This is a genomic window from Metapseudomonas resinovorans (assembly GCF_002003485.1).
Taxonomy (GTDB): domain Bacteria; phylum Pseudomonadota; class Gammaproteobacteria; order Pseudomonadales; family Pseudomonadaceae; genus Metapseudomonas; species Metapseudomonas resinovorans_D.
The window spans coordinates 57,015-167,934 of record NZ_BDMA01000094.1; the positions used below are offsets into that span (position 1 = coordinate 57,015).

General features: G+C 64.3%; 107 protein-coding genes and 2 pseudogenes (1 of these 109 running past the window's edge). 61 read left to right on the forward strand and 48 right to left on the reverse strand.

The window, feature by feature from the left end; translation table 11 throughout:
- From dnaA to MnOB_RS26460, 6 genes and pseudogenes are all read left to right on the forward strand, one after another.
- On the forward strand, positions 1-1,375 hold the 3' portion of the coding sequence (dnaA, locus tag MnOB_RS26435) for a chromosomal replication initiator protein DnaA (protein ID WP_077527504.1). It extends 92 nt beyond the left edge of the window; the window shows 1,375 of its 1,467 coding nt (coding positions 93-1,467); the start codon falls outside the window, past its left edge; the stop codon is at positions 1,373-1,375.
- Between the two features lie 29 nt (positions 1,376-1,404).
- On the forward strand, positions 1,405-2,508 hold the full coding sequence (gene dnaN / locus MnOB_RS26440; protein WP_077527505.1) for a DNA polymerase III subunit beta: 1,104 nt from the start codon (positions 1,405-1,407) through the stop codon (positions 2,506-2,508).
- 7 nt (positions 2,509-2,515) lie between these two features.
- Entirely contained in the window at positions 2,516-3,622 is a 1,107-nt protein-coding gene (gene recF, locus MnOB_RS26445; RefSeq protein ID WP_077527506.1) for a DNA replication/repair protein RecF, read from the forward strand.
- Entirely contained in the window at positions 3,619-6,039 is a 2,421-nt protein-coding gene (gene gyrB / locus MnOB_RS26450) for a DNA topoisomerase (ATP-hydrolyzing) subunit B (protein WP_077527507.1), read from the forward strand. Before recF ends, gyrB begins: the two co-directional genes overlap by 4 nt.
- An 18-nt stretch (positions 6,040-6,057) precedes the next feature.
- Positions 6,058-6,579 (forward strand): annotated as a pseudogene (locus tag MnOB_RS26455) (Nmad3 family putative nucleotide modification protein); the annotation flags it as partial.
- A gap of 752 nt (positions 6,580-7,331) precedes the next feature.
- Positions 7,332-7,526 (forward strand): hypothetical protein, encoded by a 195-nt coding sequence (locus MnOB_RS26460; protein WP_077527509.1) that lies wholly within the window; start codon positions 7,332-7,334, stop codon positions 7,524-7,526.
- A gap of 131 nt (positions 7,527-7,657) precedes the next feature.
- Here MnOB_RS26460 and MnOB_RS26465 read toward each other — a convergent pair whose 3' ends face one another.
- Genes MnOB_RS26465 through glyQ form a run of 4 tightly spaced genes read right to left on the reverse strand, consistent with a single transcriptional unit; the run spans position 7,658 to position 12,023 of the window.
- Positions 7,658-8,422: a lysophospholipid acyltransferase family protein gene (locus tag MnOB_RS26465; protein WP_077527510.1), complete on the reverse strand. Its 765-nt coding sequence runs from the start codon at positions 8,420-8,422 to the stop codon at positions 7,658-7,660.
- Between the two features lie 14 nt (positions 8,423-8,436).
- A complete protein-coding gene (gene gmhB, locus MnOB_RS26470; RefSeq protein ID WP_199824606.1) occupies positions 8,437-8,973 on the reverse strand; it encodes a D-glycero-beta-D-manno-heptose 1,7-bisphosphate 7-phosphatase in 537 nt (178 codons plus the stop codon).
- A 60-nt stretch (positions 8,974-9,033) separates the two neighbouring features.
- Positions 9,034-11,079, reverse strand: coding sequence for a glycine--tRNA ligase subunit beta (glyS, locus tag MnOB_RS26475; RefSeq protein WP_077527512.1), 2,046 nt, complete (start codon positions 11,077-11,079; stop codon positions 9,034-9,036).
- On the reverse strand, positions 11,076-12,023 hold the full coding sequence (gene glyQ / locus MnOB_RS26480) for a glycine--tRNA ligase subunit alpha (protein ID WP_077527513.1): 948 nt from the start codon (positions 12,021-12,023) through the stop codon (positions 11,076-11,078). The genes glyS and glyQ overlap by 4 nt, the downstream gene beginning before the upstream one ends.
- Before the next feature lie 82 nt (positions 12,024-12,105).
- Here glyQ and MnOB_RS26485 point away from each other — a divergent pair, with 82 nt between their 5' ends.
- The 3 genes from MnOB_RS26485 to MnOB_RS26495 all read left to right on the forward strand — a co-directional run bounded on the left by MnOB_RS26485 (position 12,106) and on the right by MnOB_RS26495 (position 13,963).
- Complete coding sequence (locus MnOB_RS26485) at positions 12,106-12,657, forward strand: DNA-3-methyladenine glycosylase I (protein ID WP_077527514.1); 552 nt, start codon at positions 12,106-12,108, stop codon at positions 12,655-12,657.
- 48 nt (positions 12,658-12,705) lie between these two features.
- The gene (locus MnOB_RS26490) at positions 12,706-13,593 is read left to right on the forward strand and encodes a lysophospholipid acyltransferase (protein ID WP_077527515.1); all 888 of its coding nucleotides are present in this window, start codon (positions 12,706-12,708) and stop codon (positions 13,591-13,593) included.
- Between the two features lie 106 nt (positions 13,594-13,699).
- Positions 13,700-13,963 (forward strand): PilZ domain-containing protein, encoded by a 264-nt coding sequence (locus MnOB_RS26495; RefSeq protein ID WP_077527516.1) that lies wholly within the window; start codon positions 13,700-13,702, stop codon positions 13,961-13,963.
- Here MnOB_RS26495 and MnOB_RS26500 read toward each other — a convergent pair whose 3' ends face one another.
- On the reverse strand, positions 13,964-14,839 hold the full coding sequence (locus MnOB_RS26500; RefSeq protein ID WP_077527517.1) for a helix-turn-helix transcriptional regulator: 876 nt from the start codon (positions 14,837-14,839) through the stop codon (positions 13,964-13,966).
- 148 nt (positions 14,840-14,987) lie between these two features.
- Here MnOB_RS26500 and MnOB_RS26505 point away from each other — a divergent pair.
- Positions 14,988-15,701: pseudogene (locus tag MnOB_RS26505) on the forward strand (cysteine hydrolase family protein); the annotation flags it as partial.
- A 51-nt stretch (positions 15,702-15,752) separates the two neighbouring features.
- Here MnOB_RS26505 and MnOB_RS26510 read toward each other — a convergent pair.
- The 6 genes from MnOB_RS26510 to def form a co-directional block, all read right to left on the reverse strand.
- The gene (locus MnOB_RS26510; protein WP_077527518.1) at positions 15,753-16,499 is read right to left on the reverse strand and encodes an SDR family NAD(P)-dependent oxidoreductase; all 747 of its coding nucleotides are present in this window, start codon (positions 16,497-16,499) and stop codon (positions 15,753-15,755) included.
- 185 nt (positions 16,500-16,684) lie between these two features.
- The gene (locus tag MnOB_RS26515; protein WP_077527519.1) at positions 16,685-17,008 is read right to left on the reverse strand and encodes a tetratricopeptide repeat protein; all 324 of its coding nucleotides are present in this window, start codon (positions 17,006-17,008) and stop codon (positions 16,685-16,687) included.
- Between the two features lie 12 nt (positions 17,009-17,020).
- Positions 17,021-18,394, reverse strand: coding sequence for a Trk system potassium transporter TrkA (gene trkA, locus MnOB_RS26520; RefSeq protein ID WP_077527520.1), 1,374 nt, complete (start codon positions 18,392-18,394; stop codon positions 17,021-17,023).
- 11 nt (positions 18,395-18,405) lie between these two features.
- Positions 18,406-19,716, reverse strand: coding sequence for a 16S rRNA (cytosine(967)-C(5))-methyltransferase RsmB (rsmB, locus tag MnOB_RS26525; protein WP_077527521.1), 1,311 nt, complete (start codon positions 19,714-19,716; stop codon positions 18,406-18,408).
- On the reverse strand, positions 19,713-20,657 hold the full coding sequence (gene fmt / locus MnOB_RS26530) for a methionyl-tRNA formyltransferase (RefSeq protein ID WP_077527522.1): 945 nt from the start codon (positions 20,655-20,657) through the stop codon (positions 19,713-19,715). Before fmt ends, rsmB begins: the two co-directional genes overlap by 4 nt.
- Before the next feature lie 54 nt (positions 20,658-20,711).
- The gene (gene def / locus MnOB_RS26535; protein WP_077527523.1) at positions 20,712-21,218 is read right to left on the reverse strand and encodes a peptide deformylase; all 507 of its coding nucleotides are present in this window, start codon (positions 21,216-21,218) and stop codon (positions 20,712-20,714) included.
- Between the two features lie 141 nt (positions 21,219-21,359).
- Here def and MnOB_RS26540 point away from each other — a divergent pair, with 141 nt between their 5' ends.
- From MnOB_RS26540 to tsaC, 3 genes are all read left to right on the forward strand, one after another.
- On the forward strand, positions 21,360-22,385 hold the full coding sequence (locus MnOB_RS26540) for a LysM peptidoglycan-binding domain-containing protein (RefSeq protein ID WP_077527524.1): 1,026 nt from the start codon (positions 21,360-21,362) through the stop codon (positions 22,383-22,385).
- Positions 22,386-22,469: 84 nt separating this feature from the next.
- Positions 22,470-23,564 carry a DNA-processing protein DprA gene (gene dprA / locus MnOB_RS26545; protein ID WP_107504137.1) on the forward strand — a complete coding sequence of 365 codons (1,095 nt, stop codon included), beginning with the start codon at positions 22,470-22,472 and terminating at the stop codon, positions 23,562-23,564.
- Between the two features lie 42 nt (positions 23,565-23,606).
- Positions 23,607-24,161, forward strand: a complete 555-nt coding sequence (gene tsaC / locus MnOB_RS26550) for an L-threonylcarbamoyladenylate synthase type 1 TsaC (protein ID WP_077527526.1) — start codon at positions 23,607-23,609, stop codon at positions 24,159-24,161.
- Here the strand turns inward: tsaC and MnOB_RS26555 are convergent.
- Entirely contained in the window at positions 24,151-25,128 is a 978-nt protein-coding gene (locus tag MnOB_RS26555; protein WP_077527527.1) for an NADPH:quinone reductase, read from the reverse strand. The two genes, tsaC and MnOB_RS26555, sit on opposite strands and share 11 nt — an antisense overlap.
- 135 nt (positions 25,129-25,263) lie before the next feature.
- Here MnOB_RS26555 and hemF point away from each other — a divergent pair, with 135 nt between their 5' ends.
- Together hemF and aroE are read left to right on the forward strand one after the other, a co-directional pair.
- Complete coding sequence (gene hemF / locus MnOB_RS26560) at positions 25,264-26,184, forward strand: oxygen-dependent coproporphyrinogen oxidase (RefSeq protein WP_077527528.1); 921 nt, start codon at positions 25,264-25,266, stop codon at positions 26,182-26,184.
- Positions 26,181-27,008 (forward strand): shikimate dehydrogenase, encoded by an 828-nt coding sequence (gene aroE, locus MnOB_RS26565; RefSeq protein WP_077527529.1) that lies wholly within the window; start codon positions 26,181-26,183, stop codon positions 27,006-27,008. Before hemF ends, aroE begins: the two co-directional genes overlap by 4 nt.
- Positions 27,009-27,090: 82 nt before the next feature.
- Here the strand turns inward: aroE and MnOB_RS26570 are convergent, their stop codons facing one another.
- The 3 genes from MnOB_RS26570 to betC form a co-directional block, all read right to left on the reverse strand.
- On the reverse strand, positions 27,091-28,659 hold the full coding sequence (locus MnOB_RS26570; protein ID WP_077527530.1) for a SulP family inorganic anion transporter: 1,569 nt from the start codon (positions 28,657-28,659) through the stop codon (positions 27,091-27,093).
- A 138-nt stretch (positions 28,660-28,797) separates the two neighbouring features.
- On the reverse strand, positions 28,798-29,724 hold the full coding sequence (gene choX / locus MnOB_RS26575; protein WP_077527531.1) for a choline ABC transporter substrate-binding protein: 927 nt from the start codon (positions 29,722-29,724) through the stop codon (positions 28,798-28,800).
- Positions 29,725-29,745: 21 nt separating this feature from the next.
- A complete protein-coding gene (gene betC / locus MnOB_RS26580) occupies positions 29,746-31,251 on the reverse strand; it encodes a choline-sulfatase (protein WP_077527532.1) in 1,506 nt (501 codons plus the stop codon).
- A gap of 111 nt (positions 31,252-31,362) precedes the next feature.
- Here betC and MnOB_RS26585 point away from each other — a divergent pair, with 111 nt between their 5' ends.
- From MnOB_RS26585 to MnOB_RS26605, 5 genes are all read left to right on the forward strand, one after another.
- Positions 31,363-32,316 carry a choline sulfate utilization transcriptional regulator gene (locus MnOB_RS26585; protein WP_077527533.1) on the forward strand — a complete coding sequence of 318 codons (954 nt, stop codon included), beginning with the start codon at positions 31,363-31,365 and terminating at the stop codon, positions 32,314-32,316.
- Between the two features lie 147 nt (positions 32,317-32,463).
- Positions 32,464-33,450: a phospholipase C/P1 nuclease family protein gene (locus tag MnOB_RS26590; protein WP_077527534.1), complete on the forward strand. Its 987-nt coding sequence runs from the start codon at positions 32,464-32,466 to the stop codon at positions 33,448-33,450.
- Between the two features lies 1 nt (position 33,451).
- Complete coding sequence (locus tag MnOB_RS26595; RefSeq protein ID WP_199824607.1) at positions 33,452-34,699, forward strand: peptidyl-prolyl cis-trans isomerase; 1,248 nt, start codon at positions 33,452-33,454, stop codon at positions 34,697-34,699.
- The gene (locus MnOB_RS26600) at positions 34,696-35,304 is read left to right on the forward strand and encodes a hypothetical protein (protein WP_077527536.1); all 609 of its coding nucleotides are present in this window, start codon (positions 34,696-34,698) and stop codon (positions 35,302-35,304) included. The genes MnOB_RS26595 and MnOB_RS26600 overlap by 4 nt, the downstream gene beginning before the upstream one ends.
- Before the next feature lie 74 nt (positions 35,305-35,378).
- Positions 35,379-35,747, forward strand: a complete 369-nt coding sequence (locus tag MnOB_RS26605; protein WP_077527613.1) for a DOPA 4,5-dioxygenase family protein — start codon at positions 35,379-35,381, stop codon at positions 35,745-35,747.
- A gap of 331 nt (positions 35,748-36,078) precedes the next feature.
- Here MnOB_RS26605 and trpA read toward each other — a convergent pair whose 3' ends face one another.
- Both trpA and trpB read right to left on the reverse strand, forming a co-directional pair.
- Positions 36,079-36,888, reverse strand: a complete 810-nt coding sequence (trpA, locus tag MnOB_RS26610) for a tryptophan synthase subunit alpha (protein WP_077527537.1) — start codon at positions 36,886-36,888, stop codon at positions 36,079-36,081.
- Positions 36,885-38,093 (reverse strand): tryptophan synthase subunit beta, encoded by a 1,209-nt coding sequence (gene trpB, locus MnOB_RS26615; RefSeq protein WP_077527538.1) that lies wholly within the window; start codon positions 38,091-38,093, stop codon positions 36,885-36,887. The genes trpA and trpB overlap by 4 nt, the downstream gene beginning before the upstream one ends.
- Positions 38,094-38,200: 107 nt before the next feature.
- On the opposite strand from trpB, the gene MnOB_RS26620 reads away from it, so the two are divergent.
- From MnOB_RS26620 to MnOB_RS26635, 4 genes are all read left to right on the forward strand, one after another.
- Positions 38,201-39,091, forward strand: coding sequence for a LysR family transcriptional regulator (locus MnOB_RS26620; protein WP_077527539.1), 891 nt, complete (start codon positions 38,201-38,203; stop codon positions 39,089-39,091).
- Positions 39,092-39,150: 59 nt separating this feature from the next.
- The gene (locus MnOB_RS26625; protein ID WP_077527540.1) at positions 39,151-39,366 is read left to right on the forward strand and encodes a dodecin; all 216 of its coding nucleotides are present in this window, start codon (positions 39,151-39,153) and stop codon (positions 39,364-39,366) included.
- Positions 39,367-39,520: 154 nt separating this feature from the next.
- Positions 39,521-39,745, forward strand: coding sequence for a DUF1161 domain-containing protein (locus MnOB_RS26630; RefSeq protein WP_077527541.1), 225 nt, complete (start codon positions 39,521-39,523; stop codon positions 39,743-39,745).
- 169 nt (positions 39,746-39,914) lie between these two features.
- On the forward strand, positions 39,915-40,913 hold the full coding sequence (locus MnOB_RS26635) for an LLM class flavin-dependent oxidoreductase (protein WP_077527542.1): 999 nt from the start codon (positions 39,915-39,917) through the stop codon (positions 40,911-40,913).
- Between the two features lie 57 nt (positions 40,914-40,970).
- On the opposite strand, the gene MnOB_RS26640 is transcribed toward MnOB_RS26635, so the two are convergent.
- A complete protein-coding gene (locus tag MnOB_RS26640; RefSeq protein WP_077527543.1) occupies positions 40,971-41,396 on the reverse strand; it encodes a PA0061/PA0062 family lipoprotein in 426 nt (141 codons plus the stop codon).
- A gap of 52 nt (positions 41,397-41,448) precedes the next feature.
- Positions 41,449-41,865 (reverse strand): PA0061/PA0062 family lipoprotein, encoded by a 417-nt coding sequence (locus MnOB_RS26645; protein WP_077527544.1) that lies wholly within the window; start codon positions 41,863-41,865, stop codon positions 41,449-41,451.
- Positions 41,866-41,921: 56 nt separating this feature from the next.
- On the opposite strand from MnOB_RS26645, the gene MnOB_RS26650 reads away from it, so the two are divergent.
- Both MnOB_RS26650 and MnOB_RS26655 read left to right on the forward strand, forming a co-directional pair.
- Positions 41,922-42,998 carry an aminopeptidase gene (locus tag MnOB_RS26650; protein WP_077527545.1) on the forward strand — a complete coding sequence of 359 codons (1,077 nt, stop codon included), beginning with the start codon at positions 41,922-41,924 and terminating at the stop codon, positions 42,996-42,998.
- A gap of 58 nt (positions 42,999-43,056) precedes the next feature.
- A complete protein-coding gene (locus MnOB_RS26655) occupies positions 43,057-43,290 on the forward strand; it encodes a DUF1161 domain-containing protein (RefSeq protein WP_077527546.1) in 234 nt (77 codons plus the stop codon).
- Between the two features lie 141 nt (positions 43,291-43,431).
- Here the strand turns inward: MnOB_RS26655 and MnOB_RS26660 are convergent, their stop codons facing one another.
- Positions 43,432-44,076, reverse strand: coding sequence for an HAD family hydrolase (locus MnOB_RS26660; RefSeq protein WP_077527547.1), 645 nt, complete (start codon positions 44,074-44,076; stop codon positions 43,432-43,434).
- Between the two features lie 4 nt (positions 44,077-44,080).
- A complete protein-coding gene (locus tag MnOB_RS26665) occupies positions 44,081-44,626 on the reverse strand; it encodes a gamma carbonic anhydrase family protein (protein ID WP_077527548.1) in 546 nt (181 codons plus the stop codon).
- A gap of 112 nt (positions 44,627-44,738) precedes the next feature.
- On the opposite strand from MnOB_RS26665, the gene prlC reads away from it, so the two are divergent.
- The 5 genes from prlC (at position 44,739) to MnOB_RS26690 (ending at position 50,021) form a co-directional block, all read left to right on the forward strand.
- Positions 44,739-46,787, forward strand: a complete 2,049-nt coding sequence (gene prlC, locus MnOB_RS26670; RefSeq protein ID WP_077527549.1) for an oligopeptidase A — start codon at positions 44,739-44,741, stop codon at positions 46,785-46,787.
- The gene (locus tag MnOB_RS26675; RefSeq protein ID WP_077527550.1) at positions 46,784-47,050 is read left to right on the forward strand and encodes a YheV family putative zinc ribbon protein; all 267 of its coding nucleotides are present in this window, start codon (positions 46,784-46,786) and stop codon (positions 47,048-47,050) included. Before prlC ends, MnOB_RS26675 begins: the two co-directional genes overlap by 4 nt.
- Positions 47,051-47,071: 21 nt before the next feature.
- Positions 47,072-47,848: a DUF3658 domain-containing protein gene (locus MnOB_RS26680; RefSeq protein WP_077527551.1), complete on the forward strand. Its 777-nt coding sequence runs from the start codon at positions 47,072-47,074 to the stop codon at positions 47,846-47,848.
- Between the two features lie 296 nt (positions 47,849-48,144).
- The gene (locus tag MnOB_RS26685; protein WP_077527552.1) at positions 48,145-49,203 is read left to right on the forward strand and encodes a PA0069 family radical SAM protein; all 1,059 of its coding nucleotides are present in this window, start codon (positions 48,145-48,147) and stop codon (positions 49,201-49,203) included.
- 110 nt (positions 49,204-49,313) lie between these two features.
- Complete coding sequence (locus tag MnOB_RS26690) at positions 49,314-50,021, forward strand: carbonic anhydrase (protein ID WP_077527614.1); 708 nt, start codon at positions 49,314-49,316, stop codon at positions 50,019-50,021.
- 276 nt (positions 50,022-50,297) lie between these two features.
- Here MnOB_RS26690 and MnOB_RS26695 read toward each other — a convergent pair whose 3' ends face one another.
- Positions 50,298-50,957 (reverse strand): hypothetical protein, encoded by a 660-nt coding sequence (locus MnOB_RS26695; RefSeq protein WP_077527553.1) that lies wholly within the window; start codon positions 50,955-50,957, stop codon positions 50,298-50,300.
- A 375-nt stretch (positions 50,958-51,332) separates the two neighbouring features.
- Between MnOB_RS26695 and coxB the strand changes: the two genes are divergently transcribed.
- Genes coxB through MnOB_RS26715 form a run of 4 tightly spaced genes read left to right on the forward strand, consistent with a single transcriptional unit; the run spans position 51,333 to position 55,545 of the window.
- The gene (gene coxB / locus MnOB_RS26700) at positions 51,333-52,460 is read left to right on the forward strand and encodes a cytochrome c oxidase subunit II (RefSeq protein ID WP_199824608.1); all 1,128 of its coding nucleotides are present in this window, start codon (positions 51,333-51,335) and stop codon (positions 52,458-52,460) included.
- Between the two features lie 29 nt (positions 52,461-52,489).
- Entirely contained in the window at positions 52,490-54,079 is a 1,590-nt protein-coding gene (gene ctaD, locus MnOB_RS26705; RefSeq protein ID WP_077527615.1) for a cytochrome c oxidase subunit I, read from the forward strand.
- 1 nt (position 54,080) lies between these two features.
- Complete coding sequence (locus tag MnOB_RS26710; protein WP_077527555.1) at positions 54,081-54,632, forward strand: cytochrome c oxidase assembly protein; 552 nt, start codon at positions 54,081-54,083, stop codon at positions 54,630-54,632.
- Positions 54,633-54,657: 25 nt separating this feature from the next.
- Entirely contained in the window at positions 54,658-55,545 is an 888-nt protein-coding gene (locus MnOB_RS26715; RefSeq protein WP_077527556.1) for a cytochrome c oxidase subunit 3, read from the forward strand.
- Between the two features lie 36 nt (positions 55,546-55,581).
- Here the strand turns inward: MnOB_RS26715 and MnOB_RS26720 are convergent, their stop codons facing one another.
- Positions 55,582-55,785: a twin transmembrane helix small protein gene (locus MnOB_RS26720; protein ID WP_077527557.1), complete on the reverse strand. Its 204-nt coding sequence runs from the start codon at positions 55,783-55,785 to the stop codon at positions 55,582-55,584.
- Positions 55,786-55,854: 69 nt separating this feature from the next.
- Here MnOB_RS26720 and MnOB_RS26725 point away from each other — a divergent pair, with 69 nt between their 5' ends.
- From MnOB_RS26725 to MnOB_RS26745, 5 genes are read left to right on the forward strand one after another with little or no spacing between them, the layout of a single operon-like run.
- Positions 55,855-56,583, forward strand: a complete 729-nt coding sequence (locus MnOB_RS26725; RefSeq protein WP_077527558.1) for an SURF1 family protein — start codon at positions 55,855-55,857, stop codon at positions 56,581-56,583.
- Positions 56,558-57,139, forward strand: coding sequence for a hypothetical protein (locus MnOB_RS26730; protein WP_077527559.1), 582 nt, complete (start codon positions 56,558-56,560; stop codon positions 57,137-57,139). Before MnOB_RS26725 ends, MnOB_RS26730 begins: the two co-directional genes overlap by 26 nt.
- 37 nt (positions 57,140-57,176) lie before the next feature.
- Entirely contained in the window at positions 57,177-58,262 is a 1,086-nt protein-coding gene (locus MnOB_RS26735) for a COX15/CtaA family protein (RefSeq protein WP_077527560.1), read from the forward strand.
- 12 nt (positions 58,263-58,274) lie between these two features.
- Entirely contained in the window at positions 58,275-59,180 is a 906-nt protein-coding gene (gene cyoE / locus MnOB_RS26740) for a heme o synthase (RefSeq protein WP_077527561.1), read from the forward strand.
- Positions 59,177-59,812, forward strand: a complete 636-nt coding sequence (locus MnOB_RS26745; protein ID WP_077527562.1) for an SCO family protein — start codon at positions 59,177-59,179, stop codon at positions 59,810-59,812. Before cyoE ends, MnOB_RS26745 begins: the two co-directional genes overlap by 4 nt.
- 161 nt (positions 59,813-59,973) lie before the next feature.
- Here the strand turns inward: MnOB_RS26745 and MnOB_RS26750 are convergent, their stop codons facing one another.
- From MnOB_RS26750 to MnOB_RS26765, 4 genes are all read right to left on the reverse strand, one after another.
- Positions 59,974-60,750 (reverse strand): MetQ/NlpA family ABC transporter substrate-binding protein, encoded by a 777-nt coding sequence (locus tag MnOB_RS26750; protein WP_077527563.1) that lies wholly within the window; start codon positions 60,748-60,750, stop codon positions 59,974-59,976.
- A gap of 50 nt (positions 60,751-60,800) precedes the next feature.
- Positions 60,801-61,466: a methionine ABC transporter permease gene (locus tag MnOB_RS26755; RefSeq protein WP_077527564.1), complete on the reverse strand. Its 666-nt coding sequence runs from the start codon at positions 61,464-61,466 to the stop codon at positions 60,801-60,803.
- The gene (locus MnOB_RS26760) at positions 61,466-62,473 is read right to left on the reverse strand and encodes a methionine ABC transporter ATP-binding protein (protein ID WP_077527565.1); all 1,008 of its coding nucleotides are present in this window, start codon (positions 62,471-62,473) and stop codon (positions 61,466-61,468) included. Before MnOB_RS26760 ends, MnOB_RS26755 begins: the two co-directional genes overlap by 1 nt.
- Positions 62,474-62,637: 164 nt before the next feature.
- Positions 62,638-63,483, reverse strand: coding sequence for a PA5502 family lipoprotein (locus MnOB_RS26765; RefSeq protein WP_077527566.1), 846 nt, complete (start codon positions 63,481-63,483; stop codon positions 62,638-62,640).
- Positions 63,484-63,684: 201 nt separating this feature from the next.
- On the opposite strand from MnOB_RS26765, the gene MnOB_RS26770 reads away from it, so the two are divergent.
- Positions 63,685-65,313 (forward strand): GMC family oxidoreductase, encoded by a 1,629-nt coding sequence (locus tag MnOB_RS26770; RefSeq protein WP_077527567.1) that lies wholly within the window; start codon positions 63,685-63,687, stop codon positions 65,311-65,313.
- Here the strand turns inward: MnOB_RS26770 and znuB are convergent.
- Genes znuB through MnOB_RS26785 form a run of 3 tightly spaced genes read right to left on the reverse strand, consistent with a single transcriptional unit; the run spans position 65,285 to position 67,360 of the window.
- Complete coding sequence (znuB, locus tag MnOB_RS26775) at positions 65,285-66,070, reverse strand: zinc ABC transporter permease subunit ZnuB (RefSeq protein ID WP_077527568.1); 786 nt, start codon at positions 66,068-66,070, stop codon at positions 65,285-65,287. The genes MnOB_RS26770 and znuB overlap by 29 nt on opposite strands.
- Entirely contained in the window at positions 66,063-66,863 is an 801-nt protein-coding gene (gene znuC, locus MnOB_RS26780) for a zinc ABC transporter ATP-binding protein ZnuC (protein WP_077527569.1), read from the reverse strand. The genes znuB and znuC overlap by 8 nt, the downstream gene beginning before the upstream one ends.
- Positions 66,860-67,360: a Fur family transcriptional regulator gene (locus MnOB_RS26785; RefSeq protein WP_077527570.1), complete on the reverse strand. Its 501-nt coding sequence runs from the start codon at positions 67,358-67,360 to the stop codon at positions 66,860-66,862. The genes znuC and MnOB_RS26785 overlap by 4 nt, the downstream gene beginning before the upstream one ends.
- A 64-nt stretch (positions 67,361-67,424) precedes the next feature.
- On the opposite strand from MnOB_RS26785, the gene MnOB_RS26790 reads away from it, so the two are divergent.
- From MnOB_RS26790 to MnOB_RS26800, 3 genes are all read left to right on the forward strand, one after another.
- A complete protein-coding gene (locus MnOB_RS26790; RefSeq protein ID WP_077527571.1) occupies positions 67,425-68,339 on the forward strand; it encodes a zinc ABC transporter substrate-binding protein in 915 nt (304 codons plus the stop codon).
- A 196-nt stretch (positions 68,340-68,535) separates the two neighbouring features.
- Positions 68,536-70,683: an adenosylcobalamin-dependent ribonucleoside-diphosphate reductase gene (locus MnOB_RS26795; protein WP_077527572.1), complete on the forward strand. Its 2,148-nt coding sequence runs from the start codon at positions 68,536-68,538 to the stop codon at positions 70,681-70,683.
- Positions 70,684-70,699: 16 nt separating this feature from the next.
- Positions 70,700-71,386 (forward strand): TSCPD domain-containing protein, encoded by a 687-nt coding sequence (locus MnOB_RS26800; RefSeq protein ID WP_077527573.1) that lies wholly within the window; start codon positions 70,700-70,702, stop codon positions 71,384-71,386.
- Between the two features lie 122 nt (positions 71,387-71,508).
- Here the strand turns inward: MnOB_RS26800 and MnOB_RS26805 are convergent, their stop codons facing one another.
- Positions 71,509-72,459 carry a homoserine kinase gene (locus MnOB_RS26805; protein WP_077527574.1) on the reverse strand — a complete coding sequence of 317 codons (951 nt, stop codon included), beginning with the start codon at positions 72,457-72,459 and terminating at the stop codon, positions 71,509-71,511.
- A 29-nt stretch (positions 72,460-72,488) separates the two neighbouring features.
- Positions 72,489-72,770 carry a DUF2782 domain-containing protein gene (locus MnOB_RS26810; protein WP_069081419.1) on the reverse strand — a complete coding sequence of 94 codons (282 nt, stop codon included), beginning with the start codon at positions 72,768-72,770 and terminating at the stop codon, positions 72,489-72,491.
- A 74-nt stretch (positions 72,771-72,844) separates the two neighbouring features.
- On the opposite strand from MnOB_RS26810, the gene polA reads away from it, so the two are divergent.
- Entirely contained in the window at positions 72,845-75,592 is a 2,748-nt protein-coding gene (polA, locus tag MnOB_RS26815; protein WP_077527575.1) for a DNA polymerase I, read from the forward strand.
- Positions 75,593-75,869: 277 nt separating this feature from the next.
- Here polA and yihA read toward each other — a convergent pair whose 3' ends face one another.
- On the reverse strand, positions 75,870-76,517 hold the full coding sequence (yihA, locus tag MnOB_RS26820; protein WP_077527576.1) for a ribosome biogenesis GTP-binding protein YihA/YsxC: 648 nt from the start codon (positions 76,515-76,517) through the stop codon (positions 75,870-75,872).
- Positions 76,518-76,691: 174 nt separating this feature from the next.
- Between yihA and MnOB_RS26825 the strand changes: the two genes are divergently transcribed.
- The 5 genes from MnOB_RS26825 to MnOB_RS26845 all read left to right on the forward strand — a co-directional run bounded on the left by MnOB_RS26825 (position 76,692) and on the right by MnOB_RS26845 (position 81,237).
- Positions 76,692-76,982: a c-type cytochrome gene (locus MnOB_RS26825; RefSeq protein ID WP_077527577.1), complete on the forward strand. Its 291-nt coding sequence runs from the start codon at positions 76,692-76,694 to the stop codon at positions 76,980-76,982.
- 51 nt (positions 76,983-77,033) lie between these two features.
- A complete protein-coding gene (locus MnOB_RS26830) occupies positions 77,034-77,639 on the forward strand; it encodes a c-type cytochrome (protein ID WP_069081423.1) in 606 nt (201 codons plus the stop codon).
- A 142-nt stretch (positions 77,640-77,781) separates the two neighbouring features.
- Positions 77,782-78,414: a thiol:disulfide interchange protein DsbA/DsbL gene (locus MnOB_RS26835; RefSeq protein ID WP_077527578.1), complete on the forward strand. Its 633-nt coding sequence runs from the start codon at positions 77,782-77,784 to the stop codon at positions 78,412-78,414.
- A 16-nt stretch (positions 78,415-78,430) separates the two neighbouring features.
- Positions 78,431-79,291 (forward strand): endonuclease/exonuclease/phosphatase family protein, encoded by an 861-nt coding sequence (locus tag MnOB_RS26840; RefSeq protein ID WP_077527579.1) that lies wholly within the window; start codon positions 78,431-78,433, stop codon positions 79,289-79,291.
- A 14-nt stretch (positions 79,292-79,305) separates the two neighbouring features.
- The gene (locus MnOB_RS26845; RefSeq protein ID WP_077527580.1) at positions 79,306-81,237 is read left to right on the forward strand and encodes a diguanylate cyclase; all 1,932 of its coding nucleotides are present in this window, start codon (positions 79,306-79,308) and stop codon (positions 81,235-81,237) included.
- A gap of 5 nt (positions 81,238-81,242) precedes the next feature.
- Here MnOB_RS26845 and MnOB_RS26850 read toward each other — a convergent pair whose 3' ends face one another.
- Positions 81,243-82,661, reverse strand: a complete 1,419-nt coding sequence (locus tag MnOB_RS26850; RefSeq protein ID WP_077527581.1) for a DASH family cryptochrome — start codon at positions 82,659-82,661, stop codon at positions 81,243-81,245.
- 259 nt (positions 82,662-82,920) lie between these two features.
- On the opposite strand from MnOB_RS26850, the gene MnOB_RS26855 reads away from it, so the two are divergent.
- Complete coding sequence (locus MnOB_RS26855; RefSeq protein WP_077527582.1) at positions 82,921-83,514, forward strand: MarC family protein; 594 nt, start codon at positions 82,921-82,923, stop codon at positions 83,512-83,514.
- On the forward strand, positions 83,511-84,290 hold the full coding sequence (locus MnOB_RS26860) for an N-acetylmuramoyl-L-alanine amidase (RefSeq protein WP_077527583.1): 780 nt from the start codon (positions 83,511-83,513) through the stop codon (positions 84,288-84,290). Before MnOB_RS26855 ends, MnOB_RS26860 begins: the two co-directional genes overlap by 4 nt.
- A gap of 75 nt (positions 84,291-84,365) precedes the next feature.
- Here MnOB_RS26860 and MnOB_RS26865 read toward each other — a convergent pair whose 3' ends face one another.
- Complete coding sequence (locus MnOB_RS26865) at positions 84,366-86,141, reverse strand: KinB sensor domain-containing domain (protein ID WP_077527584.1); 1,776 nt, start codon at positions 86,139-86,141, stop codon at positions 84,366-84,368.
- 13 nt (positions 86,142-86,154) lie between these two features.
- Positions 86,155-87,501: a sigma-54-dependent response regulator transcription factor AlgB gene (gene algB, locus MnOB_RS26870; protein ID WP_077527585.1), complete on the reverse strand. Its 1,347-nt coding sequence runs from the start codon at positions 87,499-87,501 to the stop codon at positions 86,155-86,157.
- Between the two features lie 447 nt (positions 87,502-87,948).
- On the opposite strand from algB, the gene MnOB_RS26875 reads away from it, so the two are divergent.
- The 3 genes from MnOB_RS26875 to MnOB_RS26885 all read left to right on the forward strand — a co-directional run bounded on the left by MnOB_RS26875 (position 87,949) and on the right by MnOB_RS26885 (position 89,003).
- Positions 87,949-88,188: a hypothetical protein gene (locus MnOB_RS26875; protein ID WP_077527586.1), complete on the forward strand. Its 240-nt coding sequence runs from the start codon at positions 87,949-87,951 to the stop codon at positions 88,186-88,188.
- A gap of 179 nt (positions 88,189-88,367) precedes the next feature.
- Positions 88,368-88,529 (forward strand): DUF1328 domain-containing protein, encoded by a 162-nt coding sequence (locus tag MnOB_RS26880; protein ID WP_077527587.1) that lies wholly within the window; start codon positions 88,368-88,370, stop codon positions 88,527-88,529.
- Positions 88,530-88,538: 9 nt separating this feature from the next.
- Entirely contained in the window at positions 88,539-89,003 is a 465-nt protein-coding gene (locus MnOB_RS26885; protein ID WP_077527588.1) for an inhibitor of vertebrate lysozyme family protein, read from the forward strand.
- 249 nt (positions 89,004-89,252) lie between these two features.
- Here MnOB_RS26885 and wrbA read toward each other — a convergent pair whose 3' ends face one another.
- A complete protein-coding gene (wrbA, locus tag MnOB_RS26890) occupies positions 89,253-89,849 on the reverse strand; it encodes an NAD(P)H:quinone oxidoreductase (protein WP_077527589.1) in 597 nt (198 codons plus the stop codon).
- Between the two features lie 307 nt (positions 89,850-90,156).
- On the opposite strand from wrbA, the gene gltP reads away from it, so the two are divergent.
- Both gltP and MnOB_RS26900 read left to right on the forward strand, forming a co-directional pair.
- Entirely contained in the window at positions 90,157-91,479 is a 1,323-nt protein-coding gene (gene gltP, locus MnOB_RS26895) for a glutamate/aspartate:proton symporter GltP (RefSeq protein ID WP_077527590.1), read from the forward strand.
- 296 nt (positions 91,480-91,775) lie between these two features.
- On the forward strand, positions 91,776-93,002 hold the full coding sequence (locus MnOB_RS26900; protein ID WP_077527591.1) for a nucleoside recognition domain-containing protein: 1,227 nt from the start codon (positions 91,776-91,778) through the stop codon (positions 93,000-93,002).
- Positions 93,003-93,136: 134 nt separating this feature from the next.
- Here the strand turns inward: MnOB_RS26900 and MnOB_RS26905 are convergent, their stop codons facing one another.
- From MnOB_RS26905 to MnOB_RS26925, 5 genes are all read right to left on the reverse strand, one after another.
- Complete coding sequence (locus MnOB_RS26905) at positions 93,137-94,180, reverse strand: DUF5924 family protein (RefSeq protein ID WP_077527592.1); 1,044 nt, start codon at positions 94,178-94,180, stop codon at positions 93,137-93,139.
- Positions 94,181-94,271: 91 nt separating this feature from the next.
- Positions 94,272-94,775 (reverse strand): GNAT family N-acetyltransferase, encoded by a 504-nt coding sequence (locus MnOB_RS26910; protein ID WP_158713865.1) that lies wholly within the window; start codon positions 94,773-94,775, stop codon positions 94,272-94,274.
- Between the two features lie 61 nt (positions 94,776-94,836).
- The gene (locus tag MnOB_RS26915; protein ID WP_077527594.1) at positions 94,837-96,429 is read right to left on the reverse strand and encodes a methyl-accepting chemotaxis protein; all 1,593 of its coding nucleotides are present in this window, start codon (positions 96,427-96,429) and stop codon (positions 94,837-94,839) included.
- Positions 96,426-98,675 carry a putative bifunctional diguanylate cyclase/phosphodiesterase gene (locus MnOB_RS26920; RefSeq protein ID WP_077527595.1) on the reverse strand — a complete coding sequence of 750 codons (2,250 nt, stop codon included), beginning with the start codon at positions 98,673-98,675 and terminating at the stop codon, positions 96,426-96,428. Before MnOB_RS26920 ends, MnOB_RS26915 begins: the two co-directional genes overlap by 4 nt.
- A gap of 161 nt (positions 98,676-98,836) precedes the next feature.
- Positions 98,837-99,148, reverse strand: a complete 312-nt coding sequence (locus MnOB_RS26925) for a hypothetical protein (protein ID WP_077527596.1) — start codon at positions 99,146-99,148, stop codon at positions 98,837-98,839.
- Positions 99,149-99,342: 194 nt separating this feature from the next.
- Between MnOB_RS26925 and MnOB_RS26930 the strand changes: the two genes are divergently transcribed.
- On the forward strand, positions 99,343-100,257 hold the full coding sequence (locus tag MnOB_RS26930; RefSeq protein ID WP_077527597.1) for a bile acid:sodium symporter family protein: 915 nt from the start codon (positions 99,343-99,345) through the stop codon (positions 100,255-100,257).
- Positions 100,245-101,210, forward strand: a complete 966-nt coding sequence (locus MnOB_RS26935; RefSeq protein ID WP_077527598.1) for an SDR family oxidoreductase — start codon at positions 100,245-100,247, stop codon at positions 101,208-101,210. Before MnOB_RS26930 ends, MnOB_RS26935 begins: the two co-directional genes overlap by 13 nt.
- 118 nt (positions 101,211-101,328) lie before the next feature.
- On the opposite strand, the gene MnOB_RS26940 is transcribed toward MnOB_RS26935, so the two are convergent.
- The 3 genes from MnOB_RS26940 to MnOB_RS26950 form a co-directional block, all read right to left on the reverse strand.
- A complete protein-coding gene (locus tag MnOB_RS26940; RefSeq protein WP_077527599.1) occupies positions 101,329-102,348 on the reverse strand; it encodes an AraC family transcriptional regulator in 1,020 nt (339 codons plus the stop codon).
- A gap of 45 nt (positions 102,349-102,393) precedes the next feature.
- The gene (locus MnOB_RS26945; protein ID WP_077527600.1) at positions 102,394-104,082 is read right to left on the reverse strand and encodes a Na/Pi cotransporter family protein; all 1,689 of its coding nucleotides are present in this window, start codon (positions 104,080-104,082) and stop codon (positions 102,394-102,396) included.
- A gap of 413 nt (positions 104,083-104,495) precedes the next feature.
- Positions 104,496-104,711, reverse strand: coding sequence for a hypothetical protein (locus tag MnOB_RS26950; protein WP_234358341.1), 216 nt, complete (start codon positions 104,709-104,711; stop codon positions 104,496-104,498).
- A gap of 273 nt (positions 104,712-104,984) precedes the next feature.
- Between MnOB_RS26950 and MnOB_RS26955 the strand changes: the two genes are divergently transcribed.
- The gene (locus MnOB_RS26955; RefSeq protein WP_077527601.1) at positions 104,985-106,826 is read left to right on the forward strand and encodes a C1 family peptidase; all 1,842 of its coding nucleotides are present in this window, start codon (positions 104,985-104,987) and stop codon (positions 106,824-106,826) included.
- A 180-nt stretch (positions 106,827-107,006) separates the two neighbouring features.
- Here MnOB_RS26955 and MnOB_RS26960 read toward each other — a convergent pair whose 3' ends face one another.
- The 3 genes from MnOB_RS26960 to MnOB_RS26970 all read right to left on the reverse strand — a co-directional run bounded on the left by MnOB_RS26960 (position 107,007) and on the right by MnOB_RS26970 (position 110,335).
- A complete protein-coding gene (locus MnOB_RS26960; protein ID WP_077527602.1) occupies positions 107,007-107,765 on the reverse strand; it encodes a TerC family protein in 759 nt (252 codons plus the stop codon).
- A gap of 102 nt (positions 107,766-107,867) precedes the next feature.
- Positions 107,868-109,175 carry a CitMHS family transporter gene (locus MnOB_RS26965; RefSeq protein WP_077527603.1) on the reverse strand — a complete coding sequence of 436 codons (1,308 nt, stop codon included), beginning with the start codon at positions 109,173-109,175 and terminating at the stop codon, positions 107,868-107,870.
- Positions 109,176-109,435: 260 nt separating this feature from the next.
- On the reverse strand, positions 109,436-110,335 hold the full coding sequence (locus tag MnOB_RS26970) for an AEC family transporter (RefSeq protein ID WP_077527604.1): 900 nt from the start codon (positions 110,333-110,335) through the stop codon (positions 109,436-109,438).
- 104 nt (positions 110,336-110,439) lie between these two features.
- Between MnOB_RS26970 and MnOB_RS26975 the strand changes: the two genes are divergently transcribed.
- The gene (locus MnOB_RS26975; RefSeq protein ID WP_077527605.1) at positions 110,440-110,841 is read left to right on the forward strand and encodes a GFA family protein; all 402 of its coding nucleotides are present in this window, start codon (positions 110,440-110,442) and stop codon (positions 110,839-110,841) included.
- Positions 110,842-110,920: the final 79 nt, after the last annotated feature.

Genomic DNA, 110,920 nt, shown 5'->3' on the forward strand with positions numbered 1-110,920 from the left:
TGAAGCCGATGGAGACGAACTGCGCGTGTATGCGCCGAACCGGTTCGTGCTCGATTGGGTCAATGAAAAGTACATGGGCCGGCTTCTCGAGTTGCTTGGCGAACGAGGCAACGGCCTGGCGCCTGCCCTTTCCTTATTAATAGGTAGCAAGCGCAGCCCGGCTCCGCGGAAGGCACCACCGCCTCCGCCGCCTGTCATGGCTCCGCCGCCAGCCCCTGCGCCTATCGCACCTCCGAAGATGCGCATCGAGACCGTGGAAGAGTCCCGCGACAATCTCGATCCGTTGGCATCGGTCACGCCCGCCCCGGCGATTCGTACCGAGCGCTCCGTGCAGGTCGAAGGCGCGTTGAAGCACACCAGCTATCTGAACCGCACCTTCACTTTCGAGAACTTCGTCGAGGGCAAGTCGAACCAGTTGGCGCGCGCCGCTGCTTGGCAAGTCGCCGACAATCCGAAGCACGGCTACAACCCGCTGTTCCTCTATGGCGGCGTTGGTCTCGGTAAAACTCACTTGATGCACGCTGTGGGTAACCACCTGCTGAAGAAGAATCCGAATGCCAAGGTGGTTTACCTGCATTCCGAGCGCTTCGTGGCGGATATGGTGAAGGCGTTGCAGCTGAATGCGATCAACGAGTTCAAGCGTTTCTACCGTTCGGTGGACGCATTGCTGATCGACGATATCCAGTTCTTCGCCCGCAAGGAGCGTTCGCAGGAGGAGTTTTTCCACACCTTCAACGCCTTGCTGGAGGGCGGGCAGCAGGTGATCCTCACCAGCGACCGGTATCCCAAGGAAATCGAAGGCCTGGAAGAACGCCTCAAGTCCCGCTTTGGTTGGGGCCTGACGGTGGCTGTCGAGCCGCCGGAGCTGGAAACTCGCGTGGCGATCCTGATGAAAAAGGCCGAGCAGGCCAAGGTCGATCTGCCGCACGATGCCGCGTTCTTCATTGCCCAGCGCATCCGTTCCAACGTGCGTGAGCTGGAAGGTGCGTTGAAGCGTGTGATCGCGCATGCCCACTTCATGGGACGTGACATCACCATCGAGCTGATCCGCGAGTCGCTCAAGGACCTCCTGGCGCTTCAGGACAAACTGGTCAGCATCGACAACATCCAGCGCACCGTAGTCGAGTACTACAAGATCAAGATGTCCGACATGCTCTCCAAGCGCCGTTCGCGTTCGGTGGCTCGTCCGCGTCAGGTCGCCATGGCGCTGTCCAAGGAATTGACCAATCACAGCCTGCCGGAAATCGGCGACGCATTCGGCGGAAGAGACCACACCACGGTGCTTCACGCCTGTCGTAAGATTGCGCAATTAAGGGAATCCGACGCGGATATCCGCGAGGATTACAAGAATCTGCTGCGTACATTGACCACCTGACCGCAGCCCAAGAGGCAAGGGACTAGACCATGCATTTCACAATTCAACGCGAAGCCCTGTTGAAACCCCTGCAACTGGTCGCCGGCGTCGTAGAGCGCCGCCAGACCTTGCCGGTCCTCTCCAACGTACTTCTGGTGGTCGAAGGCCAACAGCTGTCGTTGACCGGCACCGACCTCGAAGTCGAGCTGGTTGGGCGGGTTGCCCTGGAGGAGCCGGCGGAGCCAGGTGAAATCACCGTACCAGCGCGCAAGCTGATGGATATCTGCAAGAGTCTGCCGAGCGATGCGCTGATCGACATTCGCGTCGATGAGCAGAAGCTCCTGATCAAGGCGGGCCGCAGCCGATTCACGCTTTCCACCCTGCCTGCGAATGACTTCCCGACTGTGGAAGAAGGTCCCGGCTCGCTGAACTTCAGCCTGGTACAGAGCAAGTTGCGTCGTCTGATTGAGCGCACCAGCTTTGCGATGGCGCAGCAGGATGTACGTTACTACCTGAACGGCATGTTGCTGGAAGTAAATGCCGGTGTTCTGCGTGCTGTCGCGACTGACGGCCACCGTCTGGCGATGTGCGCCATGAATGCAGGGATCGAAGCTGCGGAACGCCATCAAGTAATCGTGCCGCGCAAAGGTATCCTGGAGCTGGCACGTCTGCTGACCGAACAGGACGGCGAGGTTCGGATCGTTCTCGGTCAACACCACATCCGCGCCACTACCGGCGAGTTCACCTTCACCTCGAAGCTGGTGGACGGCAAGTTCCCCGACTATGAGCGAGTGCTTCCCCGCGGTGGCGACAAGCTGGTCGTTGGTGATCGGCAAGCACTGCGCGAAGCGTTCAGCCGTACTGCGATCCTTTCCAACGAGAAGTATCGTGGCATCCGTCTCACCCTGGCTGCTGGTCTGCTGAAGATCCAGGCAAATAACCCGGAGCAGGAAGAGGCGGAGGAAGAAGTTGCCGTGGAATACGGCGGCAGCAACCTGGAGATCGGTTTCAACGTCAGCTACCTGCTGGACGTACTGGGCGTCATGTCTACCGAACAGGTTCGCCTGATCCTGTCCGATGCCAACAGCAGTGCACTGGTGCAGGAAGCCGACAACGACGATTCCTCTTACGTCGTAATGCCGATGCGTCTGTAACGACTCAATGTCCTTAAGCCGTATCTCGGTCACCGGTGTGCGCAATCTGCACCCGGTGACCCTCTCCCCCTCCCCCCGCATCAATATTCTTTACGGCGCCAACGGCAGCGGAAAAACCAGCCTGCTAGAAGCCATTTACCTCCTTGGCCTCGCGCGTTCATTTCGCAGTACCCGCCTCCAGCCCGTCATCCAGTATGAACAGCCAGCTTGCACCGTGTTTGGTCAGGTAAGTCTGGGCGAAGGTGCACAAGCCAATCTTGGTGTTTCTCGTGACCGTCAGGGCGAGTTCCAGATTCGTATCGACGGACAGAACGCGAAGAGCGCTGCCCAGCTTGCTGAAGCGTTGCCATTGCAACTGATCAACCCAGACAGTTTCCGCCTGCTTGAGGGGGCCCCCAAGATCCGCCGACAGTTTCTCGACTGGGGAGTGTTCCACGTGGAACCTCGGTTCATGGGAGCCTGGCAAAGGCTGCAGAAGGCCCTGCGGCAGCGGAACTCATGGCTCCGGCATGGTACACTTGACGCTGCTTCGCAGGCGGCTTGGGACCGTGAGTTGTGCCTGGCCAGTGATGAAATAGACCAGTATCGACGAGCCTACATTCAGGCGTTGAAGCCGGTCTTTGAACGGGTTCTTTCTGAGCTTGTGGAACTCGATAGTCTCACGCTCAGTTACTACCGCGGCTGGGACAAGGACCGAGAACTGTCCGAAGTGCTGAGCACTTCCCTCTTCCGTGACCAACAGATGGGGCACACCCAGGCAGGGCCTCAACGTGCCGACTTGCGATTGCGTTCAGGTGCACATAGTGCGGCGGACATTCTGTCGCGTGGTCAGCAGAAGCTGGTTGTTTGCGCACTGCGAATCGCGCAGGGCCATTTGGTCAACCAGGCGAAGCGTGGCCAGTGCATCTATCTAGTTGACGACTTACCGTCGGAGTTAGACGAACAGCATCGGCAATCACTGTGCCGATTGTTGGAAGATTTGGATTGCCAGGTGTTCATCACCTGCGTTGACCATGAATTTCTGAGGGACGGCTGGCGCACGGATACGCCGGTCGCCATGTTCCACGTGGAACATGGCTGTATCAGCCCTACGATCATCGGGAGTGAAGCATGAGCGAGAACAACACGTACGACTCTTCCAGCATCAAAGTGCTGAAGGGGCTGGATGCCGTACGCAAACGCCCCGGTATGTACATCGGCGACACCGATGATGGGACAGGTCTGCACCACATGGTGTTCGAAGTCGTCGACAACTCGATCGACGAAGCACTTGCCGGCTTCTGCTCGGAAATCAGCATTACCATCCACACCGATGAGTCCATCACCGTTCGCGACAACGGGCGTGGAATTCCCGTGGATATCCATAAGGAAGAAGGGGTTTCTGCCGCCGAGGTCATCATGACCGTGCTCCACGCCGGCGGTAAGTTCGACGACAACACCTACAAGGTCTCCGGCGGTCTGCACGGCGTGGGGGTATCCGTAGTAAACGCCCTCTCCGAAGAACTGCGGCTGACCATCCGCCGCGCTGGCCAGGTCTGGGAACAGATCTATCATCACGGTGTTCCGCAGTTTGCGCTGCGTCCCGTCGGTGAAACCGAGGGCACAGGCACCGAAGTGCACTTCAAGGCTTCCGCCGAGACCTTCACCAATATCCATTTCAGCTGGGACATCCTGGCCAAGCGAATCCGCGAACTGTCCTTCCTGAACTCCGGCGTCGCCATCGTGCTGCGCGACGAGCGCAGCGGCAAGGAAGAAATGTTCAAGTACGAAGGCGGCCTGAAAGCCTTCGTCGAATACCTGAACACCAACAAGACCGCCGTCAACGAAGTGTTCCACTTCAATGTCCAGCGCGAAGAAGATGGCGTTGGTGTAGAAGTTGCCCTTCAGTGGAACGACAGCTTCAACGAAAACATCCTCTGCTTCACCAACAACATTCCCCAGCGTGACGGTGGTACCCACCTGGCAGGCTTCCGCTCTGCCCTCACTCGCCATCTGAACAACTACATCGAGCAGGAAGGCCTGGCGAAGAAGTACAAGATCGCCACCACCGGTGACGATGCTCGTGAAGGCCTGACCGCCATTATCTCGGTCAAGGTGCCGGATCCCAAGTTCAGCTCCCAGACCAAGGACAAACTGGTCTCTTCCGAGGTGAAGACTGCGGTAGAGCAGGAAATGGGCAAATACTTTGCCGACTTCCTGCTGGAGAACCCGAACGAAGCCAAGGCCGTGGTCGGCAAGATGATCGACGCCGCGCGTGCCCGTGAAGCAGCCCGCAAGGCCCGTGAGATGACCCGCCGCAAGGGCGCCCTGGACATCGCGGGTCTGCCAGGAAAACTGGCGGACTGCCAGGAGAAGGACCCTGCCCTTTCCGAACTCTACATCGTGGAGGGTGACTCCGCGGGCGGCTCGGCAAAGCAGGGGCGTAACCGCAAGACCCAAGCGATCCTGCCGCTCAAGGGCAAGATCCTCAACGTCGAAAAAGCTCGTTTCGACAAGATGCTGTCCTCGCAGGAAGTTGGCACCCTGATCACCGCATTGGGATGCGGGATCGGTCGCGAGGAATACAACATCGACAAGCTGCGTTACCACAACATCATCATCATGACCGACGCCGACGTCGACGGTTCGCACATCCGTACCCTGCTGCTGACCTTCTTCTTCCGGCAAATGCCTGAACTGGTCGAGCGCGGCTACATCTACATTGCCCAACCGCCGCTGTACAAGGTCAAGAAAGGCAAGCAGGAGCAGTACATCAAGGATGACGAGGCCATGGACGAGTACATGACCCAGTCGGCTCTGGAAGATGCCAGCCTGCACGTCAACGAGAATGCACCGGGCCTTTCTGGTGAGGCACTTGAGCGACTGGTGAACGAGTACCGCGGCGTGATGCGTATCCTGAAGCGTTTGTCGCGCCTGTACCCGCAGGAACTGACCGAGCACATGATCTATCTGCCTCGCGTCAGCGTTGAGCAGCTCTCTGACCAGGCAGTGATGCAGGCTTGGCTGGAGGCATTCCAGGCGCGTCTGAAGGCTGCCGAGAAGTCCGGCCTGACCTATACCGCCAGCCTGCGCGAAGATCGTGAACGCCACCTGTGGCTGCCGGAGGTGGAACAGACTGCCCATGGTCTCTCCCACTACATCACCTTCAACCGTGACTTCTTCGCGAGCAACGACTACCGCCAGGTGACCGATCTGGGCAACCAGCTCAATAACCTGCTGGAAGACGGCGCCTACGTTCAGCGCGGCGAGCGCAAGAAACCGGTTGCCGGCTTCAAGGACGCCCTTTCCTGGCTGATGACCGAAAGCACCAAGCGTCACACAATCCAGCGCTATAAGGGACTGGGTGAGATGAATCCGGAGCAGCTGTGGGAAACCACAATGGACCCGAACGTCCGTCGTATGCTCAAGGTCACCATCGAAGACGCGATTGCCGCGGACCAGATCTTCAACACCTTGATGGGCGATGCAGTGGAACCGCGTCGCGACTTCATCGAGAGCAACGCCCTGGCGGTGTCCAACCTCGACGTCTGACGAGCTGTCGGTGATCTCTTCTTGTTCTTCGGTTCCTTTCGACCTGTCGAGAAAGTGCAGGGAGTCTGGCGATTCATTCCTGACCAGATGGCTCGGCAGATCATCTGGGGCTGGCTGTGCGTGGGCGAGATTCTAAAGATCGACGAGTTGCCACCAGACGCATTGCCCTGGGCGCGATATCACCCGCACTTTGCTTATGGGCCCGACCCGGGCAACACGCTCTACTTTGCAGCAGAGCAGCTATGTCTGGACGGAACAGCGCATGCCGGGGCTGGAATATTTCCCGGCGTCGACAATCGCCTGGTCCTGACTGCTCCGGAGGCGAAGGTACAGACGCACTGGCATTTGCCAGATTTCTTCGCGCCGAGCGAGGAAAGCCCAGGGCTGAGTTATCACCGGCGACTGGATCGATGGGAGCGTGTGGGCGAGATTTGCCGGTTGAACAGCGCGTACCGTGGGCAGGAGTTCGTATTCGATGTCGGGGAAAAGAAGGCACCGATGGAGTGGCTACGATCGGTGCTGGCGGTAAGTGCGAAATGAACCTTCACCGCGTTTTTCCTTTATCAGCAACGAGTTACCTAGCAGACACAGGGGGTAACACTATGCAGGGGAACTTGCGCGCGGAGTGTTACCCCTCCCTCAGCCGAGGCGTATCCGTACGGGTCGTAAGGGAACAGATTGGGGCAAGGAATGAGCACTAGAAAAGTAGATATTTTTATAAAGTGCTGATTTATAAGGGTTTTATAAAAGTTGGCACGCAGCATGCTTTCTATATGGAACAACAACAATAAAAAGCTTCAAAAAGAACGTTTTCGACTCTGACAGAACAAAAACAACAGCACAGAGAAGAAGCAAACCGATTTTTTTGGACAGGGTGTGTCGTTCCATACCCGGTGACTAGAGCAAAAGAACAATAAAACTACCTTGAGGTAGCGGCGCTCTGGTTGGTTCAGCAATGACGATGACATGATCAGCGTCCAAAAAAATCCGTTTGCCCTCGGTCCAGTTGGGACCAGCCATTTCTGGTTGCGCTAGTAGCCAGGAGCGAAGAACAACAACGAATACTTGATAAAAACAACAACAATAATGAAATAAACATTTGAGGGGAGCTTCGGCTCCCCTCAGTGCTTTCCGGCTTCTGCAAAATCCCTCCTTTCCTGTTTGCTCGAGTACCGCCTGGTTCAAGCGATCCTGCGCTTTCCCGTTGGTGGGGGCGGTCTTCGCACCTGCAGAGGGAGAGCGTAGCCTGGAAGCGCTTGCAGGGGCCCTGGAGGCCTTACAGGAGCAATAGGATGGATGAGAAGACAGGTGATGCGGCAAGCATCACTGATGACGAAATCAGCGCCTACATGATGCGCCAGCTGCGCTCAGGTAGGGTCAAGCCTGCGGTTCTGGTGGTTCTGACTGAGAAGAACTTCCCGGGCGTTACGCGTGAACGGATCATCCAGTGCTTCAACAGTCTGGATTCGCGCTACCTGAAGGGATGATGAGGAGGCGCGAGAAAGCGTTATGCACTTTCTCGCTAAGACTTAGCGTGAAACGCAAGGCCTTGTAAATCAGGGCTTTGGGCTATGAAATTGGCAATTCGCCAATTTTTTGTTCACAGCTTATCCACAGATCAGGCCGGATGCTCGACCTTGGCAGGAGTCTGCGGACCTTCGATCTCGCGCTGAGCGGCTTCCACCCAGGCAAACGCCCTATCGTTCAACTCGGCAATGGCCCTGGGCCCCTCGCCTTCTGCATGCATGGCCGGACCGAAGACGACCTGGACGGTCCCTGGACGTTTGGCCCAGCCCGCCTTGGGCCAGTAGAGGCCGGCGTTGTGCGCCACAGGCAGAACCGGTAGGCCGGCGTTGACCGCCAGTGCTGTGCCACCGCGGGAAAACTTGCCCATCTCCCCCACTGGAACGCGAGTACCCTCCGGGAAGATCAGCACCCAGGCGCCCTGCTTGAGTCGCTCGTCGCCCTGCGCAGCCAACTGCTTGAGCGCCGCCTTGGGGTTGCTGCGATCGATGGCGATGGGCTTCATCAACGCCATGGCCCAGCCAAAGAAGGGAACGCGCAGCAGCTCGCGCTTGACCACCTGACTGAGAGGCTCAAAAGCGCCGGAGAGGAAGAAGGTCTCCCAGGTGCTCTGGTGCTTGGCGAGAATCACGCAGGGCTGGGCCGGGATATTCTCCTGGCCTTTCACTTCATAGCGGATACCCACCATCACCTTGGCCAGCCAGACAGCGAACCGGCACCAGCGCCAGACGATGAAGCGGTAGCGCGCGCGAAATGGCATGAAAGGCGCGAAGAAGAGGCTCAACGTGCCCCAGATGAAGGCGCTCAGCGACAGCAGCAGGTAGAAAAGGAAGGTTCTGATGGCCTGCACTGTCGTCATGGGAGCTGTTGACCTTACTGAAGTAGATGTGTGGCGACTGCCGCCAGATCGTCGAATACCAGGGTGCCCGCTGGCAACTGCTTGGCCAGGGTACGTTCGCCCTTGCCGGTCTTCACCAGAACGGGCTGACAATCGACGGCCAACGCGGCTTCCAGGTCACCACTGCTGTCGCCGACGAACCAAATGCCAGCAAGGTCCACGCCATAGTGCTCAGCGATGCGCCTGAGCATGCCGGGCTGCGGTTTGCGGCAATCACAGCCGTCGTTCGGGCCATGCGGGCAGTATTCGATCACGCCCAGTTCGCCACCCTGCTCCGCAACCATCTCGCGCAACCGCGCATGCATCGACGCCAGCGTGGCGAGGTCGTAATAGCCGCGGGCGATGCCGGATTGGTTGGTGGCCACGGCCACGGTCCAGCCGGCCTTGCTCAGGCGCGCAATGGCGGCGATGGCACTGGGAATGGGGATCCATTCCTCGAGCGATTTGATGTACGCGTCGGAGTCTTCGTTGATGACTCCATCGCGGTCGAGAATCAGTAGTTTCATGAACAACGCCTGAAACGCCGCGCCTGACTCGAAGCACTCTGCCTCGGGCCAGGCGCGCGCTATCACTTAGCCCAGTACCGAAATGTCAGCCACGCCCAGGAACAGACCGCGCAGCTTGGCCAGCAGTGCATAGCGGTTGCTGCGTACGGCGGCGTCTTCGGCGTTGACCAGTACCGCTTCGAAGAAGCTGTCCACCGGCTCGCGCAGGCTGGCCAGGCGCTCCAGGGTTTCGCGGTAGCTGCCGGCGTTCGCCAGGGCCTGTTCGGCGTCGGCAACGGCCTTGGCCAGTGCTTGTTCGGCGGCTTCCTGCAGCAGCGCGCTGTCGACGCTGGCCGGAACGTTGCCTTCAGCCTTGCTCAGCAGGTTGGACACGCGCTTGTTGGCTGCGGCCAGGGCAGCGGCTTCCGGCAGCTTGCGGAAGGCCTGGACGGCCTGCACGCGCTGGTCGAAATCCAGGGCCGAGGATGGTTGCAGGGCGCGTACCGAGAGGTACACGGCCACGTCCACGCCTTCGTCCTCGTAGCGGGCGCGCAGGCGGTCGAAGACGAACTCCAGTACCTGCTCGGCAAGTCCCTCGGTTTTCACCTTGGAGCCGTAGAGGTCGATGGCGAAGGCGACGGCGGCCGCGAGGTCGAGATTCAGCTGCTTCTCGATCAGGATGCGCAGGACGCCCAGGGCCTGGCGACGCAGTGCGAAGGGGTCCTTGCTGCCGGTGGGGAGCATGCCGATGCCGAAGATACCCACCAGGGTGTCCAGCTTGTCGGCCACTGCCACGGCGGCGCCCGTGAGGGTCTGCGGCAGTTCGGCGCCGGCGCCACGAGGCATGTACTGCTCGTTCAGCGCCTTGGCGACGTCTTCCGGCTCACCGTCGTTGGTCGCGTAGTAATAGCCAGCGATGCCCTGCATCTCCGGGAACTCGCCGACCATCTCGGTGGCCAGGTCGCACTTGGCGAGGATACCGGCGCGCGCAGCGCGGGTCGGATCGGCGCCGATCTGCTCGGCCACGAAACCAGCGAGGCGGGATACGCGTTCTGCTTTCTCGTAGACGGTACCGAGCTGGGCCTGGAACACCACGTTCTTCAGGCGCTCGTTAAAGCCTTCGAGCTTCTGCTTCTTGTCCTGCTTGAAGAAGAACTCGGCGTCGGTGAGGCGCGGGCGAACCACTTTCTCGTTACCGGAGACGATCTGCGCCGGGTCCTTGCTGACCACGTTGGCCACGGTGATGAAGCGCGGCAGCAGCTTGCCGTTGGCATCCAGCAGGCAGAAGTACTTCTGGTTGTCCTGCATGGTGGAAATCAGGGCTTCCTGGGGCACGGCGAGGAAGCGCTCCTCGAAGGAGCACACCAGCGGCACCGGCCACTCGACCAGCGCGGTCACTTCGTCCAGCAGGTCGGCGGGCACCACGGCAGTGCCGTTCTGTTCGGCAGCCAGTTCGGCCACGCGCTTGGCAATGATCTCGCGGCGCTCGGCGAAGTCGGCCAGCACGTGGGCGCTGCGCAGGTCTTCCAGGTAGGTGGAAGGCTTGCTGATGCGGATGTTGTCCGGGTTATGGAAGCGGTGGCCACGGGACTCGCGTCCGGCTTTCTGGGTGAGGATTGTGCAATCCACCACGTCGTCGCCGAACAGCATGACCAGCCACTGGGTCGGACGGACGAACTCTTCGCGGCGAGCGGCCCAGCGCATGCGCTTCGGAATCGGCAGGGCAGCCAGGGAGGCTTCGACGATACCCGGCAGCAAGCCCGCGGCGGGCTGGCCGGGGATGGACTGGTTGAACTTCAGTTTCGGACCGCTCTTGTCGATCTGCTCCAGGTCGACACCGCATTTGCGGGCGAAGCCCAGTGCGGCCTGGGTTGGCTTGCCTTCTGCGTCGAAGGCGGCCTGGATCGGCGGACCGTCGAGGTTGACGCTGCGATCGGGTTGCTGGGTCGCCAGTTGCTCCACCAGTACGGCCAGACGGCGCGGGGCGGCGAATACCTGGGCCTTGGCATAGCCCAGGCCGGCGGCCTTGAGGCCTTGCTCGATGCCGCCGAGGAAGGCGTCACCCAGGGATTTCAGGGCCTTGGGAGGCAGCTCTTCAGTGCCCAGCTCTACCAGGAAATCTTGTGCACTCATTCTTGAGCCTCCAGCTTGGCCAGTACTTCGTCACGCAGTTCGGGAGTGGCCATGGGGAAGCCGAGACGCGCGCGCGCCTGCAGGTAGCTTTGCGCCACGGCGCGGGCCAGGGTGCGCACGCGCAGGATGTAGCGCTGGCGCTCGGTCACCGAAATGGCGCGGCGGGCGTCCAGCAGGTTGAAGGTGTGGGAGGCCTTGAGGACCATCTCGTAGGTCGGCAGCGGCAGATGCAGCTCGATCAGACGGTTCGCTTCGCTCTCGTAGAAGTCGAACATCTCGAACAGCTTCTCGACGTTGGCGTGCTCGAAGTTGTAGGTCGATTGTTCCACTTCGTTCTGGTGGAACACATCGCCATAGGTGACCTTGCCGAAGGGGCCGTCGGCCCAGACCAGGTCGTACACCGAATCAACGCCCTGGATGTACATGGCCAGACGCTCGAGACCGTAGGTGATCTCGCCGGTCACCGGGTAGCACTCGATGCCACCGACCTGCTGGAAGTAAGTGAACTGGGTGACTTCCATGCCGTTCAGCCAGATTTCCCAGCCCAGGCCCCAGGCGCCAAGGGTCGGCGATTCCCAGTTGTCTTCGACGAAGCGGATGTCATGCACCAGCGGGTCGACGCCGATGGCCTTCAGCGAGCCGAGGTACAGCTCCTGGAAGTTCTCCGGGTTGGGTTTGAGGACCACCTGGAACTGATAGTAATGCTGCAGGCGGTTGGGGTTCTCGCCGTAGCGGCCGTCGGTCGGACGGCGGGACGGCTGCACGTAGGCGGCGTTCCAGGTCTCCGGGCCGATGGCGCGGAGGAAGGTGGCGGTGTGGAAAGTACCGGCGCCCACTTCCATGTCGTAGGGCTGGAGCACCACGCAGCCCTGCTCGGCCCAGTACTGCTGCAGGGCGAGGATCAGGTCTTGGAAGGTGCGCACGGCGGGCGTAGTCTGGCTCACGAATTTCACCTGTGCTGGGTCTTCGACGGAAAATGCCGGAGTATACCCGATCCGACCCCGCCGCAACCGCATGGAAAGCCTTATGCCACGCTGCTTCTGGTGCAATGACGACCCCCTCTACATCGCCTACCACGACACCGAATGGGGCGTACCGCTGAAGGACTCTGCGGCGCTTTTCGAACTCCTCCTGCTGGAAGGCTTCCAGGCCGGCCTGTCCTGGATCACCGTACTGAAGAAGCGCGAGCGCTACCGCGAGGTTCTGTTCGGTTTCGATCCGCAGCGCCTGGCGGTGATGAGTGACGAGGAGATCGAGAAGCTGATGCAGGACCCGGGCATCATCCGTAACTTCCTCAAGCTCAAGGCAGCCCGGCAGAACGCCCAGGCCTGGCTGCGCCAGGAAGACCCGGTGAAGCTGCTTTGGTCCTTCGTCGGCGGCAAACCGAAGGTCAACCACTTCAGCGAGCGCGGCCAGGTGCCGGCGGTCACGCCTGAGGCCGAAGCCATGAGCCGCGCCTTGAAGAAGTCCGGCTTCACTTTCGTCGGCCCGACCATCTGCTACGCCTTCATGCAGGCCGCCGGCATGGTCATGGATCACACAACGGACTGCGACCGTTATCGCGAGCTGACCCTGTGATCCGGTGCGAGGGTAGAATGCGCGCTTTCGAACGTCCTGGAGTTGCCTGTGGATAAGTTGAAAGGTGCGCTGATTGTCGGCTTCCTGCGCCTCTTCGCGATGTTGCCCTGGCGCGCCGTGCAAGCGGTTGGCGCGACCATTGGCTGGCTGATGTGGAAGCTGCCGAACCGTTCCCGCGATGTGGTGCGGATCAACCTGTCCAAGTGCTTCCCCGAGTGGTCGCCGGCGGAGCTGGATCAGCGCGTTGGTCAGAGCCTGAAGGATATCGGCCGAACCTTCACCGAAAGCGCCTGCGCCTGGATCTGGCCGGCGGAGAAGTCCATCGGACTGGTACGCGAAGTGGAAGGCCTCGACGTGCTGCACGAGGCCCTGGCCAGTGGCAAGGGTGTGGTGGGCATCACCAGCCACCTGGGCAACTGGGAAGTGCTCAACCACTTCTACTGCGCCCAGTGCAAACCCATCATCTTCTACCGTCCGCCGAAGCTGAAGGCGGTGGACGATCTGCTGCAGAAGCAACGCGTGCAGTTGGGCAACCGCGTGGCACCTTCCACCAAGGAAGGCATCCTCAGTGTCATCAAGGAAGTGCGCAAGGGCGGCGCCGTGGGCATCCCCGCCGACCCTGAGCCGAGCCTCTCGGCGGGCGTCTTCGTGCCCTTCCTCGGCACCCAGGCGCTGACCAGCAAGTTCGTTCCCGGCATGCTGGCCGGCGGCAAGGCGCGCGGCGTATTCCTGCATGCCCTGCGCTTGCCCGATGGTTCGGGCTTCAAGGTGATCCTCGAAGCCGCGCCCGAAGGCATGTACAGCGAGAACGTCGAAGAAGGCGTTGCCGCCATGAGCCAGGTGGTGGAAAGGTACGTGCGGGCCTACCCGACCCAGTACATGTGGAGCATGAAGCGCTTCAAGAAACGCCCCGAAGGCGAGAAGAAGTGGTATTGAGCAGAAAGGCGCCGGAAGGCGCCTTTTTTCTGGCCGGGTGAGGGTTGTTCCAGATCTGATACACCGTTAACGTCGGCAGCTCACCGGCTCAGGATGATGCGATCCCATGGCGAACCAGCGGCAATTTCCCCGAACTCCGATGAAGTGCAGGATCAAGATCAGCCACCCGAGCTTTGGTGAACTGGTTGCCCAGACCCGCGATCTCTCCGATGGCGGCGTCTATGTCCGTCATCCCGATCTGGCTGCTCTGACAGTCGGCAGTATCGTACGCGGCCAGGTCCAGGACCTGCCGATCGAAGCACCCATCCTGGAAATGGAAGTGATGCGAGTGGATGCCGAGGGCGCGGGACTGCGTTTCATGGAGTCCTGATCAGGGCTCAGGCGGAACGGGTGGACAAACCCGCGCGGTCACCTCTACCTCGCCCTTCGCCACCGTCCTGATCCATTCCGCCGGTGGGCAACCCACCAGGCTCGCAAAGGTCCGGGAGAACGATGCCTGCGAGCTGTAGCCCACGGAGTTGGCCACCACCTTGATCTGAACCCCTTCACGCAGCAGGTCCTGCGCCGTCTTCATGCGCCAGGCGGTGAGATAGGCCATGGGCGATGTCCCCAGGATGTTATTGAAGCAGGCGGAGAATTTCGAACGGGACATCAACGCCAGGTTCGCCATGCGCTCCACGCTCCATTCCCCTTCCGGTTCTCGGTGAATCTGGCTGAGTACGGCCCCCAGCCGGCCATCCTGCAGGGCGTAGAGCAGGCCCCCGGAAATCCGACCGTCCTCGACTGCCCGCCGTACCAGCAGCACGAACAGGTACTCGAACAGCAGATTGAGCGCCTTGGCCCTGCCGGGCGCCGCGCCCTGGAACTCGCCCACCAAGCTGCGGATCACCGGCAATGCATGGCCCAGCGCGTCCAGGGGAAACACCAGGGTTTCTTCCAGTCCGAGGGGAAACGGCTGCGCCAGGCCACGGCTGAACTGGAAGGACGCACAGATCAGCTCGGCCCCCTCGATGGAGTTGGAGCGCAACTGATAACGGCAGCTGCTGGGGCAGAACAGCACGCTGGGTTCGCTGATCGATACCTTCGGCAGTCCTGGCTGGACCATGTCGATACCGCCCCGCTCCACCAGGTGGATGAACGCCATTCCAGGCGGCTTGTCGAGCACCAGCGCACCGTCCACGCGGCCGGCGAAGAACAGCCGCCCCTGGAGGCTGGTGCGCTCGAAGAATTCGGAAAGGACATCCATCGGAGACAACCTGGCAAAGATCCTGTACGTCCTGGCAAAAGCCGCGGAGGGTGCGGCCATAGGATGAGATCACGCCGATGGTAGTCAGCCCCGGGCCGGGCTGCCACGGCAATCCGTGATTTCTTCCCGCCCGCAGGAGTCCATCGAAATGAGCCATGAACCTTCCCGTCCCTCCACGGCCTACAACGACCCAGCCGACCCTGCACTGCCCAACCCGGGCATGCGCCTGGACCTGTCCCGCGCCGCGCTGGTAGTGATTGACCCGCAAATAGATTTCCTCAGCCCCGAAGGCGTGAGCTGGAGCGTATTCGGCAAGAGCATCACCGAGCACGATACGGTTCGGCATATCGGCCAACTGTTCGCCGCTGCCAAGGAGGCTGGCATCACCGTCGCCGTGTCACCGCACTATTACTACCCCTGCGACCACGAGTGGCACTTCGGCGGACCGCTGGAGAAGGTCATGCACAGCATCTGCATGTTCGACCGCAAGGGGCCGTTGAGCCTGGAAGGTTTCGAGAACTCGGGCGCGGACTTCCTCCCCGAGTACAAGCCCTACATTCTCGATGGCAAGACCATAATCGCGTCCCCCCACAAGGTCTACGGCCCGGAGACCAACGACCTGGCGCTGCAGCTGCGCAAGCACGGCGTGTCGCAGATCATCCTCGCCGGCATGGCCGCCAACCTTTGCGTGGAATCCCACTTGCGCGAGCTGCTGGAGCTTGGCTTCGAAGTGGCGGTGGTGCGCGATGCCACCGCAGGCCCGACGACGCCCGAGGGTGACGGCTACCTGGCCGCATTGATCAACTACCGCTACATCGCCAATGCGCTGTGGAGCACCGAGCAGACCCTGATCTATCTGCGGGGAGAGAGAACCGCTGGCCCCGTCGACTTTGTGCGACGGGGCCATCTGCGTTCAGCGCAAGGTATAACCGCTGTCGACTACCAGGTCCTGGCCGTGGACGCCGCGTGCAGCCTGCGAGAGCAGGAAGAGGATGGCATCGGCCACGGCACCGGGTTCGAGGAAGCGACCCCCGAGCAAGCGCTGGCTGACGCTATCGGCTACTGCTGAGAGCTCGTCGTCTGCCAGTCCCAGGCTGGACCAGATGGGCGTGGCGGTCGGGCCGGGAGACACCATGTTCAGGCGTACGCCACGGGGTGCCAGTTCCACCGCGAGGGTGCGCATGTGCGCTTTCAGTGCGGCTTTCGAGGCAATGTAGGCGGCGAGACCGGGAAAGCTCACCCCTGAAAGGAAGGTGCCGATGAACACCACCGAGGCAGACGGCACCAACTCACCGTTCAAGGCCGCCAGCGTGTTGATGGCACCAGCGCCGTTGACCGCCCATTGCTGGTCGAAGGCAGTGGCATCCAGCCCGTCGGCGAGGCGGGCGATCCCGGCATTGGGCACCAGGTAGTGGATGGGACCGAGGTCGCGCGCCGTCTGCGCCAGCGCGGTCAGGTCACTGGCTTGGGTAACGTCGCCGGCTTGCCAATGCAGCCGCTCGCCGAAGCGCGCTTGTAGCCCGTGGAGTTCTCCCGGTCGCCGGCTCATCGCCAGGACCCGGGCGCCTTGCTCCAGCAGGCGCTCTGCAACGGCAAGGCCGATCCCGGAGCTGGCCCCGGTGACGACCGCAAGGCGATTCTCGAATTCGTGTTGTGACATGGCAGGTTCCTGTTCCTGTAAGAGGCCGACGTGGCAGGACCACGACGTGATTCACAGGAACAAGAAACGGGCCATGAATTCAGGCGTTATAAATCAAAGACTTATTGGATAAAGCTGTCCAAATGACTTTCACGGGTAGAGTCACTTGGACCTGCCATCGAGTCATTTTGACCTTGATGAAATGATCAGGCCGGCGAACCGCCGCGCTTGTCCAGGCGCTTGAGGAACACCGTCATCTCCTTCTCTGCCTGCTTGTCGCCATGGGCCTGGGCGGCCGCGAGGCCTTCGGTCCAGGCGGCGCGGGCGGCGGCGAGGTCGCCATCAGCTTCCAGGGCCTTGCCCAGCAGCTTCCAGGCGGCGGAGTACTTGGGGGCCTGCTCGACGCAACGGCGCAGGTGTTCGGCGGCCCGCGCCGCATCGCCCTGGTCGAGGTAGCCCTTGCCCAGGCCAAAGCGCAGCAGGGCGTTGTCCACGCCCTTGGCCAGCATCTTTTCCAGTCCTTCGAGCATGGGGTGCTCCCTTTAGAAGAAGGTCAGGCCGACCTGGAACAACCGCTCAGCGTCGCGGATGTACTTCTTGTCCACGAGGAACAGGATCACATGGTCGCCCGACTCGATGATGGTGTCGTCGTGGGCGATCAGCACTTCCTCGTCACGGATGATGGCGCCGATCGTGGTGCCGGGCGGCAAGGCGATGTCCTCGATCATCTTGCCCACCACCTTGCTCGACTTGGCGTCACCGTGGGCGATGGCTTCGATGGCCTCCGCCGCGCCACGGCGCAGGGAGTGCACGCTGACGATGTCGCCACGACGCACGTGGGTCAGCAGGGTGCCGATGGTGGCCAGCTGGGGGCTGATGGCGATGTCGATGTCGCCGCCCTGCACCAGGTCCACGTAGGCCGGGTTGTTGATGATGGTCATCACCTTGCGCGCGCCCAGGCGCTTGGCCAGCAGCGAGGACATGATGTTGGCCTCGTCGTCGTTGGTCAGCGCGAGGAAGATGTCGGCGTCGTTGATGTTCTCTTCCACCAGCAGGTCGCGGTCGGAGGCGCTGCCCTGGAGCACGATGGTGCTGTCGAGGACTTCCGAGAGGTGGCGGCAGCGCGCCGGGTTCATCTCGATGATCTTCACCTGGTAGCGGCTTTCGATGGCCTCGGCGAGGCGCTCACCGATGTGTCCGCCGCCCGCGATTACCACGCGCTTGTAACTGTCTTCCAGACGCCGCAGCTCGCTCATCACCGCGCGGATGTGAGCCTTGGCGGCGATGAAGAAGACTTCGTCGTCGGCCTCGATCACGGTATCGCCCTTGGGCAGGATCGGCCGATTGCGACGGAAGATGGCGGCCACGCGGGTGTCCACGTTGGGCATGTGCTCGCGGATCTGGCGCAGCTCCTGGCCCACCAGCGGACCGCCGTAATAGGCCTTGACCCCCACCAACTGGGCCTTGCCCTCGGCGAAGTCGATCACCTGCAGCGCACCGGGGTACTCGATCAGGCGCTTGATGTAGTTGGTCACCACTTGTTCCGGGCTGATCAGCACGTCCACCGGGATGGCTTCGTTATCGAAGAGGCCAGCACGGGTGAGATAGGCCGCTTCGCGTACCCGGGCGATCTTGGTTGGAGTGTGGAACAGCGTGTAGGCCACCTGGCAGGCGACCATGTTCACCTCGTCACTGTTGGTCACTGCCACCAGCATGTCGGCATCGTCGGCGCCGGCCTGGCGCAGCACGGTGGGGAAGGACCCACGGCCTTGCACGGTACGGATGTCGAGCCGGTCGCCGAGGTCGCGCAGGCGGTCGCCATCGGTGTCGACCACGGTGATGTCGTTGGCTTCGCCCGAAAGGTGCTCTGCCAAGGTGCCACCAACCTGCCCCGCGCCGAGAATGATGATCTTCACTGCTAGTTCCCTTATCGCGCCGAAGCGGCGATCTTGATCAGCTTGGCATAGTAGAAACCGTCATGGCTGTCTTCCTGCGCCAGCAACTGACGGCCATGGGGTTGTTTCAATCCGAACGGTCCGGGGATGTCCAGCTCGCGGGCGCCAGGGGTGCGGGCGAGGAAGGCGGCGATGTTGTCGCTGTTTTCCCGTGGGAGCGTGGAGCAGGTGGCATAGAGCAGCACGCCACCGACTTCCAGAGTCGGCCAGAGGGCATCCAGCAGCTCACCCTGGAGTTCGGCAAGCGCAGTGATGTCTTCTTCCTTGCGGGTCAGCTTGATGTCCGGGTGGCGTCGGATCACCCCGGTGGCCGAGCAGGGAGCATCGAGGAGGATGCGCTGGAACGGCTTGCCGTCCCACCAGCCGGCGGTGTCGCGACCGTCGGCGGCGATCAGCCTGGCCTCCAGGCCGAGTCGCGCGAGGTTTTCGCGCACACGCACCAGGCGGCTTTCTTCCAGGTCTACAGCCACCACTTCGGCAAGGCCAGGCTCGGCCTCGAGGACGTGACAGGTCTTGCCGCCGGGCGCGCAGCAAGCGTCGAGCACGCGCTGCCCGGGCGCCAGCTCCAGGAGGTCGGCGGCCAATTGGGCGGCTTCGTCCTGCACGCTGACGCGACCTTCGGCGAAGCCCGGCAGGGTCTTCACGTCGCAGGCTTCGATGAGGCGGATACCGTCACGGCTGAAGGCGCAGGGCTCGGCAGCGATGCCGGCTTGCTGCAACTCGGCCAGATAGTCGTCGCGGCTGCCATGGCGGCGATTGACCCGCAGGATCAATGGCGGATGGGCGTTGTTCGCCGCGCATACGGCTTCCCAGTGTTCCGGCCAGGCCGCCTTGAGGGCCTTCTGTAGCCAGCGTGGGTGGGCGGTACGCGCCGCCGGGTCGCGTTCCAGCTCGGCGAATATCGATTCGCCCTGGCGCTGGGCATTGCGCAGCACGGCGTTGAGCAGGCCCTTGGCCCAGGGTTTCTTCAGCTTGTCCGAGCAGCCGACGGTTTCGCCGATGGCAGCATGGGCGGGAATGCGGGTGTAGAAGAGCTGGTAGAGGCCGACCAGGAGCAGGGCTTCCACATCCTTGTCGGCGGATTTGAACGGCTTCTGCAGCAGGCGTTCGGCCAGGGCCGCGAGGCGCGGTTGCCAGCGCGCGGCACCGAAGGCCAGATCCTGGGCCAGGGCGCGATCACGCGGGTCCACCTTGTCCAGCTGCGGCGGCAGGCTGCCGCCCAAGGAGGCCTTGCCGGAAAGGACCGCGGCCAGTGCGCGGGCGGCGGCGAGACGCGGATTCATGCGCCGAGCACCTTGCCCACGGCGAACTGCTCGCGGCGGCTGTTGAACAGGTCAGCGAAGTTCAGCGGTTTGCCGCCGGGCAGTTGCAGGCGGGTCAAGCGCAGGGCGCCGTCGCCACAGGCTACGGTGAGGCCGTCCTTGCTGGCGGCGAGGATCTGCCCGGGCGTGCCCTTGCCATCGCCCAGCGCGGCGGCGAGCACTTTCAGCGGCTCGCCGTCGAGGGTGCTGTGGCAGATGGGCCAGGGATTGAACGCGCGAACCAGACGTTCCAGCTCCACCGCAGGGCGGCTCCAGTCGAGGCGCGCCTCATCCTTGTTCAGCTTGTGCGCGTAGTTGGCCAGGGCGTCGTCCTGAACTTCACCTTTCAGGGTTCCGGCGGCCAGGCCTTCGAGGGCTTCGAGGACCGCTTGCGGGCCAAGCTGTGCGAGGCGGTCGTGCAGGCTGCCGCCAGTGTCTTCCGCGCTGATCGGCGTGGTGACCTTGAGCAGCATCGGGCCGGTGTCGAGGCCGGCTTCCATCTGCATGACGGTGACGCCGCTCTCCGCGTCGCCCGCCTGGACCGCGCGCTGGATCGGCGCGGCGCCACGCCAGCGAGGCAGCAGCGAGGCGTGGCTGTTGATGCAGCCCAGGCGCGGCGTGTCGAGCACCACCTGCGGCAGGATCAGGCCGTAGGCGACTACCACCATCAGGTCGGCGCCGAGGGCCTTGAGCTCGGCCTGGGCCGCCGGATCACGCAGGGTCGGCGGCTGCAGCACCGGAATCCCGTGTTCGACCGCCAGTTGCTTGACCGGGCTCGGCATCAGCTTCTGGCCGCGACCGGCCGGGCGGTCCGGCTGGGTGTAGACGGCGATGACCTGGTGGCGGGATTCGAGCAGGGCTTTGAGGTGCTCCGCGGCGAACTCCGGGGTGCCGGCGAAGACGAGGCGCAGGGGCTCAGTCATGGGTACTCGCTAAAGAAAAAGGCTTGCCGGAGCAAGCCTTTGGGATCGGGGGAATCAAGCCTGCTGGCGATGTTGCTTTTCCAGCTTCTTCTTGATGCGGTCGCGCTTGAGGGACGACAGGTAGTCGACGAAGAGCTTGCCGTTGAGGTGGTCGCACTCGTGCTGGATGCACACGGCGAGCAGGCCTTCGGCGATCAGCTCATAAGGCTGGCCATCGCGGTCCAGGGCCTTGACCTTGACCTTCTGCGGACGATCGACATTCTCGTAGAAGCCGGGTACCGAGAGGCAGCCTTCCTGATACTGGTCCATCTGCTCGGTCAGGGATTCGAACTCGGGATTGATGAAGACCCGAGGCTCGGAATTGTCTTCCGACAGGTCCATCACCACCACGCGCTTGTGGACGTTCACCTGGGTTGCGGCCAGGCCGATACCCGGAGCGGCGTACATGGTTTCGAACATGTTATCGATCAACTGGCGGATGGAGTCGTCGACCACAGCCACCGGTTTGGCGATGGTGCGCAGCCGCGGATCGGGGAATTCGAGAATGTTCAGAATCGCCATATGCGTTTGTGATGCACTTGTGGAATATGTTGAAAATCCGCTGCTAAGATGGTGAGCAGCATAAAAAAACGGCTGAAGAGCCCGGTTGGGGCGGCTCTCAGGGCGTTTCATGTGAACGGACATAATAAAGGGATTCACCGCATGAGGAAATCACTACTCGCCCTGCTGCTCCTGGCCGCCAGTGGCCTGACCCAGGCTGCGGTGGAACTCAGGGACGGGCATCCGGAGCGCTATACCGTCGTCAAGGGCGACACGCTCTGGGATATTTCCGGCAAGTTCCTGCGCCAGCCGTGGAAGTGGCCGGAAATCTGGCATGCCAACCCGCAGATCGAGAACCCGCACCTGATCTATCCCGGCGACGTGCTCAGCCTCGTCTACGTCGATGGCCAGCCGCGTCTCATGCTGAATCGCGGTGCGTCCCGCGGCACCATCAAGCTGTCGCCCCAGGTGCGCAGCACGCCGATGGCCGAAGCCATTCCGGCCATTCCGCTGGAGGCGATCAACGCCTTCCTGCTGACCAACCGCATCATCGACGATCCCGAGCAGTTCCAGGCCGCACCCTACATCGTCGCTGGCAATGCCGAGCGCGTGGTCAGTGGTGCCGGGGACCGCGTCTACGCCCGCGGCAACTTCTCCCACGAGCAACCGGTCTACGGCATCTTCCGCCAGGGCAAGACCTATCTGGACCCTGAGACCAAGGAGTTCCTCGGTATCAACGCCGACGACATCGGTGGCGGCGAGATGGTGGCCGACGAAGGCGATATCGGCACCCTGGAGCTGACCCGCTCTACCCAGGAGGTCCGCCTGGGCGACCGCCTCTTCCCCACCGAGGAACGCGCGATCAACTCCACGTTCATGCCCAGCGCACCGGAGCGTGACATCAGTGGTGTGATCCTCGACGTACCGCGTGGCGTGACCCAGATCGGTCAGTTCGATGTGGTGACCATCAACAAGGGCAAGCGTGACGGCCTGGTGGAAGGCAACGTGCTGGCGGTCTACAAGACCGGCGAGACCGTGCGCGACCGCGTCACCGACGAGTTCATCAAGATCCCCGATGAGCGCGCCGGCCTGCTGATGGTGTTCCGCACCTACGACAAGCTCAGCTACGGCCTGGTACTGGCCGCCACCCGCCAGCTGGCGGTGCTGGACAAGGTACACAACCCGTAACACCTCCAAGCCCCCGCCCTGCGGGGGCTTGTTGTATTGATGGCCGTTCTGCCGCGGTCGCGGCGCGATCAAGGACCGATCGACGTGTCATCAATTTCACCCGCCGAGCTGGAAGCTCGCCTGCGTCTGCATCACCTCCCCGAACTTGGCCCTGCCCGTTTCCGTCGCCTGCTCGAAGCCTTCGGTTCTGCCTCCGCAGCCCTCAGTGCGCCGGCCGCTGCGTGGCGATCGCTGGGCCTGCCGGAGGTTTGCGCCGACCCTCGGCGCAGTCCGGAAATCCGCGATGCCGCGGCCCGCGCACTGGCCTGGCAGGAGCAGCCCGACCGACACCTGCTTTGCTGGGACGACCCTGGCTATCCGGCCCTTCTCACCGAGATCGGCAACGCGCCACCACTGCTTTATATCGCCGGTGATGCCACGCTGCTGGAGCGTCCACAACTGGCCATGGTCGGTAGTCGCCGGGCCTCTGCGGCGGGTCTGGATACGGCCCGGGCATTCGCCCGCAGCCTGGCGGGAGGAGGCTTCGTCATCACCAGTGGGCTGGCCCTTGGCATCGACGGCGCCGCCCACCTGGGCGCGCTGGAAGCCGCTGGCAAGACGGTCGCGGTGCTCGGCACCGGGCTGCAGCGCATCTACCCCAACCGTCACCGCGGCCTGGCTGCACGCATAGTCGAAGAAGGTGGTGCGCTGGTGTCCGAACTACCGCTGGACTGCCCGCCCCAGCCGTCCAACTTTCCCCGGCGCAATCGCATCATCAGCGGCTTGTCTCTCGGCGTGCTGGTGGTGGAGGCCAGCCCTTCCAGCGGCTCGCTGATCACCGCGCGGCTGGCGGCCGAGCAGGGGCGCGAGGTCTATGCCATACCCGGCTCCATCCACCATCCCGGTGCGCGCGGCTGTCACCAGTTGATTCGCGAAGGCGCGGCGCTGGTGGAGAAGGTGGAAGACATCCTCGAAGCATTGCGAGGCTGGCAGGCTGTGGCGCCCGATGCCCGGACAGAAGTGATGGCGGTAGAACCCCATCCCTTGCTCGACCTGCTGCGCGCAGCGCCCTATAGCAGCGAAGGGCTGGCCGCGGCCAGTGGCTGGGAGCTGCCGCGCCTGCTCGCCGAACTCACTGACCTGGAACTGCGGGGACGCGTCGCCCGCGAGGCCGGCTGCTGGGTGCATCGCCAAGGTTGAGCCCTGTACACTTTGCCGATCCAGTTTTGCGGGGAATGGGGAATGGTCAGTCGTTGGCGAGTGCAGCAAGTGGCGCGGGTCGTGCGCGAAGGTGGCGTGATCGCCTATCCCACCGAGGCGGTGTGGGGCCTGGGCTGCGATCCCTGGAACGAGGACGCGGTCTATCGCCTGCTGGCGCTCAAGGAACGCCCTGTGGAAAAGGGACTGATCCTGGTGGCGGACAACATCCGCCAGTTCGATTTCCTCCTCGAAGGTTTTCCCGACGCCTGGATCGACAAGCTCGCCAGCACCTGGCCCGGTCCCAACACCTGGCTGGTGCCGCACCAGAACCTGCTCCCCGAGTGGGTCACCGGACAGCACGACAGTGTTGCCCTGCGTGTCAGCGATCACCCGTTGGTACGTGACCTTTGCGCCCTCACCGGGCCATTGATATCCACGTCCGCCAACCCCACCGGTCGTCCCTCCGCCTACTCGCGCCTGCGGGTCCAGCAATACTTCGGCGACACCCTGGACGCGGTGCTGGGTGGCGCCCTGGGTGGACGCCGCAACCCCAGCGTGATCCGCGACCTGGCCAGCGGGCGCGTGCTCAGGGGATAAGCACGGTAGAGCCGGTGGTCTGGCGGCTGGCCAGGGCGGTGTGTGCCTTCGCCGCCTCGGCCAGGGCGAAGCGCTGGCTTACTTCCACCTTGATGCGGCCGTCGGCGATCAGCTCGAACAGCTCATCCGCCATCGCTTGCAAGCGTTCAGGCGTGCTGGCGTAGCCGAACAGTGTCGGTCGGGTGACGTAGAGCGAGCCCTTCTGCGCCAGGATGCCCAGGTTTACTCCGGTCACCGGACCCGAGGCATTGCCGAAGCTCACCATCAGGCCGCGCGGTGCCACGCAGTCCAGCGAGATTTCCCAGGTGTCCTTGCCCACCGAGTCGTAGACCACCGGGCACTTGGCGCCATCAGTGAGCTCCAGCACCCTTTGCACCACGTCCTCGTGGCTGTAGTCGATGGTTTCCCAGGCGCCGTTGGCCTTGGCCAGCGACGCTTTCTCGGCCGAGCTGACCGTGCCGATCAGCTTGACGCCGAGGGCGCGCGCCCATTGGCAGGCGATCTGCCCAACACCGCCGGCGGCGGCGTGGAAGAGGATGGTCTCGCCGCCCTGAAGCGGAAAGGTCTGGCGCAGCAGGTATTGCACGGTCAGCCCCTTGAGCATCACCGCCGCCGCCTGCTCGAAGCCGATGCCATCAGGCAGGCGCACCAGCTTGTCCGCCGGCAGCACATGCAGCTCGCTGTAGGCGCCCAGCGGGCCGGTGGCGTAGGCGACGCGGTCACCCACCTTGAAATGGGTAACCGCGCTGCCCACGGCCTCCACCTCGCCTGCGCCTTCAGTGCCCAGGCTGGTGGGAAAGCTCGGCGCCAAGTAGAGGCCGCTGCGGTAGTAGGTGTCGATGAAGTTCAAGCCGATGGCGCGGTTGCGCACGCGCACTTCCTGCGGTCCCGGTTGCGCCGGCTGGTAGTCCGCGTATTCGAGGACCTCCGGCCCACCGTAGGCGGAGAACTGGATGCGTTTGGCCATGCTGGCAACCTCCTGGCTGGAAAAGCTCCCATCCAACGCCTCGCCTTGATTCCCGTCAAGCCACGATAGCCCCCACGCGGTGGTATGCTTGCCTGCTCATTTTTCCGCCACTTAACCGCTGCCAGGGTTGACCACGTGACTGACCGTATCGAGGCCGTGAAGGCCTATCTGCTCGATCTGCAAGACCGCATCTGCGCCGCGCTCGCGGCCGAGGATGGCAAGACCGGTTTTTACGAGGACGCCTGGACCCGTCCCGCTGGTGGTGGCGGTCGTACCCGGGTGATCGAGAACGGTGCGCTGATCGAGAAGGGTGGCGTGAACTTCTCCCACGTGTTCGGCGCCAACCTGCCACCGTCGGCCAGCGCCCACCGTCCAGAATTGGCCGGGCGTGGCTTCCAGGCGCTCGGCGTTTCCCTGGTCATTCACCCGGAAAACCCCCACATCCCCACCTCCCACGCCAACGTGCGCTTCTTCTGTGCAGAGAAAGAAGGTGAAGAGCCGGTATGGTGGTTTGGCGGCGGCTTCGACCTGACCCCCTATTACGCCGTCGAAGAAGACTGCGTGCTCTGGCACCAGGTGGCCCGCGACGCCTGCGCGCCCTTCGGTGCCGATGTGTATCCGCGCTACAAGGAATGGTGCGATCGCTACTTCCACCTCAAGCATCGCAACGAGCCGCGCGGTATCGGCGGCCTGTTCTTCGACGACCTGAACCAGTGGGACTTCGACACCAGCTTCGCCTTCATGCGCGCCATCGGCGATGCCTACCTGGAGGCCTACCTGCCGATCCTGAAAAAGCGCAAGGACACCCCCTTCACCGAGCAGCAGCGCGAATTCCAGGCCTTCCGTCGTGGTCGCTACGTGGAGTTCAACCTGGTGTTCGATCGCGGCACCCTGTTCGGCCTGCAGTCGGGCGGTCGTACCGAGTCCATCCTCATGTCGCTGCCGCCGCACGTGCGCTGGGGCTACGACTGGAAGCCGGAGCCGGGCAGCGAGGAAGCGCGCCTGACCGAGTACTTCCTGAAGGACCGCGACTGGCTCGGGGAGGCAGGGCTGTGACCGACCGCTACTGCGTCTTCGGCAACCCTATCGGCCACAGCAAGTCGCCGCTCATTCACCGTCTGTTCGCCGAGCAGACCGGCCAGCTGCTCACCTATGAAGCCGTGCTGGCGCCACTGGACGACTTCACCGGTTGCGCCCGGCAGTTCTTCGAAACCGGCAAAGGCGGCAATGTCACCGTGCCCTTCAAGGAGCAGGCCTACCAACTGGCCGGCAGCCTCAGTGCCCGCGCCCAGCGCGCTGGTGCAGTGAACACCCTGAAGCGGCTGGATGATGGCAGCCTGCTCGGCGACAACACCGACGGCGCAGGCCTGGTACGCGACCTCACCCGTAATGCGCGCCTCGACCTGACCGGCAAGCGCATCCTCCTGTTGGGTGCGGGCGGCGCCGCCCGGGGCGTGATCGAGCCGTTGCTGGCCGAGAAGCCGGCAGCCCTGGTGATCGCCAACCGTACCGTGGAGAAGGCCGAGGCGCTGGCCCAGCTGTTCGCCGACCTCGGACCGGTCTCCGCCAGCGGCTTCGACTGGCTGGAAGAGCCCGTCGACCTGATCATCAACGGCACCTCGGCAAGCCTCGCCGGCGACCTGCCGCCGATTTCGCCGAGTCTGATCAGGCCGGGCCACACCGTCTGCTACGACATGATGTACGGCAAGGAAATGACCGCCTTCAACCGCTGGGCCGCCGAGCATGGCGCTGCGCGTACGCTCGACGGCCTGGGCATGCTGGCAGAACAGGCAGCCGAAGCTTTCCTGCTGTGGCGCGGCGTGTTGCCGGACAGCGCACCGGTGCTGGCCGAACTGCGTCGCCAGCTGGCGCAGGGCTGAGCCTTCCCTCCCCTTGTGGGAGCGAATTTATTCGCGAATGAATTCGCTCCCACGGCATGGCCTTCGCGAGCAGAGCTCGCTCCTACGAAATGCTCCCCTCGATCACCAGCCGGCTATCGGCACCTTCCAGCTTGCGCAGCTCCCGCTCCACTTGCGGCCGGGCGCGGCGCAGTACCAGGCTCCGCCCTTCCCCGCCCAGCCGCCGTGCTTCGTCATGGAGCATGCTCACCCCGGCGTAGTCGATGAAGTTCACATGGTGCGCATCCAGCACCAGACGCCCGGCGCGGCTGCGCTGGATCAGCTTCTGCAGATAGGGGCAGGCGCCGAAGAAGATCGAGCCCTCGATGCGCAGCACCTCCGCATCGCCTTCACGTGCTTGCAGCACCCGCGGTTGCGACGTGCGCTTGAGGTAGAAGAACAGCGACGCCAGCACCCCGGCGTAGATGGCGGTTTGCAGTTCCAGCAGCAGGGTGGCCGCACAGGTCATCGCCATCACCGCGAACTCCGCCCGGCTGACGCGCCATAGCTGGCGGACGCTGCGCCCGTCCAGCAAACCCCAGCAGATCAGCAGGATGCTCGCCGCCATGGCAGGCAGCGGGATATGGGCGATCAGTCGTGCACCCAGCAAGGCGAACAGCGCCACCCAGAGTGCGGAGAACACCCCGGCCAGGGGTGACTGTGCGCCGGCCTGGAGATTCAGAGCGGAGCGGGTGAAGGAGCCCGCCGAGAGATAGCCGGAGAACCAGGCACCGATCACGTTGGACAGGCCCTGGCCACGGGTTTCCTGGTTGGCGTCCAGCACCTGCCGCGACTGGCTGGCCAGGGCACGGGAGATGGACAGGCTGGTGACCAGACCGAGCAGGCCGCAGGCCACGGCGGACGGCAGCAGGCGCAGCACGTCCTCGGCGTCGACGCGAATCGAGGCCAGTGGCGGCAGGCCGCCATCGAAGGGGTGCACCAGCTCGACGCCGGCGAAGGTGGCCGGCATGGCCAGCACCAGCAGGCTGCCGCCGATGATGCCGATCAATAGTGCCGGCAGCCGTGGCCACAGCCTGCGCACGAGGATCGCGAGCCCAAGGGTGAAAGTCGCCACCCAAAGCGATGGCCAGTGCAGTTCGCGTACATGCCCGAGCAGTTCCAGCGCGCTCTGCCAAGCGGTGGCGCGTCCTTCCAGGTTGGCCAGCCCGAGCAGGTTGGGCACCTGGCCAAGGGCGATCACCAGCGCCGCGCCCAGGGTGAAGCCGAGTACTACTGACTGCGAGACGAAGTTGGCCAGGGAGCCGAAGCGCAGGAACCCGACCAGCCACTGGAATGCGCCAGCGAGCAGGGTCAGCAAGAGGACCAGGCTGATGTATTGCTGGCTGCCCGGCAGGGCCAAGGGGCTGACGCTGGCGAAGAGCACCACCGAGATCGCCGCCGTCGGCCCGCAGATCAGGTGCCGCGACGAACCCCAGAGGCAGGCGACGATCACCGGGACTACCGCGGCGTACAGGCCGTATTCCGCTGGCAGCCCGGCGATCAGCGCGTAGGCGATGGACTGTGGCAGGGCGAGGATGGCGCCGGTCAAACCCACCAGCGTGTCGCGGCCGAGGCTGCGGGGACGGACGGCTGGGAGCCAGGCGAGGAAGGGGAACACATCAGGCAGTTTCATCTCGGTGGCGAGGCTCTTGTAGGGGCGAATTCATTCGCCAAGGGCAGCGCAGCTGCCCCGATCAGTCGCGAATGGCAGACCTTCGGCCTGCTTGGCGAATGAATTCGCCCCTACAGGCCGGATCAGCCCCCACGCAGCTCAGAGCTTCGCCTTCACCGCCGCCAACCCATCGCCGCCGTCGCGGGTGGTCACGCCTTGCAGCCAGCCATCGATTGCCTGCGGGTTGGACTTGAGCCAGGCCTTGATGGCCGCGTCGTTGTTGCTGCTGCCGTTGAGCACCTGATCCATGATCGAGTTCTCCATCTCCTGGGTGAATTGCAGGTTGGTCAGCAACTTGCCCACGTTCGGGCACTGTGCGGCGTAACCCTTGCGCGCCAGGGTGTTCACGCTGCCGCTTTCGCCGAAGTACTTCTCGCCGCCCTTGAGGTAGGCCATGTCGTACTGCACGTTCATCGGGTGCGGTGTCCAGCCGAGGAAGACCACGAACTGCTCGCGCTTCACTGCCCGACCCACCTGCACCAGCATCGCCTGCTCGCTGGACTCCACCAGCTTCCAGTCGCCGAGACCGAATTCATCCTTGGCGATCATCTGCCGGATCGACTCGTTGGCCGGCGAGCCGGAGGCAATGCCATAGAGCTTCTTGTCGAACTTGTCGGCGAACCTGTCCAGGTCGGCGAAGGTCTTCACGCCGGCGTCGTAGGCGTAGCGCGGCACTGCCAGGGTGTACTCGGTGCCCGAGAGGTTCTGCGCCACCTTGTCGACGCTGCCGGCACTGACGAACTTGTCGTAATTGCTTTGCTGCGCCGGCATCCAGTTGCCGAGGAAGGCGTCGATCTGGCCCTTGTGCAGGCCGGCGAAGATGATCGGCACCGCAAGGGTCGGGGTTTCGGTGCGGTAGCCCAGTCCATCGAGGAGAAAACGCGCCACACCGTTGGTCACGGCGATATCGCTCCAGCCCGGATCGCCCAGCTTCACTGTCGCGCAACTGGCGTCCTCAGCCTGGACGTTGAACGCAAGGCCGGTCAGCAGGGCGCTGCCGGCAAGTACCGCATTGATCGTCTTCATGCCGTGGTTCCTCGCAAGGGGTCAGGGTTGGGGGAAGCGCGCGCGGCGTTCCAGGTCGTCCAGGTCGATGTGATTGCGCATGTACTGCTGGCTGGAGTCGACGAAGGGCTGGTGGTCCCAGCTGGCGAGCTTGCCGTGGGTCAGGGCGTCGGCCACGAAGCGGCGGCGGCGCTGGCTGGCCAGTGCGGCTTCCGCGATTACCGGGATATCCCAGCGGGCGCGGGCCTCGTCGAGGAACGCCGCAAGCAGGGCCTGGTGGTCCGGCGAGGTCGCCAGGTTTTCCAGTTCCTGCGGGTCGTTGGCCAGGTCGAACAGCAGGATGGGGTCTTCTTCTGAGTAGATGAATTTGTACGGGCCACGGCGAATCATCATCAACGGGCTGGTGGTGCCCTCGGCCATGTACTCGCCCAGCACCTCGTCGTGGCCCCTCTGCCCTTGCAGGTGCGGCAGCAGGGAGCGACCGTCGAGCGGCAGATTGCGCTCGACCACGCCACCGGCCAGCTCCACCAGGGTCGGAAGCAGGTCGACGGTGGAGACGGACTGGCTTACCCGGCGCGCCTGGAATCGCGTCGGCGCGTGGACCAGCAGCGGAACACGCGCGGCCATCTCGAACCAGTGCATCTTGTACCAGAGGCCGCGCTCGCCAAGCATGTCGCCGTGGTCGCCGGAGAACACGACGATGGTGTCCTCTTGCAGCTGGCACTCGGCCAGGGTCTTCAACAGGGTGCCGATCTGGTCGTCGACATAGCTGCAAGCACCGAAGTAGGCGCGCCGCGCATCGCGGATCTTCTGCTCGGGCAGGGGCTTGCCCCAGAGGTCGATGACCTTCAGCAAGCGCTGGCTGTGCGGGTCCTGCTCGGCGTCGGTGAAATGCACGCGGGGCAGCGGGATGTCCGCCTCGTCATAGCGGTCCCAATATTCGGCCGGGATGGTGTAGGGATCGTGCGGATGGGTCAGCGAGACCGTCAGGCAGAAGGGTTGCCCGGTGCCTTCGCGCACGTGGTCGTAGAGATACTGGCGCGCCTTGAACACCACCTCATCATCGAAGTCCAGCTGGTTGGTCCGCACGCAGGGCCCGGCCTGCAGCACCGAGGACATGTTGTGGTACCAGCTCGGACGCACGTCGGGCTCATCCCAGTTCACCGCCCAACCGTAATCTGCCGGGTAGATATCGCTGGTCAGGCGCTCCTCGTAGCCGTGCAACTGGTCCGGGCCGCAGAAGTGCATCTTGCCGGAGAGCGCCGTGCGGTAACCCAGGCGACGCAGATAGTGGGCGTAGGTCGGCACGTCGGCGGGGAAGTCGGCGGCGTTGTCGTAGGCGCCGATCTTCGACGGCAGTTGCCCGCTCACCAGGGTGAAGCGCGAGGGCGCGCAGAGCGGGCTGTTGCAGTAGGCCGAATCGAACACCACACCTTCGGCGGCGAGCCGCGACAGGTGCGGCACCTTGATGGGGGAGGCCGCGTAGAAAGGCAGCATCGGCGCGGCCATCTGGTCGGCCATGATGAAGAGGATATTGGGGCGTTTCATCGTTCGCTTATCCATACCGTCGAATTATGCGAAAGTGCGTGGAACGATGATTGCGTTCGCGGTCATCCCGGTAAAGCGCACGGCGAAACATAACTCGGATAAGCAAACGTTATGGCAGAACTACAGGCTGAGCTGTCCCTGGACCTGCTGCGGGTGTTCGAATCCGCCGCCCGCCACCTCAGCTTCACCGCCGCCGCCGTCGAGCTGGGAACGACCCAGCCCGCGGTGAGCCAGCAGATCCAGCGCCTCGAGAAGCAACTGGCGACCCGCCTGTTCGATCGCGTTTATCGCGGTATCGAACTCACCGACGCCGGTCGCCTGCTGTTCCTCCACGTGCAGGAAGGATTGCAGGCCATCAGTGCCGGGCTGGAAGCCATCGGCTCACGGCCCCAGCACGAGGTGTTGCAGGTGGCCACCGACTTCGCCTTCGCCGCTTACTGGTTGATGCCGCGCCTGCACCGCTTCCATGAGGCGAACCCGGAAATCGACGTCAGCATCGTCACCAGTGACCGCACCATGAACATGCTGCGTTCGGAAGTGGACATCGCCATCGCCTTTGGAGACGGTCGCTTCAAGCATGGGGAAGCGATGCTGTTGTTCCGTGAGGAGGTCTTTCCCATCGCCAGTCCGCGCCTGCTGGCCGGGCGCGAGCAGCCGTTGCCGGTCGCGGCCCTCGCGGAATTGCCGTTGCTGCACCTCAAGCCTGAAGTGCGCACCCGCTGGTTCGACTGGAACGCTTTGTTCCGCGAGCTTGGCATCGCCCAGCCGCCGGGTTCCGGCATGTTGCGCTTCGACAACTACACCCTGCTGATCCAGGCCGCCATCGCCGGCCAGGGCGTGGCCATCGGCTGGCGCTACCTGGTGGACGACCTGCTCGCCCAGGGCCTGTTGGTGCCCGTGCTGGAGACCCGCGTCAGCTCGGACCTGGGTTACTACCTGGTGCAGCCGGAGCGCAAGCGGCGGGCGCGGCTGATGAAATGCTTCGTCGACTGGCTGCAGCAGGAACTGGGCGACGAGGCCCGCCAGGCCCAGCTCATCAGACACCGGGAAGGCATCGCCATCTGAGACCCGGTCAGGGGGCGCGCAGGCCAAACTATCGGTTGGTTCTGCGCAGATCTGAGACGTTCGTACCGAAATCTCGCCTCATTGTCATGCAGCGGGAAAGAACCTCGGCTATCAGTTCTGGCTTCATTCATTTCATGAGCGTTGCCGATGAAAGTCTTCACCTGCCTGGCTGCCGGACTCAGCCTCTGCGCCCTTGCCGGCCAGGCCAACGCCTGGTCGCAACCGACCCACAAGAACATCGTCAAGGATGCCCTGGCCTATATGAATTCCCCCTATGCGACGGCGGAAATGCGTGAGGCCTATGAGTTCTACGTGAGCGCCGCCGGCAGTGAGGCCAAGGCTGGGGAAATCCTCGGCCAGGCCGCCTACGACGTGGATGACTTCAAGGACACCCGCCTGGGTGGCTGGTGGGTCGGCTACGAATACGCGCCGGTGTGGAACGCCGCCGCAAGTCTGGTGAACTACACCTCCTACTGGCACTTCCTCAACCTCACCCGCGACGGTGACGCCCATGGCAATGCCCATGGCGGCTACGACTATCGCTACCACAAAGTGGACGGCGGCATTGCCGACGTGGACTGGTACGCCATGGTCTATCTCTACAACCGCGAGCTGAAGCGCGGAGACTTCGACACCACCGAAGCCCACTATCGCCGGGGCACCCGTTCCAACTGGCAGGAGCATTACGGAGACTTCCAGACCGCCGCCTTCCAGCCCATCGATAACCTCGCCGGCTACTGGTTCGACCAGTTCCGCGCCGCGCCCTCGCTGCAGACCATCGGCTACGCCCTGCACGCCACCGGCGATGTGGCGCAGCCGCACCACGTGTGGGTGACCTCGGCCAACGGCCACTCCAGCTGGGAGGGCTGGGTCGACGACCATTACGCCAGCGAGAAACTCAATGACCAGGCCGCAGTGGCCAACCTCATCGGCCGCTATGACCCTAGCCGCAGCATCCGTGAGTTGCTGACCCAGACCGGGCAGGTCGCCTATGCCCATCCCGAGCCGCTGTATGACACCAGCTACGCCACGCGCCTGCGGGTGGCGAGGGAGCTGATCCCCGAGTCCATCGCGTTGACCGTCACCGTGTTGACCAAGGGGGCCGACAGCTTCAATGCGCCCGAAGGCATCTGACGTGCGCAGGGCGATCACCGGTCTGTTGCTGGGGTTGTACCTGGGGGGCGCACAGGCCATGCCGGCCGCGCCTGATTTGCGGGTCGACGGCGAGCTGCTGCCGGGCAAGAGCATCGCCCTGCTCGAACAGGTGCTCAGCCGGGTGAAGTTCAACACCGACCCGCAACAACTGCGTCGTGGGCTGCTGGAGAACCACCTGCTGGCCCGCGAGGTGGCGAGCGAGTTGAACGCCCAGAGCCGCAGCGACCTGGACGCCAGCGTCGAGATGGAAGCCGGCAACCTGCTCGAGCAGTACTACGGACGTGCCGGTCAGCAGGACCTGCGGCCCTTCCTGCGCCAGCCGCAACCGCTCAGTGCCCAGCGCCTGCGCGAGGTGCTGGTTCTCGCTTCCCGCGGGTTGGTGGAGAACAGCCTGCAGCTCAGCCCCGAGCAACAGCGCGAAGCCGCGCAGGTGGAGCTGATTAGCTGGCAGTTCCCCGGTCAGCCCGAGCAGCGCCTGGATCTGTTGTCCCTCTACCAGGGCGACAACATCCAGGGTCAGGTGGAGCTGCAACAGGGCAACCTGGAATACCTGGCGCGCCAGGTGCAGACCCGCGTGCAGCGTGACTACCTGTGGTTTCGCCTGGCTCAGGACGGCTTCACCCCGGCGGAACGCCAGGGTCTGAAAACCCTGGTGCGGGACCGCCTGGTGCGCCAGCGCTATCTGCACCAGATCGGCCTGTACAGCGACTTCCACCATGAGTCCGAAGCCCTGCGCGAACTGGCAGCCAAGGTCACCGACGCCGAGGCGCAGGCGTATTACCAGCGCAACCAGGCGCGCTACCGCAATGTCGCGGGCGTACAGGCGGCGCATATCCGCTTGCCCGACCAGGCCAGCGCCGATCGCGTGTATGCCGAACTGCAAAAGGGGCTGGCGTTCGACGAGGCGGTGCGGCGCTATTCCCTGGCGCAGGACAAGGATCGGACACCGCCGGGCGATCTCGGTCTGATCCGTCCTGAGGATGGCGAGCTGGACCTGCTGCGCAAGACGGCGCTGATCCAGAAGGCCGACACCCTGTCGCAGCCCATGCGCATCGGCGGCGTCTTCGAAATCGTCCGTGTACGCAGCCGTGAAGACCGGCAACTGCCCCTCAGCGACCGCAGCGTGCGTTATGAGGTGAACCAGGCGGTGGCGCGGGAGAAGCTGGCTGCCGAGCTCGAAGAGCGCCTGAGCCGCCTGCTTGCCAGTGCGCGGGTGGAGGGGCTGTGAAAGCCTGGCTCGGCGTGGCTGTGGCCTGCAGCACGGGCGTTGCGGCGCTGGCCTGTGCGACCGTGTTGCTGACACCGGCCCCGGAGCCGGTATCTGCGTCCAGACCCATGCCGCCGCCGACCATCGCTTCCGCGCGTCCGTTGCCTGTGGCGGCTCCTGCGCCTGCTCTGCCTGCGGAAGGTCGAGGCAGGCCTCTGGCCGTCGCCGTGCCGGAACGGGAGGCGCCGCGGTTGGACCAGGCCGAAGCTATCCAGCTCATTCAGTTGATGGCCGAGAAGGGCGACCCGCGCAGCCCGACCCTTGGTGGCCTGAAACCGCGCCAGGGTGCCACCCTCACCGAGCTGGCCGACCCGCGTCAATACGCGGCCCTGGAGGAACGCCAGACCCGCGAGCTGCTCCAGGCCTACGCCGGCGGCGTGCAGCAGATACCGGAGATTCGTGCGCGCATCGAGGCGGCGGAACAGAGTGGCGAACGCAGCGCCAGCGAACTGGACGAAGCCCGCGCCGCCCTGGAGCAGCTGGAATCTATGAAGGGCCGACTCGAAAGCGAGGCGCCGCAACTGCTCCCCGATGCAGGCAGCCAGGCCCCGGCGAAAGACGGATAGCGGCGGAAATCCTCGCGGCCCGGACATCACTTGCAGGTACCATGGGGGCCTTCGGCATTCCGGGAGGCGTGAACATGCAGGACTTCTCCACACCCCGCATCAAGGGCTTTCACGCCCACGTTTATTTCGACGCCACGACCCTTGAGCAGGCCCGTACGCTCTGCGAGGAAGCCGCACGGCGCTTTCCGCTGAAGATGGGGCGCGTACACGAGAAGCTTGTCGGCCCGCATCCCGACTGGAGCTGCCAACTGGCGTTCAAGCCCGATCTGTTCGGTGACGTGATCCCCTGGCTGGCGCTGCACCGCAATGGCCTGACGGTGCTCATCCACCCCATCACCGGCAGCGACCTGCGTGACCACCGCGACTACCCCATGTGGATGGGCGCGATGCGGCCGCTGGATCTTTCCTGCCTCGAAGATGGCGAGATCGAGTACGACCTGTGAAGCATCGACTGATCGACTATGGGTTCGAATTCATTTGAACTTGGGAAAACACGTTCTGAGTCATCGGCTCTGCCTGTGACGATTCGAATGCTCGGGCTAGCAGGATGAGGCCGATCGGGTAGGGTGCGCCGTGCGCACCGGCGGTTTGGCCTGGTGCCGAAGCTGGTCCTGAAGTCGGTGCGCACAGCGCACCCTACGGTCCAGACCGGATTAAAGAGGTCGGCATTGTGCTCGGTGGTGGATTCGCCCCAACAGGGGGGCTATGGGACGGTACGAAAAAAGCCGCTGCTCCTTCTGGGAGCAGCGGCTTTTTCATGCGCGTGGGCGTGAATCAGGCGCGGGCGCCGCGGACGCCTTCGGCGAGGGTCTTGCAGAGGCTGAGGACGCCGTTCACGGCCTGTTCCGGAGACTCGGCATTGGCGATCTGGTCCACCAGGGCGGAGCCCACCACCACGCCATCGGCCAGCTTGGCGATGCTCGCGGCGTGTTCGGCGGTACGGATACCGAAGCCGATGGCTACCGGCAGGTCGGTGTGGCGGCGCAGGCGGGTGACCGCTTCCTGTACGTGCTCCAGGGTGGCGGAGCCGGCACCGGTCACGCCGGCTACCGATACGTAGTAGACGAAGCCGGAACTGCCTTCGAGCACGACGGGCAGGCGCTTGTCGTCGGTGGTCGGGGTGGTCAGGCGGATGAAGTCGATGCCGGCGGCCTGGGCCGGGTGGCAGAGGTCTTCGTTATGTTCCGGTGGCAGGTCGACCACGATCAGGCCGTCCACGCCCGCTTCCTGGGCATCGCTGATGAAACGGTCCACGCCGTAGTAGTGGATGGGGTTGAAGTAACCCATCAGCACCAGCGGAGTGGTCTGGTTGTCAGCACGGAATTCGCGAACCATCTGCAGGGTCTTGGCCAGGTTCTGCTTGGCACCCAGCGCGCGGATGTTGGCCAGCTGGATGGACGGACCATCGGCCATCGGGTCGGTGAAGGGCATGCCCAGTTCGATGACGTCGGCACCGGCTTCAGGCAGGCCTTTGAGGATCGCCAGGGACGCGTCGTAGCTCGGGTCGCCGGCGGTGACGAAGGTCACCAGGGCGGCGCGGTTCTGTTCCTTCAGTTCGGCAAAGCGGGTCTGCAGGCGGCTCATGCTTTCTGCTCCTGTTGCATGTGGTGCATAACGGTCTGCATGTCCTTGTCGCCACGGCCGGACAGGTTCACCACCATCAGGTGGTCCTTCGGCAGCTTGGGTGCGCGTTTGAACACTTCGGCCAGGGCGTGGGAGCTTTCCAGTGCCGGGATGATGCCTTCGAGGCGGCAGCACTGGTGGAAGGCTTCCAGGGCTTCATGGTCGGTGATCGAGGTGTACTCGACGCGGCCGATGTCATGCAGCCAGGCGTGTTCCGGCCCGATGCCGGGATAATCCAGGCCGGCGGAGATGGAGTGGGCGTCGATGATCTGGCCGTCTTCATCCTGCAGCAGGAAGGTGCGGTTGCCGTGCAGCACGCCCGGTACGCCGCCGTTCAGGCTGGCGGCATGCTTGCCGGTCTCGATGCCGTGGCCGGCCGCTTCCACGCCGACGATCTTCACCGAGGTGTCATCGAGGAACGGATGGAACAGGCCCATGGCGTTGGAACCGCCGCCGATGCAGGCAACCAGCGAATCGGGCAGGCGGCCTTCCTGTTCGGCCAGTTGCTCGCGGGTTTCCTTGCCGATCACGGCCTGGAAGTCGCGGACCATGGCCGGGTAAGGGTGCGGACCGGCGACGGTGCCGATCAGGTAGAAGGTGCTGTCGACGTTGGTCACCCAGTCACGCAGGGCTTCGTTCATCGCGTCCTTCAGGGTGCCGGTGCCGGCGGTGACGGGGATCACTTCGGCGCCGAGCAGCTTCATGCGGAACACGTTGGCCTGCTGGCGATCGATGTCGGTGGTGCCCATGTAGATCACGCACTGCAGGCCGAAACGGGCAGCCACGGTGGCGGTGGCCACGCCGTGCATGCCGGCGCCGGTCTCAGCGATGATGCGCTTCTTGCCCATGCGCCGGGCCAGGAGGATCTGGCCGATGCAGTTGTTGATCTTGTGCGCGCCGGTGTGGTTCAGCTCTTCGCGCTTGAGGTAGATCTTCGCGCCGCCGAAGTGCTCGGTCAGGCGTTCGGCGAAGTACAGAGGGCTCGGGCGGCCGACGTAGTCGCGCTGGAAGTAGGCCAGCTCTTTCTGGAATTCCGGATCATCCTTGGCCTTCTCGTATTCGCGGGCCAGGTCGTGGATCAGCGGCATCAGGGTCTCGGCGACATACTGGCCGCCGAAGGCGCCGAACAGGCCCTTGGCGTCCGGGCCGTTGCGCAATGAAGTCATGGTGGAACTCCTGGGAGTGGTATCCGATGCCGGCCATTCTACCGCTGGCTGGCCGGGGGAAAAGCGATTAGATTGCTTTCATCTGTCAGCAAAACTCACAGGTAGTCATGAGCCGAGACCTCCCTCCCTTGAATGCCCTGCGGGCCTTCGAAGCGGCTGCCCGCCTGCAGAGCATCAGCCGTGCGGCCGAGGAACTGCACGTAACCCACGGTGCGGTGAGCCGCCAGGTGCGGCTGCTCGAGGAAGAACTGGGCGTTGCGTTGTTCAGCAAGGACGGTCGAGGCGTAAAACTCACGGATGCCGGGCAGCGCCTGCGGGATGCCACAGGCGAAGCCTTCGAACGCCTGCGTAGCGTCTGCGTCGACGTCGCCCGCCGCGCCGAAGACGCACCCTTCGTACTCGGCTGCCCAGGCAGCCTGCTGGCGCGCTGGTTCATTCCCAGGCTGGACCGGCTTAACCGCGAGCTCCCCGAACTGCGCCTGCAGCTCTCGGCCAGCGAAGGCGAACTGGACCCGCGCCGGCCGGGTGTCGACGCCACCCTGTGCTTCGCCGAGCCCCCCTGGCCGGCGGACATGCGGGTGTTCGAACTGGCGGCGGAGTCCATCGGTCCGGTGCTGAGCCCACGCTATGCCGGTCACGAGGTACTTGCCGGAGCCACACCAGCGGCGCTGCTCAACGAGGCCGTGCTGCACACGGTCTCGCGGCCCCAGGCCTGGCCACAATGGGCGTCGGCCCAGGGGCTGGACGCGGGACGTCTGCGTCATGGCCAGGGCTTCGAGCACCTTTACTACCTGCTGGAAGCCGCAGTGGCCGGCCTCGGCGTGGCCATCGCCCCACAGCAACTGGTCGCCGACGAACTCGTTTCGGGCCGGCTGGTGGCGCCCTGGGGCTTCGTCGAAACCCCGGCGCGCCTGGCGCTCTGGGTGCCGGCACGGCAACTGGATCGTCGTGCCGAGCGGCTGGCCCTGTGGTTGCGTGAGGAGTTGGCGGGCCGATAGCGGCAATCTTGGCTAGCCTTGCTGGGGAACCCACTCGTGCCCGGCACAGGAGATACACCATGTCTGATCACCGTACCTACAAGAAGATCGAGATAGTCGGCTCCTCACGCACCAGCATCGACGACGCGATCACCAATGCCGTCGGCGAAGCGTCGAGGACGATCCGCAACATGGACTGGTTCGAAGTCGTGGACACCCGTGGGCATATCGAGAACGGCAAGGTGGCGCACTTCCAGGTGACCCTGAAAATCGGTTTCCGCATCAGCGACAGCTAAGGTCCGCACGCTCCCTGGGCGGGGACAGCGAGGTGACGCACAATTTCCTGCAGGCGATTTCGGTTAGGCTCTCGCCGTCCGCCCCTGGCCTTTGGAACCGGCGGGGGCGGATGGCTCGTGCGAGCCCATCATTCATTACGAGGGAGCGTTATCCATGAAGAAACTGCTGTTGGGCCTTGGCCTGTTCACTCTGGCCGGCTCGGCCTTTGCCGCCGTGAAACCCTGCGAGGAGCTCAAGGCCGAAATCGACGCGAAGTTGAAGACCAAGGGCGTTGCCTCCTACAGCCTGGAAATCGTCGACAAGGGCGCCGCCGCAGGCAAGCAGGTGGTGGGTACCTGCGACGGTGGCAGCAAGGAGATCGTCTACCAGCGCAATTGATTGCCCCGCATTGCCCGGGCCGGCGACCCCTGCCGGTCCATTCCTTACCTTCTGGTGCCCTGGTTACCGAAAAGTGCCTTCTAGCGGCCGTGGACGCCAATCCCTAGAGTAAGACCTACTGATTCACTCGGATAAGGCCTCGCGCCTGTCCCCTGCCAAGGTCTTGCCCATGTCTGCCCTTACCAACCTGCCCCTCTCCGTTCTCGATCTGGCGCCTGTCCGTGATCACGGCGGCGCTACCCAGGCCTTGCACAACTCCCTGGAGTTGGCGCGCCACGTCGAGCGCCTGGGTTTCTCGCGTTTCTGGGTGGCCGAGCACCACAACATGGATGGCATCGCCAGTTCGGCCACCGCCGTGCTGCTCGCCTATCTCGCGGGTGGCACTTCGCACATTCGCCTGGGCTCCGGCGGCATCATGCTGCCCAACCACGCGCCGCTGGTGGTCGCCGAGCAGTTCGGCACCCTCGCCAGTCTCTATCCGGGCCGCATCGAACTGGGCCTTGGACGTGCTCCGGGGGCTGACCATCTCACCGCCCGCGCCTTGCGCCGCGACCGTCTCGGCGACGCCGACGATTTCCCACGGGACGTCGAGGAACTGGAGACCCTCCTCGGCCCGCGCCAACCGGACCAGAAGGTGATCGCCATGCCGGGGGTGGATACCAATGTGCCCATCTGGCTGCTTGGCTCCAGCCTGTTCAGCGCCCAGCTCGCGGGCCAGAAAGGCCTGCCCTATGCCTTCGCCTCGCATTTCGCGCCGCGCTACATGCACGAGGCGATTCGCGTCTATCGCAACCACTTCCGCCCTTCGGCGGTACTCGACAAGCCTTACGTGATGCTGGGTGTGCCGCTGGTGGCGGCGCCTACCGACGAAGAGGCGGAGTTCCTCGCGACCACCGTGTACCAACGGGTACTCGCCCTGATGCGTGGCGAAAGCCTGGTGCTGCGTCCGCCGGTGGAGACCATGGCCGGTCGCTGGTTGCCCCATGAGAAGGAAGCCGTGGGCAGCTTCCTGGCCCTGGCCATGGTGGGCGGGCCGGAGAAGATTCGCGCGCGGATGCAGGTCCTGCTGGACCAGACCGACGCCGATGAACTGATCTTCACCTGCGACCTGTACCAGCACGAGCATCGGCTGCGAGCGTTCGACATCCTGGCCAGCCTGCGGGATTGAAGCCGGTGGGCGAAGCCGCTGATGACGCGGCTTCGCCAGGGCGAATCGCCTTTCTGCCTAGAAGGGACCGCAGCGCGGGAATATCTTGTGGCGCGCCAGCACAGTGCGGTTTGCGTCGTAGAGCCAGGCCATCGGCTGGTTGGCGGCGTGGCGGGCTTCCACCCGGTAGCGTTTGCCCGCTTCGAAGCCGTCGTAATGCAGCTCCATGTAGCAAGTGATGCGGGAGGGTTCGGCGTTCATGCCGAATCCGCCACCTGCGCCTCCCACCTCGAACTGGTAACGCAGCTCCAGCTCATGCCTGCCGGGCATCACCTGGTAGTAGCGGCCGTCGTTCCAGCGCTTGTCGTCGAGGCGGTTGGCCATGAGGGTGTCGCTTGGATCGGTAACGATGTCGATCCAGGCGAATCGTGGATCGGGCTCGGGCAGCTTGCTGGCGCAGGCGGTGAGGCTGGCCAGCAGCATCAGGGCCAACAGCGTGCGCATGGCGAGGCTCCTTGTGGGATGAGGCGTTCAGCATAACCCCATGTCGGAGTTTTCAGACATCGCCGCAGCGACTTTCCTTGGCCTTGGCGACCTCCCGGCTCTGCCCGTCATACAGCCGTGCCCAGGGGCGGAAGCCGATGCCACCGGCCGCGAGCTGGTAGCGCTCACCGGCGGCGAAATCGCTGTAGGCCAGCTTCAGCAAGCAGGTGCGTCGGTAGCCGGAGCTGCCCTGACCGATGTCCTTGCCGCCCACCTCGAACTCCAGGCGTACCTCCAGTTCGTGCCGGCCTGGGGAAACCTGGAAGTAGCGCTGGTCAGCGAGGGTTTCGTTATCCACCCGGTTTGCCTGGATGTGCTGGCCTTCCTGCTTTTGCAAGGAAATCCAGGCCTGGTTCGGATCGTGGCTGGGCAGGAGCATGGCGCAGCCGCCAAGGCTGAACAGCGGCAGGAAAAGTAGCAGAGGGCGCATGGAAGGCTCCAACAGGCCAGTAGTGGTGGGTGGCTCCGATGCGCTAGTGTCGCGGCATGCCGACCACCCTTCTTATCGAACTGCTTGACCGCATTCGCTGCCCCTGGGTTCCCCTGTTGGGCATCTTGCTGCTGAGCGGTTGTTCCAGCCTCGACTACTACAGCCAACTGGCGCGTGGGCAGATGGCGCTGCTGTATGCCCGGCAACCGGTGCAGGCGCTGATCGATGACACCTCGCAATCGCAGGAACTGCGCCAGCGCCTGACCCTGACCCAGGAAGCACGGACGTTCGCCAGTGGTTCGCTGGGGCTGCCGGACAACGGCAGCTACCGCGTCTATGCCGATATCCAGCGGCCCTATGTGGTCTGGAACCTGTTCGCCACGACGGAGTTCTCGCTGCAACCCGAGACCCACTGCTTCCCCGTCGCCGGCTGCGTCGCCTATCGCGGTTACTACCAGCTGGGGCGCGCCCGTGGCGCCGCGGCGTTGCTCAGGCAGCAGGGGCTGGATACCTGGGTGGGCGGCGTGGAGGCTTATTCCACCCTCGGCTGGTTCGACGACCCGCTGCTCAACACCATGTTGCGCTGGGGTGACGACCGTCTCGCCGCGCTGATCTTCCACGAGCTGGCGCACCAGCAGCTCTATATCCCGGGGGATACCGCGTTCAACGAGTCCTTCGCCAGCTTCGTCGAGCGCGAAGGCTTGAATCAGTGGCGTGCCAGTCGCGGTCTTTCGATCAAGCCCGATGACGCATCCGACCGCCGCGACGCTCTCACCCGCCTGGTGCTGGAGACCCGCGAGCGCCTGGAGCACCTCTACGCCAGCGGCCTGCCGCCGGAGCGTATGCGTGTGGCCAAAATGGAGGAGTTCGAGCGCATGCGCCGTGACTACCGAGCCATGCGCGATCGGGACTGGGGCGGCTACAACCGCTATGACGCGTGGATGGAGGGCCCAATGAACAATGCCAAGTTGCTGCCCTTCGGCCTCTACGACCAATGGGTGCCGGCTTTCGCCGACCTGTTCCTCGAAGTGGGCAAAAGCTGGCCGGCGTTCTACCAGCGTGCGCGCGAACTGGGTGACCTGCCGCTGGAAGAACGCACACAAGCACTGGAAAGGCTGATGGCAAACCGCTAGAACTTGCCTGGCTGGCCGTCAGTCCAACGGTCAGGACATCAAGGAAATGGAGTAGGCGATGAATCGAATTGCTGTAGTCCTGATGCTGAGCGCATTGGCGGGCACCGCCCTGGCGGCACCCAAGCCCTGCGAAGAACTGAAGCAGGAAATCGAAGTGAAGATCCAGGCGGCCGGGGTGACGACCTATACCCTTGAAATCGTCCCCAACGCCGAAGTGAAGGACCAGAACATGGTGGTCGGAACCTGCGAGAACGGCACCAAGAAGATCATCTATCAGCGCAATGGGGGCTGAGCCGGCACTGGGCTTGTCCTGTAGGGGCGAATTCATTCGCCAAGCAGGCCGAAGGTCTGCCCTGCTGGTTTACTGGGGGGCGCTGCGCGCCCCATGGCGAATGAATTCGCCCCTACAAGTGATCATTCGCCCCCTGCTCTTTCAACCAAACGCCCGACTCAGCTCATCCAGGCTGGCGAAGTAATAGGCCGGTGCTTCCCCCATCAACTCCTCGCGGCTGCCGAAGCCATAGCCAACCCCAGCGCCATGCAGGCCATTGCGGCTGGCGCCGATCAGGTCGTGCTTGCGGTCACCGATCATCAGCGTGTCGGCGCGTTCCAGCCCTTCCTCTTCCAGCAGGTGTGCGATCAGCTCCACCTTGTTGGTGCGGGTGCCATCCAGCTCGCTGCCGTAGATGTGCTTGAAGTGCCGGTCGAAGCCGAAATGCCGGGCGATCTCGCGGGCGAACACGGTCGGCTTGCTGGTGGCGATGAACAGTGTGCGGCCCTGTTCACGCAGGCGTCCGAGCAGCGCATCGATGCCGTCGAACACGCGGTTCTCGTAGAGTCCGGTGGCCTTGAAGCGGTCGCGATAGTGGTTCACCGCGTCCCAGGCGCGCGCCTCGGTCAGGCTGTAGGTCTGCATGAAGCACTGCAGCAGCGGCGGCCCGATGAAGTGCTCCAGGTTCGCCAGGTCCGGTTCGTGGATATCGAGCTTGGCCAGCGCGTATTGCACCGAACGGGTGATGCCCTCGCGCGGATCGGTGAGGGTGCCGTCGAGGTCGAAGAGGATGTTCTGGTAGTGCATCGAGTCAGACCCCGTAGCCTTCGGCGATGTGCAGGTCCTTCAGCTTCACGTAGTTCGCCGCGCTGTAGGTGAAGAAGGCCTTTTCCTTGTCGCTGAGCGGGCGAGCCTGTTTCACTGGGCTGCCGACATAGAGATAGCCGCTCTCCAGGCGCTTGCCGGGCGGCACCAGGCTGCCGGCGCCGAGCACCACGTCGTCCTCGATTACCGCGCCGTCCATGACGATGCTGCCCATGCCGATCAGTACCCGGCTGCCGACCTTGCATCCGTGCAGCAACGCCTTGTGGCCGATGGTCACGTCGTCGCCGATTTCCAGCGGATAGCCGTCCGGGTTGAAGGGGCCGGCGTGGGTGATGTGCAGCACGCTGCCATCCTGCACGCTGGTGCGCGCGCCGATGCGGATGCGGTGCATGTCGCCGCGAATGGTCACCAGGGGCCAGACTGAACTGTCGTCACCGAGGTGCACGTCGCCGATGACCACGGCGGAGGCGTCGACGAAGGCCCGCTCGCCGAGCTGCGGGGTGATGCCCTGATAGGTTCTGATCGGGTTCATAGCATTTCCTGAGGCTGCGTCAGCCGGCGATTGTAATTAAGATGGCTCCCATCCGGGTTATGTCTCGTCTCCGTAGCCAGCCCGCGTCCCTTCCCGAATACAGGTGAATGCCGTGACCCTGAGCAATCCCCTCCTGCAGGACTTCGACCTGCCGCCCTACTCCACCATTCGTCCGGAACATGTCGAGCCGGCCGTCGACCAGATCCTCGCCGACAACCGTGCCGCCATCGCCGACCTGCTGGCGCGCCAGGATGGCACCCCCACCTGGAAAGGCCTGGTGCTGGCGCTGGACGAACTGGGCGAACGCCTGGGGCGAGCCTGGAGCCCGGTCAGCCACTTGAATGCCGTGTGCAACAACGCCGAGTTGCGCAATGCCTATGAAGCCTGTCTGCCCAAACTCTCCGAGTACTGGACCGAGATCGGCCAGAACCGTGCACTGTTCGAGGCTTACGAGGCGCTGGCCGCGAGCCCGGACGCCGCAGGCTACGAGGTGGCGCAGAAGACCATCCTCGATCACGCCCTGCGCGATTTCCGCCTGTCCGGCATCGACCTGCCGGCGGACAAGCAACAGCGCTACGGCGAAATCCAGATGAAGCTGTCCGAGCTGGGCAGCCGCTTCTCCAACCAGTTGCTGGACGCTACCCAGGCCTGGACCAAAGAGGTTCATGACGAATCGGCCCTGGCCGGCCTCACCGACTCGGCGAAGGCGCAGATGAAGCAGGCTGCCGAGGCCAAGGGTCTGGACGGCTGGCTGATCACCCTGGAATTCCCCAGCTATTACGCGGTGATGACCTACGCCAACGATCGCGCCCTGCGCGAAGAGGTCTACACCGCCTACAGCACCCGCGCCTCTGACCAGGGCCCGAATGCCGGGCAGAACGACAACGGTCCGGTCATGGCCGAGATCCTCGACCTGCGCCAGGAACTCGCCCACCTGCTCGGCTTCGCCCACTTCAGCGACCTGAGCCTGGCCACCAAGATGGCCGAGTCCACCCCGCAGGTACTGGGCTTCCTCCGCGACCTGGCCAAGCGCAGCAAAGCTTTCGCCGCCAAGGACCTCGACGAGCTCAAGGCCTTCGCCGCCGAGCGCGGCGTGGCGGACCTGCAGAGCTGGGATGTCGGCTATTTCAGCGAAAAACTGCGCGAGCAGCGCTACAGCATTTCCCAGGAAATCCTGCGCGCCTATTTCCCCATCGATAAAGTGCTGTCGGGCCTGTTCGCCATCGTGCAGAAGCTCTACGGCATCGAGATCCGCGAGCTGTCCGGCTTCGACACCTGGCATCCGGACGTGCGCCTGTTCGAGATCAGCGAGAACGGCCAGCACGTCGGCCGCTTCTTCTTCGATCTCTATGCCCGCGCCAACAAGCGCGGCGGTGCCTGGATGGACGGTGCTCGCGACAAGCGTCGCAACGTCGGCGGCGAGTTGATCGCACCGGTGGCCAATCTGGTCTGCAATTTCACCCCGGCGGTGGGCGACAAGCCGGCGCTGCTAACCCACGACGAAGTCACCACGCTCTTCCACGAGTTCGGTCACGGCCTGCACCACCTGCTGACCCGCGTCGAGCATGCCGGCGCGTCCGGCATCAACGGCGTGGCCTGGGACGCGGTGGAGCTGCCCAGCCAGTTCATGGAGAACTGGTGCTGGGAACCGGAAGGCCTGGCGCTGATCTCCGGTCACTACCAGTCCGGCGAGCCGCTGCCCCAGGACCTGCTGGACAAGATGCTCGCGGCGAAGAACTTCCAGTCCGGCCTGATGATGGTGCGCCAGCTGGAGTTCTCCCTGTTCGACTTCGAGCTGCATGCCATCCACGGCGACGGCCGCAGTGTTCTCGACGTGCTGGAAGCGATCCGCTCCGAAGTGGCGGTCATGCGTCCGCCGGCGTTCAATCGTTTCGCCAACAGCTTCGCGCACATCTTCGCGGGCGGTTATGCGGCCGGTTACTACAGCTACAAATGGGCGGAAGTGCTGTCCGCCGACGCCTTCTCGCGCTTCGAGGAAGAAGGCGTGCTCAACCCGGCCACCGGTCGCGCTTTCCGCGAGGCCATCCTGGCCCGTGGTGGCTCCCAGGAGCCCATGGTGCTGTTCGTCGACTTCCGTGGTCGCGAGCCGTCCATCGACGCCCTGCTGCGCCATAGCGGTCTGTCGGAGGATGCGGCATGACAACGACGCCGAAACGTTTCATCGCCGGTGCCGTGTGCCCGGCGTGCAGCGAAATGGACAAGATCCAGATGTGGGACGAAGACGGCGTGCCGCACCGCCAGTGCGTGGCCTGCGGCTATGCGGACACCCTCAATGCCCAGGGCCAGTCGGTGCCCAAGGAGCTCGGTACCCGAGTCAATCAACCCAAGCCCAAGGCGGCCGATCCCAAGGTGCAGGGGGTGCAGTTCTTCCCCAATCCGAAGCTGAAGAAACCCAGCGAGTGATCTGAAGGCCAAGGAGGGCGCATGTGGCATCTGGTGTGTGGTGATGTGGCGGCGGAAGGCGTAACCCGTGTCATCGGGGTGGACGTCGCCGCCCAAGCATTGCGCGTGCTGCGTGACGACCTGGCGGTCGGACCGCTGGCGGATATCGAGATACCGCCCTGCACGGTGCGCACGCAGTTCTGGCTGGACGTCTGGCCCAGCGCTGTGACCCCGCGGCCGGACTTCGGTACGGGGCTTTGTGCCGATGCCGACTGGCTTGCCGCGCTGAAACGGCAAGATCAACCGGTCACCGTCTGGCATGGCGACAGTTGCTCCGAACAACTCCTGCTGGCCCGTGTCGCGGCCGCTCTGGAAGGTACCGACCTACCGTTCTGGGAAGTGTCTTGCGGCACCGGCGACAGCCGAGTCGAGACGCGTCGCGCAGTTGGCATGATCGACCCCGCCGACCTGGGCGCTTACTTCCTGCCGAAACAGGTCGATGCCGGGCGCAAGGCGTTGCTCGCCAACCAGTGGCGCAGCGTCGTGGCCGGGAACGCCGATGTCCGCCGCTGGCAAAAGGGCGAGTTCCAGAGTGAGGATCATTGCAAGGTAGACGCCATCCTCCTCGGTACCTGCACGTCGGACTGGCAGCCGCTGGCGCGGGTGATGGCAGAGCTGATGGGGCAGAGCGACGGCTTCTTCGCCACCGACTTCTTCGCCTTCTGGCGCGCTCGTGAGCTGGCTGCCCAGGGGCGTCTCGAACTGGACGGCACTGCTGGCCAGCACGACTATGGCGGGCTTTCCGTCCGCCTGAGCTGACGATAGTTCTGCTTTGTGGGAGCGAATTCACGCTCCGAACACAAGGCGGACCTCTATAGCTCGGTCTGGGCCGTAGGGTGCGCTGTGCGCACCGATTCCGGAACCGTCTTCGGCATCCCGTCAAACCGTCGGTGCGCACGGCGCACCCTACCGGACCGGTTTCATCCTGCTGGCCCGCGGATTCGAATCGTCACAGGTATCCCCGCCACGGCAGACGCACCGCCCGGCAGAATCTGGCTAGTCGTAGGAAGAATCTCCATATACTGTATGAATATACAGTTTGCGGAGTTCTTCCCATGTCTGCGCCCCTTCCTCCCCGTGGTCGCGGTACCGGCAGCAACCCTTTCAACCGCTTCGCGCCGACCACTTCGGTGGCGATGGATGACGGCTGGTTCCAGGAAGTCCCGCCCAGCCGTGCTACGGAAGTCCGGTTTGAAACCGCCAAGAGCATCATCACCCGCAACCAGTCGCCGGACCTGCCGTTCGACCGCTCGGTGAACCCCTATCGCGGCTGCGAGCACGGCTGCATCTACTGCTATGCGCGTCCCAGCCATGCTTATTGGGACATGTCGCCGGGATTGGATTTCGAGACGCGGCTGATCGCCAAGACCAACGCCGTTGCCCTGCTCGAACAACAGCTCTCCAAGCCGGGTTACCAGTGCGCGCCGATCAACCTCGGCTCCAACACTGATCCTTACCAGCCCATCGAGCGCGAGCACCGCCTCACCCGCCAGACCCTCGAAGTGCTGCTGCGCTACAGGCATCCGGTGACCATCGTCACCAAGGGATCGCTGGTGTTGCGCGACCTCGATCTGCTCACCGAGCTGGCGGAGCAGAACCTGGTGGCGGTGATGATCAGCCTCACCACCCTCGACGACGAGCTGAAACGCACCCTGGAGCCCCGCGCCGCCGCCCCGTCGGCACGCCTGCGCGCGATCCGTGTGCTGAGCGAGAACCGAATTCCGGTGGGTGTGCTCTGTTCGCCGATGATTCCGATGATCAACGACATGGAGCTGGAGAGCTTGCTGGAAGCGGCACGTGATGCCGGAGCGCGGCAGGCGAACTACATGCTGCTGCGCCTGCCCAGGGAGGTGGGACCGCTGTTCGAGGAATGGCTGGAGGCGTACTACCCGCAGCGCGCCGCCCATGTGATGAGCATCATCCGCCAGTGCCGAGGCGGGGAAATCTACGACAGCCGTTTTGGCCACCGTTTCAAGGGTGAGGGCCCCTTCGCCGAACTGCTGGCGCAGCGTTTTGCCGTAGCCATTCGCAAGCTCGGGCTCAATCGCCGACGCGACTACGAACTGGACTGTTCGCGCTTCTGCCCGCCCGGCGGACAGATGGCGTTACTTTGAAGTGTGACTCGGCGGGCTGTAACGACAGTCCTGTAGGAATTCAAATGCCGACAATCAGTGGATAATGGGCGGCATAAAAGACAATTCCTACGATGACCGAGGTTGGCAGCATGAGCAACGAGCACGACAAAGTGGGCAGTGAAAGCGCCGAAGAAGCCCTGCGGACCATAGTCGAGGGCTTCCAGCGCTTCCGCGATGAGGTCTTCCCGCAACAGGAAGAACTGTTCAAGAAGCTCGCCCATGAACAGAAACCCCGCGCCATGTTCATCACTTGCGCCGACTCGCGCATCGTTCCCGAACTGATCACCCAGAGCTCTCCGGGCGACCTGTTCGTTACCCGTAACGTCGGCAACGTCGTGCCGCCCTATGGCCAGATGAACGGCGGCGTCTCCACCGCCATCGAATTCGCGGTGATGGCCCTCGGCGTGCACCACATCATCATCTGCGGCCACTCCGACTGCGGCGCCATGAAGGCGGTGCTGGACCCGCAGACCCTGGAACGCATGCCGACGGTAAAAGCCTGGCTGCGCCATGCCGAGGTGGCGAAGATCGTGGTGCAGGAAAACTGCGGCTGCGCCAACCACGAGACCCTGGAAGTGCTCACCGAAGAGAACGTGGTGGCCCAGCTCGACCACCTTCGCACCCACCCATCGGTGGCGGCGCGACTGGCTAGCGGCCAGCTGTTCATCCATGGCTGGGTCTATGACATCGAGACATCGGTGATCAAGGCCTACGACGCCGAGCAGGGCCGCTTCCGCGCGATTGGTGACGGTCCGCTGCCGATGGCCACGCCGCGTCCGCGCTACCAGGTGGATTGATGAAAAAAGGGGCTGCCGGTGCAGCCTCTTTTTCATTTGAGCTTGGGAAATCACGTCCCGAGGACGTGGTCTTGAGTCACCGGCTCTGCCAGTGACGATTCGAATCCCCGTGAAGCCGATCTTGTAGGGTGCGCCGTGCGCACCGGCAGTTTGACCGGGTGCCGCAGTTGATCCATCAAGACGGTGCGCACAGCGCACCCTACGGTCCAGACCGCGCATTCGCCCCCTTTTCAGGGGGCTTCCGCAAGTCCGCGTTCTACGAACCTGGATGCTTACTCAGCCAGCGGCGCGCTGGCCCAGGTTGAGTTCCAGCCCGACGCCCAGTTGCTCGGACATGCACGGCCAGCGTTTCCAGGCTTCCTCCACCTTGGGGTCGTGCAGTTGCTGGCGATAGGCCTGGGCTGAGGGCTGGCTGAACACCTCCTCGTCCAGCAGGCCGTCCACGGCATGGTGCACGGCTTCGTCCAGCTGGTTGGCGAAAGGCTCGCCGATCAGTTGATGGGCGATCAGGTTCGCCACCGTGGTATCCAGCGGGATCAGTGGCTGGCCGAAATGGACGATGTAGCGGTCGTTGACTTCCTCCACCAGACGATGGGCCAGGTAGGCCTCGTCGAGCAGGCCTTCCAGGCCATTGTGGCCAGCCATCAGGGCGGGCGGTTGCAGGAAGAACTGTTCGGCGACCTTGAGGACCGGCTTGATACGGGATTCGATGCCGGCTTCGCGGGCGACGGTGGCGGCCGCGTCCAGTACATCAGGAACCTGTTCCACATAGGCGGCGATGAAGCGGGCCAGCACGCCCTGGGCGTCTTCTTCTGGCAGGCGGATGGCGGGGTGAAGGCTGGCGATCTGGGTTTCTAGGATCTGGCTGAGTTGTGTCGAGGCAGCTTCGTTCTCAAGGGCGCGATGGATGACTTCGCGCAGTGCGGCGGTGTTCATGACTGCTCCTGAAAAGGACATGGCGGGGTGAAGGTGAAGACAAGACCTTAGCTTGCCCTGAGAAACTGCTAAGACCGGATTGTCATAATCGCTTAACAGTTATTCGGGCTCGCTATAAAAGCACTTTGCCATCCGCTGAAGGCCCGCGCCAGCCGTGGCGTTTAGGACAAGGCTTACGCGCCTTCAGCCATTTTCTCCAGCGCGTTGCGCAGCCGAAGTCCCTGTCTATACTCCGACTCGAAAGGCATTACCTGATGGAACCCGACTGTGCACCTGCGTGCCGAGGTCGGCGGTCTGAGTGTGGTAGTCCGGACAGCCGTCCCCAAGCCGTTGGCCCAGCCGGCGGGATAACAAGAACGAGAAGGGGAACCCGCAATGATGCGACATCCACGAGTCTGGATGGGACTCCTGCTGCTGTCTGTTCTCAGCCAGGCGGAGGCTGCCTGGACAGTCAATATGGCGCCCGGTGCTACCGAGGTCAGCCGCACCGTTTTCGATCTGCACATGACCATCTTCTGGATCTGCGTCGTCATCGGCGTACTGGTCTTCGGTGCCATGTTCTGGTCGATGATCATCCACCGCCGCTCCACCGGTCAGCAGCCAGCGCATTTCCACGAGAGCACCACGGTGGAAATCCTCTGGACCGTCGTGCCCTTCGTCATCCTTGTGCTGATGGCGGTGCCGGCGACCAAGACGCTGATCGACATCTATGACACGTCCGAGTCCGGGCTGGATGTACAGATCACCGGCTACCAGTGGAAATGGCATTACAAGTACCTGGGCCAGGACGTCGAGTTCTTCAGCAACCTGGCCACGCCCGCCGACCAGATCCACAACAAGGCGCCGAAGGATGAGCACTACCTGCTGGAAGTCGACCAGCCGCTGGTGGTGCCGGTCGGCACCAAGGTGCGCTTCCTGATCACCGCCGCCGACGTGATCCACTCCTGGTGGGTGCCGGCGCTGGCGGTGAAGAAGGATGCGATTCCCGGCTTCGTAAACGAATCCTGGACCCGTATCGAGAAGCCCGGCCTCTACCGTGGCCAGTGCACCGAACTGTGCGGCAAGGATCATGGCTTCATGCCCATCGTGGTCGAGGCCAAGTCCCAGGAAGACTTCGCCAAGTGGCTGGCCGCGCGCAAGGAAGAGACTGCCAAGCTCAAGGAGCTGACCGACAAGGAATGGACTCTGGACGAACTGGTTGCGCGAGGCGACAAGGTCTACCACACCACCTGTGCCGCCTGTCACCAGCCTGAAGGTCAGGGCATGCCGCCCATGTTCCCGGCGCTCAAGGGCTCGAAGATCGCCACCGGGCCGAAGGCAGACCACCTGAACATCGTCTTCCACGGCAAGCCGGGTACCTCCATGGCCGCCTTCGGCAAGCAGCTCTCCGAAGTCGATATCGCCGCCGTCATCACCTACGAGCGCAACGCCTGGGGCAACAACAAGGGCGACATGGTGACGCCCAAGGAAGTGCTGGCTCTGAAACAGGCGGAAAGCCAATGAAGAAGACACCGGCCTATATGGAGACTGACATGAGTGCAGTGATCGACCACGATCATGCCGGGCATGATCACCACCACGGTCCGGCCAAGGGCCTGATGCGCTGGGTGCTGACCACCAACCACAAGGACATCGGCACGATGTACCTGTGGTTCAGCTTCGCCGCGTTCCTGCTGGGTGGTTCGATGGCGATGGTGATCCGCGCCGAGCTGTTCCAGCCCGGCCTGCAGATCGTGCAGCCGGAATTCTTCAACCAGATGACCACCATGCACGGCCTGATCATGGTGTTCGGCGCCGTGATGCCGGCCTTCGTCGGCCTCGCCAACTGGATGATCCCGCTGATGATCGGCGCGCCGGACATGGCCCTGCCGCGGATGAACAACTTCAGCTTCTGGCTGCTGCCGGCCGCTTTCGGCCTGCTGGTCAGCACGTTGTTCACTGCCGGCGGCGGACCGAACTTCGGCTGGACCTTCTACGCGCCGCTATCGACCACCTACGCGCCGGAGAGCGTCACCTACTTCATCTTCGCCATCCACCTGATGGGCATCAGCTCGATCATGGGCGCGATCAACGTGATCGCCACCATCCTCAACCTGCGTGCCCCGGGCATGACCCTGATGAAGATGCCGCTGTTCGTCTGGACCTGGCTGATCACTGCCTTCCTGCTGATCGCGGTGATGCCGGTGCTGGCCGGTTGCGTGACCATGATGCTGATGGACATCCACTTCGGCACCAGCTTCTTCAGTGCCGCCGGTGGCGGTGATCCGGTGCTGTTCCAGCACGTGTTCTGGTTCTTCGGCCACCCCGAGGTGTACATCATGATCCTGCCCGCCTTCGGTGCGGTCAGCTCGATCATCCCGGCCTTCAGCCGCAAGCCGCTGTTCGGCTACACCTCGATGGTCTACGCCACCGCGTCCATCGCCTTCCTGTCCTTCATCGTTTGGGCGCACCACATGTTCACCGTGGGCATCCCGCTGACCGGTGAGCTGTTCTTCATGTTCGCCACCATGCTGATTGCCGTGCCCACTGGGGTGAAGGTGTTCAACTGGGTGAGCACCATGTGGGAAGGCTCGCTGACCTTCGAGACGCCCATGCTGTTCGCCGTGGCCTTCGTCATCCTGTTCACCATCGGCGGCTTCTCCGGACTGATGCTGGCCATCGCGCCGGCGGACTTCCAGTATCACGACACCTACTTCGTGGTGGCTCACTTCCACTACGTGCTGGTGCCCGGCGCCATCTTCGGCATCTTCGCCTCGGCCTATTACTGGCTGCCGAAGTGGACCGGCCACATGTACGACGAAACCCTCGGCAAGCTGCACTTCTGGCTGAGCTTCATCGGCATGAACATGGCGTTCTTCCCCATGCACTTCGTGGGGCTGGCGGGCATGCCGCGGCGGATCCCGGACTACAACCTGCAATTCGCCGACTTCAACATGATCTCGTCCATCGGTGCGTTCAGCTTTGGGGCAACCCAGTTCCTCTTCCTGTTCATCGTCATCAAGTGCATCCGGGGCGGCAAGAAGGCTCCGGCCAAGCCTTGGGACGGCGCTGAAGGGCTGGAGTGGACCGTGCCGTCGCCGGCGCCCTACCACACCTTCTCCACACCGCCGGAAGTGAAGTGAGATGAGTGGGGAACTGAGCACTCGCCGCCTGATCCTGCGCCTCCTGGTGCTGGTGGTGGCGATGTTCGGCTTCGGTTTCGCCCTGGTGCCGATCTATGACGTGATGTGCCAGGCGTTCGGCATCAACGGCAAGACCACCGGGTCGGCCTACGAGGGAGCCCAGAGCGAAGACCAGCAGCGTCAGGTGCGAGTGCAGTTCCTCGCCACCAACGCAGCCGGGATGAGCTGGGAGTTCCGTCCCAAGGCGGACGATCTGGTGGTGCATCCGGGGGCGAGCAACGAGATGCTGTTCATTGCCTACAACCCCACCGACAAGCCGATGACGGCCCAGGCCATTCCCAGCGTGGCGCCGTCCAAGGCGGCGGCGTTCTTCCACAAGACCGAATGCTTCTGTTTCACCCAGCAGGTCCTGCAGCCCGGCCAGCGCATCGAGATGCCGGTGCGCTTCATCGTCGATCGCGATCTGCCGACCGATGTGCATCACCTGACCCTCGCTTACACGCTGTTCGATATCACCGCCCGCAAGCCACCAGTCGCCAGGAATGACGGCTGACGGGCCGATAAGGAGAACAACAACGATGGCTAGTCACGAGCAGTATTACGTCCCGGCCCAGAGCAAGTGGCCGATCATCGCCACCATCGGCCTGCTGACCACGGTCTACGGCCTGGGCACCTGGTTCAACGACCTCAAGGCGGCGCGGCCGGATTCAAACGGCCCGATCATCTTCTTCGTCGGTGGGCTGATCCTGGCCTACATGCTGTTCGGCTGGTTCGGCAATGTGATCCGCGAAAGTCGCGGCGGGCTCTACAGCCCGCAGATGGACCGCTCCTTCCGTTGGGGCATGAGCTGGTTCATCTTCTCCGAGGTGATGTTCTTCGCCGCGTTCTTCGGCGCCCTCTTCTACATCCGCCACTTCGCCGGCCCCTGGCTCGGCGGGGAAGGCGCCAAGGGCGTCGCCAACATGCTCTGGCCGAACTTCGAATACGCCTGGCCGCTGCTGAACAACCCGGATTCCAAGCTGTTCCCGCCGCCCAAGGCGGTCATCGACCCGTGGCACCTGCCGCTGATCAACACCCTGCTGCTGGTGACTTCGAGCTTTACCGTGACCTTCGCTCACCACGCACTGCGCAAGAACAAGCGCGGTCCGCTCAAGCTGTGGTTGGCGCTGACCATCCTGCTGGGGGTGACCTTCCTGGGCTTCCAGGCCGAGGAGTACATCCACGCCTATAAGGAACTGGGGCTGACCCTCGGCTCGGGCATCTACGGCGCCACCTTCTTCATGCTCACCGGCTTCCACGGTGCCCACGTGACCATGGGGGCGCTGATCCTGACGGTGATGCTGGTGCGCATCCTTCGCGGCCACTTCGATCCCGAGCATCACTTCGGCTTCGAGGCGGCGGCCTGGTACTGGCACTTTGTGGACGTGGTCTGGATCGGCCTGTTCACCTTCGTCTACGTGTTGTGAAGGTGTAGGTGGTGGCCAGAGGTGGGGACCTCTGGCTTACCAGGTGACTTGAGAAACGAACTGGCCGCTGTAGAAACCCCAGGCAATGAGCGCCAGGGTGATGGCGGTCAGGATTACACGAACCGTTAGCGCATTGACCACGCGGGAGCTGCGTCCTTCGTCCTTGACCAGGAAGAAAAGGCCGCTGAACAGGCTGACCATCGTGGCAAGCAACATGAGGACGATCGCAGCTTTGAGCATGCGTGACTCCGGGGGAAGGGGGATGTTGTGCAGTATAGCCAGCCCTGTTCAGCGTCACGGACGACGCTCATGAGTGGCTTCCGGCCTGGCCTGGCGCCCACCCTGGTGGTGCTCGCGCTGCTGCCGGTGCTCATCGGCCTGGGCTTCTGGCAGCTTTCCCGTGCAGACGAAAAACGCCAGTTGCTGGCTGCTGCCGAGGCCCGCCGCATCGCCGCCCCAACCACCCTCGATGCGCTTCTCGCCAGTGCCGACCCCGCCTACTTGCGGGTGCGTCTGCACGGCCATTTCGACGCGACCCACAGCCTGCTGCTGGACAGCCGCATCCGCGACGGCAAGGCCGGCGTGGAGCTGCTGCAACCCTTCCAGGACGACGCCAGCGGCCGGTGGCTGCTGGTCAACCGTGGCTGGTTGCCCTGGCCGGATCGCCGGGTCGCGCCCGCCTTCAGCACCCCGGACGATGCCCAGGAATTGACCGCCTGGGCCTATGTGCCGCCGGGAGCGGCATTCGAACTCAAGCATCTTGAAGCGAGCGGCTGGCCTCAACTGGTCAACCAGGTGGATGCCGACGCGCTCTGGAAACACCTGGGCCGCAATGGCGTACCCCTTGAGCTGCGCCTGGAGGAAAGCCCTGCGGCCTATCGCAGCGACTGGCCAGTAGTCGCCATGGGCCCGGAAAAACACCTTGGCTACGCCGTGCAATGGTTCGCCCTGGCGATCGCGTTGCTCGGCCTGTTCATCTACTTCGGATTGCGCAAAGGACGGGAGAACAATAATGAACCCAGCACTCGCCATGCCTGAGACCGCACCGCCACGGCGCCGTGGACGCATCCAGCTGCTGCTGATCCTGATGGTGGTGATCGGCCCGATGATATTGGCCACGGCCATGTACAAGTTCAGCTTCTGGGTGCCGGAGGGGCGCAGTTTTCACGGCACGCTCATCGGCAATGGTCAGACCCTCGTCGACCTTGGGGTGCAGGACACGACGCCGGAACAGACCTGGCAACTGCTGGTCACCGCGCCGTCCGGCTGCCAGCAGGATTGCCAGCAGATGGTGTTCGTCGCGCGGCAGATCCACATCGGTCTGGGCCGCGACGCCTCCCGCGCCACCCACGCCCTGGCCGTAACCGAGGTGTCGGCGGACTATGCGGACAAGCTCAAGCAGGAATATCCGCGCCTGAAACGCTACGGCCTCGATCAGACCACCTACAGCAAGGCCACCGACAACCTCGGTGGCGCCCAGCTGTGGATCGTCGACCCCCACGGCAACCTGGTGCTGCGCTACGACGGCACCATCAAGGGCAAGAAGATCCTCAACGACCTGCGTCACCTGCTGAAGCTTTCCAATATCGGTTGAACGACCCCTTTCTCCGGAAAGGTGAGGAGCGGCTGCTGTGGACAAGTACAAGAACCGGCCCGGATTCCGCCTCGCCCTGTTCGCCACCCTGCTGGCGGTGGTGGTCGTATTGCTGGGCGCCTACACCCGCCTGACCCACGCCGGCCTCGGCTGCCCGGACTGGCCCGGCTGTTACGGTTTCATCAGCGTGCCGCAGTCCGACGCCCAGCTGGCCCATGCCGAGGCCAACTTCCCCCACGCACCGGTGGAAGCCGAGAAAGGCTGGAACGAGATGGTCCACCGCTACTTCGCCGGGTCCCTCGGCCTGGTGATCCTCGGTCTGGCGATCCATGCCCTGCGCCTGCGCGGACGTGACGGCCAGCCCCTGAAACTGCCGCTGCTGCTCGTGGGCGTGGTAATCGCCCAGGCCGCATTCGGCATGTGGACGGTGACTCTGCAACTCTGGCCCCAGGTGGTCACCGCGCACCTGCTGGGAGGCTTCACCACGCTGTCCCTGTTACTGCTGCTCAGCCTACGATTGTCCAACGCCTTTCCGGCCCTCCAACTGCCGGCGCGGCTGCGGCGCCTGGCGGCGCTGGGGCTGGTGCTGGTCATCGGACAGATCGCCCTGGGCGGCTGGGTCAGCTCCAACTACGCGGCCGTGGCCTGCGTCGACCTGCCCACCTGCCACGGGCAGTGGTGGCCGGCGATGGACTTTGCCAACGGCTTCCACCTGACCCAGCACATCGGCCCGAACTACCTGGGTGGGCAACTGGACAGCGACGCCCGCACCGCCATCCACATGACCCATCGCCTCGGCGCCCTGGTCGTGACCCTGGTGCTGCTGGTCCTCGCCTGGCAGCTGCGCACTGTCGGCCTCAAGGGGTTGGCCGGGGTGCTGCTGGCGGCCCTGTGCCTGCAGGTGGGGCTGGGCATCAGCAACGTGATCTTCCACCTGCCGCTGCCGGTGGCGGTGGCCCACAACGGTGGCGGCGCCCTGCTGCTGCTGGTGCTGGTCTCGGTCAATTACCGGGTGCGCAACCCGGCTCTTTTTGTAGGAGCGAGCTCTGCTCGCGAACGTGGGGTTACCGGGGATTCGCGAGCAGAGCTCGCTCCTACGGTGATCGCTTCGCACAGCAAATAAGGAGTACACGCCATGGCCACTCTGCTCAGCCAAGGACACAGCCAGGCCCGTGCCAGCTGGCGCGACTACCTGGAACTGACCAAACCCAAGGTGGTGGTGCTGATGCTCATCACTTCCCTGGTCGGCATGTTCCTCGCCACCCGCGCCGGGGTGCCCTGGACGGTGCTGCTGTTCGGCAACATCGGTATCGGCCTCTGTGCCGGTGCCGCGGCGGCGGTCAACCATGTGGTGGATCGGCGCATCGACTCGATCATGGCGCGCACGCTGAAGCGTCCCGTGGTCAACGGCCGCGTCTCGCCGACTGCGGCGCTGGCATTCGCTTTCGTCCTCGCGGTGCTCGGGCAAGCCCTGCTGCTGGCCTTCACCAACGAACTGACCGCCTGGCTGACCCTGGCCTCGCTGGTGGGTTACGCGGTGCTCTACACCGGCTTCCTCAAACGTGCCACGCCGCAGAACATCGTCATCGGCGGTCTGGCCGGCGCCGCGCCGCCGCTGCTGGGATGGGTCGCCGTTACCGGCCATCTCACCGCCGAGCCGTTGTTGCTGGTGCTGATCATCTTCGCCTGGACGCCGCCGCACTTCTGGGCGCTGGCCATCCACCGCAAGGAGGAATACGCCAAGGCCGACATCCCGATGCTGCCGGTGACCCACGGCGAGCACTACACCAAGGTGCACATCCTGCTCTATACGCTGGTGATGTTCGCGGTCAGCCTGCTGCCCTATGTCATCCACATGAGCGGCGTGCTCTATCTGGCCTGCGCGGTGGGCCTGGGTGCGCGCTTCCTGCAGTGGGCCTGGGTGCTGTACCGTGACAGCAGACCGCACGCGGCGATCAAGACCTTCAAGTACTCTATCGCCTACCTCTTCCTGCTGTTCATCGCCCTGCTGGTGGACCACTACCTGATGCTGAACCTATGACCAGAATCCAGAAAACCGTCTTCGTCCTCGTTGCCCTCGTGGCGGTGGTGCTTGGCCTCACCGTGCACCGGGTCCTGACCAGCCAGGCCCAGGCCGACCCGACCAAACTGCTCGACGCAGGCATTGTGCTGCTGCCGCAAAGCCGCACCCTGCCGACCCTGGAAATGGTCGACCAGAACGGTGCGAAGGTCGCGGTGGACCAGTTCAAGGACAAATGGAGCCTGGTGTTCTTCGGCTACACCTTCTGCCCGGATATCTGCCCCACCACCCTGGCGCAGATGCGTGAGCTCAAGGGCCTGCTGCCGCAGGAGGCGCAGGACAACCTGCGTTTCGTCTTCGTCAGCGTCGACCCGAACCGCGACACGCCGCAGCAGATCAAGCAGTACCTGGGCTATTTCGATCCGAGCTTCGTCGGCATCACCAGCGACCTGCCCACCCTGCAGAAGCTGGCCAACGCCGTGAGCATCCCCTTCATCCCTGCTGACACCAGCAAGGAAAACTACACCGTCGACCACAGCGGCAACCTCGTGGTCCTCGGCCCGGACGGTAGCCAGCGCGGCTTCATCCGCTCGCCGCTGAACAACCAGAAGCTCAAGGAGCAACTGCCGGGGCTGGTGACGCCGAAGAGCTGACGCGAATCGGGCGTACCGGGTAGGGTGCGCTGCGCGCACCGAAATCTCGGCGCGGGCACAAGGTGCGCACGGCGCACCCTACGATCAAGCTGAGTGCATTAACCAGTCACCCACAAAAAAGCCCGCTCATTGAGCGGGCTTTTTCATTCAGCACGAAGCGATCAGAACGCCGGAACCACGGCACCCTTGTACTTCTCCTCGATGAATTTCTTCACCTCGGGGCTGTTCAGGGCCTTGGCCAGTTTCTGCATGTCGGCGCTGGTCTTGTTGTCCTCACGGGCAACGAGGATGTTCACGTAGGGCGAGTCGCTGCCTTCGATCACCAGGGCGTCCTTGGTGGGGTTCAGCTTGGCTTCCAGCGCGTAGTTGGTGTTGATCAGCGCCAGGTCGACCTGGTTCAGCACGCGCGGCAGGGTGGCAGCTTCCAGTTCACGCACCTTGATGCCCTTCGGATTCTCGACGATGTCCTTCGGGGTGGCGGTGATGCTGGTGTTGTCCTTCAGCTTGATCACACCGGCCTTGTCCAGCAGCAGCAGGGCGCGGCCGCCGTTGGTGGCGTCGTTGGGGATGACCACCTGGGCGCCTTCGGGCAGCTCGGCCAGGGATTTCACCTTGCTGGAGTACGCACCGAAAGGCTCGACGTGCACGCCGACCACGGGCACCAGTTTCACCTTGGTCTGGCGGGCCTTGTTGAACTCGTCCAGGTAGGGCTGGTGCTGGAAGAAGTTGGCGTCCAGACGGCCTTCGGCAACCTGCACGTTGGGCTGTACGTAGTCGGTGAAGACCTTCACCTGCAGGTCCACGCCTTCCTTCGCCAGTTGCGGCTTGATGAACTCGAGGATTTCCGCGTGGGGCACCGGGGTAGCGGCGACTTTCAGGGTGTCGGCCTGGGCGGAGAGGGCGGTCAGGGCGGCGAACGCCACCAGCAGTTTCTTCATGAGCGGCTCCTTGTGGGAAGTCATCGGGCCGGCGTCTGGCCGGCGCCAGGTCATTTACGGGAGAAGTGCACCACCAGCTTGTCGCCGACGGTTTGCAGGATTTGGACGAGCACCAGCAGCAGGACCACGGTGACCACCATCACGTCGGTCTGGAAGCGCTGGTAGCCGAAGCGGATGGCCAGGTCGCCGAGGCCGCCCGCACCCACTACGCCCGCCATGGCGGTGTAGGACACCAGGGTGATGGCGGTGACGGTGATGGCGGCGAAGATGCCCGGTCGCGCTTCCGGCAGCAGGGCGTTCCAGATGATCTGGCGGGTCGTTGCGCCCATGGCCTGGGTGGCTTCGAGGATGCCGCGATCCACTTCGCGCAACGCCGTTTCCACCAGGCGCGCGAAGAACGGTGTGGCACCCACCACCAGCGGCGGGATGGCGCCGGCGACACCCAGGGAGGTGCCGGTGATGAACACGGTGAACGGGATCATCACGATCAGCAGGATGATGAAGGGCAGCGAGCGCAGCACGTTCACCAGCAGCGACAGCAGAGCGTAGACGGTCTTCTGCTCGAACAGTTGGCGCGGGCCGGTGAGGAACAGCAGCACGCCCAGCGGCAGACCCAGCAGCACGGTGAACAGCAGCGAGCCACCCAGCATCAGGAAGGTGTCGAGGGTGGCGAGCCAGATTTCGTACCAGTCGATATTGGCGAGCAGGGCGTCCATCAGCGCAGGATCTCCAGGTGCACGTCCGCCGCGCGGAAGCAGCCAAGCGCGGCATCGATGTCGCCGCCGGTCAGGGCCAGGGTCAGCTGGCCGTAGGGGGTGTCCTTGATGCGGTCGATGCGCCCGGCAAGGATGCTGTAGTCGACGCCGGTCTGGCGCGCGACGGTGCCCAGCAGCGGGGCGTAGGTCGCCTCGCCACGGAAGGTCAGGCGCAGGATGCGGCCGCTGACGTGGGCGAAGTCGTCATGCTGCTCGCCTTCGTCCACCTGTTCGTCTTCCAGCACGAAGCGCTGGGTGGTGGTGTGCTGCGGGTGCAGGAACACATCGGCCACCGCGCCCTGCTCGACGATCACACCGCCGTCCATTACCGCCACGCGGTCGCAGACCCGGCGGATCACATCCATCTCGTGGGTGATGAGGACGATGGTGAGCTTCAGTTCGCGGTTGATCTCGGCCAGCAGTTGCAGCACCGACGCGGTGGTCTGCGGGTCGAGGGCGCTGGTGGCCTCGTCGCAGAGCAGGATCTTCGGCTGGGTGGCCAGGGCGCGGGCGATACCGACGCGCTGCTTCTGGCCGCCGGAGAGTTGCGCCGGGTATTTGCGGGCGTGATCGCTGAGGCCGACGCGGGCCAGCAGTTCGTCGACTCGGCGATCGGTCTCGGCGCGGGACAACTCACCGGCCAGCTTCAGCGGTAATCCGACGTTTTCGGCAACGGTCTTGGATGCCAGCAGGTTGAAGTGCTGGAAAATCATCCCGACGCGCTGGCGGAAACGGCGCAGGCCTTCGCTGTCCAGGGCGGTGACGTCTTCGCCATCGATGACGATGCGACCGCCGGTGGGTTCTTCAAGGCGGTTGATCAGGCGCAGCAGGGTGCTCTTGCCGGCGCCCGAATGGCCGATCAGGCCGAACACTTCGCCGCTCTGGATGGCGAGGTCGGTCGGCTGCAGGGCCGGGATTTCGCGGCCTTCGACGCGGTACGCCTTGTGGACGTTATGGAATTCGATCACTGCGGAAACCTTGTGGGTTCGTCGTTAGCCGGATCGGCTAAAAACCGGCAAGTTTACCTGCTGGCACATAGGCGCAGAAAATCTTTGTGGACCTATGGCTATAGCAATGGGGAATAAGCGACAGGCGGACTTCGTCCAGTCTAGTCGCCATCAACCGGGGGTGTTCAGTGGCGGGGGCTGAGCACCAGGCGCGGCACCTGGTCGGGCTTCAGGGCCTGGCTGTACTGCGCCTTGAAGCCGGGATCGAGCTTTTTCACCCGAGCCGACAACAGCGCGGCGACCCAGGGATAGTCCTTGGCCTCACGCACCTGGATTTGCACGGCGCAATCGTGGGCGACGATATCGGCGGCCACGCCGTCCAGCAGGCGGCGCAAGTTCTCGTTGTCGTCACGGTCGAGTTGGGGCATTTCCACCAGCGGCGTCAGGGCGCGCAGCGGTTTGGCGGCCTGGACGACGGGTTTTTCTCCCTCGGGGGCGTTGGGCAGCGTGGCATTCGCCTGGATGGCGGCAGCCTGGCGCTCGGCGGCTTCGCGCAGCTGACGGGCCTGTTCCAGGCGCGCGGCGTTTTCCTTGGCGGCTGCGGCCTCGCTGGCACGGCGGGTTTGCTCAGCGCGGGCTTCGGCGTCTTCACGGGCCTTGTCGATGGCGCCGTCCAGGCCGGTGGTCAGGGCCGGTGCCTGGGGCATCAGGCTGCGGGCATGGCTGAGGGCCTTGGCGGCGTTGTCCAGGTCGCCTTCTTGCAAGGCGGTCTGGCCGCGCTGCAACCAGGCGTCGGCGAGCTGGCGCTGGTACTGCTCAAGTCGGGTGTCACCGGCTGCGCTGGTCTCGAGCGCCTCGAGGCGGGCCTCCGCTTCCGTGAGCTTGCCTTCGGCGAGGTCCCGGTCGAGATGCTGAAAGCTGCTCACGAGTGCGTCCGTTGGCACGTCGGCCACTTGCTGGGCGGTCTGGCAGGCAGCCAGCAGCAGGGAAAAAGCGACAACAGGCAGGCAACGAGTGGCGAACAGCTTCATTCCGGCAAGTCTCTGATTGCTCAAAAAACGCGCGATTCTACACGGCGGCACCGTTCAGGACAAAAAGTAGGGGCAAATCGGCCGCGAAGATGGCATTTCTGGAGGCATTCGAACGGCCCTGGAGGTGCTTTCCAGGCTCCAGTTCGTGGCGCGGCTGCTGCACTATGGCCAGCCATGACGACCAGAACGGCGAGGATTGCCATGTACGCTGCCCACCCGGAATTCGATTACCTCATCGTCGGTGCCGGCCCCGCCGGTTGCCTGTTGGCCAATCGGCTTTCGGCCGACCCACGGGTGCGCGTTCTGCTGCTGGAGGCCGGCGGCCGTGACAACCATCCCTGGATCCACATTCCTGTCGGCTACCTCTATTGCATCGGCAATCCGCGCACCGACTGGTGCTACCGCACCGAGGCGGAGCCCGGCCTGCATGGCCGCAGCCTGGGTTACCCGCGCGGTCGGGTGCTGGGCGGCAGCTCCTCGATCAACGGGATGATCTACATGCGCGGCCAGGCTGCCGACTACGATCGCTGGGAGGCACTCGGCAATGCGGGCTGGAGCTGGAAGGACGTGCTGCCCCTGTTCCTCAGGAGCGAAAGCCATTTCGGCGGTTCCAGCGAATTCCACAACGATGCCGGCGAGTGGCGGGTCGAACGCCAGCGCCTGTCCTGGGAAATCCTCGACGCCTTCCGGCTGGCCGCTGGCGAATGCGGGATCGCACCGGTGGACGATTTCAACACCGGCGACAACGAAGGCTGCGGCTACTTCCAGGTGAACCAGCGTAATGGCGTGCGCTGGAATGCCTCCAAGGGTTTCCTGCGCCCTGTGCTGCACCGGCCGAACCTGACTGTCCGCACGGGCGTGGAAGTGGACCGCGTACTGCTGGAGCAGGGCCGTGCGGTGGGTGTGATCGGACGCTGGGAAGGCCTGCAGCAGGAGTTCCGCGCACGCCGCGAAGTGATCCTCAGTGCCGGCGCCGTGGGGTCGCCGATGTTGCTGCAGCGCTCTGGAATAGGTCCGCGGCCGTTGCTGGAGCGCCTGGGCATCGGCGTGCGCCACGAACTGGCCGGCGTGGGCGGCAACCTTCAGGACCACCTGCAATTGCGCCTGATCTTCAAGGTGTCCGGGGTGCCGACCCTCAACCACCTCGCCGGCAGTCTGCGCGGCAAGCTGGGCATGGGGTTGCGTTATCTCGCCACGCGCAGCGGTCCGCTGGCTATGGCGCCGAGCCAGCTGGGCGCCTTCGTGCGATCAGGTCCCGAGCAGGCCAGGGCGAACCTGGAATACCACGTGCAGCCGCTGTCACTGGAGCGTTTCGGGGAGCCGCTGCATCCCTTCCCCGCCTTTACCGCGTCTGTGTGCAACTTGCGTCCACAGAGTCGTGGCCGGGTGGATATCCGCTCTGTCGACCATCGGGCCGCACCGTTGATCCAACCCAACTACCTGAGTGATGCCGAGGACCTGCGGGTTGCCGCCGATGCCATTCGCCTGACCCGGCGCATCGCCGCCGCACACGCGTTGGCGCGCTATCGGCCGGAGGAATACCTGCCGGGCCCGGCATTGCAGAGCGAAGAGGAGTTGCAGGAGGCGGCGGGCCATATCGGCACCACCATCTTTCACCCGGTAGGCACCTGCCGCATGGGGCAGGATCGGGACGCTGTGGTGGACGCCGAGCTGAAGGTTCACGGCATTCCGGGGTTGCGCATTGCCGACGCCTCGGTGATGCCGGAAATCGTCTCCGGCAACACCTGCTCACCGACCTTGATGATTGCGGAGAAGGCCGCCGCGTTGGTGCTCGCTGATCTCAAGCGCGTCGCGGCAGGGCAAAGCTGAAGAGGAACAGGCTGGCGGCGGAGACAACGATGGATGGGCCGGCCGGGGTGTCCTTGAACCAGGACAACGCCAGGCCCGCACAGACCGCCACCAGACCCAGCAGGCTGGCGCCCAGGGCCATCTGCTCGGGGCTGCGCGCATGGCGCTGGGCGGCGGCGGCCGGAACGATCAGCAGCGAAGTGATCAGCAGCACGCCGACGATCTTCATGGCGACGGCGATGACGATGGCGATCAGCAGCATCAGGGCGAGGCGGATGGCCGCGACCGGCAGGCCTTCCACCCGCGCCAGTTCCTCGTGCACGGTGATCGCCAGCAGCGGCCGCCACATCGGGATCAGCACCAGCAGCACCAGCGCACTGCCGCCGAGAATCCAGGCGAGGTCCGTGCGGCTGACCGCCAGCAGGTCGCCGAAGAGGTAGCCCATCAAGTCGATGCGCACCTCGCTCATGAAGCTCAGCACCACCAGGCCCAGGGACAGCGTGCTGTGGGCGAGGATGCCCAGCAGCGTGTCCGAGGCCAGCGGCTGGCGTTGTTGCAGGGTCACCAGCAGCACGGCGAGCAGCACGCAGCCGACGGTCACCGCCAGGGTGGGGCTGACGTCCAGCATCAGGCCGAGGGCCACGCCGAGCAGTGCGGCGTGGGACAGGGTGTCGCCAAAGTAGGCCATGCGCCGCCAGACCACGAAGGAACCGAGCGGACCGGCCACCAGGGCGAGGGCGAGGCCGGCGAGCAGTGCGTTGAGCAGGAAATCAGCCATGGTTGCAGTCGGGGCCGTGCTGGTGGACAGGAGTGAAACGGGTGCCGTTGGGGAAAGGTTGCTTCACCACCTCGCCATGCAGGTCGTGGGCGTGGTCGTGATGGTGGTGATAGACCGCGAGGCTCTTGGCATCCTGGCCGAACAGCTCGACGAAGGCCGGGTCGCCGCTGACCTGCTCCGGGTGGCCGGAGCAGCAGACGTGGCGGTTCAGGCAGACCACCTGGTCGGTGGCGCTCATCACCAGGTGAAGGTCGTGGGAGACCATCAGCACGCCGCAGCCATGGCGGTCGCGCAGACGGCTGATCAGGCGGTAGAGCTCGGCCTGGCCGGCGACATCGACGCCCTGCACCGGCTCGTCCAGCACCAGCAGCTCGGGCTCGCGCAGCAGGGCGCGGGCCAGCAGCACGCGCTGCAACTCGCCGCCGGAAATGTTCTGCAGCGGGCTGTCGATCACCTGGGCGGCCCCTACTTCATCCAGCGCAGCGATTGCGGCCTTGCGGTCGACACCCGGCACCAGGCGCAGGAAACGCAGCACGGTGAGTGGCAAGGTCGCGTCCACCTGGAGCTTCTGCGGCATGTAGCCGATATGCAGGCGCGGCTTGCGCCAGACCTCGCCCTTGTCCGGCTTGAGCAGGCCGAGGACGGTGCGCACCAGGGTGGTCTTGCCGGCGCCGTTGGGGCCGATCAGGGTGACGATTTCCCCTGCCTTCACCGCGAGGTGCACGTCCTGCAACACTGGCTGGCCCGCGAAGTCGACGCCGATCTTGTCGAGGCGGATCAGGACGTCGCTCATGCAGCCACCTGGCAGCTGGCACAGAGACCGACGACTTCGACGGTCTGGCCTTCAACGACGAAGCCGACGGACTTGGCGCTGTCGACGATGGCCTGGCTGATGCTCGACTGCTCCAGCTCGATGGCCGTTTGGCAATTGCGGCAGATGAGGAACTGCCCCTGGTGGGACTCGCCCGGGTGGTTGCAGCCGACGAAGGCGTTGAGCGAGGCGATGCGGTGCACCAGGCCGTTGTCCAGGAGGAAGTCCAGGGCGCGATAGACGGTGGGCGGCGCCGCGCGACGACCGTCTTCTTCCGTCAGCACGCCAAGGATGTCGTAGGCGCCCAGCGGTTTGTGGCTCTGCCAGACGAGTTCCAGCACGCGCTTGCGCAGCGCGGTCAGGCGCAGGCCATGGCGACTGCAGATGGCCTCAGCCTCGGCCAGGGCGTTGGACACGCAGTGGGAATGGTCATGAGGGCGGCAGGCCAGGGGGGCTTTTGCGCTGATCGGCTTGAGCATGGCGGCGGCGACGTCTGGTGAAAGAGACGTTATTCTATAACTCTTTTCCCGCCGAGTCTGTGCCGTGTTCCGTCTATTCGTCTCCCTGTTCCTCAGCGCCTGTGCCCTGTCGGCGCAGGCCGATGTGCGCCTTTTGACCAGCATCAAGCCGCTGCAACTGATCGCTGCCGCGGTGCAGGACGGCGCGGGCCAGCCGGATGTGCTGCTGCCTCCGGGCGCTTCGCCACACCAGTACGCCTTGCGCCCGTCCGATGTGCGCCGGGTACGCGAGGCGGACCTGTTCTACTGGGTCGGCCCTGACCTGGAAGGCTTCCTGCCCCGCGTGCTGCAGGGCCGTGACAAGCCCAGCGTGGCACTGCAAGGTGAACCGGGCCTGACCCTGCGCCACTTCGAGGCGCTGCACGATGAGCACGAAGGCGAGCACGACGAACACGAGCACGACCATGACCATCGCCCCGGCACCATCGACTCGCACCTCTGGCTGCTCCCGGCCAACGCACGGGTGATCGCCGCACGCATGGCTGCCGATCTCGCTACCGCCGACCCGGCCAACGCCGCCCGCTACCAAGCCAACCTGAAGGCCTTTGAAGGCCGCCTCGACCAGCTCGACACCCGCCTGAAGGCGCGCATGGCCAAGGTCGCCGGAAAGCCGTTCTTCGTCTTCCACGAAGCCTTCGACTATTTCGAGTCCGCCTACGGCCTGCGTCACGCCGGTGTGTTCAGCGTCGCCAGCGAAGTGCAGCCCGGTGCCCGCCACGTCGCCGCCATGCGCGAGCGCCTGCAGAAGGCCGGTCCGAGCTGCGTGTTCAGCGAACCGCCGGTGCGCCCTCGCCTGGCCGACACGCTGACGGCGGGCCTTTCGGTGCGCATGGCCGAACTGGATGCCCTGGGCATGAACGCGCCGGTTGCCGCCAATGGGTACGAGACGCTGCTGCAGAACCTGGGAGACGGCCTGGCGGGGTGCCTGGAGGCGCTCTGATCCCGACTGTAGGATGCGCTGCGCGCACCAACTCGCTATACACGCTTGGGCTTCGCCCGGTGCGCATGGCGCACCCTACGGGCGATCCCGCACGGACTGCTAATGTGAGAGAGGGGCCGCGGGCCGCTTGATGTGAATCAGCGGCCGGCATTCGTGGTCGGACTAGTCTGGACTCTTCATTGCAGGAGGGCAGCGGATGGCCAGAACGGGAACGCCCAAGCAGGTCCAGGGCAATCATGGCATCGCCTTGCAGGCGGCGTCGGAGGATATCTGGGACAGCAAATACCGTCTCAAGCACAAGGACGGCACGCCCCTCGATCTCACCCCGGACGCTACCTGGCAGCGCGTGGCGCGCGCCTTGTCCGAGGTGGAAGCCGATGCCGCGGTTCGCGAGCACTGGTACGAACGCTTCCTCTGGGCCCTGCGCAACGGTGCTATCCCCGCCGGCCGGATCATCTCCAACGCCGGCGCCCAGGACTTCAAGCCGGCTACATCCACCATCAATTGCACCGTCTCCGGCACTATCCTCGACTCCATGGACGACATCCTCGGCAAGGTCCATGAAGCCGGTTTGACGCTCAAGGCCGGCTGCGGCATCGGCTACGAATTCAGCACCCTGCGCCCACGCGGAGCGTATGTCTCCGGCGCCGGCGCACAGACCAGCGGGCCGCTGTCCTTCATGGATATCTACGACAAGATGTGCTTCACCGTGAGCTCCGCCGGTGGCCGCCGCGGGGCGCAGATGGGCACCTTCGACGTTTGCCATCCGGACGTGCGCGAGTTCATCCGCGCCAAGCGCGAGGACGGACGCCTGCGCCAGTTCAACCTCAGCCTGCTGGTCAGCGATGCCTTCATGCACGCTGTGGAGAACGACACCGAATGGCCGCTGCTCTATCCGGTACACCCGAAGGAACGGGACGAGCTGGACTTCGGCGATCCGACCCAGGTGATCTGGCGTGACTGGCCTGTGCACGACGGTTACATCGTCCGCGAAGACGGCCTGGTGGCCTGCAAGGTCTATGGGCGCGTCCAGGCCCGGCACCTCTGGGACACGATCATGGTGTCCACCTACGATTTCGCCGAGCCGGGCTTCATCCTCATCGACCGGGTCAACGAGCTGAACAACAACTGGTGGTGCGAGGCGATCCGCGCCACCAATCCGTGCGGGGAGCAGCCACTTCCCCCTTATGGCTCCTGCCTGCTGGGCTCGATCAATCTCACGGCCTTCGTCGAGGACCCGTTCACCGACGAGGCGCATTTCGACTGGGAGCGCTTCCGCGCGGTGGTGCGGGTATTCACCCGGATGCTCGACAACGTGGTGGAAGTGAACGGCTTGCCGCTTGCTCGACAGCGCGAGGAAATCCTCGGCAAGCGCCGGCACGGCATGGGATTCCTGGGGTTGGGCTCTGCCCTTGCGCTGCTGGGGCTGCGCTATGGCAGCACCGAGGCCTGTGTGTTCACCGAAGAGGTGGCGCGGGAAATGGCCCTGGCCGGTTGGCAGGTTGCGTTGGAGCTGGCGCGGGAGAAAGGTCCGGCGCCGATCCTGACCCAGGACTACGAGGTGACCGCCGGCATGCTGCGCAAGCGGCCGGAAATGGCGGATGACGGCTACAAGGTAGGTGACCGGGTGCCCGGCCGCGTCCTGCATGCGCGCTACTCCCGCTATATGCAGCGCATCGCCGAGCATGCGCCGGAGCTGGTGGCCGAGCTGGCCGAAGTGGGCGCGCGCTTCACCCATCACAGCTCCATCGCGCCCACCGGCACCATCAGCCTGAGCCTGGCCAACAACGCCTCGAACGGCATCGAGCCGAGCTACGCCCACCAGTATTCGCGCAACCTGATCCGCCCCGGGCGCAAGACCAAGGAGAAGATCGACGTCTGTAGCTACGAGCTGCTGGCGTACCGCGCGCTGGTCAACGCCCAGGCGCGGCCCGATGCCGATCATCCGGTGCAGCGCCTGCCGGACTATTTCGTCAGCGCCGACGACATCAGTCCGGCGGAGCATGTGGACATGCAGGCGGCGGCGCAGCGCTGGATCGACTCGTCCATCTCCAAGACTGCCAACGTGCCCACGGATTTTCGGTTCGACGATTTCAAGGACATCTACCTCCAGGCTTGGCGGCAGGGACTCAAGGGCTGCACAACCTTCCGCTTCAACCCGGCCGCCTTCCAGGGCGTTCTGGTAAAGGACTCGGACTTGGAGAGGACCGTCTACCGCTTCGAACTGGAGGACGGCACGCTGGTGGAACTGCGTGGCAACGAAGAAGTGGAGTACGACGGCGAGGTGCACACCGCCGCCAACCTCTTCGACGCGCTGAAAGAAGGCTATTACGGCAGGTACTGAACGCCCGGAGGCCGTCATGACCATCAAGATCGAGAAGAAGATCAAGGGTTTCAGCCTGGTCGACCTGGACCAGGAGAAGGCCCGCAAGGCCGCCGAGGAAGCGGCCGCCGTGGTGCAGATGGACGAGACACTGCAGCGTCCGGAAACGTTGGTCGGCGCGACTTACAAGATCAAGTCGCCCCTGTTCGAGCACGCGCTCTACGTAACCATCAACGACATCGTGCTCAACCCGGGCACCGCCTTCGAGCAGCGTCGGCCCTTCGAGATCTTCATCAACTCCAAGGGCATGGAGCACTTCCAGTGGATCGTCGCCCTTACCCGCATCATGTCGGCGGTCTTTCGCAAGGGGGGCGACTGCACCTTCCTGGTGGAAGAGCTGAAGGCGGTGTTCGATCCGCGAGGCGGTTATCTCAAGCGCGGCGGCGTCTACATGCCGTCACTGGTGGCCGAGATCGGCGCCGTGCTGGAGCGACATCTGGTGGCGATCGGGTTGATGGAGGGCCAGAAGCTGGATGAGGAGCACAAGCTCTACCTCGCCGAGAAGCGCGCTGCCTACGAGGCTAGCCTGGGCACCTCGAAAGCGGAACCTGGTGAGGGATTCCCGCCCGGCGCCCAGCTATGCGGCAAGTGCAACACTCAGGCGGTGGTGCAGATGGATGGCTGCGCGACGTGCCTGAACTGCGGGCATTCGAAGTGCGGGTGAGCCGGATCGGGCTGCTGATGGATCTGCCCGGTGACAGGGATTGTCCGTAGGGTGCGCTGTGCGCACCGGGAACACCGCCAAGAGCATCGGTGCGCGCGGCGCACCCTACCCAGGAGCCTGGTTCAGAGCGCAAACGGCAGCGGCAACTCCACCTTCTGCCGCTGCGCCAGCCGCAGCTGGAACACATTGGGGTCGTGGATCAGCACGTCCTGCCCGGCGAAGGCATTGGCGGCGATCAGGCGCGACAGCCAGAAGCGGACACAGGCGATGCGCAGGGCGGTCGGCCAGAGCTCGGCCTCGGCGGCGGTGAAGGGGCGTAAGGCCGCATAGGCCGCCAGCAGCGCGCGGGCGAGCGATTTGTCGAGATGGCCATCGGCATCGGAACACCAATCGTTCAGGCAGATCGCCAGGTCGTAGAGCATCGGCCCGGAGCAGGCGTTGTAGAAGTCGATCACTCCGGACAGGTGAGTACCGTCGAACAGCGCGTTGTCCTTGAACAGATCGGCGTGCAGGTTGGCGCGCGGGAGGGCGAGGAAACGCTCTTTCACTTCACCGATTTCCCGCAGCGCATCACGCAGCAACGGCAGGGCCGTGTCGTCCAGTTGCAGCGCCAGCGAGGGGCCTTCTTTGAGCATCCAGTCCAGGCCGCGATCGCTCTTGCGCTCCAGCACGCGCTCGCGCGTTGCCAGGTGCAGGCGGGCCAGCAACGCGCCGACTTCCGCGCAATGGTGGGCATTGGGCTGGTGCACATGCTTGCCCGGTAGGCGCGGTTGCAGCAGCGCCGGCTTGCCGGCGAGTTCGCGCAGGGCTTCTCCCGCCTCGGTGCGCAGGGCGAATGGGACCGGCAGGTCCGCTTCGTGGAGCACATCGAGCAGCTCGATGAAGAATGGCAGGTCGTGGCTGGGACCACGCTCCACCAGGGTCAGTACGAATTCACCCCGCTCCAGACTGACGAAGAAGTTGCTGTTCTCGGAGCCTTCGGCAATGCCCTGGAAATCCTTCAGCCGGCCAAGCCCGTAGGGGGCGAGGAATGCTTCGAGTTCCGGACGTTCGAGCGGAGTGAATACGGACATTGGACTACCTTGTTACGGGGTTGCGTGCGCTACCAGCTGAAGATTTCCCACGCGGGGATGAGCATGTCGGGGTTGTCCGAGCGGACATAATTGCTTTCGCCATCGGCGCGGACCAGGAAGTACGGCTTGCCGTTCTTCGGCGTCACCTTGATGGCGTACAGGAAACCGTTGACGCGGTATTCCTGGATGGTCTTGTCGCCTTCCTGGCGGATGGTGACGTCCGGCTCGGCGGACGGCTCATCAGCGGCGAACGTGGCGACTGGAGCGATGGCCAGCAGGCTGGCCAGCAAAAGGCGGTTCAGTGCGCGCATGGTAACCTTGTCCCTTCTCGTCAATGATCGGTCCATTCTACTTCGGGTCCGGTGAATAAAGGTTGAATTCACGCATGAGCCAAGCCCCCCTCGTCCTGGTGGACGGATCCTCCTACCTGTATCGCGCCTTCCATGCCCTGCCGCCGCTGACCACTTCAGCCGGCCTGCCCACGGGCGCGGTCAAAGGCGTGCTGAACATGCTCAAGAGCCTGCGTCGGCAGTATCCGGACAGCCCCTTCGCGGTGGTATTCGACGCCAAGGGCGGCACGTTCCGCGACGAGATGTTCGCTGAGTACAAGGCCAATCGCCCCTCGATGCCGGACGAACTGCGGGTGCAGGTAGAACCGCTGCACGCCAGCGTGCGCGCCCTTGGCCTGCCGCTGCTCTGCGTGGAAGGCGTGGAAGCCGACGACGTGATCGGCACCCTGGCCAGGCAGAGCGCGGCGGGTGGCCGCCCGGTGGTGATCTCCACGGGCGACAAGGACATGGCGCAGTTGGTCGACGGGCACATTACGCTGGTCAACACCATGACCGGTAGCACGCTGGACGTGGATGGCGTGAAGGAGAAATTCGGTGTCGGTCCTGAACTCATCATCGACTACCTGGCGCTGATGGGGGACAAGGTCGACAACATTCCGGGCGTGCCCGGCGTCGGCGAGAAAACCGCCCTCGGCCTGCTCACCGGCGTCGGTGGCGGCCTCGATGTGCTCTACGCCAGCCTGGAAAAAGTACCCGAACTGCCGATCCGCGGCGCCAAGGGCCTGCCGGCGAAGCTCGAAGAGCACAAGGACATGGCCTACCTGTCCTACAAGCTCGCCACCATCAAATGCGATGTTGAACTGAATATCGAAATCGATGCTTTGCACCCCGGCGAGCCAGACCGCGAAACCCTGGCCGAGCTGTATCGCACCCTGGAATTCAAGACCGGGCTGGACGACCTGCAACGCCAGGCAAAATCCAGCGGCGAGCAGCTGGTGCTGGAGCCAGCACCGGCCGCCGAGGTCGAGAAGCGCTACGAGGTCGTGCTCGAACAGGCTCAGTTCGACGCCTGGCTGAAGAAGCTGGAAGCCGCCTCCCTGTTCGCCTTCGACACCGAGACCACCAGCCTCGACGCCCAGCAGGCCCAGGTCGTGGGCGTGTCCTTCTCGGTTGAAGCCGGCGAGGCAGCCTACGTGCCCTTGGCCCACAGCTACATGGGCGTGCCGGAACAACTTGACCGTGACGCCGTGCTCAAGGCCCTCAAGCCGCTCCTGGAGGACCCGGCCAAAGCCAAGGTTGGCCAGCATGCCAAGTACGACATGAACGTCCTGGCCAATGCCTCCACCCCCATCGCCGTGCAGGGCATCGCCTTCGACACCATGCTCGAGTCCTATGTGCTGGACTCCACCGCGACCCGCCACGACATGGATAGCCTGGCCCTCAAGTACTTGGGCCACAGCACCATCCGCTTCGAGGACATCGCTGGCAAGGGCGCGAAGCAGCTCACCTTCGACCAGATCGCCATCGAGCAGGCCGGGCCCTATGCGGCCGAGGACGCGGACGTCACCCTGCGCCTGCACCAGACCCTCTGGCAGAAGCTGGAGGCTATCCCGTCCCTGGCCAGGGTGCTGAAGGAAATCGAGATGCCGCTGGTGCCGGTGCTGGCGCGCATCGAGCGCAACGGCGCTTACGTCGACGGCAAATTGCTGGGCCAGCAGAGTCTGGAACTGGGCGAGAAGATGGTGGCGCTGGAGCGCCAGGCCTATGACCTGGCCGGACAGGAGTTCAACCTCGGTTCGCCCAAGCAGCTCGGCGCCATCCTTTATGAAAAGCTCGGCCTGCCGGTGCTGGCCAAGACGGCTACTGGCCAGCCTTCCACCGCCGAGAACGTGCTTGCCGATCTCGCCGAGCAGGATTACGAGCTGCCCAAGGTGATCATGCAGTACCGCTCCCTGAGCAAACTCAAGAGCACCTACACCGACAAGCTCCCGGAGCAGATCAACCCGCGTACCGGGCGCATCCACACGTCCTACCACCAGGCGGTGGCGGCTACCGGGCGCCTGTCGTCCACCGACCCGAACCTGCAGAACATCCCGATCCGCACCGCCGAGGGGCGGCGTATCCGCCAGGCCTTCGTAGCGCCCAAGGGCTACAAGCTGCTGGCGGCGGACTACTCGCAGATCGAGCTGCGCATCATGGCCCACCTGGCCAAGGACGAAGGCCTGCTGGACGCCTTCCGCCATGATCGCGACGTGCACCGTGCCACCGCATCCGAAGTGTTCGGCGTAGCGTTGGAGGAAGTCAGCAACAACCAGCGACGCAGTGCCAAGGCGATCAACTTCGGCCTGATCTACGGCATGAGCGCCTTCGGCCTGGCCAAGCAGATCGGCGTCGAGCGCAAGGAGGCCCAGGCCTACATCGACCGCTACTTCGCCCGTTACCCCGGCGTGCTGGCCTATATGGAGCGCACCCGCGAGCAGGCCGCGCAGCAGGGCTTCGTCGAGACGTTGTTCGGCCGTCGCCTTTACTTGCCGGAAATCCACTCCAAGAACCAGGCCATGCGCAAGGGCGCCGAGCGCACCGCGATCAACGCACCGATGCAGGGCACCGCGGCGGACATCATGAAGCGCGCGATGGTTGCCGTGGACGATTGGCTGCAGGCAAGCGGCCTGGACGCCCGCGTCATCCTGCAGGTTCACGACGAACTCGTGCTGGAAGTGCGCGAGGACCTGGTGGCGCAGGTGAGCGAACAGATTCGTCCGCTCATGAGCGATGCGGCCGAGCTGGATGTGCCGCTGGTAGTGGAAGTGGGCGTAGGTGACAACTGGGATGAGGCGCACTGAGTGCGCCTTCTGGGCGGGGTTCTGTATCAGCAGTGAAACAGGTGCTTATTTCCTGATCGAATAAGCAGATTTTTTTGATAGCAAAGTGTTTTTTAAAGAAGTCTGAACTTTCTGCGAATCGGGGGAGTCACAAACATGAATGGCTGGTGAAGCCTTTCGATGCTCCTTTTGCTGTGTTTAGTGTTGGCAGATATCTGAACCCCGCCCTAGCGGTTCAGACTTAGACCCCGAACTTCCCCCTCCCCATACGAAGTCCGGGGTTTTTTTTGCCCGCAATTCAGGCTTCGGCTTCGGCTTCGTCGTCCTGCAGGTCCAACTGCAGCCAGTGCGCGAGCACGGCGTGGGCTTCTTCGATGCCCTGGCGCTTGGGCGCGGAGAACAGCTGGATGCTCACACCTTCGCCCCAACCCTTGCGGATTTCCTGGCGCACCTTCAAAAGGGCGTTCTTCGCTGCACCAAAAGCCAGCTTGTCGGCCTTGGTCAGCAGGATGTGCAGGGGCATGTTGCCCGCGCTGGACCAATCCAGCATCAGGCGGTCGAAGTCGGTCAGCGGGTGACGGATGTCCATCATCAGGATCAGCCCGGCGAGACTTTCGCGGCTGCTGAGGTAGGCCTCCAGGTGATGCTGCCAGTGTTGCTTGAGGGGGATCGGCACCTTGGCGTAGCCGTAGCCCGGCAGGTCCACCAGGCGACGTTCTTCGTCCAGAGAGAAGAAGTTCAGCAGCTGGGTGCGACCCGGGGTTTTCGAAGTGCGCGCCAGGCTGGCGTGGGTCAGGGTGTTCAGCGCGCTGGACTTGCCGGCGTTGGAACGCCCGGCAAAAGCCACTTCCAGGCCGCTATCCGGCGGGCACTGGTCGACCTTGGCGGCACTGATGAGGAAGCGGGCTTGTTGGCACAGGCCGAGAATCGGGTTCTTCGATGACATTGGGGATCCAGGGGTGCGACGCGGTGTCGCATAGGGCGGTTTCGTTTCCGTTTATGCATCGCCAGTATATAATGCCGCAGATTTAGTGTGCGCTTTATCCCCCAGGGTCTAGTGTCCACGGCAATGACCGACGCACGACAGAATGCGCGGCGAAGCCCCCCGATGAGGTTGATCATGAAGAAAGTACTGCTCGCTGCTAGCCTTGCGGCGCTGTCCTTCGTCGCGCAAGCGGCCCAGGATCCGGAAGCGGTTTTCAACCGGGCCTGCGGCGCCTGTCATACTGGTCAGCTGCCGATGGCGCCGAAGAAGGGCGACAAGGCTGCCTGGGAACCGCGCCTGGCCAAGGGCATGGACACTCTGGTACAGAGCGTCACCAATGGTTTGAACGCCATGCCGCCGAAAGGCCTGTGCATGGATTGCAGTGCCGAGGACTACAAGGCCGTCATCCAATGGATGAGCCAATAAAGTAGCCCGGTGCATAACACCTTTACCCTTTAGCCGTAGTTGGATTAGCTGATGAACAAAGTAATCGTGAGTCTGCTGTTGACCCTGGGCATCACCGGCATGGCCCACGCCGCAGGCGACGCCAAGGCTGGTCAGGCCAAGGCCGCAGTTTGTGGTGCCTGCCATGGCCCGGACGGCAACAGCGCTGCCCCGAACTTCCCGAAACTGGCTGGCCAGGGCGAGCGCTACCTGCTCAAGCAGATGAAGGACATCAAGGCCGGTAACCGTACCGTGCTGGAAATGACCGGCCTGCTGAACAACCTCAGCGACCAGGACCTGGCTGACATCGCCGCCTACTTCTCCAGTCAGAAGGGCAGCGTCGGCGCAGCCGATCCGAAAGTCGTCGCCCGTGGTGAAGCGCTCTTCCGTGGCGGCAAGCTGGATCAGGGCATGCCCGCCTGCACCGGCTGCCACGCTCCCGACGGCTCCGGCAACGCGGCTGCCGGCTTCCCGCACCTGGGTGGCCAGCACGCTCAGTACGTGGCCAAGCAGCTGACCGATTTCCGCGAAGGCAACCGCACCAACGATGGCGACAGCATGATCATGCGCGGCATCGCTGCCAAGCTGAGCAACAAGGACATCGAAGCGGTATCCAGCTACATCCAGGGTCTGCACTGAGACCCGTTGTCTGGAATCTGAAAGAGGGTGGCTTAGGCCACCCTTTTTCATTCTTCGGGCCGCTACAATGGCCGGAACCCGCTGTGTCGCCGCAGGTCGAAACATGGCCTTCGCGGCCCCATTACCCCTCAAGGAGTGAAGCATGCGTAACCTGATTCTTTCCGCCGTTCTTGCTGGCGCAAGCCTGCTGGGCATGAGCGCCGTCCAGGCTGACGACATCGAGGCTGGCAAGCAGTATGTCGAACTGAACAGCCCGGTTCCGGTGGCGGTTCCCGGCAAGATCGAAGTGGTGGAGCTGTTCTGGTACGGCTGCCCGCACTGCTACCAGTTCGAACCGACCCTCAATCCCTGGGCCGAAAAACTGCCGGAAGACGTCAACTTCGTGCGCATCCCCGCTATGTTCGGCGGCCTGTGGAATGTCCATGGCCAGCTCTTCATCACCCTCGAAAGCATGAAAGTCGAGCAACAGGTCCACAAGGCCGTGTTCGATGCCATCCACAAGGAAGGCAAGAAGCTCGCTACCCCGGAGGAGATGGCTGAGTTCCTCGCTGGCCAGGGTGTGGACAAGGACGCCTTCCTCAAGGCCTACAACTCCTTCGCGGTCAAAGGCCAGATGGAGAAAGCCAAGAAGCTGGCCATGGCTTACCAGATCACTGGCGTACCGACCCTGGTGGTCAACGGCAAGTACCGCTTCGACATCAGCTCCTCGGGCGGCCCGGAGCAGACCCTCAAGGTCGCCGAGCACCTGATCGAGAAGGAGCGCGCCGCGAAATAAGCGGCGCATTCGCCCGATGCTGCGACGCTGGGTGGGTGAGCGGGAGGCAGGCCCCTGCGATGCACGGGTCAACCCTCACTGCGGCAGGGGCGGGTTGCCCGCCGACGGTCGCCTGCGCCTGCTCAGCTTCAACATCCAGGTCGGCATCAGCACCGAGCGTTACCGCCATTACCTGACCCGTGGCTGGCAGCACCTGCTGCCGCACACGGGCCGCGCCGGAAACCTCCAGCGCATTGGCGACCTGTTGGGCGACTACGACCTGGTCGCCCTGCAGGAGGTCGACGGCGGCAGCCTCCGCTCCGGCTACATCAATCAGGTCGAACACCTCGCCCAGCTCGGCGCCTTCCCTTACTGGTATCAGCAGCTCAACCGCAATCTCGGGCGCATCGCCCAGCACAGCAACGGCCTGCTCAGCCGCCTGCAGCCCAGCCTGCTGGAAGACCATCCCCTGCCCGGCCCTCCCGGCCGCGGCGCGATCCTGTTGCGCTTCGGTTCGGGCAGCAATGCCCTCGCCGTGGTGATGATGCACCTGTCCCTCGGGGCCCGTACCCGTACTCGCCAGCTGGCCTACATCCGCGAGCGCGTCAGCGGCTTTCGCCACCTGGTGCTGATGGGCGACATGAACACCCACGCCAACGACCTGCTGCAGAACTCGCCCCTGCGCGACCTCGGTCTCCTGGCGCCCCAGGTCGAAGCGACGTTCCCCAGCTGGCGGCCGCAACGCTGCCTCGACCATATCCTGCTCAGTTCCAGCCTGACCCTCGAGCGCGTGGCGGTGCTCAGCCAACCCATTTCCGACCATCTGCCCGTGGCGGTGGACATTCGCCTGCCCGCTGAGCTGCAGGCCGATCTGCCCCTGGCTCTCAGCAACAACTAGCGCGGAACCCCTGCATGAGCGACGACGCCCAGCGTTGGAAAGCGAAATACCTGGAAAGCCTTGAACAGCAGGAGAAGCTCGAGAAGCGCTGGGATGCCCGCCTCGACCTGCTGCGTCGTGGCCTGGTGCGCAGCTCCCTGGCGGCCGAGGGCTCTGACAAGGCGGTTGACCAGTGCATGCAGGAGCTGCGGGAAATCATCCGCAGCGAGCAGATGGACGCCGGTCTTTCGGCGCTGATTCCGCGCTTGGAAAAGGCGGTCCTGGACTCCGAGCATCGTCGTCAGCAACGCGTGGAACAGAACGTCACCGCGCTGACCGGGATTGCCGGCCGCCTGCTTTCACTCGATCTGCCGCGTGAGGTGCGCAAAGGGATCAAGCAGTTCGCCAGGCGCATCGATGAGCGCGCGCGCCACTCCCGCGAGCTGCCAGCCCTGCTTGCCGAACTCGGGATGCTTCAGGGCCAGGCGCTGGAAGCGCTATCCAATGAAGACGCGTCGGTTGCCAAGCCCGGTCTGCTGCAGCGGCTTTTCGGCAGCAACCGCGAGGATGCGCCAGTAGCCGGGACAGAGGCCGCGACGCCCGACGTGGAACAGCGTCAGGCGCCGGTGCCGGCTCCGGCCATGGAAGCTGAAAGCGTGCCCGAGGTCGAATCGCGGATACCGGCGACCGCCATCGATCCCCTGCTCACTCCGCCGGCCGTTGCGCTCGTCGAATCCGTGCAAGCAGTCGCTGCCCCCGCTCCCGTGCGTAGCAGTGGTCTGGACAGCTTGCCGCTCTCCGCTTCCATCCTCACCGGTGACGGCAACCCCGAATACGCCCTCCCCAGCCTACCCGAGCCGGGCTACAGCGCCATCGCCCCCCATGTCGCCGACAGCCTGCGTTCACTGCTGGACGAACTGGACCTTCCGGAACATCACCAGCCGCAGGCGGCGGCACTGCGCCAACGGTTGGAAGGTGGACTGAACTGGTACGAACTGGTGCCGGTTCTGGATGATTTAGGTGTGCTTGTGCTGGCGATGACCGACAGCGGCCACCGCGAATTCGCCGGCTACCTGAAACAGCTCAACCAGCGCCTGGCACTGTTCCTCGAGCACCTGACCGCGGCTCACGAAGGTTATTCCGAGTCGCTGGACAGCGCCCGAGCCCTGGACGACCAACTGCGCGAGCAGGTCAGCGGCTTGCAGGCCAGCGTGCAGGACGCCACGGACCTCACCCACCTCAAGCAGAGCCTGGAACAGCGCCTGGACGGCCTGCTCCACACCATGAACCGCTACCAACAGCAGCGTTCGGCCCGCGAGCACGAGGTCGGCGAGCGACTGCAGGTGCTGATGACGCGGGTGTCGACCATGGAAGAAGAGGCCAAGACCTTCCAGGATAACCTCGAGGTGCAGCGCCAGAAGGCCCTGCAGGACCCGCTCACCGGGCTGCCCAACCGCGCGGCCTGGAACGAGCGCCTGGAAATCGAACTGGCGCGGCAGCAGCGCTACGGCGGCGACCTGCTGCTGGCGGTGATCGACATCGACCACTTCAAGCGCATCAACGATGGCTTCGGCCACCTCGCCGGCGACAAGGTGTTGAAGATCATCGCCGGTGAACTCCATCGGCGCCTGCGCAAGACCGACTTCATCGCCCGCTTCGGCGGCGAGGAGTTCGTCCTGCTGCTGCCTGCTACCCCTGTGGATGGCGGCGAGCAGCTGATGGAAAGCCTGCGCGTGGCCATCGAGGCCTGCCCCTTCCACTTCAAGGGCGAACGGGTGGTCATCACCCTCTCGGCCGGCCTGACATCATTGCTGGCCGGTGAGCCGAGCGACGTCGCCTTCCAGCGCGCGGACGAGGCGCTTTACCGGGCCAAGCACCAGGGGCGCAACTGCATCGAACTGTCCCTGCCGAAGCCATCGGCAGGAAGCAGCGCGCCCGACCCGCAGGGGCTGCCGCAACCGGGCTGAGTTCGTCAGGCGGCGCTTGAGATATAGGGCTTCCAGTTTTCCGGAATGTGCTCCAGGCGCGGATAATCCAGCCCGGCGAACTGCGGCTCGCTGAGCATGAACGGCGTGTGCCGCTGCTCGATCGGCAGGCTACGCAGTTCCGGTAGCCAGAGACTGACGTAGGCGGCATCCGGGTCGTACTGCCGGGCCTGGCGCAGCGCATTGAAGGCCCGCGCGCGACGCGGGTCGCTGGCCACGCCGGCGAGGTAGGCCCAGTTGCCCCAGTTGCTCGCTGGGTCGTAGTCCAGCAGGTGCTCTTCGAACCACGCCGCACCGTAGCGCCAATCCTGTTCCAGGTCGTTGACCAGGTAGGCTGCCACCACCTGCCGGCCACGGCTGGACATCCAGCCGGTCATCATCAGCTCGCGCATGTTGGCGTCCACCAGCGGCATGCCGGTGCGGCCGTTGCACCAGCGCAGGTAGCGCTCGTCAAGATTGTTCGGCGCCCGGGCGGTGGCTTTCAGCCCGTCTGCGCGGAACAGGGCACTGCCGAAACGCAGCAGTGTCCAGCGGAAGAATTCGCGCCAGAGCAATTCCATCCACAACTGCTGGGTCGATTCACTGCGGCCATGCTGCGCTTCCAGGCGATGCAGCTCGGCGGCTACCCGGCGTGGCGACAGGCTGCCATTGGCCAGCCAGGGCGACAGTTTGGATGAGTATTCGCTGCCGATCATGCCGTTGCGGGTTTCCTGATACTGGTGCACCCCCCGGGATTCCCAGAGATAGTCGCGCAGCCGCGCTTGCGCGGCAGGCTCGCCGCCGGCAAAAGGGAATGCGGTGGCCGGTGTTCCCTGCGGCTCGCCCAGCCCCAGTCGGGACAGCGTCGGCAGGGGCTCCATCAGGCTCAATGCGCCGCTGGGTAATGGCGGCAGCGTGTGCGGAACGGGACGCGGCTGGAAGACGTACAGGCGTTCGTCCATCAGGTCGCGGAACTTATTGAAGACCGAAGGCAGCTCGATCAGTGGCCGAGGCAGTTCTTCCTCGCGCAGCAGGTTGTTCCCCGGCAGCGTGGTGAACGGCACGCCCAGGGCATGACGGACACGGCGCATCTCATCGAGCTCGAAGGGCGCCATTTCATCCAGGGTGAGGACTTCGTCCAGCCCCAGGTGGTCCACCAGGGTGGGAATCACCAGTTCCGCATGGCCCTGCACCACCAGGAGCCGTGAGCCGTGCTGGCGCAGGCCGGAATCCAGGGCTGCCAGGCTTTCCAGGAGGAAGCGCGCGCGATGCACGCCCAGACGTCGCGGGCCGAGGGGCGAAGGACGGAGCAGTGCAGGGTCGAAGACGTACAGGGGCAACAGACGGTCAGCCTGGAGCGCGGCCTGGAGCGCCGGGTGGTCATCGAGCCTGAGATCCTGCTTGAACCAGAGCAGCGCGCGGCGCATGGCGGTCTTCCTCGGCGGGGATTTCCCTTAACTACAACATTACCTGCGGCAGCCATTTCCACCTCGCCGTTCATCCCGGTCTGTAGCCCCCATGTCCGATAACCGCAGTGGCATTCGGCTATAATCCGCGCCCTTTTTCTTCCGGGGCCTGCGTCCGGGGAAGATTTCGCAACAGCTTCACCACCCGCCTCAGGGTCTGCGCGCAGACGCCAGTGCAGCCGCCCATTACACTTCTGCCCATTGGTTGAGGGGAGCCCCCATGGAAATCCTAGGCATTGCCGTCCTGATCTTTCTGGTCACCGACCCCTTCGGCAACATCGCCATCTTCATTGCCGCACTCAAGGGTGTGGCCCCCGAGCGCCGTCTGCGGGTGGCGCTGCGCGAGCTGTTGTTCGCGCTGGGCTTGCTGATGCTGTTCCTCACCTTCGGTGACAAGATCCTCAGCGGCCTCGGACTTTCTCGCGAGTCCATTGCCATCGCCGGCGGCATCATCCTGTTCATCATCGCGCTGCGCCTGATCTTCCCGCGTCCCGAAGGGGTGCTCGGCGACCTGCCCGGCGGCGAGCCGATGCTGGTGCCGTTGGCCACTCCGGCAGTGGCCGGCCCGTCGGCCCTCGCCGTATTGATGACCTTGCGCAACACCCACGAGGGTGCGCTCTGGGAACTCTATGTCGCCGTGCTGCTGGCCTGGGCCTGCACCGCCCTGATCCTGCTGCAGGCCGCCTTCCTGCAACGCTTCCTCGGTGACCGGGGCCTGATGGCCGTGGAGCGCCTGACCGGCATGCTGCTGATCATGCTCAGCGTCGACATGCTGCTCGACAACCTGCAAAGCATCCTTCACCTGACTCCATGAAAACCTTTTTCCTGAGCCTCGCCCTGCTCCTGCTCGGTGGCTGCGTCGGCGGGCTGCGCATCGATGACAGCCACACCTCCGTGAGCCAGAGCAGCCGCGTGCAGTACGTGGTGCTGCACTACACCTCCACCAACATGGAAAACTCCCTGCGCCTGCTGACCCGTGACGGCGTCAGCAGTCACTACCTGGTCGGCGACCGACCGGCGAAGGTCTATCGCCTGGTGGATGAGAATCGCCGCGCCTGGCATGCGGGCGTCAGCGAATGGCAGGGGCGGACCTGGTTGAATGCCAGCACCATCGGCATCGAACTGGTCAACGACGGCTACCGCGATACGCCGGCCGGGCGCGTCTACCAGCCCTTCGGTGACGAGCAGATCGATGCGCTCATCCTGCTGCTGAAGGACATCGTGCAGCGCCACAACCTGCCCCTGGGCAGCATCATCGGCCACAGCGACATCGCGCCCCAGCGCAAGGTCGACCCGGGCCCGCTGTTCCCCTGGAAGCGCCTGGCCGACGCCGGCCTGCTGCCCTGGCCGGACGCCCGTGCGGTGGCCCGTGAGCAGTCGCGCTTCGCCACGGCCCTGCCCACGATCGGCTGGTTCCAGCAACAGCTTATTCGCCAGGGTTACAGCACACCGCAGACCGGGGTGCTGGACAGGGAAACCCGCAATGTCATCGCCGCCTTCCAGATGAAATACCGCCAACGCCTCTTCGATGGGCAGCCCGACGCCGAGACCGCCGCCCTGCTGCTGGTGCTCAACGGGATGCGGCATTAAGGGGCGAGCCGCGAATCTACCCGCTGCACGGACTTCTCTTCCTACAAGGAAAGCAGGCAGGCTCCGAGCGAGCTCCTACACCGGCAACGTCATATAGAACTGCGCACCATGGCCAGGGCGTGAATAGAGGCCGATGCGCCCGCCATGCAGTTGCACGATCTCCTTGCACAAGGCCAGGCCGAGGCCGGCTCCTCCCATGCGATGGCCAACCTGCACGAACGGCTCGAAGATTCGCGATTGCTGGCTGTAGGGCACGCCCTCGCCATCATCGGCCACGCTCACCAGCACCCGTTCGCCGTGGCGCCTGGCCTGCAGGCGGATATGTCCCCCGTTCGGACTGTGGCGGATCGCATTACCCACCAGATTGTCCAGCACGCGCTCGATCTGCAGGCGATCGAGATTCATCTGTGGCAGCGGCGGGTGCAGGTCCAGTTCGATCTCGATGCCGTGCTCGCTGGCGTGCGGCTCGAAGCGCTGGCGCAGGGCTGCCAGCAGCTCTTGAATGTCGCAGGACACGCGTTCCAGCACCTGCACTCCGCTCTGGTAGCGGGAGAAGTCCAGCAGATCGTTGATCAGCCGTACCAGCCGCTGCATTTCCTCGTCTACCGTCTTCAGCAGATCCGCCTCGCGACCGTCGGGATCGAAGTGCAGCCGCTCGTTGAGTAGACCGAACGCCATCTGCATGCCGGTGACCGGAGTACGCAGCTCATGGGAGGCACGCAACACGAACTCGTTGCGCACCCGCTCGAAGGCACGTTCCTCGGTCACATCCCGCAGCACCATCACCCCACCCTGCAGGCGTTCTTCGTCGAGAACCACCGGAACCAGCCGCCAGTTCAGCAGGCGTTGCTCGCCGTCGGCGTTTATTTCCAGGTCCTCGGGCGCTTCGTCCAGGGTTTCTCCGCGCAATACTCGCTGGGCCAGCTCGTCCATCTCTGGCCGACCGAGGGCCTGCGACAGCGATTGCCCAGGGGTGACTTCGTCCCAGGAAAGCTGTCGCTGCGCCACGGGGTTGGCGTGCTGGATGCGCCCCTGGCGATCGAGGATCAGCAAACCGTCGTCGATACTGTTAAGGACTGCATTCAGGCGCTGCTGCTCGGCCAGCAGGTTGTCGACATTGGTTTCCTTGAACATGCGCAACGCATCAGCCATCACGCCAAAGCGACGGATCAGGGTGGACACCTCATTCACCGGCGACAGGGGCAAGGTGACCCGGAAATCGCCCTTGCCCACCTGGTCGGCGGCCTTGGCCAGGGCGTCGATCGGTTCGGCGAAGCGGCGGGCCATGCTCTGGGCGGTGATGAAACCCACCACAAGCACCGCCAGGCCGAGCACCCCGAGCAGGCTTGCGACCAGCAACGCCCGGCTGCGGGCCGAGCCTTCGGCGTTCCCCACCATCGTCAGGGAATGGCGCTGCAGTTCCACCATGCTGGTGCGCAGGATGTCCAGCGAGTGACTGAAATCGTTGTCGTCCAGCAGGCTCCAGCGCAGGCTGGCGGGTTGCTGGACGACGTCGAGGAAGACCTTGTAGGACGCGGCGATACGCTGGAAATGCTCGCGGGTCTGTTCATCCGTCGTCGAGTTCAGACCCTCTTCCAGCGCGGCGAGGAATTTCTGCTGCGAGTCTTGCAACGCGGGCAGGTCCAGGTCCTTGCCCATCAGGTTGACCATTTGGTCGCCCAGATGCTGACGCATCCGCAGGCTGATATCGATGGTGGCGAAAGCCTGGTTGATCACTCGCTCCTGGGACCCCGCCATCTGCATCACGCTCACCAGACCCAGCAGCAGTCCCACCAGGGCAACGGTGATCAGCGCTGAAATGCTCAGGAACAGCCGTGTGCGCAATTGCATGGCGGCGGCCCCTTCAGAGGCCGTAGAGCTTGCGTTTGCGATACAGGGTCGAGGCATCGATACCTAGTGTGCGGGCGGCCTGGTCGAGCGTCTCGCTGCTGGCCAGAACACCGGCGATATGGGCGCGCTCCAGGTCTTCCAGACTCAGTGGCCCCCCTACCCGGGGCGAGTTGGCGGTGGGTGTGTCGCCCAGCCCGAGGTGGCTGACGTCGACCCGCTCCTGGTTGCAGATGATGCTGGCGCGCTCGATCACATTGCGCAGTTCGCGCACGTTGCCCGGCCAGCGATAGTTGAGCAGCGCCGCCGTCGCCTCTTCGCTGAAGGCCCGCGCCGGACGCGCGTATTCGCTGACGAAGCGCGCAAGGAAGCGCTCGGTGAGGTCGAGGATGTCCTCGTGGCGCTCGCGCAGGGGCGGCAGGCTCAGGGCGATCACGTTGATGCGATAGAGCAGGTCCTCGCGGAAGCGGCCGTCGCGAACCATCTCGTCCAGGTCGAGGTTGGTGGCCGCGAGGATGCGCACGTCGGCCCGGCGAGTCACCGGGTCGCCCACCCGTTCGTACTCCTTGTCCTGGATGAAGCGCAGCAGCTTGGGCTGGAGGCTCAGGGGGAAATCGCCGATCTCGTCGAGGAACAGCGTCCCGCCATCGGCCTGGCTGACCCGGCCCAGGGTACTTTCGTTGGCGCCGGTGAAGGCGCCCCGATTGTGTCCGAACAGCTCGCTTTCCATCAGGTCAGCGGAAAGCGAAGGGCAATTGATGGTGACGACGGCCTTCTTCGCGCGCTTGCTCCAGCCATGGATGGCGCGGGCCAGTTCGCCCTTGCCGGTGCCCGATTCGCCAAGAATGAGAATGTTGGCGTCGGTGGCGGCGACCTGTCGCGCTGTTTCCAGCACGGCCATCATCGCCGGACTCTGGGAAAACAGTCCGTCACCTGCACGGCGCACTTCACCTTCCAGGGCCTCCAGGCGCGCCGTCAGCTGTCGTAGTTCCAACTGCTTCGCTGCGGCCATGCGCAACTGGTCCGGACTGCAGGGCTTGACCAGGTAGTCGGCCGCGCCGGATTGCATCGCATCCACCGCCGTATCGACCGCCGAGTGCGCGGTGACGATCACCACGCGCATCCACGGCGCCTGCACCCGCATGAGGGCCAGGACGTCCAGTCCATTGTCATCGCCCAGGCGCAGGTCGAGGAAGCACAGGTCGAAGACCTGTCTCTGCAGAATCGCCTCCGCCTGCGCTGCATTCGTGGCCGTGGCGACGCTGTAGCCCTCGTCCTCCAGGCAGTAACGAAAGGTTCGGAGGATGGCGGCTTCGTCATCCACCAGCAGGATTCGTCCCTGGTTCTCGGTTACCTGTTCCATGCTCTCGCTCCATTTCCGAGTCATAGAAAGTTAGTCCAAGAATTGTCGTGCAAGTTGCACGCGTTTTTCCTACAGGCATTGCAGCATGCAAGTGTAGGAAGCCCTGGTTGAAACGCTAACAGGTTGATTAGCAAGAGAATCTCTTCAGGAATGAGGCTGGCACAGCCCTTGCGATAGTCCCAATACCTGAAGATGCATTGGCCTTTTTACCTCTTGTGACCCATGCATCCTTCAGGAGAACTCTGCCTGGGACAGGGAGGTTCCGGGCCTTTTATCAGCATGCAATTTGCCCGAGGAGCAGCACCAGACCGTGCAAAGTGCCGGCAGGCCGCTTCGGGGCGCTGAGATAATCCATTGAGTGGGAAAGAGTTTTCGAAGGGCCACGAATGGCGCGAGCCATGCATCCGAGTCACGAGGCCACCAATCCACCCGAGGGAGGATTCGAGGATGAAAGGTTTCCAGTGGTTGTCGTCCAGATGGTTGATGGTCCTTCTCATCGGGCTAGCGGTGGTGCTTGGCATATATGCCGAACATCACCTGCGCGAGCGCATCCAGCCTGCGCCTGTTCAGGTTCCCGCAGCAGAACAAAGCAGCCGCGTGGCTCCGATTCGCGCTGATGGGCCGCTGCATGAAGTGAGTCAGCGAATGTGGACCGAATCCCGCGCCCAGTCGCGCTGGGTCTTCTGATCTGGAGGCATCGCGATGTGGAGCCTTGCCCTCGCCCTGACTACCGCGCTGTGTTGCATCGTCATGTTGCGCAGCGCTCGCCAACGGTGTGCAACACCCACCGACGCTGCGCCCTGCGTCGTGCCGGTGGTCCTTGCGCAATGGCGCAGACAACACCGAAGCCACAAAGGAGAAAGACCATGCTGAGTTGGGCACTTACTTTCCTGGTCATCGCAATCGTCGCCGCCGTACTGGGTTTTGGCGGTATTGCCGGAACCGCCGCGGGCATCGCGAAGATACTGTTCGTCGTCTTCCTGGTCTTGTTCGTGGTGTCCTTCATCATGGGCCGGCGAGCCCCTTGAGGAGGTTTCATGGACAACTCGATCAAGGCGGTTGCCGCCTTGCTCCTGGGGCTGGCCAGCGCTCAAGCGCTGGCCGTCGACACGGATGCGCAGCACCGACTCAACGAACTGCTCGGCAGCGACCCTGAGTATCAGGACACCTGGCAGGAGTTGGTGCGAGACGAAAGCCGACTGCCCGAATGGGTAATGAACCTTTCAGGTACTGCACCGCCAATGAAGGCGGTGGAGGACGAGGGCGACAAGTTTCTGGTGGGGGAGCTGTGTGAAGCCAACAACTGCTTCAACCAGCGCCTCTATGTTGCCTTCAGCTGGAACAAGGAAGACGCCTGGGCACTCTATGTGCAGTTGCCGGACGGCTTGCCATCCGACAAGTCGCCCAGTCGACATGCCAGTTACCGCTGGCTCGGCGAGCCGGACCAAGAGGTCCGACGCATTCTCGACGAGCAATTGAAAGCGGACCCGAACTGGTACTGAGGACCGAAGGATCAAGGCCTGGCGACGGGCCGATAGACCAAGGGGCCGGGTTGTTCCGCGTCTTCTGGAGCGGCGTGACCTAGGGGCAGAAGGGGTGCCTCCGCAACCACGCGGGCCGGGTCGGGCGAGCTGCTGCCGGGAGCTGGCATTGCTCCAGCTCCCGGTGGGCAGCGGAGAGCGCCACACCTATCGGGGATGCTGCGCATCCTTTGGCGAATGAATTCGCCCCTACAGGTTGTTCACCTTCCTTTACTGCATCTTGCTCACCAATGTCGCCACATGGGCGCCCTGGAATTTCGCCAGGGACAACTCTTTGGCGCTGGGCTGGCGCGAGCCATCGCTGCCGGCCACCGTGGCCGCGCCATAGGGCGAGCCGCCGCGCAGTTCACTGATATCGCTCAGCTCGGGTGCCGAGTAAGGCAGCCCGGCGAGCAGCATTCCGTGATGCGCCAACGTGTGCCAGAACGAGGTGATGGTGGTTTCCGAGCCGCCGCCGGTACCGGTGGAGGTGAAGACGCTGCCGATCTTGCCGATCAGTGCGCCCTTCACCCAGAGCCCGCCAGTCTGGTCGAGGAAGCTGCGCATCTGCGCGCTCATGTTGCCAAAGCGCGTCGGCGTGCCGAACAGGATCGCATCGTAGTCCGCCAGTTCCTGCGGGCTCGCCACGGGGGCGGCCTGATCCAGCTTGGCGCCGGCCTTACGGGCTACATCCTCGGGCATGGTTTCCGGCACGCGCTTGAGGGTCACTTCCACCCCGGACACGCTGCGGGCACCTTCGGCGACGGATTCCGCCATGCGTTCGATATGACCGTACATCGAGTAATACAGCACCAGGACCTTCTTCATTGCCGCTCTCCATTCATCCATAGACTGGCAGCCCGATCGGGCCGGACCCAGTGAGCCTAGATGGCACGCACGCAGTTTGCCGTCGCCCTTCGCGGGAAATTGCCATGCCGGAAATGTCAGTTGGATATCGCTGGAACCATGGTTCCATCTCGTTTTGGTTATGCCGATTCGGCATGGGGTAGGCGGTTACGGCATTAGACGATCGTTAGCTCCCTATGAATCATGTCGCCCCTTTTTTGCGGTCCGCTCGGTCATCCCGGACGGTGCCGTACTCCCGACTTCCAAAAGAAATCAGAGGGTGACGACTATGACCAAGGCCAGACTGAGCCTCGCGTGGCAGATTCTCATCGGGCTGGTGCTGGGTATCGCCATCGGCGCCCTGCTCAACCACTTCAGTGCCGAGAAGGCCTGGTGGATCGCCAACGTCCTGCAACCGGCCGGTGACATCTTCATCCGCCTGATCAAGATGATCGTCATTCCGATCGTCATCGCTTCGCTGGTCGTCGGCATCGCCGGCGTGGGTGACGCGAAGAAGCTGGGACGTATTGGTCTGAAGACCATCCTCTACTTCGAGATCATCACCACGGTGGCGATCGTCGTCGGCCTGCTGCTGGCCAACTTCTTCCAGCCCGGCACCGGCATCGACATGAGCACCCTGGGCACGGTGGACATCTCCAAGTACCAGCAGACCGCCCAGGAAGTGCAGCACGACCACGCGCTGATCTCGACCCTGCTGAACCTGATCCCCTCCAACATCTTCGCCGCCGTGGCCCGGGGCGAGATGCTGCCGATCATCTTCTTCTCGGTGATGTTCGGCCTTGGCCTGTCGAGCCTGCCGAGTGAGACCCGCGAGCCGGTGGTGAAGGTGTTCCAGGGCGTTTCCGAGACCATGTTCAAGGTCACCCACATGATCATGGCCTACGCCCCCATTGGCGTATTCGCGCTGATCGCCGTGACCGTGGCCAACTTCGGCTTCGCCTCCCTGCTGCCGCTGGCCAAGCTGGTGGTGCTGGTGTACTTCGCCATCGCCTTCTTCGCCTTCATGGTCCTCGGCCTGGTGGCGCGCCTATTCGGCTTCTCGATCATCAAGCTGATGCGTATCTTCAAGGACGAACTGATCCTCGCGTACTCCACCGCCAGCTCCGAAACCGTGCTGCCGCGCATCATCGAGAAGATGGAAGCCTACGGCGCACCGCGTGCGATCAGCAGCTTCGTGGTTCCCACCGGCTACTCCTTCAACCTCGATGGTTCGACCCTGTACCAGAGCATCGCGGCCATCTTCATCGCCCAGCTCTACGGCATCGACCTGAGCATCAGCCAGCAGCTCCTGCTGGTGCTGACCCTGATGGTCACCTCCAAGGGCATCGCCGGTGTGCCGGGCGTTTCCTTCGTGGTCCTGCTGGCCACCCTGGGCAGCGTCGGCATTCCGCTGGAAGGCCTGGCCTTCATCGCCGGTGTCGACCGCATCATGGACATGGCCCGCACCGCCCTGAACGTGATCGGCAATGCCCTGGCCGTACTGGTCATCGCCAAGTGGGAAGGCATGTACGACGCGGAGAAGGGCCAGCGCTACCTGGCTTCCCTGCCGAGCGCCGAAGTTTCGCCCAAGGGGCGTGCGGCCATTGATTGATCCGCTGAAGTGATCGAAAGGAAAGCCCCGACTTGGTCGGGGCTTTTTTTGTGGGTGCCCAGGCGCAAGTTCCAGCAGGGGCTCAACTGCCCTCACCCCAACCCTCTCCCAGAGGGAGAGGGAGATGATCGTGCAGGCTGACACGAATTTGCCAATCGCGAGTCACCCCTCTCCCTCCGGGAGAGGGGCCGGGGGTGAGGGAAGCTGGATTCGCACGGACTCAAGGACAGATTGAATTCGCCCCTGCGGCTACACCCCCGCTAGAATCCGCCTCACTGTTTTCTGGGGGACTGCAAATGCTCAACGGCCTGTGGCTGAGCTTCTTCCTGGTGGCGGCGGTGGCCGCACTGGGACGCTGGATCGGTGGCGACCCGGGTGTCTGGGCGGCGATGGTGGAAAGCCTGTTCGCCATGGCCAAGCTCTCGGTCGATGTGATGATCCTGCTGTTCGGCACGCTGACGTTGTGGCTGGGTTTCCTGCGCATCGCCGAGCGGGCCGGCCTGGTGGATATCCTCGCGCGCCTGCTCGGCCCGCTGTTCGCACGCCTGATGCCGGAGGTGCCACGTGGCCACCCGGCGCTCGGCCTGGTCACCCTGAGCTTCACCGCCAACGGCCTTGGCCTGGACAACGCGGCCACGCCCATCGGCCTCAAGGCGATGAAGGCGTTGCAGGAACTGAATCCCAGCAGCACCTCGGCGAGCAACGCCCAGGTGCTGTTCATGGTGATGAACGCCTCCTCCTTCGTGCTGCTGCCGGTGACCATCTTCATGTACCGCGCCCAGGCCGGTGCCACTGATCCGGCCCTGGTGTTCCTGCCGATCCTCCTGGCCAACGCGATCTCCACCATGACGGCGCTGCTGTCGGTGGCGTTCATGCAGCGGATCAAACTGACCGACCCGGTTCTGCTCGCGTGGTTCGGCGGAGCCGCGCTGCTGCTCGGCGGCTTCATGGCGGTGCTGGCCGGTCTTTCGGCGACGGCGCTGACGGCGCTGTCCTCCCTGCTCGGCAACCTCACCCTGTTCGCCCTGATCCTCAGCTTCCTGGTGATGGGTGCGCTGAAGAAGGTGCCGATCTACGAGGCCTTCGTGGAAGGTGCGAAGGAAGGCTTCGACGTAGCGAAGAACCTCCTGCCCTACCTGGTCGCCATGCTCTGCGCCGTGGGTGCGCTGCGGGCCTCGGGCGCGCTGGATCAACTGCTCGACGTGATCCGCTGGGTAGTCGAAGGACTGGGACTGGACAGCCGCTTCGTTGAGGCCCTGCCGACGGGGCTGGTCAAACCCTTCTCCGGCAGTGCCGCCCGCGCCATGCTGATCGAGACGATCCAGACCCAGGGCGTCGACAGCTTCCCCGCCCTGGTGGCCGCCACCATGCAGGGCAGCACCGAAACCACCTTCTACGTCCTGGCCGTGTACTTCGGCTCGGTGGGCATCCAGCGCGCCCGCCACGCCGTGGGCTGCGCGCTGCTGGCGGACCTGTCCGGCGTCATCGCGTCCATCGGCGTCTGCTACTGGTTCTTCGGCTGAGCCGCCGGTTCGACGGGGCATGCGGTGTCAGTCAGGACCGTAGGGTGCGCTGTGCGCACCGGTTCCGGGATTGGCTTCGGCATCACGTGAAACCTCCGGTGCGCACGGCGCACCCTACCGCTTCGGCCTGATGCTCAATGGGGCTTGGGCGGCAGCTCGGACGGCGTGACCTTGAAGCGCAGCGTACCGATCATCTGTCCGGCTTCAGTCAGCACCTGCACCTGCCAGCGACCCGCCGGATTGCCGGGGAAGTTCTGCTTGTGGGTCCAGGCGCGGTAGCCGGCTTCGCGGCCGCCGTGGATGTTCAGGGCAATGCGGTCCACTTCGCGGCCATTGAAGCGCCACACGTGGTAGATGCGTTCGTTCAGCCCGCGCGGGGCGTTGATCGCGGTGTAGGCGTAAAGCCCCTTGCTGCGCAGCTCGGCGGCGCTGACTTCTTCCACACCATCGCCCGGTGTGCGCTGGTGGTTATCCATGTTCGGCGTCACCGCAACTTCGGTCAGCCAGAGGGTCGCGGGGGGTACCCAGATGCGCGTGACCCAGCCCAGCCCGCCGAGGGCCAGGGTTAATCCCAGCAGCCCCACTACGCGCCACCAGCGCTGCCCGCGGATTACCCCGAACAGACTGACGAAGGATAGTGCGACGGCGGTGCCCAGAGCCCAGCGGTAGCTCTGCGCGGTGGTCAGCTGAAGGATCAGCGGCAGCGCTGCCAGCAGCACGGCGAACAACGTCAGCGTGTGATAGGCGAGGAACAGCCAGCGGCGCGGCGCCAGATGGCGGTTGTAGATCGGGTCGGTGATGGAACAGATCGCCGCCACGCCCAGCAGCCCGGTGAACAAGGCCTGGCCGCTGTTCCAGCTGGTGGTGATGGCGAAGAACGGCAGCACGAAGAACAGGCTTTCCTGGTGGATCAGCTGGGTCAGGAAGCGCATCAGCGGTGGTGGTAGTTCGACGCCGAAGACTCGCTCGATGCCGCGCCGGAAAATGTTCTCCAGCATCAGCCAGAGCCAGCTCACCAGCAGCAGGATGGCGATCACCTTGGCCACCCGCGCGCCCCGCTCCACCAGGAAGAAGCTCGCCATGCCGGAGCAGAAGCCGTACAGCGCGATCAGCCGGGGATGGCGTTGCAGCAGCTCGATGAGCTTCAGCACGTGGGGTTTGAAGGTGGACAGCAGCATCGGTCGCAACAGGACGTGGGGGAGGCGCGCAGGATACTGCCCACCGGAAGCCCTGAGAAGGCGCGTTGGACCTGCGCTGACGGCCTGCCGCTCAGTCCAGCAGCAAGCGCATCTTCTGTGGCTGGTCGGGGCGTCCGTTGGGCAAGGTGACGGGAGGCAGGTCTTCGACCCAACGGAAGGCGAAGCGCTGGTAGAGGCGAATCGCCGCGTCATTGGATTTCAGCACTGCCAGTTCCACGCGGCGCATGTGTTGTCGACGGCAGTGCGCGAGGGCCGCCTCCATCAATTGCCCACCCAGGCCCCGGCCGCGATGGGCCTTCCTCACCTGCATGCCGAGCACGCCGAAGTCTTCGCCCGAGCCGTCCTCCATGAGGCACAGGCTGGCCGGGAAAATCTCGATGGAGCCCACCAGCTCACCTTCGTCATCGACGACGAACTGCGGCAGGTCCAGCGGCAGCGAACGCAGGAGCAGCGCACGCATCTGCTCAAGGGGCGGCGCCTCGGCGCGCAGCAGGTACTCGCCTTCGGCGCTGACCTCGGCGAGCAGCCGGTGCAAGGCCTCGATATCGCTGATGCGCAGTTTCCTGATCGACATGGGCGTACTGCTCCGGGGAATTGCTGGCACTCTCCCCCAGGGCTCGTTGTCTGGCAATGCCTCAAGCGTGCCGGTGGCGCCTCTCCCAGAATTGCTGGGCCAGCGCCTGCAGGTCCGCCGCCAGCTCCGCCACCTGGTGGGCGCTGTTCTGGCTGTGGCCACTGCTTTCGGCATTGCTGTCGGCGGCAATGCGGATGCTCGCCAGGCTGTGCTGGATTTCCTCACTGGCGGCGCTCTGCTGCTCCACTGCGCTGGCGATCTGCAGGCTCATGCTGCTGATTTCGCTGACCTGGCCGTTGATCCGTGCCAGGGAATCGCTGGCGCGCAACGCCTGTCCCAAACTCTCGGATGCCTGCCGGCAACTCCGCTGCATCGCCTCCACGGCATCGCCGGTGCCCTGTTGGAGCCTGGCGATCAGTGTGTGGACCTCTTCTGTGGAGTGTCGGGTCCGCGAAGCCAGGGCACGCACCTCGTCGGCGACCACCGCGAAACCCCGACCGGCCTCGCCCGCACGGGCCGCCTCGATAGCGGCGTTAAGGGCCAACAGGTTGGTCTGTTCGGCGATGCTGCGGATCACTTCCAGGATCTGGCTGATATCGCCACTGTGGCTGCGCAATTCCTGCACGGCGCAGCTGGCCTGGCGCACCTCTTCCTCGAGGCTGGCGATGTGCAGGCGGGTGGCATCCACTTCCTCCCGGCCAGCGCTCGCGGCGGCGTCGGTCTGATCGGCGGCGGTGGCGCCTTGCTGGGCGCTGCGCGCCACTTCCTGGACGCTGCAGGCCATCTGCTCGATGGCACTGGCGACATGCTCGGTATCCTGCTGCTGGCGGCGGGTCGCCTCGCTGGTGCTGGTCACCGACGACGCCAGGTGCCCGGCATGGCCCGCCAGCTGCCGCGCGGATTCGGCGATACGCCCGACCACGGCGCCCGCCTCGGTTTCCAGCATGCGCATGGCGAAGTCGAGTTCGCCGAATTCGTCGGTCCGGCCGCAATAGAGCCACTGCCCGATAGGGTTGTCAGCGATGCGCCTGGCCTTGTCCAGTAGTGCGCTCAGGGCGCGCAGCTGCCAGTGGATCCAGGCACCACAGGCCCCGAGGCTGGCGAGGGCGGCGGGAACCTCGGCGAAGGGCAGCATGCCGTCGAGTATCAGGGCGAGGCCAAGGCCGGAGAGGCCGGCGGCTCCGCAACCCGCCAGCAGGCGTGCACGCAGGCCCAGGAGCGGACGCCGCAGGGCGCTTGGCCGGCGCCCCTCCCGCAGGCTTGCGTAGAGCTGTTCCGCCGCCGCGGACTGGATGGCGTCGGGTCGGGTCCGCACCGACTGGTATTCCACCACCTTCCCGTCCTGCACTACCGGCGTGACATAGGCACTGACCCAGTAGTGGTCGCCGTTCTTGCAGCGGTTCTTCACCAGCCCCATCCAGCTGCGGCCGCCCTTGAGGGTTTGCCAGAGATGGGCGAAGGCTTGCGGCGGCATGTCCGGGTGACGCACCAGGTTGTGGCTGCGCCCCAGCAGTTCCTCGCGGTCGAAGCCGCTGATGGCCAGGAAATCATCGTTGACGTGGGTGATGATCCCTTTCAGGTCCGTGGTGGAGAGGATGTTGGCGTTGGCGTCGAACTCGACCGCCCGTCCGCTGACCGGCAAGTTGATCTTCATCGGCTGCTCCCCTGGCTATCTTCGCGGGTCCTGGTGGCCGGGCCTGGCAGACATTCTTCGCCTTCGAACCCCTCCTCTCCCAGCAGCAGCGGTTCGAGCAGGTCCGGTGGCCGTGGGCGGCTGAACCAGAACCCTTGCGCGTAGCGGCAGTCCTGGCCAAGCAGGAAATCCAGGTGCGCCGGGTCTTCGACGCCCTCGGCCACCACTTCCAGGCCGAGGCTGCGGCCCAGGCCGATGATGGCTCGGGAGATGGCGTTCAGTTCGGGGTCGTGCGGCGCGCCGCTGATGAAGCTGCGGTCGACCTTGAGGATTTGCAGCGGGAAGCGCTTCAGGTAACCGAGTGAGGAATAGCCGGTGCCGAAGTCGTCCAGGGCCAGGCGGACCCCGAGCACGGCCAGTTCGCGAAGGCACGCCAGGGTCTCGGCGCTGTCCTGCATCAGCAGGCTCTCGGTGATCTCCAGCACCAGGCAGGTGGGGCGCAGCCCGCTCTCGCGCAGGATGGACGCGACGCGCTGGGCGAATCCCGGTTGGAGCAGCTGTCGGCTGGAGAGATTCACCGAGCAACACAGGTCCTCTTGGCCGGCCAGTTGCCAATGGCGGGTCTGCCGGCAGGCTTCCCGCAGCACCCAGTCGCCCACTGCGATGATCTCGCCGGATTCCTCCAGCGCGGGAATGAACTGCAGTGGCGATTCGAGCCGGCCGTTCCGGCGCCAGCGCAGCAGGGCCTCGACCGCGGTGACCTGTGGCCGGCTGCCATCGATGCGGCAGATCGGTTGGTAATGCAGTTCGAACTCGTCGCGGGCCAGCGCATGGGCCAGGGCGTTGTGCAGGTCCAGGCGCTTCTGCGCGGCGGCCTGCAGTTCGGTGCTGTAGCGGGCGAACTGGGCCTTGCCGGCTTCCTTGGCGCGGTACAGGGCCAGGTCAGCCGCTTGAAGGGTATCCACTGCTTGTCCCTCGGCCAGCAGCCCGGTAATGCCGATGCTGGCGCTGACCGCCAGGCTGTGGTCGTCCAGGTGCAGGGGCTGGTGCAGGCTGTCGAGCATGCGCTGGGCGACCTGTTCGGCGTCGGCCAGGCAGGCCAGGTCGTCCAGCAGCACCACGAACTCGTCGCCGCCGAACCGCACCAGGTGGTCCCCCGGACGCAGGCAGCGGGATAGTCGCTGGCTCACCTCCACCAGCACACGGTCGCCCATGGCGTGGCCCAGGCTGTCGTTGATCAGCTTGAAGCGGTCGAGGTCGATGAACAGCAGCCCTGCCTCCCTTGCCCCGGGGCGCTGGCGCCGTTGCAGTGCCTGTTGCAGCAATTCGTCCAGGCGCAGCCGGTTGGCCAAGCCGGTCAGGGGATCGTGGCGGGCGGCGTGGCGCAGTTGCTGTTCGGAGAGCTTGCGCTGGCTGATGTCGGTCTGCGAACCGGCCATGCGCCCTGCTTCCGCCACGCCGCGTACCAGCACCCAGAGGTAGGCGCCGTCGCGGCGGCGGATGCGGTACTCATGATTCAGCCAGGGCGTGTCGCCGCGCAGGTGGGCATCCACCGATTGGCGCAGACCCGGCAGGTCGTCCGGATGGACCCGCCCGAACCAGCTGGCGCTGCCTTCGCCCAGGCTGTCGCGGCCGAGGCCGAGCATCGCCGCCCAGCGTTCGGAGAGGTAGATCCGGTCTGTTTCCAGGTCCCAGTCCCAGAGGCCGTCGTTGGCTCCGCGCAGCGCCCGGGCGAAGCGCGCTTCGCTGTCCTCCAGGGCCTGGCGTTGTGCGCTGCTGTAAGTGTCGATGGCCAGTGTCATGTCGAAGAACACCGCCTTCAGCAGGCTGGCGTAGATGGATTGGTCCGCGCCTTCGCCCAGCAGTGCGCCGAGCATGTGGTCCAGGTACAGGCGGTAGGCGCCCAGGTACCACTTGAGGTCCACCCCCACGTGCTGGTGCACCAGGCCCACGCGCAACCGGTCGAGCACGTAGCCACGGTCGTAGGGGCCGCGCCAGAGCCGCTGGTAGTAGTCGAGCTGGCTGTGCTTGAGGCGTTGAAGGGTGACGGGATCGTGGAGGACGCCGGCGATGGGCTCGAACTGCGCCAGATGGTCGTACAGGCGTTCGACGAAGGACTGGTGGCAGTCGTCCAGGCTCGCGCCCCGGCTGGCCAGGTGCGCCGCGTCCTTGTCCTGCCAGTCCAGGTAGCGGCAGCGCATCGTGACTTCCGTGCGTGACAGGCCGATGCGGCCGAGCATTCCCTCGAGTTGTCGTTCCAGGCCCATGCATCCTCCCTTGGAAGTTTTCTGCGGGCATAAAAAAAGCGCCGTGATCGGCATCCCCCGGAGGAGATGCCGATCACGGCGCTTTGTCTTGCAGGCCCCTTGCGTCCTGCCCGGCAAAGCCGGCTTCCGCGTTGGCGGAACCTTGCGGCCTCGTTTGTACCTCAGTCGTCGGGAGGCGGCAACTCCCCCAGCGCCTGTTCGAGGCGTTTGCGCAGGCGGCCCAGTTCACTGGAGCGGAAGGCGTGGCGGGTGCGATCCAGCACCTCCACCGCCTCCCCCAGCAGGGCGCGCAGACGGCCGGAATGGTTCAGCGGTGTGTCCTTCAGCCAGCGGCACAGTGGGGCCTTCGAGCAGTCGCTGCTGGTGGCCAGCACGGTGCATTCCAGGGCGTTGTACGTCAGCAGCTGGCGCGCCTGGTCGGCGAGCACGCGGTCATCGCTGATCAGCAGCAGGGGCGGGAGGATGCGTGGCATGGCGGGACGACCTGATATCAATTGGCCATCGACTTTATCCACGAGCCTGTGGACAAATATTGATCCGCATCAGTTGTCGCGATTGGCCACTCGCGCTGGCGATGTCGGCCACTGCCGCTCTCGGGGCGTAGGACTAAGCTGCTCTGGCCTTGCGCCGGCGAGCGGCGACAGAAGAACAACAAGAGAACCCATCGATGAACTACGACAGCAGTCAGCAACTGATTCTCGGGCTGGTGCTCGCCGCGCTGATGTTCGGCGTGGCGCTGGAGCTGCGCCTGGCCCATTTCCTCCTGGTACTGAAACGACCCCTGCCGGCCCTGGTAGGGCTGCTCTGCCAGTGCCTGCTGTTGCCCTGGATGACCCTCGTGGTCACCCTCTTCCTCGACCTGCGCCCCGGCCTGGAGCTGGGCATGCTGCTGGTGGCCGCGTGCCCGGGTGGCAACCTGTCCAACGTCATCACCCATCTGGCGCGCGGCAATACCGCGCTGTCGGTGAGCATCACCAGCCTTTCCTGCCTGTTGGCAATCATCAGCCTGCCGCTGAATTTCGCCGCGACCGCCAGCCTCAATCCGGACACCGCCGCCTTCCTCCATGGCCAGATGAGCAGCCTGGACGTCGATGCCGGCGGCATCGTCGGTGGCCTGGTCGTTTTGCTGGTGCTGCCGCTGCTTGCGGGCATGCTGGTGGGCAACCTGGCGCCGGCGTTCAGTGCCCGCGTGCTGCCCTGGTTCAAACGCTTTTCCCTGCTCGCTTTCGGCGTGTTCCTGGTGGCGGCGGCCGCGGGTAACTGGCAACTGCTGGTGGCCAACGCCGGCCTGGTGCTGCTGGTGGTGGTCGGCCACAACGCCTCCGCCCTGCTGCTGGGCTGGAGCGCCTCGCGCCTGACCGGACTGGCCGAAGCTGACCGCCGCGCGCTGACCATCGAGGTCGGCATGCAGAACTCCGGGCTCGCCCTTGGGCTGATCCTGACCCAGTTCGGCGGCCAGTTGGACATGGCCCTGGTGGCCGGCTTCTGGGGAATCTGGCACATCGTTTCCGGCCTGTTGCTGGTGGTCGTCTGGCGGCGCCGCGCGCCGCGCGTCCAGGAGGAAATGCCGTGCGCGTCCTGATCACCGGCGCGGCCGGCTTCATCGGCCAGCAGGTATTGAACGACCTCGCCACGCGCCATCCGAACTGGACCCTGGTGGCTGCGGACATCCGCCCGCTGAGCTATCAAGGGCTCAAGTCCAACATCGAGCCGGTTTCGCTGGACATCAGCCTTCCCCGCGAAGTGGGCGCCTGCGTCGAGCGCTGGAAGCCCGACGCCATCGTGCACCTGGCATCGGTGGTGACGCCGCCGCGCGGCATGAGCGAGGCGCGCCTGCACGCCATCGATGTCGGCGGTACCCGCGCCGTGCTGAATGCGGCGGTGGCCCACGGCGTAGGCCAACTGATCGTCACCAGTTCCGGCGCTGCCTATGGCTATTACCCGGAGAACGCGGAGTGGATCGACGAACAGCACCCGTTGCGCGGCCACGACCTCTTCGCCTACGCCCGTCACAAGCGCGAGGTGGAACTGCTGCTGGCCGACGCGCGCAAACAGCATCCGCAGCTGCGCCAACTGGTCCTGCGGCCCGGCACCATCCTCGGTGAGCAGGTGAATAACCAGATCACCGAACTGTTCCAGAAGCGTTCGGTGCTGGGCATCAAGGGGCATGACAGCCGCTTCGTCTTCATCTGGGACCAAGACGTGGTGGCGATCATCCGTGAAGGCCTGGAGCGCGGCGCGGGGGGTATCTACAACCTCGCCGGCGATGGCGCGCTGAGCATGGCCGAGATCGCCAGCATCCTCGGCAAACCCTACCGCCCCCTGCCGGCTGGGTTGTTGCGCACCGTCCTGGCCCTGCTCAAGCCGCTGGGCCTGACCCAGTACGGCCCGGAGCAACTGGACTTCCTCCGCTACCGCCCGGTGCTGGACAACCGTCGGCTGAAAGAAGAGTTCGGCTACCGGCCGAAGTACTCCAGCCGCGAGGCGTTTCTGGCATTTCTCAAGGCGCGGGGGATAGCGTCGAAGCTGAGCTGAATCCTTGTAGGGGCGAATTCATTCGCCAAGGGATGCGCAGCGTCCCCGCCTGATCCTGCAGGGCTGCCCTTCGGGCCGCTTGGCGAATGAATTCGCCCCTACGAAGAGCAAGAGAAGCTCAATCCCGATGCTTCTGCCGATACTCGCCCGGTGTCAGCCCGGTCCATTGGCGGAATGCGCGGAAGAACACGCTGGGCTCCGAATACCCGAGCAGCACAGCGATATCGGCGATGGGCAGGCGACCTTCCTGCAAGTGGCGCTCGGCAAGATGGCGGCGGGTGTCGTTGAGCAGGTGCTGGTAGCTGCTGCCCTCGTCCGCCAGGCGCCGTTGCAGCGTGCGTTCACTGATTCCCAGGGCTGACGCCAGGGCGCCGCGGTCGGGTTCGCCGCGCGCCAGCTGGGCGCCGAGCAGCGCGACCACCCGCGCCCGCAGCCCTTCGCTGGGCAGGCGCGCGAGCAGGGCTTCGGCATGTTGGCGCAGCACCGCCTGCAGAGGCGGGTTGGACTGTTTCAACGGGGCCGAGCGCAGCGCCAAGGGCAGCACCAGGGCGTAATCTTCCGCCTCGAACTGCAGCGGGCAGGCGAAGCACTGCTGGTAGAGCGTGGTGTCCGCCGGCGCCGGGTGCACGAAGCAGGCCCGCACCAGGCGCAGGTCCGCCAGCAGCGGACGCATCAGCTCCAGCCAGAAGACCATCAGCGCCAGCACCCGCGCGCGGGTGGCTGGCAGCTTCGGGTGCAGCGGGCGGTACAGGGTCCAGAGTTCATCGCCGCGCACTTCCAGCGCCAGGCTGCCGCCCTCTCCCACCAGACGCTGGTAGCGCAGCTCGGCCTCCAGGGCTTCGCCCAGGGTCGGGCTGCTCTGTAACAGGTAGCCGAGGACGCTGAACTGGCCGGGGGCCAGGGCACTGCCGATGGCGATGCCTGGCTCGGGGTGCGGCAGGCGGGCGTGGATGGCCGCCCAGAGCGCTTCCTGGGTGCTGAAGGGGATGCGCGCATCCGGGTCGGCTAGGCGTCTTTCGTCGAGCTGGCTGGCGCGCAGGAGTTCGTCGCGGCCAAGGCCGAGCTGGGAAGCGGCGTGCAGGATGGCCTGGGTCAGGCTGGCGCTGACCGAGGCGCTGGAGGGGTCGTGTGGCGTCATCCCCGGATTCTGCCCAAGCGGCCCGCACGCTGGGAAGAGCGAGCCTCAGCGATGGGAGCCGATTTCCGGTTCGAAATAACGTTGCGGCGCTTCCAGTGGACGCTCTTCCTCCACGTTTTCCGGGGCATCGGGGTTATCCAGTACGGCATAGGCGATGGCGCAGAACAGCGAGTTGATGCGCTTCATGTCGCTGATCAGGCCAAGGTGCAGGGCGCTGGTCTCGATGCTCTGCACCACCTGTTGGTGCAGCCGCGAGACGTGGGCGTGGGCATAGCGGCGTTCGAGGATGCGGAAGCGTTGCTTGGCCCGACGCAGGCGCTTGGCGTTTTCCTGGTCGCCGTTGAGGAACACCGACAGCGACAGGCGCAGGTTTTCCACCAGCTGGTCGTGGAGATTGACGATCTCCCCTAGCCCCTCTTCAGAGAAGGCGCGGCCCTGGGCCCTGTTCTTGCTCTGCACGTCGTCGAGCATGCGCTCGATGATGTCGCCGGCCTGTTCCAGGTTGATGGTCAGCTCGATGATCTCGGCCCAACGACGGCTGTCGCGCTCGGCCAGATCCTCGCGGGGCATGCGTGCCAAGTAGAGTTTGATGGCGGTGTAGAGCGCGTCGATATCGTCGTCCAGGCGGTGGATGTCCTTGCCCAGCACCGGGTCTCCGCCGCGCAGGAGATGCAGCAGGTTGTTCAGCATCTGCTCGACGATATCGCCCATCCGCAGGGTTTCACGCACTGCATTGGCCAGGGCCAGGCTCGGAGTATCCAGGGCCGCCGGATCCAGATGGCGCGGTTTGGCAATATCGTCCGGCTGCGGACGCTCCGGCAGCAGCCAGTTGCACAGGCGCGCCATCGGCACCGTCAGGGGCAGGCAGAGTGCGCAGCGCACGCTGTTGTAGAGCAGGTGGAAGGCGATCACCAGTTCGGCATTGGAAATGGGCCAGGTGTCGATCCAGCTGGCCAGGGGACCGACCATGGGCAACACGAGCATGCAGCCGGCGAGCTTGAACGCCAGGCTGCCCACGGCCACTCGGCGCCCGGCGGGGTTCTGCAGGCTGCTGCTGAGCAGGGCGAGGATGCCGCTTCCGAGGTTGGCGCCGATCACCAGGCAGAGCGCCACCTTGAGGGAGATCACCTTGGAGGCGGCCAGCGTGGCGGTGAGCAGCACGGCGGCCAGGCTGGAGTAGGAAATCATCGCGAACAACGCGCCGGTCAGGGCGTCCAGCAGCACATCGCCGGTCAGCGAGGAGAAGAGCACCTTCACGCCCTTGGCGGTGGTGATGGGTTCGGCGGCAGCGATGATCAGCTGCAGGGCGAGGATGATCAGTCCGAGCCCGATGCCGACCCGTCCGAGCTGCCCCAGGCGAGTCTGTTTGCGGGAGAGGAAGAAGATCACCCCGAAGAAGATCAGCAGCGGCGAAAGCCATGACAGGTCCAGGGTCAGCACTCGCGCCATCAGCGCCGTGCCGACATCGGCGCCCAGCATGATGGCCAGTGCAGGGGCCAGCAGCATCAACCCCTGCGCGACGAAGGAGCTGACCAGAAGGGCGGTGGCATTGCTGCTCTGCACCAGGGCCGTGACGCCGATGCCGGCGGCGAACGCCATGGGTGGGCGGTGCACGCTGCGACTGAGCAGGCGGCGCAGGTTGGCGCCGTATACGCGGAGGATGCCCGTTCGCACGATGTGCGTGCCCCAGATGAGCAAGGCGACGGCCGAGAGCAGATTGAGCAGCGTCAGCATGGTGGCCCTCCTGGCGATCTTGAAGGCCGCCGTATCCATGCGCAGGAAAACGGCGGCGCGGTCAGGCGTTGGGTAACACGATTGTCTTTGGACCTTCATGGTCCTGGCTGATTGCAGCTATTTGCCTGACGGGTATGGCACCTGATGACAAGTAAAGACGCTTTCAGGCCATTTTGCTCATTACCGATCAATGGCTTGGCGCAGCAAGCTGAGGTGATTTCAATGGGGTTTCGCAGATGCGCGTCACCTGTGACGCCAACGGTGCGGGGTGGAGCGATGCTTCGTTGGGCCTCGCTCCTCTCGGACCAGCCTGCGGGCTACGGGCCACTATGCAGCCATTTGCGAATGAATACGCCCCCACAAACAAAAAGCCCGGCATCCGCCGGGCTTTGAGGGTTTGCAGCGAGTCGCGATCAGCTGACGCGCTGGGCTTGCAGCAGGCGATCGGAGCCACCTTCGGCCACGCGGTCCAGGACCATGAAGCTGCCTTCGGCGGCAACCGGTTCGACGACCTGGATGTAGGCGCCTTCCTTCGACTCGCCCAGCACCGGCTGGGAGTCGGACGGCAGGGCGAAGACACTGGTGCTCAGGCTGGCGATGAACAGGGCGGCGAAGGCGTGGGTTTTCATGATCGTGGGCTCCTCGAAGGGGCTGGAAACTGGGTACGAAGCCAATCTTACGGATGGGGCGTCGATTAAAAAGTGATCACGCCAGATAGAGAACATCAACGTCGTTGATGATTTCGAAAGTCACTATTAATCAGCCACTTGCTGATGTTTCAGGCAAGACGCTGGCCGCATCGGGGACGACGGGTTCGTACCACCATTCGTCAGCAATCCCACCGGGGCGTCGAAAGCGGTCAATCCTTCCTGTGTCGCCCGGACCCGCACAGGGAGGTCAGCATGGCCAAGCGCACCGCCCCGACAAAGCCCCGCAGGAAGGCTGCGACCAAGCGGCTGGATGTTCGCCGCGACTCCATGGATTTTCGCGACCTCACTTACTCCGCATCCCTGACACCGCTGCCGGACGAGCTGTTCCCGGACTGGCAGTTGCTGTACATCCTCGACCAGGGTGAGGAAGGCGCCTGTACCGGGTTCGGCCTGGCGGCGGCGATCAACTACCTGCGCAGCCGGCGCGAACTACCCGGTCGGGTCAGTCCGGAGATGCTCTTTGCCATGGCCAGGCGCTACGACCAGTGGCCGGGAGAGAACTACGACTTCAGCAGCGCCCGAGGCGCCATGAAGGGATGGCACAAGCATGGTGTCTGCCAGGAAGGCAGTTGGCCCGCCATAGGCGGCCTGACCCCGGTGATTCAGCAGGAGGCGCTGGATATTCCACTGGGCGCGTATTTCCGGGTCTTCTCGCGGATCAACGATGTCCAGGCGGCCTTGCGTGATGTCGGCGTGCTATTTGCCTCAGCGCGTACCCACGAGGGCTGGCGTTCGCCCCGGCGTGGCGTGATCGACTGGAAACCGGATGCGCTGGACGTCGGCGGCGGACATGCCTTCGCCATCGTCGGCTACACCCGTGACGGCTTCCTGGTGCAGAACTCCTGGGGCCCGGACTGGGGCGGCTTCCGCCAGGGCAAGGCCACGTACGATGGGGTGGCGCTGTGGAGCTACGCCGATTTCGAGGCGAATGTCTGGGACGTGTGGGTGGCCCAACTGGGCGTTGCGGTCAACCATGGCGTCACCGATACCGCCACCCGCTATGTGTCCGATGGCGGCACCGCGCGGCTGGCCCTGCAAGGCCCGCCCCAGGAGGCGATTTATCTGCACTACCTGCACATCGACGATGGCCGCTTCGACGGCCTGGGCCAGTACGCCTCGGACCTGACCCAGCTGGACGCCATCATCGAAGAGCTGCAGCACAGCAAGCCGCAGCACCTGCTGCTCTACGCCCATGGCGGGCTGAACAGCGTGAACGGTTCGGCCATGCGTGCCTTCAAGTGGCGGCCGGCGTACCGCGATAACGGCGTGCACGAACTCCACTTCATCTGGGAGACCGGACTGCTGGCCGAGCTGGGCGACATTCTGCTCAGCAAGCTGCCGCTGGTAGGCGAACGCGTGGGGTCGGTGAGCTCCTGGTGGGACAACCAGGTGGAGAGCCTGGTGCAGCCCGCCGGCTTCGCGCTCTGGCAGGAGATGAAGCTGGATGCCGAGCGCGCCTTCCACAAGGGCGCGGCGGGCACGCTGGCGCTGCAACGCCTGATCGGCTGGCTGGCGGCCCAGGGCGCGGCTGCACCCAAGGTGCATCTGGTGGGCCATAGCGCCGGCTCCATCTGGCATGCGCATCTGTTGCAGGTCTGGCAGGCGTTGAATGGCCCAACCATCGACAACCTGGTGCTGTTCGCCCCGGCCTGCACCTTGGAGCTGTACCAGTCGACCTTCCTCAAAACGCTGGGAAAAGGCATTCGCCAGCAGACTCTGTTCGTACTGTCGGATCAGGCCGAGCAGGAGGACAACGTCGCCAGCGTCTATCGCAAATCACTGCTTTACCTGGTGTCCAATGCCCTGGAGGACAAGCAGCGACGGGTATCACTGCTGGGCATGCAGAAATTCCAGCCGCCCCAGCAGCCACCGGGCAGCACCCTGATCGTGGCCGATACCGGCAGCCCGGTCAGCCGAAGCACCAGCCACGGCGGTTTCGACAACGACCTGCAGACCATGGACAGCCTGCTGAGGCTGGTGCTGGGTGGCGGCAGCTTCCGAGGGTTCAAGGCGGATGAATTGAAGGGGTACTGACGTGGAGCCGGCGGGGTAGCTTTTTTGTAGGGGCGAATTCATTCGCCATGGGCTGCGCAGCAGCCCCCTGCGCATGTATTGGCAGACCTTCGGCCTGCTTGGCGAACGAATTCGCCCCTACACGTAAGCCGTGCGCAATGAAAAACGGGGCCATCTGGCCCCGTTCTTCATTGCTTCGGCTTACTGCCCAGGAATGTCCTTGCGCAGTTTCACCGGATCTTCCTTGCGACCGCGAGCGATGCGCATGCGGATGTTGAGCGCCTCGACGGCCAGGGAGAAGGCCATGGCGAAGTAGACGTAGCCTTTCGGCACGTGGACTTCGAAGGACTCGGCGATCAGCACGGTACCGACCACGACCAGGAAGGCCAGGGCCAGCATCTTCAGGCTCGGGTGCTTGTCGATGAAGTCGCTGATGGTGCCAGCGGCCAGCATCATCACCAGCACGGCAACGATGATCGCGGCGACCATCACCGGCACGTGGGAAACCATGCCGACGGCAGTGATCACCGAGTCCAGCGAGAACACGATGTCGATGATGGCGATCTGGATGATGGTGCCGATGAAGTTGCGCGCCGCGCCCGAAGGCTGCTCGCCGGATTCATCTTCGCCTTCCAGGCTGTGATACATCTCGGTGGTGCTCTTCCACAGCAGGAACAGGCCGCCGAAGAAGAGGATCAGGTCACGGCCGGAGATCCCCTGGCCGAACAGTTCGAAGAGGTCGTTGGTGAGCCGCATGATCCAGGTGATGGAGAGCAGCAGCAGGATACGGGTGATCATCGCCAGCGCCAGGCCGAAGAAGCGCGTGCGTGCCTGCATATGCGGGGGCATGCGGGCCACGAGGATGGCGATCATGATGATGTTGTCGATGCCCAGGACGATTTCCAGGGCGGTCAGGGTGAAGAAGGCGACCCAGATTTCCGGGCTGGTCAGCCATTCCATGATGCGTTGATCCTCGTGAGTTTCTTGGTATGGGATGGAGTACGAACAAGCCGGAAGGAGCTTACGCAGATTCCGGCTTGAGCGAATGTCAGTTAGCGACTCTCAGTGTGATCCGAAGAGCGGGAACACACCCAGCAGCAGGGCGGCGAGGAGGATACACAGACAAATCATCACCGCCCACTTCAACGTGAAGCGCTGGTGGTCGCCGAACTCCACCTTGGCCAGGCCCACCAGCAGGTAGGTGGAGGGTACCAGCGGACTCAGCAGATGCACCGGCTGGCCTACGATAGACGCTCTCGCCATCTCCACCGGGCTGATGCCGTAATGGCTTGCCGCCTCGGCCAGAACCGGTAACACGCCGTAATAAAAAGCGTCGTTGGACATGAAGAAGGTGAACGGCATGCTGACGATCGCCGTGATCACCGCCATGTAAGGGCCCATCGACGGCGGGATGACCGCCAGCAGGCTCTTGGACATGGCTTCCACCATGCCGGTGCCGGACAGGATGCCGGTGAAGATGCCCGCGGCGAAGATCAGGCCAACGACCGCCAGGACGTTGCCGGCATGGGCCGCAACGCGCTCCTTCTGCTGCTGCAGGCAGGGGTAGTTGATGATCATGGCGATGCTGAAGGCGATCATGAACAGCACCGGCAACGGCAGCAGACCGGCGATCAGGGTCGCCATCAGCGCGGCGGTTAGCGCTGCGTTCACCCACAGCAGCTTGGGCCGGCGGGCTTCCGGGAACTGCGAAACGCTGATCTCGTCATGGTTGACCTGGTCATCCGGCAGGTGCAGCACGCCAAGGCGGGCGCGCTCGCGTTTGCCATAGGCCCAGGCGAGCCCGAACAGGGCGACGGCGCCGGCGATCATGGCCGGGATCATCGGGACGAAGATGTCCGACGGGTCCACGTGCAAGGCGCTTGCGGCGCGGGCGGTGGGGCCGCCCCAGGGGGTCATGTTCATGATGCCGCCGGCGAGGATGATCAGGCCGGCCATGATCAGCGGGCTCATGCCCAGGCGGCTGTACAGCGGCAGCAGGGCGGCGACGCAGATCATGTAGGTGGTGGCGCCGTCGCCGTCGAGGGAGACGATCAGGGCCAGGGCGGCGGTGCCCATGGACACTTTCAGCGGATCACCCTTCACCAGCTTGAGGATCTTGCGCACGGCCGGATCGAACAGGCCGGAGTCGATCATCAGGGCGAAATAGAGGATGGCGAACATCAGCATCACGCCGGTGGGGGCGAGCTTGCCGATGCCTTCCAGCATCATCGGGCCGATGCCCGCGGCGAAGCCGCCGATCAGGGCGAAAGTGATGGGGACGATGATCAGGGCGATTAGGGCGGACAGGCGCTTGGTCATGATCAGGTACATGAAGCAGATGACCATGGCGAAGCCGAGCAGAGTCAGCATGGCGGTTCTCCGGGCGTGATTCGGGCGGGCGGGAGGAAATCAGCGCTGGGCCGAAGACGTGCAGAGAGCGGACGGAGGAGTGCCGGGCAGGCAGCGGGAGCAGAGCATGTCGATCACCAATCTTGTTGTTGTCGGGTTACCGGTCTGGTGCCGGTAGTGGGGCGGATGCTAAGCCCGCAACCTTTCAGCCAGCTTTCGGCGGTGATCGGTACCGATTACGCGGCTATTTGTCGACGAACGGCGGACAGGCCGCCGGGACGTCAGCTGGCCAGGGTGCGCATCACCAGCAGCAGGCTGCCGGCGGCGAGCAGGGTCTGCAGGGTGATGATGCCGGCCATCAGGTGGCTGTCGCCGCCGAGCTGGCGGGTCAGCACGTACGCCGTGGGGGCGGTGGGCAGGGCGAAGAACAGCACCAGGATGCTGCTTTCCATGGCGGGCAAGCCGAGCAGGCGGGCGACGGCGAAGGCAAGGACGGGCATGGCCAGTAGACGCAGGGTGCAGTTCCAGGCGAGGGCCGGGACTTCGCCAGCCAGTTCCTGCGGACGCAGCGCCGCACCGACGCAGAGCAGGCCCAGCGGCAGGCTGGCCACTGCCAGCAGGTTGAGCAGGCGGTCGGTGCCGCCGGGCAGGCCGAGTCCGGCGAGGTTGACCAGCGCGCCGGCCAGGCAGGCGAGGATCAGCGGGTTCTTCGCCATCGGCAACAGCAGGCTCACGCCGCGTTCGGCGGTTAGCGCCCAGACCGACATCAGGTTCACCGTTGGCACCATCAGGGCCAGCAGCAGCGCGGCCATCGCCAGCCCGTCTTTGCCATAGAGGCTGCCGATGGCCGCCAGGCCGAGGTAGGTGTTGAAACGCAGGATGCCCTGGGTGATCGCGCCGAAGCGCGCCGCCGGCCAGCCCAGCAGCCGTCGCGCCAGGAGCAGGGCGGTCCAGCCGATGCCGAGGGCGAGGAACACCGCCAGGGCCAGGCGCGGCAGCGCCGGGTTGTCGAGCGGCGCGGTGGCCAGGCTACTGAAGAGCAGTGCGGGGAAGAGGATGAAGTAGTTCAGGCGCTCGGCGGCGGGCCAGAAGGCTTCGCCGGGGAAGTCCCAGCGGCGCAGCAGGTAGCCGCCGATGATCAGCGCGAAGAGCGGCCAGAGGGCTTCGAGAAGGGTCAGCACGGCGACGTCCGGGTCAGCTGGGGCATTCCATCTTCAGGTCAGGATCAGTGGCATGCAACCGCCTGCTAGGGTGAAAGACAGCGCTCAAGCCGGAGACCACCATCATGGCTGAACTCCATACCGGCGGCTGTCATTGCGGGCAGCTGCGTTATGCCGTCGAAGCATCCCTGGGCGATGTCGCCCATTGCCATTGCTCGATCTGTCGGCGCACCACCGGCGGCATCGTCACCACCTGGGCCACGGTGCCGCTGGCGAGCTTCCGCTGGACGAGCGGAACGCCCGCCGAGTACGCCTCATCCGCGAGCTGCATCCGCTACTTCTGCCCGCGATGCAGCAGCCAGCTGGCGCTGTTCACCAGCCTCAGCCCCGGCACCCTGGACCTCACTATCGCCACCCTCGACCAACCCGAGGCGGTTACCCCCAACCGGCATATCTGGGTGAAGAGCCGCTTGCCCTGGCTGAGTCTGGACCCGCAGTTGCCGGAGGAGGATGAGGAGCAGCTGTGAGTCTGGAGGCGCCTGCGTAGGGTGTGCTGCGCGCACCGGAATTTTCGCACGGGGTGTCGGTGCGCGCGGCGCACCCTAC

Bases quoted from the DNA above. Each gene is read 5' to 3' on its own strand.
- MnOB_RS26590 (WP_077527534.1), top strand. From the start codon at position 32,464: ATGAAAGTCTTCACCTGCCTGGCTGCCGGACTCAGCCTCTGCGCCCTT.
- MnOB_RS26880 (WP_077527587.1), top strand. From the start codon at position 88,368: ATGCTGAGTTGGGCACTTACTTTCCTGGTCATCGCAATCGTCGCCGCC.
- MnOB_RS26750 (WP_077527563.1), bottom strand. From the start codon at position 60,750: ATGAAGAAACTGCTGGTGGCGTTCGCCGCCCTGACCGCCCTCTCCGCC.
- MnOB_RS26930 (WP_077527597.1), top strand. From the start codon at position 99,343: ATGAACTACGACAGCAGTCAGCAACTGATTCTCGGGCTGGTGCTCGCC.
- polA (WP_077527575.1), top strand. From the start codon at position 72,845: ATGAGCCAAGCCCCCCTCGTCCTGGTGGACGGATCCTCCTACCTGTAT.
- MnOB_RS26835 (WP_077527578.1), top strand. From the start codon at position 77,782: ATGCGTAACCTGATTCTTTCCGCCGTTCTTGCTGGCGCAAGCCTGCTG.
- choX (WP_077527531.1), bottom strand. From the start codon at position 29,724: ATGAAGACGATCAATGCGGTACTTGCCGGCAGCGCCCTGCTGACCGGC.
- gyrB (WP_077527507.1), top strand. From the start codon at position 3,619: ATGAGCGAGAACAACACGTACGACTCTTCCAGCATCAAAGTGCTGAAG.
- algB (WP_077527585.1), bottom strand. From the start codon at position 87,501: ATGGAACAGGTAACCGAGAACCAGGGACGAATCCTGCTGGTGGATGAC.
- MnOB_RS26850 (WP_077527581.1), bottom strand. From the start codon at position 82,661: ATGCGCCGCGCGCTGCTCTGGTTCAAGCAGGATCTCAGGCTCGATGAC.
- MnOB_RS26655 (WP_077527546.1), top strand. From the start codon at position 43,057: ATGAATCGAATTGCTGTAGTCCTGATGCTGAGCGCATTGGCGGGCACC.
- yihA (WP_077527576.1), bottom strand. From the start codon at position 76,517: ATGTCATCGAAGAACCCGATTCTCGGCCTGTGCCAACAAGCCCGCTTC.
- dnaN (WP_077527505.1), top strand. From the start codon at position 1,405: ATGCATTTCACAATTCAACGCGAAGCCCTGTTGAAACCCCTGCAACTG.
- MnOB_RS26645 (WP_077527544.1), bottom strand. From the start codon at position 41,865: ATGCGCCCTCTGCTACTTTTCCTGCCGCTGTTCAGCCTTGGCGGCTGC.
- gltP (WP_077527590.1), top strand. From the start codon at position 90,157: ATGACCAAGGCCAGACTGAGCCTCGCGTGGCAGATTCTCATCGGGCTG.
- MnOB_RS26785 (WP_077527570.1), bottom strand. From the start codon at position 67,360: ATGCTCAAGCCGATCAGCGCAAAAGCCCCCCTGGCCTGCCGCCCTCAT.
- MnOB_RS26855 (WP_077527582.1), top strand. From the start codon at position 82,921: ATGGAAATCCTAGGCATTGCCGTCCTGATCTTTCTGGTCACCGACCCC.
- znuB (WP_077527568.1), bottom strand. From the start codon at position 66,070: ATGGCTGATTTCCTGCTCAACGCACTGCTCGCCGGCCTCGCCCTCGCC.
- MnOB_RS26765 (WP_077527566.1), bottom strand. From the start codon at position 63,483: ATGAAGCTGTTCGCCACTCGTTGCCTGCCTGTTGTCGCTTTTTCCCTG.
- MnOB_RS26960 (WP_077527602.1), bottom strand. From the start codon at position 107,765: ATGGAATGGCTGACCAGCCCGGAAATCTGGGTCGCCTTCTTCACCCTG.
- MnOB_RS26795 (WP_077527572.1), top strand. From the start codon at position 68,536: ATGGCCAGAACGGGAACGCCCAAGCAGGTCCAGGGCAATCATGGCATC.
- MnOB_RS26585 (WP_077527533.1), top strand. From the start codon at position 31,363: ATGGCAGAACTACAGGCTGAGCTGTCCCTGGACCTGCTGCGGGTGTTC.
- def (WP_077527523.1), bottom strand. From the start codon at position 21,218: ATGGCGATTCTGAACATTCTCGAATTCCCCGATCCGCGGCTGCGCACC.
- MnOB_RS26650 (WP_077527545.1), top strand. From the start codon at position 41,922: ATGCCGACCACCCTTCTTATCGAACTGCTTGACCGCATTCGCTGCCCC.
- MnOB_RS26510 (WP_077527518.1), bottom strand. From the start codon at position 16,499: ATGTCACAACACGAATTCGAGAATCGCCTTGCGGTCGTCACCGGGGCC.
- MnOB_RS26840 (WP_077527579.1), top strand. From the start codon at position 78,431: ATGCTGCGACGCTGGGTGGGTGAGCGGGAGGCAGGCCCCTGCGATGCA.
- MnOB_RS26940 (WP_077527599.1), bottom strand. From the start codon at position 102,348: ATGACGCCACACGACCCCTCCAGCGCCTCGGTCAGCGCCAGCCTGACC.
- betC (WP_077527532.1), bottom strand. From the start codon at position 31,251: ATGAAACGCCCCAATATCCTCTTCATCATGGCCGACCAGATGGCCGCG.
- MnOB_RS26825 (WP_077527577.1), top strand. From the start codon at position 76,692: ATGAAGAAAGTACTGCTCGCTGCTAGCCTTGCGGCGCTGTCCTTCGTC.
- MnOB_RS26720 (WP_077527557.1), bottom strand. From the start codon at position 55,785: ATGCTCAAAGCTGCGATCGTCCTCATGTTGCTTGCCACGATGGTCAGC.
- MnOB_RS26770 (WP_077527567.1), top strand. From the start codon at position 63,685: ATGTACGCTGCCCACCCGGAATTCGATTACCTCATCGTCGGTGCCGGC.
- fmt (WP_077527522.1), bottom strand. From the start codon at position 20,657: ATGACTGAGCCCCTGCGCCTCGTCTTCGCCGGCACCCCGGAGTTCGCC.
- MnOB_RS26660 (WP_077527547.1), bottom strand. From the start codon at position 44,076: ATGCACTACCAGAACATCCTCTTCGACCTCGACGGCACCCTCACCGAT.
- MnOB_RS26945 (WP_077527600.1), bottom strand. From the start codon at position 104,082: ATGCTGACGCTGCTCAATCTGCTCTCGGCCGTCGCCTTGCTCATCTGG.
- MnOB_RS26910 (WP_158713865.1), bottom strand. From the start codon at position 94,775: ATGTCGATCAGGAAACTGCGCATCAGCGATATCGAGGCCTTGCACCGG.
- recF (WP_077527506.1), top strand. From the start codon at position 2,516: ATGTCCTTAAGCCGTATCTCGGTCACCGGTGTGCGCAATCTGCACCCG.
- trpB (WP_077527538.1), bottom strand. From the start codon at position 38,093: ATGACTTCATTGCGCAACGGCCCGGACGCCAAGGGCCTGTTCGGCGCC.
- MnOB_RS26690 (WP_077527614.1), top strand. From the start codon at position 49,314: ATGAGCAACGAGCACGACAAAGTGGGCAGTGAAAGCGCCGAAGAAGCC.
- MnOB_RS26630 (WP_077527541.1), top strand. From the start codon at position 39,521: ATGAAGAAACTGCTGTTGGGCCTTGGCCTGTTCACTCTGGCCGGCTCG.
- MnOB_RS26460 (WP_077527509.1), top strand. From the start codon at position 7,332: ATGGATGAGAAGACAGGTGATGCGGCAAGCATCACTGATGACGAAATC.
- MnOB_RS26680 (WP_077527551.1), top strand. From the start codon at position 47,072: ATGTGGCATCTGGTGTGTGGTGATGTGGCGGCGGAAGGCGTAACCCGT.
- MnOB_RS26625 (WP_077527540.1), top strand. From the start codon at position 39,151: ATGTCTGATCACCGTACCTACAAGAAGATCGAGATAGTCGGCTCCTCA.
- MnOB_RS26555 (WP_077527527.1), bottom strand. From the start codon at position 25,128: ATGGCCAAACGCATCCAGTTCTCCGCCTACGGTGGGCCGGAGGTCCTC.
- MnOB_RS26605 (WP_077527613.1), top strand. From the start codon at position 35,379: ATGCAGGACTTCTCCACACCCCGCATCAAGGGCTTTCACGCCCACGTT.
- MnOB_RS26965 (WP_077527603.1), bottom strand. From the start codon at position 109,175: ATGCTGACTCTGCTCGGCTTCGCCATGGTCATCTGCTTCATGTACCTG.
- MnOB_RS26620 (WP_077527539.1), top strand. From the start codon at position 38,201: ATGAGCCGAGACCTCCCTCCCTTGAATGCCCTGCGGGCCTTCGAAGCG.
- MnOB_RS26495 (WP_077527516.1), top strand. From the start codon at position 13,700: ATGGCGAACCAGCGGCAATTTCCCCGAACTCCGATGAAGTGCAGGATC.
- MnOB_RS26485 (WP_077527514.1), top strand. From the start codon at position 12,106: ATGCCACGCTGCTTCTGGTGCAATGACGACCCCCTCTACATCGCCTAC.
- MnOB_RS26925 (WP_077527596.1), bottom strand. From the start codon at position 99,148: ATGCCACGCATCCTCCCGCCCCTGCTGCTGATCAGCGATGACCGCGTG.
- MnOB_RS26515 (WP_077527519.1), bottom strand. From the start codon at position 17,008: ATGCTCGAAGGACTGGAAAAGATGCTGGCCAAGGGCGTGGACAACGCC.
- MnOB_RS26800 (WP_077527573.1), top strand. From the start codon at position 70,700: ATGACCATCAAGATCGAGAAGAAGATCAAGGGTTTCAGCCTGGTCGAC.
- MnOB_RS26570 (WP_077527530.1), bottom strand. From the start codon at position 28,659: ATGAAACTGCCTGATGTGTTCCCCTTCCTCGCCTGGCTCCCAGCCGTC.
- MnOB_RS26805 (WP_077527574.1), bottom strand. From the start codon at position 72,459: ATGTCCGTATTCACTCCGCTCGAACGTCCGGAACTCGAAGCATTCCTC.
- MnOB_RS26920 (WP_077527595.1), bottom strand. From the start codon at position 98,675: ATGGGCCTGGAACGACAACTCGAGGGAATGCTCGGCCGCATCGGCCTG.
- MnOB_RS26745 (WP_077527562.1), top strand. From the start codon at position 59,177: ATGACCAGAATCCAGAAAACCGTCTTCGTCCTCGTTGCCCTCGTGGCG.
- MnOB_RS26730 (WP_077527559.1), top strand. From the start codon at position 56,558: ATGAACCCAGCACTCGCCATGCCTGAGACCGCACCGCCACGGCGCCGT.
- cyoE (WP_077527561.1), top strand. From the start codon at position 58,275: ATGGCCACTCTGCTCAGCCAAGGACACAGCCAGGCCCGTGCCAGCTGG.
- MnOB_RS26875 (WP_077527586.1), top strand. From the start codon at position 87,949: ATGAAAGGTTTCCAGTGGTTGTCGTCCAGATGGTTGATGGTCCTTCTC.
- MnOB_RS26540 (WP_077527524.1), top strand. From the start codon at position 21,360: ATGAGGAAATCACTACTCGCCCTGCTGCTCCTGGCCGCCAGTGGCCTG.
- MnOB_RS26710 (WP_077527555.1), top strand. From the start codon at position 54,081: ATGAGTGGGGAACTGAGCACTCGCCGCCTGATCCTGCGCCTCCTGGTG.
- MnOB_RS26905 (WP_077527592.1), bottom strand. From the start codon at position 94,180: ATGCTGCTGTCCACCTTCAAACCCCACGTGCTGAAGCTCATCGAGCTG.
- MnOB_RS26500 (WP_077527517.1), bottom strand. From the start codon at position 14,839: ATGGATGTCCTTTCCGAATTCTTCGAGCGCACCAGCCTCCAGGGGCGG.
- MnOB_RS26725 (WP_077527558.1), top strand. From the start codon at position 55,855: ATGAGTGGCTTCCGGCCTGGCCTGGCGCCCACCCTGGTGGTGCTCGCG.
- ctaD (WP_077527615.1), top strand. From the start codon at position 52,490: ATGAGTGCAGTGATCGACCACGATCATGCCGGGCATGATCACCACCAC.
- MnOB_RS26860 (WP_077527583.1), top strand. From the start codon at position 83,511: ATGAAAACCTTTTTCCTGAGCCTCGCCCTGCTCCTGCTCGGTGGCTGC.
- znuC (WP_077527569.1), bottom strand. From the start codon at position 66,863: ATGAGCGACGTCCTGATCCGCCTCGACAAGATCGGCGTCGACTTCGCG.
- glyS (WP_077527512.1), bottom strand. From the start codon at position 11,079: ATGAGTGCACAAGATTTCCTGGTAGAGCTGGGCACTGAAGAGCTGCCT.
- MnOB_RS26640 (WP_077527543.1), bottom strand. From the start codon at position 41,396: ATGCGCACGCTGTTGGCCCTGATGCTGCTGGCCAGCCTCACCGCCTGC.
- tsaC (WP_077527526.1), top strand. From the start codon at position 23,607: ATGGTCAGTCGTTGGCGAGTGCAGCAAGTGGCGCGGGTCGTGCGCGAA.
- wrbA (WP_077527589.1), bottom strand. From the start codon at position 89,849: ATGAAGAAGGTCCTGGTGCTGTATTACTCGATGTACGGTCATATCGAA.
- MnOB_RS26635 (WP_077527542.1), top strand. From the start codon at position 39,915: ATGTCTGCCCTTACCAACCTGCCCCTCTCCGTTCTCGATCTGGCGCCT.
- MnOB_RS26950 (WP_234358341.1), bottom strand. From the start codon at position 104,711: ATGAAAACCCACGCCTTCGCCGCCCTGTTCATCGCCAGCCTGAGCACC.
- MnOB_RS26665 (WP_077527548.1), bottom strand. From the start codon at position 44,626: ATGAACCCGATCAGAACCTATCAGGGCATCACCCCGCAGCTCGGCGAG.
- MnOB_RS26865 (WP_077527584.1), bottom strand. From the start codon at position 86,141: ATGCAATTGCGCACACGGCTGTTCCTGAGCATTTCAGCGCTGATCACC.
- MnOB_RS26695 (WP_077527553.1), bottom strand. From the start codon at position 50,957: ATGAACACCGCCGCACTGCGCGAAGTCATCCATCGCGCCCTTGAGAAC.
- MnOB_RS26845 (WP_077527580.1), top strand. From the start codon at position 79,306: ATGAGCGACGACGCCCAGCGTTGGAAAGCGAAATACCTGGAAAGCCTT.
- MnOB_RS26975 (WP_077527605.1), top strand. From the start codon at position 110,440: ATGGCTGAACTCCATACCGGCGGCTGTCATTGCGGGCAGCTGCGTTAT.
- MnOB_RS26685 (WP_077527552.1), top strand. From the start codon at position 48,145: ATGTCTGCGCCCCTTCCTCCCCGTGGTCGCGGTACCGGCAGCAACCCT.
- MnOB_RS26810 (WP_069081419.1), bottom strand. From the start codon at position 72,770: ATGCGCGCACTGAACCGCCTTTTGCTGGCCAGCCTGCTGGCCATCGCT.
- MnOB_RS26955 (WP_077527601.1), top strand. From the start codon at position 104,985: ATGGCCAAGCGCACCGCCCCGACAAAGCCCCGCAGGAAGGCTGCGACC.
- trpA (WP_077527537.1), bottom strand. From the start codon at position 36,888: ATGAGCCGCCTGCAGACCCGCTTTGCCGAACTGAAGGAACAGAACCGC.
- MnOB_RS26830 (WP_069081423.1), top strand. From the start codon at position 77,034: ATGAACAAAGTAATCGTGAGTCTGCTGTTGACCCTGGGCATCACCGGC.
- rsmB (WP_077527521.1), bottom strand. From the start codon at position 19,716: ATGAATCCGCGTCTCGCCGCCGCCCGCGCACTGGCCGCGGTCCTTTCC.
- MnOB_RS26675 (WP_077527550.1), top strand. From the start codon at position 46,784: ATGACAACGACGCCGAAACGTTTCATCGCCGGTGCCGTGTGCCCGGCG.
- MnOB_RS26465 (WP_077527510.1), bottom strand. From the start codon at position 8,422: ATGACGACAGTGCAGGCCATCAGAACCTTCCTTTTCTACCTGCTGCTG.
- MnOB_RS26715 (WP_077527556.1), top strand. From the start codon at position 54,658: ATGGCTAGTCACGAGCAGTATTACGTCCCGGCCCAGAGCAAGTGGCCG.
- MnOB_RS26755 (WP_077527564.1), bottom strand. From the start codon at position 61,466: ATGGACGCCCTGCTCGCCAATATCGACTGGTACGAAATCTGGCTCGCC.
- MnOB_RS26900 (WP_077527591.1), top strand. From the start codon at position 91,776: ATGCTCAACGGCCTGTGGCTGAGCTTCTTCCTGGTGGCGGCGGTGGCC.
- coxB (WP_199824608.1), top strand. From the start codon at position 51,333: ATGATGCGACATCCACGAGTCTGGATGGGACTCCTGCTGCTGTCTGTT.
- MnOB_RS26885 (WP_077527588.1), top strand. From the start codon at position 88,539: ATGGACAACTCGATCAAGGCGGTTGCCGCCTTGCTCCTGGGGCTGGCC.
- MnOB_RS26915 (WP_077527594.1), bottom strand. From the start codon at position 96,429: ATGAAGATCAACTTGCCGGTCAGCGGACGGGCGGTCGAGTTCGACGCC.